We start from the raw sequence: 86,087 nt of genomic DNA on the forward strand, positions 1-86,087 counted from the left end.
TGCCAACCCAACCTTGCGAGCACGCCGTGCGATAAATTCCACACCCGCCACGTCATCAATCACCGGATCGGTGTTGGGCAGGGCAATGATCGTTGTAATGCCGCCCGTGGCCGCCGATCTTCCGGCGGTTTCAATGGTTTCCTGATGCTCAAACCCCGGTTCGCGCAATTGCGCGCGCATATCCACCAGTCCGGGTGCCAGACACGCCCCGTTCAAATCAGTGATCTGATAACCTTCGGGCACGGTATCGGTCGTAACATCGGCACCGCTTTTAAGGATTTTGTCGTCGTTGATCAGAATACCGCCAAGGGCATCGGTTTGTTTGACTGGGTCAATCAGGCGGGCATTGATAAATGCCTTTTGGCCAGCGCCTTTGGCGCGAATGGCGGGGCTCATGCCTGACCTCCCATCGTTCTATGGTTCTGGACAAGCAGTTCAAGGGTTGCCATGCGGACTGCAACCCCCATTTCGACCTGTTCACGAATGACCGACCGTTCGACGTCATCAGCCACTTCACTATCGATTTCGACACCACGGTTCATGGGGCCGGGATGCATGATCAGCGCGTCGGGTTTGGCATTTGCCAGTTTGGCACGATCAAGACCATGGAAATGGAAATACTCACGCACCGAAGGGATAAAGCTTCCTTCCATGCGTTCAAGCTGAAGACGTAACATCATGACGATATCGCAGTCTTTCAGGCCTTCTTCCATGTTATGGAATATCTCAACACCCATCCGGTCGATCTTTGACGGGATCAAGGTCGGTGGGGCCACAAGGCGCACCCGCGATCCCATGGTGTTGAGCAACAAGATATTGGACCGTGCCACGCGTGAATGGGCGATATCACCACAAATCGCAACGTTGAGACGATGCAGGCGACCTTTGTGGCGACGAATGGTCAATGCATCTAGTAACGCCTGTGTCGGATGTTCATGGCGACCATCCCCGGCATTCAAAACCGCGCAATTGACTTTTTCGCTGAGCAATTTGACAGCACCACTGTCGCCATGACGCACCACAAGTGCATCCGGGTTCATCGCGTTTAACGTCATCGCCGTATCAATCAGGGTTTCACCCTTTTTGACCGAACTCGTTCCCACCGTCATGTTGATGACATCCGCACCAAGCCGCTTGGCGGCGAGCTCAAAGGACGTCAGGGTACGGGTGGAATTTTCGTAAAACAGATTAACAACCGTGGCACCGGCCAGAATATTACTGGTCTTGTCAGCAGAACGGTTCTTTTCCGCGTAATGCTGTGCCCGATCAAGAATAAGGGTGATTTCCCCGGGGGTAAGACCCTCGATGCCGAGGAGGTGTGGGTGCGGATAATGATCCGCCGCTGGTCCCATGACGCTCATGGCGTTGCACATTTCCCTTGGGTGATCCTGGAAGAATTTCGCGCGGAGCATACCCAATTGGCCCGGTCACGAAAAGGTAAATATTGCGCTGTTATACTGCCTGTTTCCTGACTGCATGGTCAAGTTTTCCGGACGGTTGCGTGGACAGGGCCCGCGTTAAACCGCATGCACCAGAATGGCAATGATTGGCATGCTCGCAATTGCCACCAGTGTATGGACAGTAATGATGCTGGCCATCATCGGCGCATCCCCGCCCATCAGGCGCGCCAGTACATAGGCACTGGCCGAACAGGGCAGGGCGGCATATAGGACAACGGCCGCCATGTCGGTCGTGGGTAATCCCAATGCGATGCAAAGCCCCGCGGCGATTGCCGGGCTGATTGCCAGTTTTCCAATTGTTGAGATACCAACGGGAATGCCCGCCTGCCGGGCTGCTGTCAGATCAAGTCCGGCTCCAACCGCAAGCAAGCCTATCGGAAGGGCTGCCCGGCCAAGAACCTCAAGGAACGGACCAATGACTGGGGGCAACCCAACCCCGATGACATTCATAAGGCTTCCGAGGACACAGGCCATCAATAGCGGGTTTTTGACGACATCGCGCAGCAGCGACAACACGCCGGGTGTGCGGTCATTGTCTCCCCAATGCGCGCAGGCAAGAACCGAGATAACATTGACGGTCGGCACCACCAGTGCGACGCAAAGGGCAGTCACCGTTAATCCGTGCGTCCCTAGCAAGGCGGCTGCAACGGCAAGGCCGATATAGGTATTGGGGCGAATGGCCCCTTGCACCAGCGATGAAAATGCTGCCGGACTGACTTTAAGCACCGGTTTGATTGCAAGAATTAAAAGTGTGCAGATCGCAATCGTCCCCAGCATTGCCCCGGCAATCCCGAGCAGCGGTAAGCTGCCAAGGTCGGCCTTGGCCGTATTGGAAAACAGCAAGGCCGGGAAGGTCACAAAATAGGTCAGTTTTTCCGCACCCGGCCAGAACGTATCAGGCAGAAAACGCCGTTGACGTAAGACATACCCCAGAATGATCAGGGCAAATGTCGGTAGCAGGGCGGAAAGAATGGCGATCATCAAATGTCTTTCAACATAGAACTGCGAGCGATGCTTGTCTTTCGATCAGCAGTCTGGAGCTTGATTTACGATTGTAAAGCAACCACTTGGTCTAGGGAACTGATTTGCAGGTCGTGATCTGACTGTGAGCCAGTTGTGCTTTGCCGATGATATCAGACTGTGATAGTCAGCACAGGGTTCATAATGCTGACAATGTACACTGATTTCAATTGAAAGCGTTTTCTACACCACCACCATTAAGGGGTTACCACATGCCGCGCGCGATTGATCATCTTGTTTTGTGTGTGAACGATCTTGATGCCGCAATTGCCGCATATACCGAGCTTGGCTTTACCGTAACCCCGCGTGCGATCCACCCTTTTGGGACCGGCAATGCGCTGATCCAGCTTGATGGTATGTACATCGAATTACTGTCGGTCATTGAGCCAGCCAAGATTGCCGAAACCGATCTTGCGTCACCATTTTCCTTTGCCGTTTATAACCGTGACTACCTGCGCCATCGCGAAGGTATGTCGATGCTGGCCCTGCAGTCACACGATGCGGAAAAAGATCGCGAAGATTTCATTGCCGCCGGAGCGGCTGTGCCGCGCGTCTTTCATTTCGAACGCGATGCCAAAACGCCACAGGGTGATGAAGTTGGTGTTGCGTTTGCGCTGGCATTCGCCAACCATCCTTTATTACGAAATGCGGTCAGTTTTGTTTGCCAGCATCGCCATCCACCTCAGAATTTCTATTTCCCCGAATATCAGTCACATCAAAATACGGCCTGCGCGATTGGCAAGGTCTTCTTGTCACATTGGGCTGCGGATGCCGTACGCGAATTCTATCAAGGCATTGATGTCGATGGATTGGTCGAAGCCCTGCACGGCGATGAGTTGATCGACAAATACGGCATTGATGATCCAAACTTCCCAACGGACGGGTTCGCCGGGTTTGAGTTGATTGTCGATGACATGTCGCGGATTGCGGATGCGGCAAAAACGCTGGGGGCGATCTATAAAAAGGATCAACTGATCCTGCCGCCCTCGAAATTCTTTGGCGTGATGGTTGTGATCACTGCCAAATAAAAAAAGCCGCCTGAAATATCAGGCAGCTTTCAATTTGGTGTTGCGTCGCTTGTGCTTGGCGTAGGGGCGTTTATGCCTCGTCGCCCTCATCTTCAAAATCGTCTTCTTCTTCATCGGGCACAGCATTTTCGCCCGGATCAGTATGACGGTTAAGGTTATCAAGCGCACCTTGCAGGATATAGGCGGCCGCCGTTTTATCGACGACTTCCGCGCGACGTTTGCGCGTCATGTCGACTTCTTGAATCAGGATGCGCTCAACCGCATTGGTCGACAGGCGCTCGTCCCACATCAAAACGGGCAGGTCGATATATTTTTCCATCTCGTCGATGAACGCGTAAACCCGATGGCAAGCTTTCCCAATCGTACCGTCAAGCTCACGCGGGAAGCCAATGACGATGCCCCCGACATTCTGCTTGGTGACGATTGATGAAAGCTGTGCAACGTCGCGGGTGAATTTCTTCCGCGAGATCAGCTCATAAGGTGATGCAATCTGCAGCCCGACATCTGAAAGGGCTACGCCAATGGTTTTGGTGCCAAGATCAAGCCCCAAAACGCGCGCTGCTGGTGTCAGGCACCGCAGCAATTCCTGTGTATCATTGCAAATCATGGCGACCTTATAGGTTCGTTGGCGATAAAATACCAGCGCAAAGCAATCATGTTGCCCATCCGTGAACGCATAGCAGCCCGCACCCCTGGCAGCAGTCGATAATGCTGCTTTTGGTGTAATCTTTGTGTGGTTATGTCGCAATGCTTCTATATTTGGTGTTTCTTTAGGTTGAACTGAAGCAGCTTGTTTGTTCTAATGTGTGAATTCAAAATTTGAGCAAAACTGAAAACAGCACAAAATTTGTGCGAAAACGAAACTCAAAGTGAATGAAGATAAAACAGGGGGTATTTGGGCTTGACCGACGGTGCATCTAATGACGCGTTTGTTGAATTTGAACGCGTACAGAAAAGCTACGATGGCGAAACGCTTGTCGTGAAAGATCTCAACCTATCGATGCCAAAGGGCGAATTCCTGACGATGCTTGGCCCATCAGGGTCTGGCAAAACGACATGCCTTATGATGCTCGCAGGTTTTGAGACAGCCACGCATGGCGACATTCGCTTGGGCGGTGTTTCCATCAATAATATCCCGCCGCACAAGCGCGGTATTGGTATGGTGTTTCAGAACTACGCACTGTTCCCGCATATGACCATTGCCGAGAATCTTGCGTTCCCGCTAGAAGTTCGCAAGCTTGGCAAGGCCGAGCGTGAACAGAAGGTCAAAAGGGCACTCGACATGGTCGAGATGGGCGATTTTGGTGGTCGCCGTCCGGCACAATTGTCGGGAGGACAGCAGCAACGTGTCGCTTTGGCGCGCGCACTGGTGTTTGAGCCGGAACTGGTTCTGATGGATGAACCGCTTGGCGCACTTGATAAACAGCTGCGTGAAAAAATGCAGTTTGAAATCACCTATCTGGCGCATCAGTTGGGCATCACCACCGTTTACGTGACCCACGATCAGACCGAAGCCCTGACCATGTCAGACCGGGTTGCCGTGTTTGACGATGGCCGCATTCAGCAGCTTGCGCCGCCAGATAAGCTTTATGAAACACCGGAAAACAGCTTCGTCGCCCAATTCATTGGCGAGAACAACACGCTTGAAGGTGTTGTCAAAGAAATCAAGGGCAATACTTGCGTCATTGAGCTCGATGGCGGCGAAGTCATTGACGCCGTACCGGTCAACGTAAGTAAAGTCGGCGAACGCACCCGTGTGTCGATCCGCCCAGAACGCGTTGAATATAACAGGGATCGTCTCCACGAAGATGCCCACACACTCAAAGCCGAGGTGCTGGAATTCATCTATATGGGCGATATTTTCCGCACACGTCTGCGTGTGGCCGGGAACGACGAGTTTGTGATCAAAACAAGAAATGCACCAGATCAGGTACGTCTGAAGCGGGGCCAGCAGATCGAAATCGGCTGGCTTGCAGAAGATTGCCGCGCACTAGACGCGTGACGATCAGACTTTAGGCAGAAACAGGATTGGCACGCCCGGGTGCCTTCCGAAGTCAATAGTTCCGGGAAACAATCAGGGAGCATAACTATGCAACTTTTAAAGACCCTTTCAGCGACGACACTGCTTGTCGCGGCCAGTGGTACGGCTTTTGCCGCCGATATGGCTTCAAATATGACGCTGGTAAGCTGGGGTGGCGCGTATCAGGCCAGTCAGGTTGCGGCTTATGCCGAGCCATACAAAGCCATGAACCCAGATGTTACGATCACTTGGGACGAAAGCTCGAACGAGGCCGTTGCCAAACTGCGTGCGATGAACGAAGCCAACAACGTCACTTGGGATTTGGTTGATGTTGTTGCTTCTGACGCGTTGCGCCTTTGCGACGAAGGTCTGGCAATGGAAATTGATGCCAACGAGCTTCTTGCGCCAGCACCTGATGGCACATCGGCCGAGGATGACTTTGGTGATCTTCTGGTCAGCGATTGCTTTATCCCGCAGATTGTGTATTCCACCACCGTTGGTTATCGCACCGACATGGTTCCGGAAGGCACCGCTGCACCGACCGATATCTGTGCAATTTTCGATACCGAAACATACCCAGGCATGCGTTCGCTCGAAAAACGCCCGATCAATAACATGGAATGGGCACTGCTTTGCGACGGTGTTGCCAAGGACGAGGTTTACGACGTTCTCGGTACCCCGGAAGGTCAGCAGCAGGCACTTGATAAGCTCGCAACCATCAAGGACGACGTGATCTGGTGGAGCGCTGGTGCAGATACGCCGCAGCAGCTTGCTGATGGTGAAGTCTTCATGGGGTCGACTTACAATGGTCGTCTGTTCTCCGCGATTGTTGAGCAGGATCAACCGATTGGTATGCTTTGGGATGCACAGGTCTTCGATCTTGACGGTTGGATCATTCCGGCCGGCCTGCCAGAAGATCGTCTTGCCCGCGTGAAGGATTTCGTTCGCTTCGCAACCGACACGCAGCGTTTGGCTGACCAGTCCAAATATATCTCTTATGGCCCGGCACGTGCGTCTTCGGCTCCGCTGGTTGGCAAACATGCCACACTGGGTATCGAAATGGCGCCGCATATGCCGACCGATCCGGAAAACAGCAAGAACACGTTCCTGTATAACTACGAGTTCTGGGCTGATTACCGCGATGATATCGATGCCAAGTTCCAGGCTTGGTTGGCTCAGTAAGAGCTAATTGGAAGGGGGCCGCCTGCGGCCCCCTTTTCCCATTAAAGTGTGACCAATCGATATAACAGACCGACAAAACGGCGGGCTGACGGGGGCGTGATGAGTGATACGACACAAGAGTTAGTGCTGGCAGCGGATGGCAGGCCACTAAAACAGAGCTTGCGACGGGCTTTAATGCGGCAAAAGATACGAGCGCTGATGCTGATCGCGCCACTTTTGCTGTTCGTGGTTGTGACCTTTGTCGTTCCTATTTTGTCGATGCTTTTCCGCTCTGTTGAAAATGACATCGTGCCCGATACAATTCCCGGCGTGGTAACTGAGCTTGCCGAATGGGATGGTTCAACCGGGGTGCCGCCGTCCGAAGAAGTTTTCCGCTACCTTTATCTGGACCTGTTCAAGGCATCAGAAGCCAAACAGCACACCAGGTTAGGGACGCGCCTGAACTATGAAAAAACCGGACTGTCTTCCTTGTTGCGCACCACCGGGCGTTCGCTGGATGACGTTGGTGAAGAATGGCAGGATCCGCTCGAAGACATCGATGCGAATTTCAAGGACGGTGCGTTCTGGTACAAAATGATGTCTGGCACCGACGGCGAAGATCTGCTTGAGGAGCGCCGCGATCTTTGGGCTGCAATGGTTGGCGAAAGCATGGGCGGGGATGTCGGCTTTGTCCCGTCAGAGCAGGTTGCTCAGATGTTGCCCTGGACCACGCGTGCCTATACAGATTTCGCAATCTGGACCGCGATCGAGGAAGAAGACACCGTTGCCGAGGAAGACCCTTGGGAATCTGTCTATGGTGCCTTGGGGATGGATTTGACCACCCCCGAAACTGTCACCGCGATCCAAAGCTATACCGGGCCGGGGGCTGACGCCTTAAAAGCTGCGGCGGCTAATGTCGGCCAACTGCCGCAAACCGGCTTCCGCGAAGCCTTCGCGGCTGAGAATGAAGACTGGCTGTCGCATGATGTCTGGGCCACGATCAAGCTCTATTCATCGAGCATGACGTCAGGCTATTTCCTCAATGCGGTCGATATGCAATTGACCCCGGACGGGATCGAACAGAAACCAGAAAACCAGCAAATCTATACCCAGCTATTTATGCGAACACTTGTGATGGCACTCATCATTACGGCAAGCTGTGTCATTCTGGGCTACCCAGTTGCGTGGCTGCTGGCAAACTTGCCAATGCGCACGGCCAGTATTCTGATGATCCTTGTTCTTCTGCCGTTCTGGACGTCGCTTCTTGTTCGGACCTCTGCATGGAAAGTCCTTTTGCAACAACAAGGGGTCATCAACGAGATCCTTGTTTGGCTTGGTTTTGTGAATGATGCTGATCGTCTGATCCTGATGAACAATGCGACCGGTACGATCATTGCCATGACGCATATTTTGCTGCCGTTCATGATCCTGCCGCTTTACTCCGTGATGAAAACCATTCAGCCAAGCTACCTTCGGGCGGCCAAGTCGCTTGGTGCGACCAACTGGACCGCGTTCTGGCGGGTTTATTTCCCCCAGTCGGTGCCGGGCATTGGCGCAGGCTCGATCCTGGTCTTCATCTTGGCCATTGGCTATTACATCACGCCGGAAATCGTTGGTGGCACAAGTGGTGTCTTCATCTCAAACCGGATTGCCTATCACATCTCAAGTTCACTCAACTGGGGCTTGGCGGCAGCATTGGGTTCTATCCTTCTGGTGGTCGTGCTGGGTCTGTACTGGTGCTATGACAGGATTGTCGGCATTGATAACGTGAAGTTGGGGGGCTAAGGGCATGAGTACTGCAATCATTGAAATCAAACGGCCGGACCTTTTGACCTTCACGATGCCAATCGTGGCAGTATTGGGGGCGATGTTCGGCTTTATAACCGGCAACATCTTTGGTGATCCATGGATCGGGTTGATCGGCGGCGCCATTGTTGGTGCGGCATTGGCCGGTATTCTGGCAAAGATCACGTCGGTCAAGCGTTGGAAAAGCATCTGGGGCGTTGCCGTGCTTTTCGGCGTCGTCGCGGCAATTTTCGGCGGTGTTGGCGGTCTGTTTGGCGGATTTCTTGTCGGCCTTTCGATGGGCTGGTTCGCGACATGGGTTGGCACCGGTCAGTATCGTAAACGTGTGCCAATCTATTACACACCGGGGCAGGTGCTTTGGCACAGCACGTTCCTGTTCATCTGTGCTTTCGTGTTCTTCTTCCTGATCGCACCGTTGGTCCCGGTCATTTGGCTCAGCTTCAATGCTGAAAACTTCTTCACCTTTACGCCTGAAATGCTGAGTTTTAAGGCCGAAGGCTATAGCCTGAAGCATTATCGTGACTTCCTTGGGACGGATGAGTGGATGGTGCCGCTCAAAAACTCGCTGATCATTGCGCCGATTGCGACAATTATATCGGTGTCGCTGGGAACGCTGGCGGCCATCGGTCTGAGCCAGTCTCATGTGCCCGGTCGACAGGCAATGATGGCCATCCTGATTTCACCGATGATTGTGCCATTGATCATTTCTGCGACTGGCATGTTCTTTTTCTATGCGCCGCTTGGCAACTGGCTTCAGGTCAATCTCGGCCTTAATCAGGCATTTGTTGGTTATGTGAAGGTGATCCTTGCTCATGCGGTACTGGGGATTCCCTTCGTAATTATCACTGTCACGGCGACACTGGTGGGCTTTGATAAATCGCTGACGCGTGCAGCGGCGAATATGGGAGCAAACCCGGTCACGACGTTCTTTCGGGTGCAAATGCCACTTATTCTGCCGGGTGTAATTTCAGGCGGTTTGTTTGCTTTCATCACCTCGTTTGATGAAGTGGTCGTTGTATTGTTCGTTGGCTCAGCCCGTCAGCAAACCCTGCCATGGCAGATGTACACTGGTTTGCGCGAACAGATTTCCCCGACCATTCTGGCAGCCGCGACAATCCTTGTATCGGTCTCAATCTTGCTCCTGCTAACGGTTGAGTTGCTCCGCCGTCGTTCCGAGCGTCTGCGGGGCATGAGCCCGGGGTAAGCCGAACACATCAGACCGGGACCAAACAGACCGGGATGTCTAACCAAGTTAAACCGGGCCGGCGGCATTCAGTGTCGTCGGCCCGTTTGCATGTCGGGCCCTAAAAATCCGCACATTCGTATCTGCATTATGGCGTTTGTTATTGTGTATTGATGTGTGTGGGCATCGTGCCAATACGATGCCGTAAAATCGTAAAATCAAAACGACCACGATGGCACATGATCATCGGCATTACCGGCCCTTGCGGCGGGGGCGTCGGGGTGCTAGTTTCCGCGCTGTAATTCACGTTCTGGCAGATGGATCATCTGCCGGGTTTTTTGTCATTCCTTAAGAGAGACTTTCATCCATGTCGTCTTTGGATAAGGAAACAGTTCGCCGTATTGCCTATCTTTCACGCATCAACGTGTCCGAAGAAGGCCTCACCGAACTGGCGGGTGATTTGACCCGTATCCTCGATTTTGTCGAGGAACTGCAAGAAGTTGATGTCGAAGGCTGTGAGCCGCTGACGTCGGTTGCCGATCTGACCTTGCCGCTGCGCAAGGATGAAGTCACCGATGGCAACATCCAGCAAAAAGTGCTGTCAAACGCACCGATGACCGATGCTGGCTGTTTTGTTGTGCCCAAGGTGGTTGAATAATGACTGATCTGACAAAGCTGACACTTGCCGAGGCCCGCGACGGTCTGGCAAAGGGTGATTACACTTCGGTCGAACTGACCCAAGCGCACCTGAAATCGATGGAAGCGCATCGCAACCTGAACGCTTACATCACCGAAACCCCGGACAAAGCCATCGAGATGGCCAAGGCATCCGATGCCAAGCGCGCCAAAGGTGATGCTGGCAACATGGAAGGCCTGCCGATTGCGGTCAAAGACCTGTTCTGCACCGAAGGTGTTCAGACCACAGCCGCATCGCACATCCTCGAAGGGTTCAAACCCGAATATGAATCCACCGTCACCAGCAAGCTGTTTGACAATGGTGCGGTTATGCTCGGCAAGGCGAACCTTGATGAGTTCGCCATGGGGTCCGCCAACACGTCATCCTACTACGGGAATGTAATTAACCCGTGGAAAGGCAAAGACGGCAAGGACCTTGTGCCCGGCGGTTCGTCGGGTGGTTCGGCCGCCGCCGTTGCCGGTGGCATGGCGCTTGCCGCAACCGGGACAGATACCGGTGGCTCGATCCGTCAACCGGCATCCTATTGCGGTATTGTTGGCTTGAAGCCGACCTATGGTCGTTGCTCACGCTGGGGCGTTGTTGCCTTCGCAAGTTCGCTTGATCAGGCCGGTCCGATGACCAAAACCGTACGCGATGCAGCCATCATGCTCGGTTCAATGGCCGGGCACGATGCCAAGGACAGCACGTCTGCCCCGATGGCGGTCCCTGATTTTGAAGCCGCCCTGACGGGTGACATTCGCGGTATGAAAATCGGTATTCCCAAAGAATACCGGGTTGATGGTATGCCCGAAGAAATCAGCAAGCTTTGGGAAAATGGCGTTGCCATGTTGCGCGACGCGGGGGCGGAAGTGGTCGATGTGACCTTGCCGCACACCAAATATGCGCTTGGTACCTATTACATTGTTGCCCCGGCAGAAGCATCTTCGAACCTGGCTCGTTATGACGGTTTGCGTTATGGACAGCGTGTGATGGACGAAGGCGACAGCCTTGATGACATGTATTCCAAATCGCGTGCCGCTGGCTTTGGTAAAGAAGTCCAGCGCCGCATCATGATCGGGACCTATGTGCTGTCGGCTGGTTATTATGACGCCTATTACAATAAGGCGCTTAAAGTCCGTCGTCGCATCTACGAAGATTTCGCAAATGCGTTTGGCACTGTTGATACCATTTTGGCACCAACCGCACCGTCTGCGGCCTTCGCAATTGGCGAAAACGAAGACGATCCGGTCAAAATGTATCTCAACGATGTGTTCACCGTTCCGGCAAGCCTTGCGGGTCTTCCGGGCCTGTCATTGCCTGCGGGGCTGTCGTCCGAAGGTCTTCCGCTTGGTTTGCAGCTGATTGGCAAGCCGTTTGACGAAGAAACCGTTCTGCGTGTCGGGGGCGTGCTTGAAAGTGCGGCCAACTTCACCGCAAAACCATTCGGGCAGGAGGGCTGATCCATGACCTATATCATCGAAGGTTCAACCGGCCCGTGGGAAATCGTTGTCGGTCTGGAAGTCCACTGTCAGGTGGTTTCTAATTCCAAGCTGTTTTCGGGTGCTTCAACCAAATTTGGCAATGACGCCAACAGCAACGTCAGCCTTGTTGACGCCGCGATGCCCGGCATGTTGCCGGTGATCAACGCCGAATGTGTGCGTCAGGCTGTTAAAACCGGTCTGGGCCTCAAGGCACAGATCAACAAGGAAAGCGTCTTTTCGCGCAAAAACTATTTCTATGCCGATCTGCCACAGGGATATCAGATTTCGCAGTTCGACAAACCGATTGTCGGCAAGGGCACCATCATCCTTGATATGCCCGATGGCTCGACCAAATCGGTTGGCATTGAACGTCTGCATCTTGAACAGGATGCGGGTAAATCAATGCATGATCAGGATCCGAAATATTCCCATATCGATTTGAACCGTTCGGGCGTTGCCCTGATGGAAATCGTCTCGGACCCGGATATTCGTACCCCTGAAGAAGCCGGTGCCTATCTAACCAAGTTGCGCGCGATTGTGCGCTACCTTGGGACTTGTGATGGCAACATGAACGAAGGCTCCATGCGGTGTGATGCCAACGTATCGGTGCGTCGTCCGGGCGCGCCCTTTGGCACACGTTGCGAGATCAAGAACGTCAACTCCATCCGTTTCGTGATGCAGGCGATCGAGATCGAAGCAAAACGTCAGGTCGAAGTTCTCGAAGCGGGCGGTGAAATCATTCAGCAGACCCGTCTGTTCGATCAGCGTCTTGGGGAAACCCGTGCGATGCGATCAAAGGAAATGGCGCATGATTACCGCTATTTCCCGGACCCCGATTTGCTACCGCTGGTGTTCGATGATGCATTTGTTGCTGAAATCGAAAAGACCTTGCCGGAATTGCCCGACGAGAAAAAAGCCCGCTTCATCAATGAAAACGGCCTGTCTGCATATGATGCCGGTGTTCTTGTCGCGGAAAAGGAAAAGGCTGATTACTACGAGATCGTTGCCAAGGGCCGTGATGGCAAATTGGCGGCGAACTGGGTGATCACCAACCTGTTTGGCGCGCTTAACAAGGCCGAAGTCGGTATTGCCGAAAGCCCGGTCACAGCTGAAAACCTTGGTAAGCTGATCGATCTTATTTCCAATGACACCATTTCTGGCCGTATCGCCAAGGATGTCTTTGAAATCATGATCGAAACCGGCGGTGATCCTGAAAAGATCGTCGAAGAAAAAGGCCTTAAGCAGATCACCGATACCGGTGCGATTGAAACAGCGATTGACGAAGTCATTGCGGCCAACCCGGACAAGGTCCAGGAAATCCGTGATGGTAAGGATCGTATGCTTGGTTGGTTCGTCGGGCAGGTGATGAAATCCACGGGTGGTAAAGCCAACCCGGGCATGGTCAACAAAATGCTCCGCGATAAAATCCTCGGCTGATTTTAATCATCAGACGATTTGGAAAAGCCGCCCTTATCAATTCGATAGGGGCGGCTTTTATCGTTTCAGGCGATATCGCGTTTCCGATCTGCATCATCAAATGCCTTGCGTAAACTGCCAAGTGATTGATCAAGTAATCCTGCCGTTTCAGGATCATTCAAGATGTCATCGGCACTGTAATTCTTTCCATTCAGCACAATGGTCACACAGGCATCGTCGATGATTGTTGCATCCATCGTACGGATGGTTTCGATCAAAGCTGCTTGTGCAATGGTCGCCCGGCCCGATGCGTTGATGGCCGCGACCGGCATTTGCATAAACTCGCCACTGGCCACCACCCAATCGAGCGCATTCTTAATCGCCCCGGTCACCCCGTGGGCATATTCCGGGCTTGCGATCAAAACCGCGTCGCTTTGCGCAAGATGGGCTCGAAAATCAAGAACGCTTTTGGGTGGTGTTTCTTCATTGTCGGGATTGAAAATCGGCAAATTGCCCAATCCATCATAAAGATGAATCTCTAACCCATGCTCTTGCCCGCATTTCTGTGCGGCCAGCAATAAGGTGCGATTAATTGACTGCGCCCGCAGGCTTCCACAGATCGCAAGAACATGACGGGGCATCGGAATGATTTCCTGACGGTTGGTGTGCGCTGACGGCGAATTTCAGATGGCAGTGTAGGGGGCTTTGCACCGCGATGAAAACCCCCCGTTGGACAAAATACGATTATGTATCTGCCGTCCGGTAATCGCGCGGTGATGTGCCAAGAATACGTTTGAACATATTGCTGAACGCTGCTGGATTGTCATAGCCAAGGTCCAGCGCAATCGTCGTGATGGCCTGACCCGCGGCCAACCGTGGCAGGGCGGCAAGGATGCAGGCCTGTTGCCGCCATTCGACAAAGCTTGATCCGGTCTCCTTGCGAAACAGGCGGGTAAAGCTGCGGCGGCTCATGCCCAGATGAGCGCTCCAGTCCTCAATCGTTTCATGTGGGGTCGGGGACGCCAAAAACGCCCGGCATTTTTCGCGAAGTGCCGACTGTTCTGGCAGGGCAAGCGACAAGGGCAACACCGGCAACCGTTTGATTTCATGCTCAACCAGCGTCATCAGCGCCCCGTCACGCCCGTCGACGTCATACTCAGCCGGAATTGTCACCGCCTCGCTCAGCAAGTGCCGCATCAGCGATGAAATACCGACCACCTTACACTGGCGATCCGGCGTTCCGAGTTGTTCCGGGCGCAGATACAATGATCGCATTTTAACATCCCCAAACAGGCGGACTTCATGAACAACCCCGGCCGGGATCAGCATGCCGCGTTGGGGCGGCATCATCCATGCACCTTGCGGGGTGGATGCCATCAAAACCCCGGTCAGACCATACAGCAACTGATCACGGTCATGGCGATGGGCGGCAATTACATGACCGTCGGGATAATCGGTGCCCAATGCAATGATCGGGCGGGGAACTTCGCGAAAAGATGACATGGCAATACCCGTGTCGATGAGTTGGCCCAATCTCGTAATAAATTGACCCTAACGCGGTGGTGGGCCGAATGGCAATTTTTATAATAAGGACCGTGCACCGGAACCGGTCGCAGTTGCCATTTAACGAGGTCACCCATGAACGAAGCCGTTCTCAAATCGCCGCAAACAACCCGAACCGTTTTACCGGTTCTGGGTGCGGCCAGTTTTTGTCATTTGCTGAACGATATGATCCAGTCGCTATTTGTGGCGGCATATCCGGTGTTTAAGGGCGGCTTTGATCTGTCATTTGCCCAGCTTGGGTTGCTGACACTGACCTATCAGGTCACGGCATCCCTGTTACAACCGTTCATCGGTCATTTCACCGACCGGCGCCCGCAACCCTATTCTTTGCCGTTTGGTATGGGGATGTCGCTTTCTGGTTTGCTGGTGCTGTCCTCGGCCCCAAGTTTTACGGTGTTGTTGATCGGCAGTGCCATGTTGGGGGTGGGGTCGTCGATCTTTCACCCGGAATCCTCGCGTCTGGCACGTCTGGCATCGGGTGGGGCGCATGGATTTGCCCAGTCGCTGTTTCAGGTTGGCGGCAATGTCGGCTCGGCCATTGGACCGTTGCTGGTGGTGGCGGTTGTTCTGCCATACGGGCAGGGCAGTCTGGCGTGGTTTGCCTTTGTCGCCCTTGGTGGGGTGATCATCCTAACGCTGTTGGGGCGCTGGTATAAGCGCAACGGTCATGCCGTGCGGCGTCCACGTGTAATTGTCGCACCAGAAAATCGTCCAGCCCATCGTCAGGTGGTTGGTGGCCTGAGCGTCCTGTTTTGCCTGATGCTGTCAAAATGGTTCTATCTGGCCAGCTTCACCAGCTATTACGTGTTTTATCTCATGGAAAGATTCCCGCTTTCCGAAGGCGATGCCCAGATTTACCTGTTCATCTTTCTGGCCGCGGTTGCGGCGGGAACATTGATCGGCGGGTCAGTCGGGGATCGGGTCGGGCGTAAGAAGGTGATCTGGGGATCGATCCTGGGTGCGCTACCCTTTGCGCTTATCTTGCCCTATGTGGCACTGACGGCAACTGTGCTGCTTTCCATTGCCATTGGCCTGATCATGTCCTCGGCGTTTTCAGCCATTGTTGTTTATGCACAGGAGCTTGTGCCCGGGCGCGTCGGTATGATTTCGGGTTTGTTCTTTGGTCTTGCCTTTGGGCTTGGCGGGATCGGAGCGGCGATTTTAGGCGTGATGGCCGATGCCGTTGGCTTGGAACTTGTCTATCAGGTCTGTGCCTTTTTGCCCGCCATCGGGTTTCTGGCGGTGTTCCTGCCCGATATCGAACATGGGTACAAAGCCTGATACGCAATTACTCGAATGGTGCCAGCCTGAAAGCTGTGAACGCCTTTCAGGCTGGCACTCTTGGTATTTTAGCGTCAGAAGATCAGGCGATTATTTGCCCAGAAGCTTCATGACCGCATCGGCGGTTGCATCGCTTGATCCCGGGTTTTGACCGGTGACGAGCTTGCCATCAACAACCACATAGGACGCCCACATCTCACCGCGTTCATAAAGGCCGCCCTGTTTGTTGAATTCGTCTTCAATCGACAGTGGAACAACCTTTTCAAGACCAACGGCCTTTTCTTCGTCATTGGTAAAGCCGGTGACTTTTTTGCCTGCGACCAATGGCTTGCCATCGGTGGTTTTGGCATTCACCAGTGCCGCCGGGCCGTGGCAAACAGCCGCAACCGGTTTGTCTTGGGCAACAAAGGCTTCGATCAATGCGATGGATTTCGTATCGGTTGCCAAGTCCCAAAGTGGTCCGTGACCACCCGGATAGAAAATGGCGTCATAATCATCGGCGTTTAAGCCGTCCAGCGTGACGGTATTGGCAAATGCCTTTTGCGCCGCGTCGTCTTTTTCAAACCGGGCTGTCGCATCGGTCAGCGCATCTGGCACTTGGCTGTTGGGATCAAGGGGCGGCTGACCTCCCTTGGGGGAGGCCAGCGTAATTTCAGCACCGGCATCACGGAACCGGTAATAGGGGGCTGCAAGTTCTTCAAGCCAGATGCCGGTTTTATGGCCGGTATCGCCCATCTGGTCGTGGGATGTGACAATCATCAGGATACGCATAAGGTCCTCCATGCGTTGATTTGGTTTGAACCGAATATAGTTGGCTGACAAATTTTGCGAAAGATCGTAGATATGAACAGATTGTCAAATTTATTGAGCATATAAAATGTCGGCATTGGATGAAGTTCGGGCAATGATGATATTTGCTCGCGTGGTTGAAGAAGGCGGCTTTTCCGCCGCTGCGCGTAAAATGGGGTTAAGCCGTGCGGCCATTTCCCATCAGATCAGGCAGCTTGAAGCGAAACTCGGCGTGCCGTTGCTTCGGCGCAGCACGCGGACATTTAGCCTGACCGATGCCGGAACGCGTTATTACGATAGTTGCCGCACCATCACGCTTGAAGCCGAAGCCGCGCGCAAACGGGTTGAAGAACTCCGTGATGAGCCAGTGGGCAAAATATCGCTGAGTTGTTCGATCCATATGGGCAATTTGCGGATCGTGCCGATCTTAAGCCGGTTTCGTCAAACCTATCCCGGTGTTGCGCTTGATGTGCGCCTGACCGACGAGGTTGTCGATCTGATCGGGCAGGGGATTGATATCGCCATTCGATCCGGTCCGTTGCGCAGTTCGGAACTAAAATCCATCCGCCTTTACGAAACCCGCCGTGTCATTGTCGCCAGCCAACAATATGTGGCCGCATTTGGCACACCAGACCAGCCCGAAGACCTGACCGATCATAACTGGGTGATGTATAGCCGGGTGCCTGAAACCCTGCCACTGGCACAAGGCGATCAAGAACGCAAAATCCCGGTGTCGGGCAGTGTTCAGGTCGATAGTGCAACCGCACGGCTGCAATTTCTGCGCGATGGCCACGGGATAGCCGTGGTGCCTTTTTCGGATGTGGCCGATGATATCGCAAACGGCGACTTGATGCGGATTTTGCCTGATTGGAACTTGCCCGATCTTAGCGTTTATGCGGTTTACTCCGGCGATGTCATGCGCAGCAGTAAGGTCAAAACCCTGCTTGATTTCCTGCGGGCCCAACTGACCGATATTGACGAAAGCCGACATTAAGAAAACTTGCGCCTTAAGCCATATTGATCAATCGGCACTGATCGGCTATTCCCCATTTACGATCAATCGGGGGACCCATGGCCAATCTGTTCTTTTATTATTCGTCGATGAACGCCGGCAAATCGACGACATTGCTTCAGGCAAGCTTCAATTACCGGGAACGCGGCATGCAGACGCTGTTGCTGACCGTGTCGTTTGATAACCGGTATGGCGAAGGTAAAATTGCATCGCGTATTGGTCTGGAAGCCCCGGCACTCCTGTTTGATGCGAAAACCGATATGACGGCGCTGATTTTGGGGGAGTTGGAAAAGGGCAAGGTTGATTGTGTTTTGCTCGATGAAGCGCAGTTCCTGACCAAGGACCAAGTCTGGCAGCTTTCCGACATTGCCGACAAGCATAAGGTTCCTGTGCTGTGCTATGGCATCCGCACCGATTTTCAGGGCGAGCTGTTCGAAGGGTCGAAATGGCTTCTGGCCTGGGCCGATAAGCTGAACGAGCTTAAAACCATCTGTCATTGCGGGCGCAAAGCAGGCATGGTTTTACGCGTTGATGAAAACGGCGATCCAGTCCGCGAAGGCGCACAGGTCGAAATCGGCGGCAATGATCGTTATGTCCCGGTATGTCGCCGTCATTTCAAGGATGCGATGGGGCAATAATCTCCATCCTTTTAATTGTATGATGAATTGATTTTGATGATCAGCCGCCAATAAGCGCGGTAATTTCCGGCACCAACAGGCTATAGGCCACCAGCCACATGACCGCACAGGTCAAGGCATCAACAATTTTCCATGTGATCGGCCGTGCCACATAGGGGGCAAGCCATGACGCGCCAAGCGCAATGGCAAAGAACCACACGAAACTGGCAGTCATCGCGCCGAGCGCAAAGCCAAGCCGCTCATCTGCTGGAAACTGCCCGCCAATCCCGCCCAGCATCACCACCGTATCAAGATAGACATGCGGATTAAGCAGGGTGACGGCCAGTGTCGTCGACAGCACGGCTTTCCAGCCGGTCTTGGTGATATGTTCTTCGGCCAATGTTTCAGTGTCAAACAGGCGGCGGAGTGCCCCAAACCCATACCAGATCAGAAACGCCGCACCGCCCCATGCGGCCATCGTGGTCAAAAGCGGGTAGGCCGCAATTAACGTGCCCAAACCCGCAACGCCTGCGGCAATCAGGACCGCGTCACACAGCGCACAGACAAATGCCACCATCATCGGATGATTGCGCCGCAATCCTTGGCCAAGGACAAAGGCGTTCTGTGCGCCAATGGCAATAATCAATCCGCCGCCAAGGCCAAATCCGGTTGCATAGCTAAGAAACATGTTCGGGCATTCCTGTGTGTGTTGGAAGCCCAGTCATAGCAATTTGATCAAATAAGAAAATCGAATTATAGTTATCTAGGATTAGAATATTTAATGCGCGAGAGTAGGAATTTGGGATAGGCCATGCTGGATTATAAATTGCTGCAAGCCTGTGCCGAAGTGATCCGCCATGCCAGCTTTGAGAAGGCGGCCCGCGAACTGGGCCTGACGCAATCGGCGATATCGCAACGGGTCAAGCTGCTGGAAGACCGTCTGGGCCAACCCCTGATCATTCGGGCCAAACCGATTGTCGCGACGGCTGCGGGTAAGCGCTTGTTGCAGCATTACCAAAGTGTCCGGTTGCTTGAACACGACCTTCAGGATGACTTGCCCGATATCCCGTCTGATGGCGGTTTTGGGCAGGTGGCTCTTGCGGTTAATGCAGATAGTTTGGCGACATGGTTTGTCAATGTTCCCAAATGCTTGTTTGACGAATTTGAACTTCTGGTTCATCTGAGTGTTGATGATGAATCGCTTAACCACGAGGCTCTTTTGGATGGCAGGGTGCTTGGCGCCATCAGCCTGCGCCCAACCCCGATGCAAGGCTGCCGGGCGCGACCACTTGGTAAGATGCGCTATGTCATGGTGGTGTCACCGGAATTTCAAAAACGCTATTTTTCGGCCGGGGTGACGGCAGATGCTCTGCGGTCCTGTCCGGCGGTAAATTTTTCACATCATGATGAATTGCAAAACCAGTACCTTAAAACCTATTTCGGCTTGAACCCGGGCGATTTTCCCGCCCACACGGTGCCAAGTTCACAAGGGTTCGTGACGGTGGCCGAACAGGGTATTGCCTATGCCGTGGTCGAAATTCATCAGGCCGAAGAAGGCCTGCGCACCGGGAGGTTGGTCCAGCCTTGTGATCATGTGATTGAACGCCCGCTGTACTGGCATCACCGCACCATGAAAAGCAAATTGCTCGATCGGGTCAATGAAACAATCCTGTCCGAAGCGCGCCGTTTTTTACCCGCAATTGATCGCTAACACATTCAGATAACGAGGCGTTTTACCAAAGTTTGGAACGACTCTTTTCTGATCCGGTTTGACTTCAATGCCAAACTGGCGCTTACTTTGGCGGGTAAAACAAATTCGATAACGGTCTGTTTAAACAGGGAAACCATGGCGCATCGCCTGATTGCTTGTGAACATTGTGACTATGTGCATGTGGAAAACGACATTCCCGCAGGCAGTATCGCATGCTGTATTCGATGTGGTTCACCGCTTTATGCGGCCGAACAACCACGTTTTGACAAGCCATTGGCACTGGCCTTTACGGCCCTCGTGTTGTTTGTGATCGCCAATATCTATCCGCTTTTGACCTTCTCAATGGAAGGCCGTGCCGAGACCAATACCCTGGGCAGTGGCGTTTTGACATTCTGGCAGGAAGGGTTTCCCTTTCTGGCCTTTATGGTCGCACTGACATCAATAGCAGCCCCGATGGTGGTGATCGCTGCCCATATCTATGTCTTGTTACCGCTCTCAATGGGGTGGACTGTGCCGGGGGTTAAACGTGTCTGGCGTGTTCTGGCGATCATTCGTCCGTGGTCGATGCTTGATGTGTTTTTGATCGGGCTTTTGGTCGCGCTGACCAAGCTGACTGATTTCGCCCAGGTGATCGCAGGACCGGCATTCTTTGCGGTCTGTTGTTTGATCCCGACCGTGCTTTTAATGAATATCACGCTTGATCCCCGGACGGTTTGGCGCCGCATTGCGCCTGCGGGTTTGCGATATCTTACCGAAGATGACCTGACAGAAAGCCGTTCCAACGGTTCGGGGCAAAACAACGCCAAAGGGTCAGACGCAGGGCTTATGACCTGTCATACCTGTTCGATGGTTGTTGCCGCGCGGAATGTTGACCATGGGCATTGCCCACGCTGTGGGGCGGTTGTTCATCTGCGTAAGGCCCGCAGTCTGTCGCGGGCTTTTGCCCTGCTGTTGACGGCAGTTGTTCTTTATATCCCGGCGAATGTTTTTCCAATCATGACCGTGACCTATCTGGGCCGGGCGGAGGCCGATACAATTCTGTCTGGTGTGGCGGTACTGGTTCAGGCCGGGGAATGGCCGATTGCCATTGTTGTCTTTACCGCAAGTATCCTTGTGCCCATTATCAAGATTGTTTTGCTGGCCTGGATTTACCTTGCAACATGGTTGGGGCTGTCCGGGCCGTTGCGGCAACGCACACGGGTCTATCGGATTACGGAACTGATTGGGCGCTGGTCGATGGTAGATGTGTTTATGGTATCCATCCTTGCGGCCTTGGTGAAACTGGGCAACATCGCATCCATTCAGCCGGGATTTGGCGCGGTTGCCTTTTGTGGCGTGGTCATTTTAACCATGCTGTCGGCGATGGCCTTTGATCCACGGTTGATCTGGGATCGCGCCGGGATGCGCCGGGAAACACTGCGTCAGAAAACCTTGCGCAGCAATAGTCTGAAAGAAACACAGGGGAGCCCGTCATGAGTGACGACAATATGACGCCACAAGGGCCAAACGAACGACAAGTCGGTCAGCCTGATGTCAAAAAAGGCTGGGGCAGCTTTTCAATTATCTGGCTGGTTCCATTGGTGGCGCTTCTGGTCGGCGGGTGGTTGCTGTGGCGCGATGTTGTGTCAAAGGGCCCTGAAATCACCCTGACATTTGAAACCGCTGACGGGTTGGTGGCGGGGAAAACCCCGATACGCTACCGCGATGTTGATGTTGGGCAGGTCACCGAAATCAGTCTGTCGAAGGGCTTTGATCATGTGCGCCTGACCGTTCGGATGAATGCTGATTTCAGTGATTATCTGACGGATAAGACCCAGTTCTGGGTCGTGCGTCCGCGTGTGTCAGGGCGCGGTATCACCGGTCTGGAAACAATTGTTTCTGGCGCATATATTGAAGTTGCCCCTGATGATAGCGGTTCTGCGCAAGATACCTTTGTCGGTGCCGAGGAACCTCAGCTCATCACAAGTGATGAAGAGGGCACGCGCTTTATCCTGGCGGCCGACAAACTGGGGTCATTGTCGGTTGGTGCGCCGGTGTTGTTGCGCGGGGTTGAGGTTGGCGAAGTCCTTGATACAGAACTTGATCAAGATGCCAAGGGGGTTTCCGTCCCCGTCTTTATTCGAAAACCGTTCGATCAGTTGGTTAAGCGCAATACCCGTTTTTGGGATTCCAGCGGCATTGCGGTTGATCTTAATTCCGATGGGCTGTCATTGCGCGCGCAATCGGTTAAATCGGTTCTGGCCGGGGGGATTAATTTTTACACCCCCGATGACAGTGAACAAAGCGAAAGAGCACCGTCTGACACGGTTTTCAATCTGTTTAAAACGCTTGAGCAGGCTGAACTTCTTACCGAAGGATACAGTAAGAAATACATTCTTTATTTCGACTCATCCGTACGCGGACTGTCACGTGGCGCACCGGTGGAATTCAACGGCATTCGTGTTGGCACAGTCGAAAGCGTTGATCTGGAATATGTGGTTGATCAGCGCGCCTTCCGGGTCCCTGTCGTTGTCACCCTTGAGCCGGAGCGGGTCAGTGTTGTCGGCGGTGATTCTGGTGAGATTGATCATACCGAAACCATTGCAACCTTGGTCGAGAATGGCCTGCGGGCGCGCCTGAAAACAGGAAGTTTCATCACCGGTCAGCTGTTTGTTGATCTGTCGATGCACACGGTCGCGCCAGCCCGATATCTGGGCAATCAAAATGGCGATATACCTGAATTGCCAACCTTGCCACAGAAGCTTGACGAGATTGCCAATTCACTGAGCAGTTTGCTTGAAAAGGTTGAAACGTTCCCGATTGAAGAAATCGGCATTCGCTTGCTCGGAACGGTCGAGGGGATGGAAAACATCGTCACATCACCTGCCTTGACCGATGGCATGAAAAGTCTTCAACAGGCGGCAGATGGCGTTAACAAGCTGGTTGAAAACCTTGACAGCAGTGTGCTGCCTGCAACCCAAAGCGCACTTGATGCCGCCCGCGAAGCATTGGGTGGTGTGCGCGATGTGACCGGCCCGACGTCGCCTGTGCGCTACAATCTGGAACAGGCCCTTAAGGAACTGACGGCAACGGCGCGTTCGTTGCGCGATCTTGCCGAGTTTCTTGAACAAAACCCAAGTGCATTGATACTTGGCAAAAAAGGCCCGAGGGAGGACGAATAATGCGTCAGACATTGCCAATACATATCCGTGCGGGGGTGCTCCTGTTTCTTATCGCACCCTTGATGGCGGCCTGTTCAACACCGGCCCCGGATCGGTACTACCTGCTTTCGGCGACCCTGAACCCCGCCGCACCGGTTGCCGGGCAGGGGGCTGTGATCGGAATTGGGCCTGTGACCATACCAAGTCATCTGGATCGTTCGATGATTGTGTCACGCAGCAGTTCCAACCGGCTGGAAGTCAATGCTGGCCATCGGTGGGCCGAACCGCTCGATGAAAATATTAACCGCATCCTGTTGGAGAATATAGACCACACCGGTAAGGCAGTCCGGATGGAAACATTCCCTTGGACATCGCGCGATGGTGTCGACTGGCAGATTGTGGTCGATATAGACCGGTTCGAACGTCAGGCGAATGGCAAGGTCCTTTTGGCGGCCCGCTGGAAACTCGTTGCGTTTGAAAGTGGCGATATCACTGCATCAAACCGGTATGAGAAGGTTGTCGATCCCAAAAACACCGATGTTGAAAGCACGGTTTCGGCCATGAGCGACCTTTTGGCTGATATGTCGGTTGATATTGCAAAATATATTCCGTGATACGTGACTGTGTAAGCTGCTTTTTTGGTTAAACCTTGGCATGTCGCGCTGGTCTAGGCTGGGCAGGCTTTTGGGGTGAATGATCAGGCTTGGAAAGGTGTCCGACTTCACATCGAAATCGGCGAAGATTGGAAAAGATCAATATCAACCTATTGTTTTCATCATACGAATGGGCTTATATAGAAGATATAAATATAAAAACTATGGGACACGCGCCTGACTGCAAAAACGGCATGTAGATGCCGCCCAAACAGGAAGTTAGGGAGCCAGAGCGCGTTATGTCGGATACGACATTTGAAGTACGGGTTCAGCGGGGGGATCGCTGGATCATTCATTCGACATTTGATGTCGAAAAAGAAGCGGTAACAGAAGCTGAAAAGCTTCTGAAAACCAAGGTTTCGGCCGTGCGCGTTGTCCGTGATTGGGAACGTGGCGACGGTAAGCATATCGAAAAGGTCCTTCTTGAAAAAGAAGGGGCTGGCGACGAAGAAGAAAAAGACGTGCGTGTCACGTCGATTGACGAAGCGCCGCTGTGCGAAACCGACAATGACCTTCTCCAGAAAGAAAGCCGCGCGACCATCAACCGGTTGCTGCGCAAGTATTTTGAACAGGAAATCCTGACTCCTTGCGAGGTAATGTACAATTACCAGAATCTGCGCAAGTTGATGTTCCATGACACCCTGATGCCGACTGCGGTCGACAAGGTTGCCGGGCTGCATGCCAAGGCAACCGACGGCGATCATATTGAGGCGATGAACAATCTGCATGGCGCGATTGAGCAGCTTGCGGCCCGCGCCCGTGAGGTTGAAAAGGTTGATCTTCCTGAATTTGAAGACGCAACAATTTCAGAAGTGCGCGACGAAATTCGCCGCCTCAATTTGGCCGAAGATACTGATTTCCTTACGATGGTAGCGCTAACACGCGTTATGTCATCGACGCGAAACTGGGTTGGCAAGCTTGATCTTGCGCTTAAGGTCAAAGGCGACGAGAAAGACGAAGCCGCCCGGAAACTGCTTGATGATGTCATCGCAGATATTCTGGGATCCCCGGTTGCACTTAAGGAACTGCTTGGCAGTTCACGCAGCTTCGGCGAAGCGGTCACGCTTCACATTGATCTGGCGCTGGGGCGGGCTAAGGGCAATCGCGGTGCCGCGAATGATATTCTTGAACTGATGAACCCGCTGTTTGGTTCGGGCCTTTTGGCGACCAGTCAGGAAGCGATGTTTGATTACATCGTGCGTGAGCTTAAAAGCCCCAATAACCTGACGCGCCACGAAAGCGATCCGGACCCGTTGACCGATATTCTGGATCGGTTGGTGACGGAAAATGGCGTTATCTATGGAACGCCAATGACGGCAGCACTGGCAGAACGTGGTGCGCGGTTGCGCAACGTTGGTGGTCCGCGCGCCATGATCGAAGGAGTCGAGGAAATCTGCGGGCGCCTGATCCCCAACTGGCGCAAGCTGACTTGGCTGATTGCGGTGGCCAACAGCGGTGTCGCCGAAGGTTTCGAAGACGAGCTGTATGGCATGATGACCGATGCGGTCAAAGACATGCGTGCACTGCGGGCGTTTTGTGATGCCGACGCAAAGCCGCGTGACAAGATGGCCAATGTCAAACATATGAACGATATCCTTGAAGCATCGGTTGTGCCCGATGACAAGAAAAAGGAAATCGGTGGCAAGCTTGATGACGGGCTGGCGGATTATCTGGTGCGCGAAAAGGTGATTGAGCGGATCGACAACCCGTCACTGCATTTGCGCAAACGCGCCTATATGCTGGTGCAGTTTTGTTCCAGCGGCGTGCTGATCGAGGGCAAATCGGCCAACATGGCTCGAAAACGGGTGGTCGGGTACCTCAAGCAACCGAACTTCACTGACAAGCTGGTTGATGACATTACCGACATGCCCGCCAAGGAAGGCACCATTCGTGACTTCTATGCGCTTTTGCAACGAAGCGGGTTCTAGCGACCGTTCTTTCTGACAAGCTGGCGAATACACAACACCCCACCAAGCCATAGTGGCAAGATTGGTGGGGTGTTTGTCGTTGTTGCCAGTTTTGATTTCCGGCATTCTTGGGGTGCGTTAGGGAGATCACACTATGTCAGCACAAATATCCGATACCCGGTTGATCGTTTGCTACGCCTATGACGAGGTCATGAGCCTTGATATCGTCGGGCCGTTACAGGTGTTTGCGACTGCCAATGATGAATTATCATCGCTGGGTCGTGCGCGGACTTACGAGAATATGGTCGTGGCAGATGAAGCAGGCCCAGTCAGAACGTCATGTGGTATTCGGCTTCATGCCGACATGGCGTTGCGTGACCTTGATCTGGCTGGTGTTGATACCCTGCTGATACCGGGGGGCAACGGAATGCCCGAACGCGGCAAGGATAAAGCGTTGCATCAATGGGTCCGTGATGCGGAAGAACGGATCGCGCGTCTGGGTTCTGTGTGTTCCGGTGCCTTGATCCTTGCCGAGGCAGGAGTGCTTGATGGGCGCATGGCGACAACCCACTGGTCGCGGTGCGATGAAATGGCGCGCGATTTTCCAAAAATCAAAATGATGGGCGACCGTCTGCACAGCTATGACCCCACGGGGTTTGACGGCGATCCACATGTTTTCACATCCGCGGGTGTAACCGCCGGGATTGATTTGGCATTGGCAATCGTCGAGGCCGACTTTGGCCGTAACCTTGCCTTGTCCGTCGCCCGCCGGTTGGTGATGTTTTTAAAGCGCCCTGGCGGACAGGCACAGTTCAGTTCCTATCTGATCCCGCAAAAGGGGGCGACGGCGCGCCTTGCCGGTTTGCTGGCATGGTTGCCGGGCCATCTTGAACAGGACCTGTCACTTGACGTCCTGGCGGGTAGGGCAGGAATGACACCCAGGACATTTTCACGCGTGTTTGCGCGCGATATGGGCATGAGTCCGGCGCGATACATCGAACGGATCCGGGTTGAGGCCGCAAGGGCATTGCTACAGGACGAAGCCATGACGATTGCAGATGTCGCGACCTTATGCGGCTTTCGCCACCCTGAGACCCTGCGGCGTACGTTTCAACGTCATTTGGCCGTCAGCCCGCAGGAATATGTTGAACGGTTTGCCCGAAAGTCACTTTCACCCGTTTAGGACCTGATCCTTAACACCTGTCATGACGGGCGAATATTTATCTTAAAATTGAATGCTTTTTGGGAGTTGGAAACATGTTGTTGCTGACCAATGGATCATTGCGTCTGCTGTTTATCGCACAGGCACTTTATTGGTCCTGTTCACTGATCGGGATTACGCTAACCTCGATTGTTGGCGTGTCGCTTGCACCAACGGCGGCGTTGGCGACTTTGCCTTTGGGCATTTTGATGCTTGGTAATCTGGCGTCTGTGCATCCGCTGTCGATGATCATGCAGAACTATGGCCGACGCACAGGCCTGTTTCTGGGGGCAGTGTGTGGCGTTGCGGGCGGACTGTTGCTATCGGTGGGGATTTACATCGGCGCATTCTGGCTGGTCGCAGCCGCACCTTTTCTGATCGGGACCTATCAGGCATCTGCGATGTATTACCGCTACGCCGCCCTTGAAACAGTTGATTCCGCCCATAAAGGCCGTGCCGCAGCACTGGTTGTCGGTGGCGGTGTCTTGGCCGCGCTGATCGCACCGGAAATTGCTGCGTCCAGTCGTGACATGCTGCCCGTCCCATTTGCCGGTGCGTATGTTGCACTGGCGGCGCTGGCGGCTGTGGGCGCGCTTTTAATGCTGATGTTGCCTGATGGCGGTATTCCGGTCAAACCGCACACCAGTCGGGGCATCATGCGGGACCTTTTGCGCCGTCCGGCCATTCGTGGGGCGATCGCGGTCAGTGCCAGTGGTCACGGCATCATGGTGCTGGTGATGACGGCAACGCCGCTTGCCATGAAGTATTGCGGTTTTGATGTCGATGTATCGGCCAATGTTATTCGCTGGCATCTGGTTGGCATGTTTCTTCCGGCTTTTGTTGCTGGGCCGATGATTGATCGGTTTGGTGCACGTCGTGTCGCGGTTCTGGGCAGTGGGGTGCTGGTGGCCAGTGTAATTGCGGCCTTGTCCGGGGTGACGGTTACGGCCTTTTTGGTCAGTTCGTTTTTGCTCGGGATTGGCTGGAACATGATGCTTCTGGCGGGTACGACCTTGTTGGGCAAAGGACACACGGAGGCCGAACGTGGCCATGCGCAAAGCCTGATGGAATTGGGCAACGGCATTACCGCAACCATCGCATCCGTCATATCAGGGGCGCTGATTGCCGGGGCCGGTTGGGATTTGATCAATTATGGTGTGCTGCCGTTCCTGTGTGTAGCGCTGATCATGATGTGGCGCGCACGGCAGGACCAAATTCCGGCCAACGTCTAAAGCAAGATAAAAGAAACCGCCGGTCATCGCGACCGGCGGTTGGAGTTGCGAGACGAGCGGGGAGGCTCGCCTCGGCGCGATTAACTGCCCGGCGCAAAAGGTTGTGTGAGGTCCGGGCAATAAAAAACCGGCCATCAGGCCGGTTGTGCGTTCATTGACGGGGCATTGCCCGCGACAAATTCCTTGATCTTCTGCAACACGAACTCTCGCGAGCTGTTTTCACGGGTGCGGAAAAGAACCTCGCGATCCTGAATGACCAACCCCATATACACCGGATCGGTATAACCTTCCGGGGTCATTTTGAGGGCGCGAAGAGTGTGGCCGAAATCATCGGTGCTCTGATAGATGGTACGCATGTTACTCCAACCAGCTTGTAGCGTCTTCTGACGGTGAAAAACCAATCGACTGTCGCTTTATGACAGGTGTTTTTTGCCAACAGATGACAGCTGTGTGATGGTTTGAAGACTCTTTTGGCTTTCAACCGCAAAATGCCATGAGACGGGGTCTCAAAAAGCTGCTGGTTTTATTTGATGGGCCTGTTAAAAAGAAAACGTCGTAAACGCTGGTTTCGGGCATTGACACACGCCGTGCCGGTGTTTAAGAAAGGCGTCGTTCCGCAGGGAACACCAAGGACATAGAGGGCAAGTGGCCGAGTGGCTGAAGGCGCTCCCCTGCTAAGGGAGTATAGGGTCAAAAGCCCTATCGAGGGTTCGAATCCCTCCTTGCCCGCCAATGTTAAAGGCACCCCAAAAGGGTGCCTTTTTCTTTGCCTAAATGGCAGAAAACTTCCTTCTCAAGCGTTGTCTAGGTATCGGGGGCTCGCATTTTTGCGAAAAGCCCTCATCTGATCATGACTGCGATACCACAATGATTGAGGAAAAAATGCCCAGTAAAACGACAGTTTACGCAGGATGCATAACCAAAGCGGTTGCCGTTGCCTGTGCGATGTTCTCAACGCCATCGGTGATGGCGCACGCGTCAAACAGCGCGCATGATCATGGATATGTCGAAATCGCACAAAGCGGCGGTATTTTTTCCGATGAAGAACGCCGCATCATCCGTGATGTTCTCGCTGTCGCAACTGGGACCGTTGATGCCGATCAGGGGCACGGCAACGACAAAGGCGGTAAAGGTAATGGAAACAAAGGCAAGGGCAACAAAGGCCTGCCGCCGGGAATTGCCATGAAGCTTGAGAGGGGTGGTTCGTTGCCACCAGGAATTGCCAAGCGCGACCTTCCGGCTGATCTGCGCGCACGCCTGCCAAATCGCACAGACGGTGCTATCCGCCAGATTGTCGGCAATGACGTCGTTCTGATCCAGAAGGGCACCGAGCTTATTCTTGATGTGATCTCGGACGTCGTGCGCAACTAGATTAAGTGTTTGACGATACACAAACAAAAAACGCGGCGAAGATTTTCGCCGCGTTTGTCATTTTACGCCGCTGCCCGAGTGATCAGGTGAAGGCGTTGAACGTGATGATGGTCTGGGTGTCCTTGATATTGGGCAGCTTGTGGATCTGTTCGTTCACATAGCGCCCGATATCCTGTTCGTCTTCGACATAAACTTTGACTAGAAGTTCGAACGGGCCGGAAATGGAATAGACTTCCGAGACACCCTCGACTTCTTCGACAAGATTGGCGGCGACGTCATAGGCTTTGCCCAATTCGCATTTCACGAAGATGAAAAAGGGATGCATCGGCAGTGCTCCAGTAGGTTTGAATTTCAGATAAGCTATCGCGACACGGCAGGGCTTGCAATCTTATCGCGCGTGTAACCGGTTTAAGAGAAGACACGCCAACCCGATCCGCGGCGGTTAAATCAGTTTTTTAAAGGCGTGCTCGGCGCGTGCGTCAACCGCACTTTGTGTCAGGTTCCAAACGGTGGTGCCTTCGGTTTCAGCCGTCAGGCTGGCTATGGCCAAACCTTCGGCAACCGCATCATCCATCGTCGCGCCCGGTTTGGTAAACCGTGACAGGAAGCCTGAATAAAACGCATCACCGGCCCCGTTTACGTCGCAAACCTTTGTTGGCAAGGGATGCCAGAATGCCGTGCTGTCGCCAGACGATGACACAACACCCTTTGCCCCCAGCGTAATCACCACGTCACAGACACCTTTGCCGCGCAGAACGTCAATGGCGGTCTTTGCCTGATCAATCTCGTTGATTTCAATGCCGGTCAGGACTTTTGCCTCAGCCCGGTTGGCGATCAAAAGGTCAAGCTTGTCAAGAACCGGGGCAAAGCGCGCACCCTTGCTTGGTGAAACGGTTGCTGCACAGAATTTTGAGCTGCCCTTGTTTTCCGTCAGCCAGTCAATGGTGGGGGCGGGCAGATTGGCATCAATCAGCCACCATGGCCACGCCTGAAGGTTGGCCAGTTGATCCCTCAAAAGATCAATGCTCAGCAGGTCATAGACTTCGGCATCCATCATGCCCAACGCCAGTTCGCCAGTTTCATCGAGCACGGCGGTATAGCCTGCTGTATGCTTACCGTCGAACTTGTGCATCCGGCGGGTATCGATCCCCAGTTCAGACAGGGCGGCAATGACCTGTTCGCCGTCACCGTCATCCCCAACCGCGCTCAGCATTGCGACATTGTTGCCAAGCAACCTCAGATGAACCGCAATATTGCGCGCAACACCGCCGGGTTTGCGGTGCAGGGTTCTGACGGGGTTTGAGGCCGCCGGGACAAACTGTTCCGTACATTGCAAGGTGCGGTCAAAATGAGCGGCACCAAAACAAAGAATATTGGCCGAGGGCGTGATCACAGGTTGTTGCTCTTTGTGGTGAGGGTCAGGGAGTGACAGGCAATTTCAAACAAGCGACTTTCTAAGCCGCGACACCGATCAAAGGCAAGAAAAACAACAAAGGGCGACCCACGTGGCCGCCCTTTGATATCTTATGCCATATGTGCGGCACTTATTTCAGCATGATCCGGTCACCCGCCATCGGGGTCATTGGCGACTTCATACCGATATAGTCGGCAACCGCCTGTTCAAGGTTCGGACCAAAGTCATAGACATCGGTGGCATTATCCCGGAACAGGGCATAGCCATCGCCGCCATTGCGCATGAAGTCGTTCGAGACAACACCATAGGTCTTGTTCATATCAATCGGCGCATAACTGTCCCCCTCGGCGACCATGACGTTTGAAACACGCGACCCAACCGGTTTGGACAGATCAAGATCAAATTTAAGACCGGCGACTTGTGGGAACTGGCCTTTGTCCTCGTCGACTTTCGAAACACCATGTTCAAGCGATGCGACAACATCCTTGCCCGACAGGTTAAAGGTTGCCAGCGCGTTCTGGAACGGCAAAACCGTCAGGACCTCGCCCATGGTCACCGTTCCTTCGTCAATGCTGGCACGCATACCACCGCCGTTTTGAATGGCAATTTGATAGCCGTCGCCCGCTTTCCACAACATCGCATCGGCCACCAATGAGCCCATGGAACATTCCATATGACGGCATGTTTCGCGCGATCCGTCGGCGGGGGCTGTAAAGCTGCCGACATCGACATTGCGAACCGCGTCGACCTTGCCGCTGGACAAGGCAATAACGTCGAGAACGTCCTGGGCCGGTTTTATGCTGGCATCAAGGGCAATTGGTTCACCTGACCACGCGGTTGCGACGCCATCATCGTCAAAGGTAACGTTCAGTTCGCCAAGATAGCGGCTATAGGCGTATGCCTGAACCACAAGAACAGGCTTACCATCCGGTGCGGTTTCAACAACCGGGTAGGGGTAGTTAGCCTTTTCATTGGTATTGGAAAACAGCTGGTTGTCATGACCACCAACAATGACGTCAATGCCACTTACTGTTTTGGCCAGTTCAAAATCCTTGTAGGAACCCGAATGGCTCATGACGATGATTTTATTGATACCCTTAAGACGCAAACGGGCAACGGAATAGCGCAATGCCATCTCGGAATCTGTGATTTCAACCTGATCGCCCGGGCTTGAAATATCCGGGGTTTCTTCCGTTGTGATACCGATCAGGCCAATTTTTTCACCGCCAAGCTCAACAATGATGTCTGGCTTGATTTCACCATCAAGGCTGGATGCGGCGGTTGGATGCACATTGGCCGACAGGACCGGAACAGTGCTGGCTTTGATAAAAGCTTCGAGCACTTCGGGGCCATCGTCAAATTCGTGGTTGCCAATTGTCATGGCGTCATAGCCGGCCATGGTCATCAACTGGGCGGTCAGTTGGCCTCGATAGGTCGAGTAATAAAGGGATCCCTGAAACTGATCGCCACCGTCAAGGGCCAGTACATTCCCCCCTTGCGCCTTGGCATCACGGATGGCGGTTGCAAGGCGGGCATAGCCGCCAAAACATTTTCCGTCGGCATCGTCTTCGACTGAGCAGGTATTGTTGTATTTAGTGACCGATTCAACGCGATCATGAACGTCATTGGTATGAAGAATACGCAGATCATAATCTGCCAATGCGCTTCCGGCGCCAAGGGTCAACATGGTGCATGCCGACAGAAGCCCTGCAATCTTATGTTTCATTATTGATCTCCAGCAATGGGCCAGTTTTGCCGATCCCTCGCAGCAAGCTGGCATGATATGACAAAGCCTTAAACGTGCGGAATGCTAACACCAATTAATCGTCGGTGGTACGCCCGGTTGATGACGGTGCGATGAAAAAACAATTTTCCAACCGTGGCCTGCGCGTTGGGTGCGCATGGTTTTTTATGAAGCCGGTAAAGAATCGGCAGCACAGAATGACCGTGCTACGATGGCGAACATCATAAAACGGGTTTGGTTGATTATTAAGTTTGCCAAGAAAATCTATCGTGCGAAATATCGTCGAACCTGAATGAGGAATGCGCCCTAACCTAAGGGAAACCCCGCAGGAAGGGGACGTGCGACGGCGGAATTGCGGCATGCCTTTTTTGACCAAATGGACAGGTTATACCGCAGTTTGCGCGGTCTTCTATTTACAGGGTGCTATCTTTTGTAGTTACCATAAGCATCTCGCAGTGCAGACATTCCGGTTCAATCCGGTAGAGGGGCCAAATTTTGGTCGCACTGCGGATCAGGTTTTTCGATGAGGGAGTTCCACCGGTTAAGGGCACCGGCGGAAGAATAAACAGAATTCAAGCAAAGAAGGGCATCGGAATGAAAAAGCTTCTGACCTCCGTGGTCGCGGCTGTCGCCTGCTATGCAGGTGTTGCAGCGGCTGCAGAAATCAATCCGGCAGTGGTCTATGACCTTGGCGGCCGTTTTGACCGTTCGTTTAATCAGGGCGCATATAACGGCGCAGAAAAATACAAAGAAGACACCGGTACAGAGTATCGCGACTTCGAAATTCAGAACGATTCCCAGCGTGAACAGGCGATGCGCAACTTTGCACGTCGTGGTATGAACCCGATCGTTGCGATTGGCTTCTCGCAGGCTTCTGCCTTGGAAAAAGTCGCCAAAGAATTCCCGGAAACCAAATTCACCATCATTGATATGGTTGTTGACCTGCCGAACGTTCAGTCCGTGGTCTTTAAAGAACACGAAGGGTCGTTCCTGGTTGGTATTCTGGCCGCAATGGCATCTGAAACCGGTAAAGTCGGCTTTGTCGGTGGCATGGACATTCCGTTGATCCGCAAGTTTGAGTGTGGCTATGCACAGGGTGTTAAATACGCCAATAGCGACGCTGAAGTGTTCCAGAACATGACCGGCACCACGGGTGCAGCATGGAATGACCCTGTTAAGGGTGGCGAGTTGGCCAAATCACAGTTCGACCGTGGCGCAGACGTTGTCTATCATGCGGCTGGTGGTACGGGCGTTGGCGTTCTTCAGGCAGCAGCTGATGCCGGTAAACTGGGCATTGGTGTTGACTCCAACCAGAACGCCCTGCATCCGGGATCGGTTCTGACCTCGATGCTCAAGCGCGTTGATGTTGCTGTTTACGAAGCATTCGAAGCAGCCGCTGGCGATGACTGGCAACCGGGCCTGACCATTCTTGGTCTGGCAGAAGGCGGTGTTGACTGGGCTCTTGATGAAAACAACGAGAAGCTCATCACCGACGACATGAAAGCGGCTGTTGCAAAGGCCAAGGAAGACATCGCTTCGGGTTCGCTTGAAGTGCATGATTACATGAGCGATAGCGCCTGCCCGATGTAAGGCAGTGGTGAAGCAAACCGGGGATTTGTAGTGTCGGATACGATGCATCAAATGCACGGCACCGGGGAAACCGGTGCCGTGCAACCCGCTATTGAACTGCGTGGAATAGACAAGCGGTTCGGAGCGGTACATGCCAATAAGGAAATTGACCTTAAGGTCGATAAGGGAACAATCCACGGTATCGTGGGAGAGAATGGCGCAGGTAAATCGACGCTGATGAGCATCCTGTACGGCTTTTATCAGGCCGACGGTGGCACCATTCATGTCGATGGCAAGCTGTGCGATATCAAAGGATCGGAAGACGCCATTGCCGCCGGTATTGGCATGGTTCATCAGCATTTCATGCTGGTCGAGACCTTTTCTGTTCTGGAAAACGTTATTCTGGGTGTCGAAGGCGGGGCTGTTCTGCGCGACGGGGTCGATAAGGCCCGTGTGGAGCTTGAACGGCTTGAACGCGAATATTCGCTCGACATTGACCCGGATGCAATTGTCGGCGACCTGTCGGTCGGCCTGCAACAACGTGTAGAGATTCTCAAAGCACTGTATCGCGGTGCGGAAATCCTGATTTTGGACGAGCCGACCGGTGTTTTGACACCACAGGAAGCGGATCATTTGTTCCGTATTCTAGCAACCCTGAAGGAACAGGGTAAAACGGTCGTGCTGATCACCCATAAATTGCGCGAAATCATGGCTGCGACGGACAATGTGTCTGTCATGCGCCAGGGCGCAATGGTGGCGGATCGTAAAACTGCTCTAACCAGTCCCGAAGAGTTGTCCGAACTCATGGTTGGCCGCCGTGTATTGCTCCGCCTTGAAAAAGGCGAAGCCAATCCGGGGGCGACAGTTCTTCAGGTGAACGATCTTTGTGTTGATAACGCCCAAGGTGTTCGCAAGGTCAAAAATGCAAGCTTTACCGTGCGTGCCGGTGAAATTGTCGGCATCGCCGGGGTTTCAGGCAACGGGCAAAGCGAACTTCTCGAAGCTCTTGGCGGTATTCGATCAGCCAGTGAAGGCAGCGTTTTACTTAACGATCAGGATGTGACACCGGGCAAGGGCGTTGATGCGGCCGAACTGCGCAAACGCGGCGTTGCTCATGTGCCAGAAGACCGGCATCGCATGGCGATGGTTACTGGCTTTACGGCAAAGGAAGCCGCCATTCTGGGCTACGAGGATGACCCGGCCTATAACAACGGAATCCTTTTGGACTGGCACGCGATTTCCAAGGCCACGGCGAACATGATGTCGGAATTTGACGTACGCCCGGATGATCCCGATTTAAAAGCCGCCAATTTCTCCGGCGGCAACCAGCAAAAACTGGTTCTGGCGCGTGAAATCATGCGGGACCCAGAACTGTTGTTGGTTGGTCAGCCGACCCGTGGTGTTGATATCGGGGCCATCGAATTTATTCACAAACGTATTGTCGCCATGCGGGACGCTGGCAAGGCCGTCCTTTTGGTGTCTGTGGAGCTTGACGAAATCATGTCGCTTGCCGACCGAATTTTGGTGATGTGCGATGGTGTCATCATCGGCGAAGTTTCTGCTGCTGAGGCAAATGAACGTATTCTTGGTCTGATGATGGCCGGGGTTGATCCAAACGAAGCCAAGGCAGCGGAGGGACAGGCATGAGTAATGTTGTCCAACTGCCGCGCTGGATAGATGTCGGCGCATTGCCCCTGTTGAACCTTTTGCTGGCACTGGCTGTATCGGCCCTTGTGGTTTTGGCGATTGGCGAAAACCCGATCGAAGTTGTCGAAATTTTGCTGTATGGCGCTTTTGGCTACGACGAGGCATGGGGATATACGCTTTATTACACCACCAACTTCGTCTTTACCGGGCTTTCCTTTGCCGTCGCATTCCATTGCGGTCTGTTTAACATTGGCGCCGAAGGGCAGGCATATGTTGGTGGTCTTGGTGTAACTTTGGCGGCCCTTTATCTTGATTTTCTGCCATTTCCGCTGATGCTTGTCGTGGGCATGATGGCTGCGGCAATTTTTGGGGCGGCATGGGCCTATATTCCGGCTTATTTGCAGGCGCGCCGTGGATCGCACATCGTGATCACGACCATCATGTTCAACTTCATTGCGTCATCCTTGATGGTGTATTTGCTGGTCAATGTCTTGCGCCCGCAAGGCTCAATGACCCCGGAAAGCGAACAGATTGCCGAACATCTGCGGTTGCCGTTCATCCATGACATGGCAGCAGCCTTTGGCATCGACATGGCGTCAAGCCCGCTCAACCTGTCATTTGTCTATGCGATTGCAGCCAGCATCCTTGTCTGGATGTTTATCTGGCATACGCGCTGGGGCTACGCGATCCGCACCGTTGGTGCCAATGCGGTTGCGGCAACCTATGGCGGGATTGATCCGGGGCGCTACATCATCATCGCCATGATGATTTCCGGGGCCTTGGCATCCTTTATGGCGCTGAACGAAGTCATGGGTGTGCAACACCGTTTGCTGATTGATTTTACCGCTGGCTATGGCTTTGTCGGGATCGCGGTCGCACTTATGGGGCGCAACCATCCGTTTGGTATTTTCCTGGCCGCATTGCTGTTTGGCATGCTCTATCAGGGCGGGGCTGAGCTTTCATTTGAAATTCCGACCATTTCCAATGACATGGTCGTGGTTATTCAAGGTCTGGTGATCCTGTTTACCGGGGCGATGGAACATATGTTCCGGCCGCGCGTGACCAAGATTTATACCGCTTGGCGTTTGCGCCGTGACCGGATGGAGGCTGCGTGATGGAAAATTTCGAACTGGTCATTCTGCTTCTTGATGCGACACTTCGCACATCGACACCTCTGATCCTTGCCGCCCTTGCGGGCATGTTTTCCGAACGGTCAGGGACGATTAACCTGGCCCTTGAAGGCATGATGCTGGGCGGGGCCTTTGCGGCTGCTGCGGTGGCCTATTACGCCGGCAGCCCATGGGTTGGGTTGCTTGCTGCGATTGTTGCAACGATCGGCTTGTCCTTGCTGCATGGCTTTGCCTGCATCACCCATAAGGGCAATCAGGTCGTTTCGGGCATGGCGATTAACATCCTGATGTCGGGCTTTACCGCCCTTGTCGGCATTGCACTCTTTGCGCAAGGCGGGAAAACCCCGGCCCTTGATAAGGCATCGCGTTTTCAGCCGATCACGCTTCCGGGTGCTGAGGCCGTTCGGGACGTGCCAATCCTTGGTCCGGTCTATTTCGAACTTCTCAGTGGTCATAACATCCTTGTGTATATCGCGTTCTTTGCCGTTCCGGCGGCATGGTGGGTGATGTATCGTACCCGGTTTGGCTTGCGTCTGCGTGCGGTGGGTGAAAACCCCGGTGCGGTTGATACTGCGGGTATCAGCGTTGTTCTGATGCGCTATCGTGCGGTGGTGTGTTCTGGCGTGCTTGTCGGCATGTCGGGTGCGTATCTTTCAACCGCCCAAGGTGCATCGTTCCTGCAGGATATGACGGCGGGTAAGGGTTATATCGCGCTGGCAGCCATGGTCTTTGGCAAATGGCGTCCGTTCCCGGCGTTGTTTGCGTGCTTGCTGTTTGGGTTTTTGGATGCGGCGGCGACCCGTTTGCAGGGCGTTATTCTGCCCGGTATTGGCGAGGTCCCGGTCCAGTTGGTGCAGGCATTGCCCTATGTGCTAACCGTGATCCTGCTGGCCGGGTTCATTGGTCGCGCCACACCGCCCAAGGCACTTGGCCGTGCCTATGTGAAGGAACGTTAATCGGGATGCGGTTCGGTTGATGGTCTAAAGGGACCATGCGCCGAACCGCGAACCTCCGATTTGTTGCGTTGGAGACATTCATGCAAAGAAAACCGCTCCTTGGCACCATCGCAGTTCTTTCGGCGTTCCTGCCTGGGATCATCGCGACGAGCAGCTCCTTATTCGCAGACGAAACCATCAAACCGGCTGTTGTCTATTCGACGGGTGGCAAGTTCGATGGTGCGTTTAATCAATCTGCATTTACCGGGGCAGAGAAATTCAAAACCGATACCGGCATTGACTACCGCGAATTTGAACTGCGCAATGACACACAAAGCCAGCAAGCCATCAGGACCTTTGCCCGTGACGGGCATGATCCGGTCGTCGTTATTGGTTTTCAGCAGGCGTCCGCATTGGCCGAAGTCGCACCGGAATTCCCCGAAACCCGGTTTGTGATTGTCGATATGGTTGTCGATCAGCCCAATGTGCAGTCGGTTGTCTTTCGCGAACACGAAGGCAGCTTCATTGTTGGCATGCTGGCTGCCATGGCGTCAAACAGCAAGACAATCGGTGCCGTCGGTGGGATGGACATTCCACTTATTCGCCGGATGACCTGTGGCTATCAATTAGGCGCGCACTACGTAAAGCCCGATGCGAATGTTCTGGTGAATTTCGTTGGTACAACCGGCGCGGCATGGAACGATCCCATCCGTGGCGGTGAACTGACCAAAACCCAGATCGGGAAGGGAGCGGATGTTGTCCTGCAACTGGCTGGCGGAACGGGGATTGGCGTTTTGCAGGCGGCTTCTGACGCCAAGATTCTTGGCATCGGTTCAGATGCCAACCAGAATGGGTTACACCCCGGGCAGGTTCTGACATCCATGGTCAAACATGTTGATGTTGCGGTGTATGAGGCCTTCAAGGCGGCCCGCGAAGGGAACTGGCAACCGGGCATCAAAAGCCTTGGCTTGGCCGAGGGTGGCATTGACTGGGCGCTGGATAAAAACAACCGTGATCTGATGACCGACGATATGAAATTGGCCGCCAAACAGGCAAAGGCCGACATTATCAGCGGTAAAATAACGATCCATGACTACATGACAGATAACACGTGCCCGAATTAGGCTGCACGGATATAGAAAACAGGACGAAAACGATGGGTACGACACAACAGGCACCGCGCGATTTGATTGACGCGGCCCTTGCTGCTCGCGACAAGGCATATGCGCCTTATTCAAAATTCCATGTCGGGGCGGCATTGCGCACGGGCAATGGTCAAATCATCGCTGGATGTAACGTTGAAAATGCGGCCTATCCCGAAGGTGTCTGTGCCGAGGCCGGGGCGATTTCAGCCATGGTTTTGTCGGGTGAAACCACGTTCGATGAGATTGTCGTGGTGGGTCTGGGGGATGCTGCCTGCACACCATGTGGCGGCTGCCGTCAGAAAATCCGTGAATTTACCGGACCGGATGCGACCATTTTCATCATCAATGATCAGGGCGAAACGCTTTTGACCCTGACCCGCGAAGCCTTGATCCCGCATTCCTTTGGGCCGGAGAACTTGAAATGAGCAATGTCAAAGCCGCACTTGAGGTCATCGCGTCAATGGCCCCGGGTTTTAAGGCCGATGTCGCCATGGTGCTTGGCAGTGGGCTGGGCGGGGTGGTTGATGCGGTCAGTGACCCGATCAAGATCGCCTATGAAGATGTGCCGGGCTTTCCGTTGCCGACAGTGCACGGACATGGCGGGCAGCTTGTCCTTGGGCGGATCGGCGGTGTGTCGGTTGCTGTCATGCAGGGGCGCGCGCATTTTTACGAGCATGGCCGTTCGGATCTGATGGCCGAACCGCTTGAAACTCTGCGTGAACTTGGCGCGGATCGCTTGATCCTGACCAATGCGGCTGGGTCGCTTGTGCCTGACGCGGTGCCGGGAAGCCTGATGTTGATCACCGACCATATCAGCATGTTTGGTCCCAATCCGTTGATTGGCTATCACGGCGATGACCGCTTTGTCGGGATGGATGTGCCCTATGACCCGGAAATCGGGGCGGGCTTGCATCAAACGGCGGCACAGCTGGGCATTAAACTGTTTGAAGGCACCTATTGCTGGTGCACCGGGCCAAGTTTTGAAACGCCGGCTGAAATCAAGATGCTTAAGGTGCTGGGGGCGGATGCGGTTGGTATGTCAACTGTGCCTGAAAACATCCTTGCCAGACGGCTTGGTTTTAAAGTCGCCGCCGTTTCAAACATCACCAACCTTGCCGCGGGCATGAGTGCGACGCCGCTTAGCCACGCGCAAACTCTTGAGATGTCCAAAGAAGGTTCCGCCAATCTTATTCGTATACTATTGCAGTACTTTTCACGTTCTGCATGAACTCGAATTTTCGGGTCTGGACCAAATTAAATTAACGATAAGCCCGCAGGAGACAGCTTATGCTGCCCCAAGAAATCATTCGCCGTAAACGCGAAGGCGACGTTCTTAGCGACGCCGAAATTGCCTTTTTCGTCAAAGGCATTGCCGATGAAACCATCAGCGAAGGGCAGGTTGCAGCCTTCGCGATGGCAGTCTTCTTTAACGGCATGACCATGGATGAACGGGCCGCTTTGACGCGCAACATGCGCGATAGCGGTACGGTTCTCGATTGGAAGGCACTTGGCCTTGACGGGCCAGTTGTCGATAAGCATTCGACCGGCGGAGTTGGCGATAAGGTCAGCCTGATGCTGGGGCCAATTGTCGGCGCATGCGGTGCCTTTGTGCCGATGATTTCCGGGCGTGGTCTTGGCCATACAGGCGGCACGCTCGACAAATTTGATTCCATTCCGGGTTACCGAACCGCACCGACACTCGAAGAATTTGCCAAGGTTACCCGTGAGGTTGGCTGTGCGATTATTGGCCAGACGGCCGATCTCGCGCCTGCGGACAAACGGTTCTATGGCATTCGTGATGTCACCGCGACGGTCGAAAGCATCCCGCTGATCACCGCGTCCATTTTGTCAAAGAAACTGGCGGCTGGACTTGATGCCTTGGTGATGGATGTCAAATTCGGGTCGGGTGCCTTCATGAATGAATATGAACGCGCGCGTGAATTGGCACAAAGCATCACCGAAGTCGCCACCCGCAATGGCGTGCCGACCGTGGCCCTTCTGACCGATATGGAGCAGGTTCTGGGCGATACGGTTGGCAATGCGCTTGAAATGCGCGAAGCGATTGATTTCCTGACCGGAAAGCATCAGGAACAGCGGGTCTATGACGTCACCATGGCACTTGCCGCTGAAATGCTGGCGGTCAGTGGGGTTGCAACCGATGTCGCCGATGGCTTCCAGATGGCCAGTGAGGCCCTTGAAAGTGGCAAGGCCGCCGAAGTGTTTTCTAAAATGGTTTCAAGCCTTGGCGGACCGTCAGATTTCGTTGAGAAACACGACAATTACCTTGAAGCCGCCCCGATGGTGCAGGTGGTCAAGGCGGCCAAAACCGGACGGGTTCTGTCGATGGATGCGCGCAAAGTGGGCTTGGCTCTGGTGGCCCTTAAAGGCGGTCGGACCCGGGCCGATCAAAAGATCGACTTTGCCGTCGGGTTTAGCGACTTTATCAAGGTTGGGCAGCCGGTGTCGGCTGAAACGCCATTGTGCATGGCCCATACCCGCGATCAGGCCCAGCTTGACGAAGCAACGGCCTTGCTGCGCGATGCGATTGAAATCGGCGAGGGTGAGGTGGCCCAAACCGGCGATGCACCTGCCGTTCGCGAACGGATCGTTGCCAGCACGAAGTCCTAAGACGTTCTTGCAAATGTAAGAAGTCAAAAGCCGGGGATCATCCCCGGCTTTTGTATGTCAGGCGTTGGCAGCAGCCTTGATCATGGCCGCAGCTTTTTCCGCGATCATGATGGTGGGTGAATTTGTATTGCCCGATGTGATCGTTGGCATGACGGAGGCATCGGCAATCCGCAAACCACTCAGCCCGCGAAGACGGAGTTCCGGGTCAACCACGGACGCCGGGTCCGCCCCCATTCGGCATGTGCCGACAGGGTGGAAAATGGTCGTGCCGATATCACCCGCCGCCCGAACCAGATCATCCTCAGTTTCATAAGATGGGCCGGGTTTGAATTCTTCGGGGCGATAGGGGGCCAGTGCAGGTTGTTGCGTAATCTTACGCGTCAGACGAATTGAATCAGCCGCGACCGTTTTATCCGCATCCGCCGAAAGGTAGTTTGGCGCAATGGCAGGCTGTTCGCGGTAATCCGGACTGCTGATATGAATGCTGCCGCGGCTTTGCGGGCGAAGATTGCACACGCTGGCCGTAAAGGCCGGAAACGGATGTACCGGGTCACCAAACTTTTCCAAGGACAATGGCTGCACATGGTATTGCAAGTTTGGTGTGTCAAACGAGCTGTCTGAGCGCGTAAACACGCCAAGCTGGCTTGGTGCCATGGACATCGGACCAGACTGTTTGAACAGATATTCAAGCGCGATGCTGGCCTTGCCAAACAGGCTGCGGGCTTTTTCATTCAGGGTACGAATACCGCTGACCTTATAGGCACAGCGCAGTTGCAAATGGTCTTGCAGGTTCTCACCGACTTGCGGGCGATCAAGGGTTTGTTCGATGCCATACTGTTGCAAAACGTCCCCACGGCCGATCCCCGACAGTTCAAGGATCTGGGGCGATCCAACTGATCCCGCACATAAAACGGTTTCGTGTGATGCGGTCACGGTTTCGATCTGACCATCTCGTTCATATTCAACGCCCGTGACGCGGCCATCGGTAATGGTCAGGCGGCGCACATGGGCGTTGGTGCGGACTTCAAGGTTTTTGCGATTAAGGGCAGGGCGTAGAAACGCCTTTGACGTGTTCCAGCGAATGCCGCGCTTCTGGTTCACATCAAAATAGCCGGATCCCTCATTCGTCCCCCGGTTAAAGTCCGATACTTTCGGAATGCCGGCCTCGACCGCGGCATTTTGAAAAGCATCGAGAATTTCCCAGCGTACGCGCGCCTGCTCAACACGCCATTCACCGCCCGTGCCATGCATCTCGTCCGATCCCTTATAATGGTCTTCGGACTTTTTAAAGAATGGCAAGACATCGTCCCAGCCCCAGCCAGAACAGCCCGCCTGTTGCCATTGATCATAATCATTGGCCTGACCACGCATGTAAATCATGCCATTGATCGATGAACATCCGCCCAGAACCTTACCGCGTGGATAGCCCAATGACCGGCCATTCAGCCCCGGTTCGCGCACGGTCTTAAAGCACCAGTCGACATTGGGATTGCCGATGCAATAAAGGTATCCAACCGGGATGTGAATCCACGGGTTGCGATCTTTTCCACCAGCTTCAAGCAGTAAAACTTTCGCATTTTCGATTTCGGAAAGCCGATTGGCCATCGTGCAGCCGGCCGAACCGGCACCAATCACGATGTAATCAAAATGATCCATGCGGTCCTCCGACCTTCAAATCATCGGGGACACATGTCAATGTGCGTAAATGGTTGGTCATTGTGGGGCCCTCCCTGGTGGGCATATTCTTGTTTTTGATCGAATATTTTATGTTTATCGACGCTACCATTGATCCGATGAACGGGAAATATATTCATTGGGGATATGCTTTCCAACATACGGAAAATGATGCTGCCCGCATATGGAGCAGCAAGGGTGAAAGATCAAAATAACCGCCGTATTGTGATGCGGATGTCGCATCATATGTTCGATTGTAATGATCCCAATTCTTTTGACTTCAAGTGCTTCGTGATCAGAAAAGGTTGCATCTTGTGCGGATAGATCGCATTTTGATCGTCAATGAAAATTCACCGACCAAGGTGAAAATCCGCACAACAGGAGAACGTCATGGGTAAATTGGATCGTCGCCGCCGTGAAATACTTGAACTGGTGGCTTCCAATAGCTTCATGACCATTGATACCCTGGCCGATCATTTTTCGGTAACACCACAGACCATTCGCCGCGATATTAACGAGATGGCCGAAGAAGGCCTGATTGCCCGCTATCACGGCGGGGCTGCCAGCGTTTCGACCACGGAAAACACCGCCTATACCGACCGGCAGGTGCTTAATCTTGGCAGCAAGCGTGAAATCGCCCGACTGGTCGCCGAACATATTCCCGAAGGCGCATCGCTGTTTATCAATATCGGCACCACCAACGAAGAAGTCGCCCATGCCCTGTCGGGCCATACCAGCCTTAAGATCATCACCAACAACCTGCATGTCGCCGAAATTTGTGCGGCCAATCCGGGATTTGAAGTGATCATCGCCGGTGGTGTTGTCCGCCAACGTGACTTTGGTGTGATTGGGGAGGCGACCATTGATTTCATCAACCAGTTCAAGGTTGATTTTGCCATTGTCGGGATTTCCGGTGTCGATGAAGACGGCAGCCTGATGGATTTTGACTACCGTGAAGTCCGCGTTGCGCGGGCAATTATTTCCAACGCACGGCAGACGTTCCTGTGCACCGACGCGTCAAAATTCGGTCGCCGTGCGATGGTGCGTCTTGGCCATCTTTCGGAGATTGATGCGCTGTTTACCGATCGCCACCCGGGGCCGATTTGGTCCGATGTTATCCGGGATGCAGACGTATCGGTCTATACTGCCAACTAATAGCTGAGCGCCGTCATCAGGCGTAAACACCATCATCGCGTTTACCTGCCCGCATCGTAATCGGACCATGTGACGATCCCTTGAGCATCTGGGTCAGATGGTCGTTATGTGCATCATCAATGGTGCTGGTCGGGCCAGACCAATAGACCTTGCCATTATGCATCATCATCAGGTTCTGATATCGGTTGCGCGCGATCTGCATGTCATTGGTGATTGAGATAACAGTGGTACCGCGTTGCTCGGCAATTTTGGCAATCATCAATTCGATATGATTGGACAGAACCGGGTCTAGGCCCGCGGTCGGGTTATCAAGCAGCAACACAGTCGGATCCGATGAAATGGCGCGCGCGATGCCCACACGTTTCTGCATGCCACCAGACAGGTCGCTGGGTGACAGGACGGCACTTTCTTCGGCAAGGCCAACATGGGCCAGAAGGTCAATGGCGTGTGCCTTTGCTTGGCTGCGGTTCATGGTGCCAAGTTCAATCTGGCGAAAACAAATGTTTTCCCATACCGTCAGGCTGTCAAACAGGGCATTTTGCTGAAACAGCATGCCAATTTTTGATGCCCATTCCGGGCGTTTGTCTGCATTCGGTTTGCTGACATCATCGCCATCAAGAATGATGGAACCGCGATCGGCGCCGTAAATACCCACCAAGCATTTCATCAGAACGCTTTTACCTGCCGCCGACGGGCCAATAATCGCAAGCGTTTCACCCTTTGCCAGACGCAGATCAACACCGTCCAACGCGACCGTGGTGCCAAACCGTTTGGTAAGGCCATCAACCGTTATGAAAGAAGGCGTGATCGGTGCTGTTGATGCTGGCTGTGTCATATGACTTCCGGGTTTTGCGTCGGCTTTGAAAGCGGCTTGGCCGCGGATGGGGGGAGTTTCGGCAATTGGCGAGCAGGGGGCAAGCGAGAAATTCACAAAAAACAAAGCGGCCCCGTTTGAGGCCGCTTTGCAGATGTGTTTTGGGTCTTGATAAACCGCTTAATGCGACAGGATCTGGCTGAGAAACAGCTTGGTCCGTTCGCTTTTGGGGTTATCAAAGAACTCGTGCGGACCGGCCATTTCAATGATCTGACCTTCATCCATAAAGATCACGCGATCCGCGACCTCTTTGGCAAAGCCCATTTCGTGGGTCACGCACAGCATGGTCATGCCTTCTTTGGCCAGTTCGACCATCACGTCGAGCACTTCCTTGACCATTTCCGGGTCAAGGGCGGACGTCGGCTCATCAAACAGCATGATTTTCGGCTGCATGCAAAGCGAACGGGCAATCGCCACACGCTGCTGCTGGCCACCCGAGAGCTGACCGGGGAATTTATGGGCCTGTTCGGCAATGCGAACACGCTCAAGATAATGCATCGCCAGATCATTGGCTTCTTTCTTGGGCATCTTGCGAACCCAGATCGGTGCCAATGTCAGGTTTTCCAGCACAGTCATATGCGGGAAAAGGTTGAAGTGCTGGAACACCATGCAAACATCCCGGCGGACGGCTTCGATGTTTTTAACATCATCGCCCAGCAAGATGTCATTCACAGTGATTTCGCCCTGCTGATAAACTTCAAGACGGTTCAACGTGCGGATCAGCGTTGATTTACCCGAACCCGAAGGTCCGCAAATAACGATACGCTCACCTTTGCGAACAGACAGGTCAATATCCTTGAGAACATGGAAATTGCCGTACCATTTGTTCATTTTGGTGACGGTGATGACGTCCTCCGAAGAAGGAGGAGGAACAGCACCGGTTTTTGTTTCAGTTGCTACAGTCATTGTTTTTTCCTCAACGCCTTACCTGCGTTCGCCTTTGCGAAGTTCTTTTTCAAGATAGGCGGAATATTTCGCCATCGAGAAACAGATCAGGAAGAATATTGCCGCGGCGAAGGTGTAACCTTCGACGTAATACTTGGTCCAGGCCGGGTCGCTGCGCAGTGCCAGCTTTACCGTGCCAAGGAAATCAAACAGGCCGATGATGACGACCAGTGTGGTGTCCTTGAACATGGAAATAAAGCTGTTCACGGTTGGCGGTATAACCAGACGCAAAGCTTGCGGCAGGATGATCAGTCGCATGGACTGCCAGTATGAAAGGGCAAGGCTTTCACCTGCTTCAAACTGACCGCGCGGTACCGCCTGTAAGCCACCACGGAATACCTCAGCAAGGTAGGCCGCGGTAAACAGGATGATACCGATCTGTGCACGCAGCAACTTGTCGATGGTCACCCCATCAGGCAAGAACAGCGGGAACATCACCGATGCCATGAACAAAACCGTAATCAGCGGTACGCCACGAATGACTTCGATATAGACGACCGACAGGGTTCTCAGCGCGGGCATGTTTGACTGACGCCCAAGGGCGAGCAACAGGCCAAACGGGAACGCAAAGACGATACCAATCGACGACAGGATCAGGGTCAGCGGAAGGCCACCCCAATAGCTGTTCTGGACATAGGTAAGACCCAGAACACCGCCCCACATCAAAATGGCAATGATCGGAACGCCAATCACCCACATTGGGATGATCCATTTGCGAACACTTGGGTATTTAACACCGCCAAGGCTGGCACAAATGATCCCCATCAGGAAGATCATGGCAAGCAATGGACGCCATTGTTCATCATACGGGTAGGTGCCAAACAGGATCAGCCGTAGGTTCGCATTGACAAACCCCCAGCATGCACCTGTTGCCTCGGCACAGCCTTCAATCGTCGGGGTAAGGGTCGCATTGATGATCCCCCACTCGATGATCGGCGGTATCAGCCAAAGCAGGAAGGCAACGGAACCAAGTGTCAGGATGGTGTTGAACCAGCCATCAAACAGGTTCTTCTTTGACCATGTTACAGAACGTTCAACAAAGGTGCCGACCGGCAGAGGAGGTAATTTTGCATTTTCTGACATATTACCTCTCCACCAAAGCCATCTTATTGTTGAACCAGTTCATAAAGAGCGAGGTCAACAAAGACAAACCAAGATAGACCGACATGAAGATCGAGATGGCCTCAATCGCTTGACCTGTTTGGTTCATGGTTGTGTTGGAAACGGAAACCAGATCAGGATACCCGACGGCAACAGCCAAAGAACTGTTTTTGGTCAGGTTAAGATACTGGTTGGTCAGAGGCGGGATCGCAACACGCATGGATTGCGGCAAGATCACCTTGCGAAGCGCAACAGAGCGTTTGATGCCAAGGCTGTCGGCTGCTTCCCACTGCCCCGACGACACCGCCTGAATACCGGAACGCACGACTTCTGCAACATAAGTCGACGTATAAACCGTCAACCCGATCAGAACCGCCATGAATTCCGGCGAAATGTTGTAGCCACCCTGAATGTTAAAGCCCTTGAGGGCTGGCGTGCTGAGCTCGGTCGGCGCACCACCGATAAGATAGGCCAGGAAGACAAGGCCGACAAAAATACCAATGCCTGTTAGCAGCATCGGGAAGGGTTGGCCGGTCGCATCCTGACGTTTGGTTGCCCATTTCTTGATGAAGTAAATGGCAACAAACGCGATGATTGCAGCAATTCCCATAAGCGTATAGGCGTTGTCAGCCAGCGGAACAGGCAAATACATACCGCGCGATGTCAGTAATACGCCCGGCAGCGGTTCCAGTGCATCACGTGGATGCGGGAAGGCGGCAGGTATAAGCGCATACCAGAAGAAAAGTTGAAGCAAAACCGGGATGTTACGGAATGTCTCGACATAAACAGTTGCCAGTTTGCGAACGATCCAGTTCGACGACAAGCGGGCAATGCCAAAGATGATACCAATAATCGTGCAAAGGACGATGCCAAGCACCGAAACTTTCACGGTATTGAGAAGACCGACAATCAGTGCCGACGCATAGTCGCTTTGCGCACTGTAATCGATCATGGTCTCACTGATCTCGAAGGATGCTTCAAGATCGAGGAACCCGTAACCGGTAGAGATGTTCTGTTTTTCAAGATTGTGCAGCGTGTTGGACACCAGATACCAGCCAGCCAGAATAACAAGGCCGATTGCGATAATCTGATACAAAACCGCACGTACATTCTCGTCGTTCAAATAGTCGACGAGGCTCTTGGAACGAACATCCCCCGGGGCATTTTGAGGCTTACTCATATGACCCTCAGGTGTAGATTGTATCCAATGAATGGGCACCTAACGAAAAGCTCCGCCCATGCGTCAAGGCAGTGGGGCGGAGCTTCGTAGGTTTAGTTAGCCGTTGCTAAGCGAATTAGCGAACTGGCCAAGCATACTGCAGGCCACCATCGGTCCACAGAGCGTTCAGACCACGCTCAAGGCCCAATTTCGCGGTAACGTTTTTCTCATAGCTTTCGCCATAGTTACCAACCTGTTTGATGATGTTGTATGCCCAAGCTTCATCAAGACCAAGAGCTTCACCCATCCCTGGTGATACGCCCAGCAGACGCTGGACACCCGGGTTGGTGCTGTTTGCTTTCATGTCGTCAACATTTTCCATGGTGACGCCATATTCTTCGGCTTCGATCATGGCAATCAGTGCCCAACGTGCAACGTCCGACCACTGTTCGTCACCTTGGGCGACAACTGGGCCAAGCGGCTCTTTGGAAATGATTTCCGGCAGAATGGCATAATCATCGGGGTTTTCAGCCATCTGGGTACGGATCGAAGCAAGGCCCGAAGCATCCGTGGTGTAAACATCGCAACGGCCTGAGAAGAAGGCTGCAGTTGCTTCGTTGATGTTTTCGATCACGACCGGCTCAAAGCTCATGCCTTTTGCGCGGAAGTAATCAGCAAGGTTCAGCTCGGTGGTGGTGCCCGGCTCAACACAGACGGTTGCACCGTCAAGCTCGGTCGCGCTCGAAACGCCAAGAGCTTTCGGGATCAGGAAGCCCTGACCGTCATAGTAGTTGATGCCGACAAAGGTCAGGCCAAGTTTCGCATCACGGGTTGTGGTTGCAGTGGTGTTACGCGACAGGATGTCGATTTCACCAGACTGCAGCGCCGTGAAACGCTGTGCTGCAGTCAGCGGGGTGTACTGCACACTGTTGGCATCGCCAAGTAACGCTGCTGCGATACCACGGCAAACATCAACGTCGATGCCTTCCCACTTGCCTTCAGCGTTGGCAGCAGAGAAACCCGGAAGACCGGTATTCACGCCACACTGAACGAAACCTTTTGCCTTAATACCGTCCAGCACTGCACCGGCTTGTGCGTTCTGTGCGGCGATGGCTGCAACAGTCATTGCGCCAGCGGCCAGGATCGTTTGAATTTTCATAAGAAAGAGCTCCCTTATTAGCAAAGCATTGTTTTTAGCTTTTGTGCCACCCTGGATATGCGTTTCGGCATATCCATCAGTCCAAAACTTAATCGGACAGCCAAAATAAGAAATTTTAGGCCGCCATGTGTCAAGTATGAAAAGTTTTTTGCCTGCACCCATACTGTCAAATAAGCAGTAAAATCAGCTGTTTTTAACCATTGTCGATGCTTCAAGCAGGGGAGGTTGATGCGTGTAAATTAGTGGAAAGTTGTGTTTTTTCAATCGCTTGCTGAATTCAGTCGTTGAATGTTCGCTAAAGTAGGAAAATGCACGAACTTTTTTTCGTGATATTAATGGTAGTGATTAAAAACATGCCACATCTTGCTCATGATTAAAAAATAAACACTGTTGCGATGCGGAATCGGAATGCGTGACCGTTCGTTATAATCTTTATAATCTTTCTCGGGTGACGGGGGTGTCCGCGGACCAAAAGAAACCCCCGCCGGTTAGAGCGGGGGAAAAATTCAGCTTTTCAGTTCACCAAGATTGGAAAATAATTCCAGCGCCGTCGGGTTTGCTAGGGCTTCCTGATTTTTAACCGGTCTGCCATGAACCACATCTCGCACGGCAAGCTCGGTTATCTTGCCTGACTTGGTGCGCGGAATGTCTGCTACGGCAATGACCTTAGCGGGGACATGACGGGGCGTGCAGTTGGCCCGTATCTGCTTCTTGATCTTGTCGATAAGTGCGGTATCCAACACGTTGTTTTCGCGCAGCACAACGAACAGGATCACCCGAACGTCATTATCCCATTCCTGACCAATGACAATCGATTCCTGAATTTCAGGCAGCATTTCCACCTGTCGGTAAATCTCGGCGGTGCCAATGCGAACGCCACCCGGGTTCAGGGTCGCGTCGGATCTGCCGTAAATCACCATGCCGCCCTCATCATCAAGTTCGACATAATCGCCGTGACACCAGATGTTCTCGAATTTATCGAAATAGGCGCTGTGATATCGCGATCCATCCGGATCATTCCAGAAGCCGACCGGCATCGATGGGAAGGGTTTGGTACAGACCAATTCGCCTTTTTCATTGCGAACCGGTTGGCCGTCATCATCAAAAACATCGACAGCAACGCCAAGGGCACGTGTTTGAATAACCCCGCGCTTAACCGGCAGAACAGGCGAGGCCAGCACAAAGCAGCCAAGGATGTCTGTACCGCCTGAAATCGACGCCAGATGAATGTCATTTTTTATGTCGCGATAGACATAATCAAAGCTTTCCGGCGCCAATGGCGATCCGGTCGACGTCATCGCACGCACGCTTGACAGGTCATGGGTTTCACGCGGTTTAAGGTCGGCCTTGGCCAGTGCGTCAATATATTTGGCAGACGTCCCAAACAGCGTCATGCGTTCCGCGTCGGCATAGTCAAACAGGATGTTGCCGTTTGGATAGAACGGGGAGCCGTCATACAGCAGCAAGGTCGCACCGGCTGCCAGGCCCGCCATCAGCCAGTTCCACATCATCCAGCCACATGTGGTGAAATAAAACACACGATCACCGGGCGCTACATCACAGTGCAGAACATGTTCTGATACCTGTTTCAAAAGCGTGCCGCCGGTTCCATGCACAATGCATTTCGGTTTGCCGGTCGTGCCGGACGAAAACATCACATACAGCGGATGGTTGAACGCGACCTGTTCGAAAACGATCGTCTCAGTGCCAAACGGCGCAACGAAATCATCATAGGAAATCCCGCCGCGGATCCCGGTGGTGTTGGTGCCATCAAATGCATAAGGAACAATGACAACCTTCTTGAGGCTATCGATACGATCCACAACATCGCGAACCTTTTCGCGGATGTCATGCTGCTTACCATTATAATGGTAGCCATCCACCGTGATCATAATCGCCGGTTCGATTTGCCCAAACCGGTCAACCACACCCTGTACGCCAAAGTCAGGGGAGGCCGATGACCATGTTGCGCCAATGGTCGCGGTTGCCAGCATCGCAACAACGGTTTCGCTCATGTTGGGCATGTAGCCACACACACGGTCACCTTTGACAACGCCCTCGGCGCGCAAAGCTTGCGAGAACTTTGAAACAGCGATGTTAAGCTCGGCCCAGGACATGCGCGATTTGACTTTATCTTCGCCCCAGAACACCAGCGCATCGCTGTCGTCATCGCGCACCAGCAGGTTTTCAGCAAAATTCAGCCGCGCATCAGGGAAAAACTGTGCGCCGGGCATCTTGTTGCCATCAATCAGGATGCGCTCGCCCCAGCTTTCTGCCTTAAGTCCTGTATATTCAATAATGGCAGGCCAGAATGCTTCGATGTCATCAACCGACCAATCATATAGGGCTGTGAAGCTCTGCAGGTTGAGCCCATGCTTGTCATTCACCCAGCGGCGGAAGCGGGTGACATTCGCATTTTCGATACGGTCTTTCGCAGGTTGCCAAAGCAAGTCGCTCATGATGTGTCCTCTGTTTCCTGCCAATGTCTGGTTTTCGGCGCAGCGCATCGTTCGTCTGGCGCTAAATTGGTATCTCGTTACCGCTTTTTTACGGCTAAAAATATTGCACTTCAAGAACAGTGACAAGGAAGTCAACAATTGGTAATACCAATTGTCGAGTATTTTCTAAAGTTATCTATTATGTTTCTATTCTTAGTATTCTGTTTTTAAACGTATATGAGATGTATTTTTATGATTTAAAATAGTTTAGCGATTGCGGTCTATTATCTGAGGAGATGATAATAATATAACCGAAATAGGTGCATTTTTGTTTTTTCATGATTCGCCACTGCGCCAGTTTCTGGGCAAATACGCAAAATTTCTTGCGCTTGATACAGGGAGTACTAGGTTGGCGGGGCACCGAGCAAAAAGGGAGAAATGTCTTGGCTGGGATTGATGAAAGTCGCGCGTTTGTATCGATTAATATTGCCGTCCTGACAGTTAGCGACACCCGCACCCAATCCAATGATACATCTGGCGATATTCTTGCCGAACGTATCGTGCAGAAGGGGCATTGTGTCATTGATCGCAAAATCCTGCCCGATGATCAGGACGGTCTGGTGGCACAACTTGACGCTTGGTGTGACGCGCCTGATGTTGATGTGATCATCACAACCGGGGGAACCGGCGTGACCGGCCGTGACGTGACGGTCGAAGCCCATCGCCGGCTGTATGAAAAGGAAATCCCCGGGTTTGGCGAATTGTTCCGTTGGCTTTCGTTTAAAACAATCGGGACCTCAACAGTTCAATCGCGCGCAACGGCGGGCGTGTGCCGCGGGACGTACATGTTTGCGCTGCCCGGTTCAACCGGCGCCTGCAAGGATGCGTGGGATGATATTTTGCACTATCAACTCGATATCCGTCACCGCCCATGCAATTTCGTTGAATTGATGCCGCGCCTGACCGAAGTTTAAACCGTCGTCCGTCCCCAGTATTACGATACCCGTCAGGGTGTTGCATCCCTCCGATCCAAACAGGAAGCCCCATGGAATTCATTACCGACCCGTTCTTTTATGCTGTTGGTATTCCCGCAGTTCTGATTGCAGGCGTATCAAAAAGCGGATTTGGCGGCGGGTTGGGGGTCATGGCCGTTCCCTTGATGGCGCTTGCGGTATCGCCACAGGCTGCCGCGGCCATCATGTTGCCGATCCTGTGCATGATGGATCTCGCCAATGTCTGGGCCTATCGGAAACGCTGGGACCGTCGCAACATGATCATCCTGGTGCCTGCCGCCCTGGTTGGCATTCTGATCGGGACCTTAACGTTTAGCTACCTGAGCATTGCGGCGGTAAAACTGATCATTGCGGCCATCGCGATCATCTTTACGCTTGATCACTGGCTGCGCGGCAAGAATGCGGGCGACACGCCCAAACCCGCGACATGGGGCAAAGGTACCGTGCTTGGCGGGTTGGCTGGTTTTACCAGCTTTGTCGCCCATGCTGGTGGGCCGCCCGTGTCGATGTTTTTGCTGCCGCAACGCATGGATAAATCAATCTTTGTCGGAACGACGGTAATGTTCTTTATCGTTGTGAACTACGTCAAGCTGATCCCATACTGGTTCCTTGGGCAGTTTGATGCATCAAACCTTGGTACGGCGGTTTTATTGATCCCGGTTGCGCTGTTTGGCACATGGCTTGGGCTTTGGGCACATGACAAGGTCAATGTCGTGGTGTTCTACCGGGTTTGCTACGGCCTGCTTTTTGTGACCGGGCTTAAGCTTTTGTGGGATGGGCTAACGCACTTCATTTCGGTTGGCGCGGTTTAAGTAAGACGCCCCATCCGGACGTCTTCGGTCGTCCTTGGTCTATACCGGTTTCCAAAGAGAAAATGAACACTTCTGCGGTTTGGATCGTTCACCTATCCATACGTCGCATATGGTGCTGATCTGACAGCGAATATATCGGTTGTTTACGGTTGGTGATAACTGCATTAAGAGTTTTTCTGCTGATAAAATAACCAGAAAAAATGGCTGATTAAAATAAACACAAGCCAAAAGCTGGAGGAGACGGGTGTGCATCGAGGAGCTTGGTTTAAATGCCAGAAAGAATTCTGCAGGTGGCGACGGACATGTCCGGGCAGGCCAACGAAAAAATAACCGAAATCAAGGCTGTTACGCGCGCAACACGGACGCTGGCACTGAACGCCTTGATAGAGGCGGCCCGGGCCGGTGATGTTGGTCGCGGCTTTGGGGTTGTCGCCAATGAGGTCAAGGATATCTCGCAGCGCGTCACCATAATCACCGAAGAGCTTGAGAAAATGTTTCTCGATCTCGCCTTTGATCTTGAACGTACAGCGCAAACAGCGCGCGGGGACCGGTTTGCCGATCTTGCGCGTTATGCGGTCGAACTGATGGATCGCAATCTGTACGAACGATCCTGTGATGTGCGTTGGTGGGCAACGGATGCGGCCGTGGTCGATGTTTGTGAGCATGCGCATGATGATGCGATTGCGGCGCGCGCGTCTGAACGACTGGGCGTGATCCTTGATTCCTATACCGTCTATCTTGATCTTTGGGTTGCCGACCGTGATGGCAATATCATCGCCAATGGACGCCCGAATGAGTATCGCCTCAAAGGTGTAAATATCGCAGATCAGAAATGGTTTCAGGATGCGCTGCGTTGTCGCGACGGCGGGCAATATGCGGTCGCCGACGTGGCGCGCAACAGTCAACTCCGGGACGCCGCAACCCCGACCTATGCGACGGCTGTACGCAAGCATGGTGCGGCACATGGCGAGGTTATTGGTGTTATGGGTGTGTTCTTTGATTGGGAAAGTCAGGCACCCATGATCGTAAAATCATTGAATTTCAATGATGAAGAACGTGAACGCACCCGGGTTTTGTTGATTGATGTCCATAATCGGATATTGGCCGCTTCCGATGATAAGGGCGTTCTCACAGAGAAATTTGACCTTAAGGTCGATGATCCGGCAATGGGATCATACCTTCTTGAGGATAAATCCCTTGTCGCCTATGCGCTGACCCCCGGCTATGAAACATATCAGGGGCTTGGTTGGCGCGGTGTTATTGTGCAGGCCTCCAAACCAGTGAAATAGCATTCGGCGCACTTTATGTGCGACGTTTCAAAGCAGGCTCCCTTGTTTGGGGGCCTGTTTTTTTATGTCCTGATCCTGCATTAGGAACCACCTGAAATGGTTCATGCTTGTCTAATGCCCGCAAAGGCGATAGCGATATAAGCAGATTATCGATAAATTGTTTTTGATGAGAATAGCGGAGAGCTTCGATTGGCGCTGATTTTGGCAAAGCTTGCAGTTTCGATTGGCGTGGTGCTGGGCCTGTCGATGCTGGCGGAACGTGCTGGGCCACGTGTGGCTGGTGTCTTGGCCGGGTATCCGCTGGGAACGGCAATCCTGCTGTATTTCATCGGGATCGAGCAGGGGATCGATTTTGCCAGTCAAAGTGCGGTCTATGCCTTTCCCGGTCTGATCGCGACTTTATCGTTTCTGTATGCGTATTTCTTGGCGTCGCGCCGCTGCACGCAGCTTCCTGTCTTGCCGCAAATCCTGCTGTGTTCGCTATGCGCCTTTGCCACGTTCCTTGGGGTGTCTTGGTTGTTCCAACTGACCGAAATGTCCTTGACGCAGGCGGCGATCATTCTGCTGGTGGCGATGTTTATTGCCCTTGTCCTGTTTCGAAAAATCGAAAATGAAAGCATCCTGAACCGTGTGCGCCTGACAAAAAGCGTTGTGCTGTTGCGCGCAGGTCTGGCGTCACTGATTGTTTTGATCATTAGCGGCCTTGCCGCATGGATCGGCCCGCGGTGGTCGGGGTTACTGTCGGGGTTCCCGGTAACGCTGTATCCGATCATGCTGATCTTGCATTTCACCTATGGCACGGGACCGGTTCATACCCTGATCCGCAACTTCCCGCGCGGCATGGGGGCTTTGTGGGTGTATATCCTGACTGTCTCGCTGGGCTATCCTGTTTTGGGGCTTGAGCTTGGGACGTTGGCGGCGTTTGGCATCGCAACTGTTTATCTGGTCAGTTATTCCACTTTCGTCTGGATGCGACGAAAGTCCGTGCAAGCATCGGGCTGATTTCATACCATCACGACCTAAAAGTAAAATAAGGGCCCGTTCCGAAAGGCCACGTCAGGGAGATAACGCTGCATGCAGCAGGTACAGTCACTGGTCAGGGCATTAAGCATCCTCAACGCGCTCGCCGAGAGCGACGACGGCATGACGCTGACCGAAATTGCCGGGCAGGTTAAATTGCCCCCATCAACCGCCCATCGATTGCTGACCACGATGCAGTACGAACGCTACGTTGCCTTTGATGGCGAACGGACATTGTGGTTCGTCGGCGTGCAGGCGTTCAGTGTTGGCAATTCCTTTACCAAAAACCGCAATCTGAGCCAAATCGCCCGACCCTATATGCGGGCCTTGATGGAAGACAGCGGAGAGACGGTAAATCTTGCCGTCGCCGATGGTGGCGAGGTGATCTTCCTGTCTCAGGTCGAGTGCCGCAAAATGATGCGTGCGCTCGTCACACCGGGGCGCCGGGCATTGATGCATTGTTCTGGCGTGGGCAAGGCATTGCTGGCGTTCCTGCCAGACGAAGAACTCAGTGCGGTGATTGAAAAGCACGGCCTGCCAAAAATCACCGAACGCACACTGGTAACCACACGTGCACTAAAAAAGGATCTGGAACGGTCCCGTCAGCTTGGCTACGCGCTTGATGACGAAGAACACGCTGTTGGGTTGCGCTGTGTGGCCGGAGTTGTCCGTGACGAAACCGGCAATCCAATTGCTGCCTTGTCGCTGTCCGGGCCTGCGGCACGCATTCCCAATGACCGTATTGAACAGTTCGGTTTAAAAGTACGGCGCGTCTGTGCCGACCTTAGCCGAGAATATGGCGGGGTTCCGGTTTAACAACCGATTGGCATTGGCGGCCTGATTTCGCCCGTTTTGGGCAAGGCAGGCTGTCGGGCTTAGCTGTTTTCGGACCGTTTGGTGGTGGCGAACCGGAATGTATTGCGCCCGTTTTTCTTGGCCATATACATCGCACTGTCAGCCGCCGATATAAGCTCGTCAATGGTTTCGGCATGATCGGGATAAAGCGATATGCCAATCGACGCCGTAACAAGATACGGCGCTTCGTCCGGGCCAAGGTCAACCGGGCTTGAGGTCAGGGCATCTTTCAGTTTGTTGGCGACAATTTCGGCATCCTCGGGGGTTTCCGACCCCGACAGGATGACGGTAAACTCATCGCCGCCAATGCGCGCAACCGTATCAACATCGCGCAGTTTCGCGCTCAGCCGTGCGGCGACGTCCCGCAGGACTTTGTCGCCAATGATATGGCCGCGCGTGTCATTGAGCGTCTTGAACCCATCCAGATCAATATACATCAGCGCAAAGCATTCCCGTCGACGTTTGGAAAGCTTGATCGCAAATGTCAGCCGATCCATGAACAGATATCTGTTGGGAAGCGATGTCAGCGCATCGTGATTTGCCTGAAACCGGATTTGTTCTTCGGCGGTTCTGCGTTCGGTAATGTCACGGAAACTGGTCAGGCGAAGTTTCTTGCCATCAATAAGCACGTTCCGACCATTGATCTCGCAGGGGAACTGACTGCCGTCGTGTCGTTTGGCCATCGCCTCATAGGGTTTGTCATAACCCGACTGGATATTGTCCGTCACGGTTGGCAATGTTTCAGATGAAATAATGTCCGCCGCACTAAGCTCCAAAAGTGCGTTGCGGCCATACCCGAACATGCGTTCCGCTGCATTGTTGGCATCAACGCATTTGCCGCTGTCATGAAGAAACAAAGCCTCATTGGAAAGATTGGCCATTGTTTCCAGACGGGTCTGGCTTTCACGGCGCAAATTGCGCTCGCGCACCAGCTCGGTAATGTCCCAGACAATACAATCAATCTGGCAATCGGACGTATAAGGCGGCAGGGCGCGCATTTGAACCCGCAACCAGCGTTGTTCGTGTTCCTTGGTGGTAAGCGGAAGTTCCGCCACCGTGATGTCACCTTGGGCGGAAATTGCGTTTTCCCGAAGGTTTAAAAGAGATGCATGGTCAAGAATGTGATCGCGAAGATCAGGACGACTGTCTGTCGCAAGGTTGGCCCCAATCCAGTCCAGACCCTGTTCGGAGGCAAACTCAATCAAGCCATCTTTGTCGATCCGAAAAACCAGACCGGGCAGGCGGGCAAAGAACCTTGCACGGGCGCGGGCATTGCGGCGCACGATAAGATGCAGGCCAATCATGCCAAGCCCGGTCAGTACAAAGAAAACAACTGATGAGGGGAATGCCGAAGAAACCATCAAGGTTTCAGTAGTCCCCAGTACGACATGGGCACCACCGCACAGCCAAATTCCCAGCAAGCACCAGAAAATCAGCAGGGCGACAAAATATCGGTTCTCTAAAAAGGGACCGGGCATGGTGTTTGGTATATTCTTTCACCGTGATGACGGCGAAAGAATATACCTATGGTCGAGTATTACAAGTAGCTAATTGTCGTATGTGGATCGGTTTGGGGGCTGTGTTCTTACATCCCCGGGCAGGAAACGCCCGTTCCGCTAATCCCGCAATAGCCATCCGGATTCTTATCCAGATATTGCTGATGGAAGTCTTCTGCGTAATAGAAGGTCTGGCCATCGGCAATCTCGGTCGTAATCTCGGAAAGGCCGGCTTTGCCAAGGGCGGCAAGGTACTGTGTGCGCGAACTTTCCGCGGCCTCCGCCTGATCATCATTCATGGTATAGATCACGGAACGGTATTGGGATCCGATGTCGTTGCCCTGGCGCATGCCTTGGGTCGGGTTATGGTTTTCCCAAAACACCTTCAAAAGCGACGGATAGGAAACCACCGTCGGATCAAACACGACAAGAACAACTTCGGCGTGACCGGTCATGCCACTACAAACTTCGCGGTATGTCGGATTTTTGGTATAGCCACCGGCATATCCCGCCGCTGTTGTGTAAACGCCGGGAACCTTCCAGAAAAGCCGTTCGGCCCCCCAGAAGCACCCCATGCCAAACACGGCCGTTTCAAGACCATCAGGAAACGGGCCTGTCATGGGGTTTCCGGTCACAACATGCCGGTCTGCAACAGGAACTTCCTCGTCGCGCCCGGGCAGGGCCGTATCGGCTGTTGGCATTTTGGCTTTTTCAGACATAAGGCTGGAAAACATCTTCGTCACCTGATCAAATTTGGCTTTCTGTAGTGCAATGTAACCCAGAGCACGGCAATAGCAATTCCCCTGTTGGTAAAATGTCTTTGAACGTTCTTTTGGCAAGGACGAACCCTGCGCTGATACTGCGCTGTAAACCTGTCGCCCGTCATCGGGCTGGTCATCAGGGAATAGTATGGTTCAGCGCCTAAAGCATTTAAAATCAACGATTTTGATGATCGGCGGTGTCGTCTGTCTTCTCATCGGGATTGCCTTTTTGCCCTTGCCGCCACCATTCTTCGGTATGGTTTTTATAGCTGCCGGGATTCCGATGCTGGCCGCCGGGTCAAAACGCACCAGACGCTTTATCCAGTTGATGCGATGGCGCCATTATCGCCATAACCAAAAGGTCGAATATCTGGTGTCGCGACTGCCATCTTTCTTGCGAAAACATGGTCACCGTACGCGCCCGGATGTGTTGGTACGGCTGCGCGGCAAAAACAACGCAAAGCAAGGTTAGGTATGGCGCTGTTCTTTATGTGACTTTGTCGGTAGTGATTTTGGGTTGTTCTTGATCCGTATGCCACCAACACATCGCATGTTCGGCAGTTTCACCCGGACGAAAAACTAAGGCGTTATCCGCCGGACAAGGCAATCTACACCCTGATTTTTAAGTGCCGTACACGCCTGAGCGGCCTGATCGTTGGTTGCGTACTGCCCGGTGATCAGACGGAAAAACAATCCCTGACCCTCAATTGCGATGGTGGAAACGTCATGTGCGGCATTGGTCAAAACACCATTTGATCGTGATTGAAAAACCGACCATGAAGATTCCGCGCGCTCACGTGTGCGATACGCCGCAAGCTGCACCGCGTAATAGGGACCCGATGGCGCAACCCCCGATGGCGCAACTATGGGCTCGTTTTGTGTTGTCGGCTGCTTGGTCGCTACCGGCATCGGTTTTGGCGTCGGCGTGGCTTTAGCCGTCGCTGGCGCCTTGGATGCCATCGGCACTTCGATCATCGAGGTTGCGGGCGCACTGTCAGTGATTTCAAGTTCACCCTGTTCAACGGGGCGTGCGTTCGTTGCAACCACGGCACCGGTATGGGTTGTTTCCTGTTGATCCCCGGCAATGGTCGGGGTCGACGTTGTCTCAACGGCCATGGAGCTTGCCGGTTTCGGGGCAGGTTCTGCCGTTTCTTTCAAGACAGGCACGGGGGCAACAACAGCAACAGGTGCCTTTGATGACGCCTTCGGCGGTGCGGCAGCATTGATCGTTGCCGACGATGTGCTTATTGCTGGGGCCGGTGCGGCTGCGGGGGTTTTGCGCTCAACGGATGTCAGGCGTGCCGTGTTTTCGCTGACATTCATTTCCATCGGTGGTGTGGGGGATGCGCGGTCTTCCGGCTCGGCGGTTACGACGCCGCCCGTTTTATAAAAGTCACGGTTCCGTTCGACCTGTGGTGGATTGGGAAGGTCAGGGCCGGGGGCAATGGTGGCGGCGGCGACCACAGTATCGATTTCAGCCGAACGGGCAAATTGCGGTTTGCTGCGATCAAGGGCAACAAGGCGACGCTGTGCCAGACTGTTGATACTGCCCGAAAGGCGGATACCCTGACCGCAATCAAGATCAATCTTCAAATCCGGTGACGACGCGGTAAGCCAGACATAAAGCTTGCGCGCATTGTCGTAATGACCATCAAGATCATAGGATATCGCTTGCAGGAGATTGTCCTGCGGACTGGCATCCAGCGAGATTGGTTGCATGTCGGTTGAAGGTGCGGTTTTTGTAGCTTGATCACGCACATGATCCTGATCAAAGAACAGCCCACAGGTGGCTCGATCAAGGGCTGCGCGTTCTCCAGGCGGCGTTTCCATCGGCATGTCAGCCGACGTTGATCTGGCTTGCTGATCGCTTTCAAACCAGAATCCCGACATATCCGATGAGCTGCAAGCCGCCAGAAGCGGCAGAAGTGCTGCGGCAGTAAACCAAACCCGTTTTCGTGATGCTTTAGAGGTGGTTGTCGCAGACCTGATTTTCACACTTCACCTGATGATCACTGTAATTGCATATGCGCACTGTTTATTGCCCTTTGCAGGGAAATACAACTGTCGCAAGCGCTTCAGATACTGTCAAGCATCCCGCAATTTCAGTGGGATAAACAATCAGGCGGAAAATGAAGGGAAATTGGCCGAGCGGCATCAGGTGATGGTGGGATAAAGCCGGTTTTTTTTAATCAGCGCATCGCAATCGGAACGAGGATACCGCCCAGCAGTATCAGCACAGTGACGGCAATCACGATGTAGACGATGCCTTTGGTTGCCTGATTGGCAACTTCGCGTGATACGCTCGGCGAACCTTTGGTATTTCTACGGGCGGATGATCCGCCAGATCCGCCAGACCCGTTTGATTCAGGGGTCAGGATTTTGACGATCTGCTTTTTGTCCTTACGGGTCGCAGAATCGTATTTGTTCTCCACCACGCGGACTTCAGTGTTTTTGCTGTTGGTCAGGGCTTCTTTGGCGGAATTCACCGCCGCTGCGTAATCTGAGACCGTTTGAAGCTCCATCGGCTGTCCGGTCGTGCGCACGCACACGACCGTATAGCTTTTGCGCATGATGGTATCAGACATAACTTGATCGTTCTCCAGAGTCCCGTAAACGGCCTTTACATGGCGCTTTCAGAGGAAAATGAAAAGCTATCCTAACGAATAGGGTGTCACATCTTCGCGATCAGGTTCTGCTTCAAGTGTCAGTTGGCGATTTTCGCCGACAGTTCCTTGTATTCATCACAAGACATGCCACAAACCTGTTCAAGTCGCGCAAGGTTTTCGCGTGCCATGTCAGGCTTTCCGGTCTTAAGGAAAAGCTCACCCTGATATTCAAGCGCCCCAACATGTTCCGGATCGATCATCAAAGCCCGCTCATAATTTTGGGCGGCACTGTCAAAGTCGCCCTGTTTACGCTGGCTGTAGGCAAGGTAGTTGAACAGGTCGGCGTTCTCAGGATCGTCTTTCAACATTTCCTTGATGGTATCAATAGCCTTGTCATACATGCCACCATCGACCAGTTCGGTAACGGCGGAAAGATCGGTGTCTCCTGAACCCCATGAAGTCGAATTGCCCATTGCCAAGGCGTTGGTTGCCGCCATCGGGCTTGCAAACATCATCGCGCACGCAACAGTCATGATTATTTTTGGGGTTTTACCACTAAGGGTCATCGTCGTACCTTTCATTGGTCATTATCGTTTGTGAATACGTTCGATGGGACGGAACAGAGTTTGTGATTTATCACAACGGGAAGTTTTGCATAGTCACTTGTTGGTGAAAATCATGACATTAAAAGGGCAATTTCTTTGGGGGTAATCGAGACACTTGCACTGGGAATGGGCGGTGCCTGGGCCAGTGGAATCAATCTTTACGGCACTGTTGTCGTGCTGGGCATGATGGATAATTTCGGCCTCATAACCCTGCCGCCGGATCTTCAAATCCTGACGTCATGGTGGGTCTTGTCCTTTGCCGTTTTGTTCTACCTGATAGAGTTTGTCGCCGACAAAATCCCGTTTGTTGATAGTCTCTGGGATGCAATCCACACCTTCATCCGCATCCCGGCCGGTGCACTTCTGGCCGCTGGTGCAATGAGTGGCCTTGACGCTGGTATGGGCGAGGACGTCCAAACGGTGATTGCGTTACTGATTGGCGGCACCGTTGCGGCCGGAAGCCACTTTACCAAGGCCGGCAGCCGCGCTGCGATCAACACATCGCCCGAACCTGTGACAAACACCATTGCATCGGTAACAGAAGACGTCGCCGTGTTTGGCGCGCTCTATACAGTTGCGTTCCATCCGGTTGTGTTCTTTGTATTGTTTGCGGTGTTTGTCTTGTTGCTGATTTGGCTGGTGCCAAAAATCTGGCGCTTTATCGGCGATGTTTTTGGCAATGCCCGTCATCCGTCGGAAGCCTACAGTCAGGCACGCGCACATCAATCCGCACCAACCATGAACCAGACGGGACAAATTGATCTGTCAGGGGCGGGCCACAATGCCCAATTACCACCGAATGATCCAAAGTGACTGGCACATGATCCGGGTCGATACTTAATAGAATAGACAAAGAAAAACCCCGCAAGCAATTGGCCTGCGGGGTTTTTGGGTTTTTGGGTTTTTATCTGATCAACTTTAAGGGATCAGAAATCCGCTTCGATGACGCGGTCACGAATTTCAGCAGCCATCGCCTCGGCAATCTCATCAATGCCAAAGGTTTTCTGATGCTTGAACCCGATGCGGCGCACGGATGCGGTTTTTTCTTCGGCTTCGCGTTTACCAAGGGCAAGGATCATCGGGATCTTTGCGTGGCTATGTTCGCGGACCTTGTAGTTGATCTTTTCGTTGCGGGTGTCGACTTCGACATTCAGACCCTTGGCCGCAAGGGCGGCTTTGACTTCATGTGCGTAGTCATCTGCTTCATTGGTAATCGTGCAGATCACCGCATGAACCGGCGACAGCCACAAGGGCAGGCGACCGGCATAGTTTTCAATCAGAATACCGATGAAACGCTCAAGTGATCCAAGGATCGCACGGTGAAGCATGACCGGACGGTGTTTTTCACCGTCTTCACCCATATAGGATGCATCAAGACGTTCAGGCAGAACAAAGTCCGCCTGAAGCGTGCCACACTGCCAGTCACGACCAATCGCATCGCGCAGAACAAATTCAAGCTTCGGCCCGTAAAACGCGCCTTCACCCGGATTAATCTCAAGCGCAAGACCAGCTTCTTCTGCCGCTTCACGAAGGGCGGTTTCCGCCTTGTCCCAAATCTCGTCGGACCCTGCACGTACTTCTGGACGGTCCGAGAATTTGACAAGAATGTCGGTAAAACCGAAATCCTTGTAAACTGATTTCAGGAGGTCACAGAAAATCTTGGTTTCCGAGACAATCTGGTCTTCGGTGCAGAAGATATGCGCATCATCCTGAATGAACTGACGCACACGCATGATGCCATGCAGGCCGCCGGACGGCTCATTCCGGTGACAGCAGCCAAATTCCGCCATACGCAGCGGCAAATCGCGATAGGATTTGCTGCCCAGACGGAAAATCTGAACATGGCACGGGCAGTTCATTGGCTTAAGCGCCAGAACCTTTTCAGGATCATCTTCATCCGGGGTGGTGGTGAACATGTTCTCGCGGAACTTTTCCCAGTGACCCGATTTTTCCCATAAAACGCGATCCACAAGCTGCGGTGTACGAACTTCCTGATACCCGGCATCATCAAGACGATCGCGGATATAGGTTTCGACCTTACGATAAAGCTTCAACCCCTTGTCATGCCAGAAGACAGACCCTTGGGCCTCTTCCTGCATATGGAACAGGTCCATCTCGCGGCCAAGGCGGCGGTGATCGCGCTTCTCAGCTTCTTCGAGCATGTGCAGATACGCATCAAGGTCTTCTTTGCTTTCCCAACACGTCCCATAGATGCGCTGGAGCATCGCGTTATCTGAATTGCCACGCCAATAGGCACCGGCCACCTTCATCAGCTTGAAGGACTTGCCGATTTTGCCCGTGGACGGCGCATGCGGGCCGCGGCACAGATCGATGAAATCACCTTGGCGGTAACAGGTAATGGTCTCGGTTTCCGGCAGATCGCGGATGATTTCGGCTTTATAGTCCTCGCCTTTCTCAAGGAAGAACTTGATCGCCTCATTGCGGTCCCAGACTTCACGCACGATCGGCTCGTTGCGTTCAACGATCTTGTGCATCTGCTTTTCGATCTTGACCAGATCGTCGGGCGTGAACGGGGTTTCGCGGGCGAAATCGTAATAAAAGCCGTTTTCAATCGACGGGCCAATGGTGACCTGCGTGTCGGGATAAAGCTCCTGAACGGCTTCGGCCATCACATGCGCGCAATCGTGACGGATCAGGGGCAGAACCTCTTTATGCCCTTTGGTCACGATTTCGATGGTCGCATTGGTGTCAATCTCACGCGCAAGGTCGCGCACTTCGCCGTTGACGATGATGGCAAAGGATTTCTTTGCCAGTGAAGAACTGATGCTTTTTGCGACATCGAAACCCGAAACGGGACCGTCGAATTCGCGTACGGCGCCATCGGGAAGGGTCAGGGCAATCATGGTTGGCTCAACTCTGTTTTATCTGCGGGCACACAAGTGAAATGCACATTTCGAACCCGCATGTTTACGCGGGCGCAACGCACAAGAAAAGGAATTTCAGGATGAGGTCAAGTTCGCTCTTTGAAAAAAGCGACATTCGGGGCAGCACAAAACGCCGCGACACCATTGCAGCGCGCAGGAGTTACCTTAAAGATCAACTTTTTGTCGGCATGGCCGTTCATTGATGCTTTCCCGTTTCGTGATCAGCCAATATAACAGGTGAAACGCACACGGCAACATAGAAGGTACCATAGCCTGCGACCTGCAATGTCGATGACAAGTCATTGCCAGTTATGGCCTTTACCCGAATGTTCATGTCTGTGTTACAAAACCAAATAACGGCGCGTCACCACCGCCAGAAGGGAGCCCCAAATGTCCAGCCCGGAAGTTCGCCGGAACATTATGTTCTTGAGCTTATGCGTCGCACTGTCTGCCAGTGCGATGTCCCTGATTTTTACGGTCGCCGCGGTTATCGGCTATTCACTTGCCACCGATAAGTCGCTTTCGACCCTGCCGATTGCCTTCATGATGATTGCAATGATGGCCATGACCGCACCTTCGGCCATGGTGATGGCCAAATTTGGCCGTCGTTTCGGGTTCTGGATGGGCTCAGGCATTGCCATGCTGGGCGCGCTGTCTGGCATGGGGGCAGTGTATTACAGCAACTTCTGGCTTTTGTGTGTGGCTTGCGCCTGCATCGGCGCTGGCAACGCCATTGCCATGCAGTACCGGTTTGCTGCGGCTGAGGCAGCCCCGCCGGAATTTCGTGCACGCGCCATTTCTTACACCATGCTCGGTGGGTTGGCATCCGCCTTTATCGGCCCCAATCTGGCCAGCTTTGCCCGTGACTGGTTTGAAACCGTACCGTTCCTTGGCACCTTTGTCGCGCTGATCGGATTGCAGGTCTTATTGATCATTGCCATTGGCCAATTGCGTCTTCCTGATGCGCGCGGTGTCAAACATGTCGAACCGGCACGTGCGCTTAAAACCGTTCTTGGCCAGCCCGCAATCATCATCGCCATTTTTGCCGGTGCCTTGGGCTATGCCGTAATGAGCTTTGTTATGACCGCCACACCACTTGCGATCCTTGATTGTGATTATGTGTTTGGTGATGCCGCCTTTATCATTCAGTGGCATGTGGTCGGCATGTATGCGCCGGGCTTCTTTACCGGCAATCTGATCAAACGCTTTGGCGCGCTTAAAGTCATTCAGACCGGGGCGATCTTGAATTTCGTCTGTCTGGCGGTTGCTTTGTCCGGTGAGGATCTGCTTGCCAACTTCTGGGTGTCATTGGTGATCCTTGGTATCGCGTGGAACTTCATGTTTGTCGGGGCAACGACATTCCTGACCGAAAACTATCGTCCGTCCGAACAGGCCCGGGTGCAGGCAATCAACGAATTTGTCGTATTTGGCACGGTTGCCATCGGGTCGTTGTCGGCAGGCACGATCTATGCCGCGTCTGGCTGGATCACCTTGCTCTATAGTGCGGCCTTGCCGGTTGGTCTGGTTTTGCTTGTGGTGTCGGTCTATGCGCTGCGCCGCCCCAGACAGATGGCTTAAACTCTAAAAGCACAATTAAACGACAAAGGGCCGCATCAGCGGCCCTTTGTGCGTTCAGAAGGCCGATACGCCCGATCAATGATGCCCGGTCAGAATCTCAAGCGCATGGGACCGGAACTCACGGTTATACAGCACAAGTGTCACCCATGCCGCACAGACGATAAACGCCACCGGATGGTAAAACCATGCTAGGGCGGACAGTGCGAAGAAATAGGCGCGAATGCCGCGATTGAAATTATGGGCCGACATCATGCTCATGCGTGCTGCCCGGGCGGCGGCGCGCGCTGCATCCGGATCGCTTGGGTCCGGTGCCGCCCCAATCAGGATCGAACAATAATTCGACAGCCGAAACGCCCATGTGAACTTAAAGAACGCATAGATAAAGATCACCACCAGCAGCACCACCTTGCATTCCCAAACCCCCGCCGTGGTGACCGCGGCAAAGGGCAGGGTGGCGACAGTCTCAATCGCCTTTTGCGTATAGCCAAGCAAGGCGACCAGACCGATCAGAACCAGAATGGTCGTCGATGAGAAAAAGCTGATGCCCGTAATCAGGTTGCCGGCAATTGATGTATCGACCATGCGAATGTCGCGTTGGAGCATTTGCTCCATCCAGCGATGACGATTGCGCGCCATATGGGCCGAAATGGAATTGCGCCTGCGCGGGCCCGCATCGGCAAAGATCGTATAGCCAATCCACCAGGCAAACGCCCAGCAAATCGCAACAACATCAAGAACGGTAAATTCGGGCATATTTGATCCATGCAAAAGGATGTTTGGCGCGTATTGGCCTATATCCTACTGACATGTAGGCATTCTTCGCAATCTTCTTTGGCAATGCTTGGTCTGAGGGCCATATCGTCGGGATGTTCCATGTGCATAGCTGATGGTCATATTGCCGCTTCGGGTTGAGTTTTGCCGCAATTCAGAGTATCAGCAGCGCAAATTTTCATTGGAGAGTGACATGAGCGAACTCGAGAACGATCTTGGCGAAGACATTGATTTCGATGATTTCGAATCTCATACCGAAAAACTGCTGAAAGACGGACGCACCAAGGACGATCTGTTCGAGTTTGTCGGCTTTATGAACATCAACGAAGTCGGCACCCACATGATTGCCGCTGAAATGGTGCTCGACGAAGACGCCATCAACCAGATGAGCCGCGATCTGCGCAAACTTGAACTCGACCTGTCCCCACTGGGCGAGCTGACCGGTGGGCTTAAGGGCGGCGAAGATGTCAAACGCGCCCTTGGTGCGCTGTTCCTTGAACTGGTTGAGCTGTGCGAACTTGACGCAGATGATGAAGACGCTGGCGAGCTGTCCGAAGAAGCCCTGCTGTTGCTGAACTTCATCAAACGCTTCAACCCGCAGATGCGCCGTTTGACGGTCGCGCTGACCGACACCGACGATGATGATGTGTCGTGCGAATATGAAGTCACCAACTGGTAACCAATGGCTTGCCGTTACGGCGAAATATATGTAGGCAAAAGGCGGGGCTGTAACACCCCGCCTTTTTCTGTTTTGGAGCCACGCGTGTGACCGCCCAGATGCCGCCCCCTCAGATGCCAATAGATGCGACCAAACGGTTTCAATCCTATCTTGATCGCCATGCAAGCGGCCAGGAAGCCATGCCTGATGCAGAACGCTTGCGCCAATGGATTGTCGATCACGCCGATGATTTTGGTGCGGTGATGGAATGTGATCTGAAAACCTGCCCGAAAATCGTCTATGATTTTTCGAGTGAGGGCGATGTCGTGATCGGCAACACCAGTGACCCGGCCCACCAGACCGACATCATGTGGCAGCAACTGGCAAACGCCCATGCGCCGGTCGGCATCGGGCGCTACCGCGAAGACCGCGTGTGTTATCAGTCCGATCAATTCAAGACCGACGGCGAAGCGCGCAGCCAGCATCTGGGCATTGACCTGTTCGCCCCGGCGGGGACACCTGTCTTTGCCCCGCTGGATGGTGTGGTGCACAGCTTTGCCGACAACAACCTGCATCTTGATTACGGCCCGACCATCATTCTCGAACATACCCCCGAACCCGGCATTCGGTTCTATACCCTTTATGGTCATCTAAGCGCTGAATCGCTTGACGGATTACACAAGGGCAAAGCCTTCAAAAAGGGCGATCTTGTCTGCCAGTTTGGCAATTTCCCGATCAATGGTGACTGGATTCCGCATCTGCATTTTCAGATCATCTTTGACATGCTCGACCGCGAAGGCGATTTCTTTGGGGCTGCCAAACCGTCCGAGTGGGATATCTGGGCAAACATCTGCCCGAACCCGAACCTGATGTTGCAGATGCCCGAAAATGTCACCGCCAGCCGGGAAGGGGTGTAAATGCAACCCCGTTTAAAAGCAGGCCTTTGGGTGCGTGGTCAAATCGCGATTTGCCAGTCATCATCCATCATCGCCATGATCGCCCATATGGGCAACGAAGACGCCGGGGCTGTACTGGTCAAGCTCAACCGCTTTGCTGCGGGCTGCTTTGTTTATTCGCGCGTAACCACCCTTGATGGCGATATGGGCTGGATGCAGGTCGCCGGCGGCCCCGACGGGGGCCGCGAAACCGAATTTAACTGTGACGAATACTGGCGCAAACAGGTCGCCTTTGACCGCGATGTCTGGGTGCTGGAGGTCGAAGACCACAAAGGCGAATATGAACTTGATGCACCAATTGTCGATTTTTAAGGGCCGCTATCGGTTAAAATAAAAGGCCGGCAACATTGTGCCGACCTTTATAAATGCGTCTCTGTAAGGGCGTCGCCTTAGGCGGTGCGCTGCAACAGGTGGTAACCGAAATCGGTCTCAACCACATCAGAAGTCGCACCAACGTCCATGGTGAAAGCAGCCGCATCAAATTCCGGAACCATCATACCACGGCCAAAGAAGCCAAGATCGCCACCCTGCTGACCGGACGGGCAATCGGAATTGGCTTTGGCCAGCTCTGCGAAATCACCACCGTTGGCAACCTGATCTTTAAGACCGTTGATTTCAGTCAGGGCTTCTTCTTTGGTACGGGTGGCGGTCGAGCGTGCCGAACCGGCATACATCAGAAGAATGTGCGACGCGCGAACTTGTTCACTCATAATGGGTCCTTTCATCCGCCAATGGCTTGCGTTTGGCGGGTTTTATGCAAGATTAGAAATTATGGATAAGGCCCAGGGTCCAAATTCATGTACAGCCGTATACGCCTGTACATGGGCTTGAACCCTAGACATTGACCATGCCTTGTGGCTTGTTACGACAAAATGATCAGAGATGAAAGAGAAGAGGCAGATAGATGCTTGCTGTTGTGTCCCCGGCCAAGAAACTGGATTTCGAAACAGATGCGCCAGAAATGGCTGTTTCCCAACCTGTGTTTCTCGATGACACCGAGGAGCTTATTGAAGTTGCTCGCAAAAAAAGCCGTCGCGATTTGATGAAGCTGATGGGGATAAGTGAAAATCTGGCGGATATTAACTATCAGCGCTTTGCGCATTTCTCACGGCCTTTTGATCGCACCAACGCCAAACCGGCAATGTTCGCTTTTCGCGGCGACACCTATGTCGGGCTTGATGCCGACACGATGAAGGCCAAGGATATCGACTGGGCCGAAGATCATTTTCGGATGCTCTCTGGACTGTATGGCTTGCTTAAGCCCCGTGATCTGATGCAGCCCTACCGGCTTGAAATGGGTACAAAGCTCGCCAATGCACGCGGCAAAGACCTGTATGCCTTCTGGGGCGATAAAATTGCCCGCGAAATTAACAGCCTGACCGATGGCCACAAAGACCGCAGTCTGATCAATCTGGCATCGAACGAATATTTCAAGTCGGTCAAGACCAAAACCCTTGAAGGGCCGGTCATTACCCCGGTCTTCAAAGAGGTCAAAGCCGGGGTTGCCAAGGTTATTGGGTTTTCGGCCAAGCGTGCACGCGGTATGATGGCGCGCTTTATGATCGATAATCGCCTTGAGACCCCCGAAGGTCTTAAGAAATTCGCGGTAGATGGCTATGGCTATCAGGATGATCTTTCGACAGAAACCGAGTGGGTCTTTACCCGCGTTCATGACTGATAACAAACAAGACTGGCAACAAATTCGGTGACAGAAATGACCGACGAGCATCTTGAACAGCTCGAGGAAGAAAACCACTTGCCCGAGGCACATCCGTTCTCTGGCTATTTGCGGACTTTCTTCCGCGGGCCGGGCCGCTCACGCAGCCTGACCCGCGAAGAGGCGTTTGACGCCTTTTCAATGATCCTGCGCGATGAGGTCGAACCGATCCAGCTTGGCGCGTTTTTGCTGATGCTGCGCTATCGGGCCGAAACCCCCGACGAGCTGGCCGGGATGATCGAGGCCGTGCGCAAGGCCGCCCGCCTTGATACCGATGATGGCCCCGAAGCCGAGGCAGAAGGCCGTCCCATGCTGGATTGGCCGTCCTATGCGGCGGGTCGGTCGCGTGGCTTGCCGTGGTTTGTTCTTTCCGCACTTCTTTTGTCGAAAAACGGCGTGCCGGTCCTGATGCATGGCTATAATTCGCATCTTGTGAATGGTGTCGGCACTGAAACAGCGGTCAAGGCACTTAAATTGCCGGTGGCGATGTCCGCCGAAGAAGCCCGGTCTGACATTGCGTCACAAGGGTTTGCCTATCTTCCGCTGCGCCACATGCATCCGAAGTTACAGGAACTGATTGGTCTGCGGCCGCTGTTGGGGTTGCGCAGCCCGGTCAACACCTTGTTGCGTCTGTTAAACCCGCTGCAGGCACGCGCCGCATTCCTTGGCGTGTTTCACCCGGCCTTTCTTGATGTCCATCGTGAAACCGGGAAACTGCTTGATTTGCCGCGTATTGGCGTGATCAAGGGCGGTGGCGGGGAGGCCGAACGCACCCCGTTCAAACATGTCGATTTGCGTATGCTCGATAATGGTGAACTCGGGGATGTGCGCTGGCCTGCCTTGCTGCCCCGGACCGAAAAAGACATCGAAGAACAAAGCCCGGTAACCTTGAAGCATTTTTTCGATGTCTGGCGGGGCGATGTCGATGATGCGCCTGCGATTGCGCGCATCAAGGGCAGTGCCGCCATGGGCGCGTTCCTTGCCGGTAAGGCCGATTATATCGACGAGGCCGAAGCGCTGATCGATGGCTGGTGGGATGTGCGCGACAAAAATGTCGGGTAGGGCGTTTTGATCTGACCCTTATGTCGTCACGCACGGCACCAGAAAGAAATCAAAAAAGGGACGGCAACCGTCCCTTTTTTCATGCTCAGAACGAAGAATTCGGTTCTTTAAGAAACGCCAGTTCGTCATCTGTCGACGTCCGGCCCAGAATGTCATTGCGGTGCGGGTAGCGACCAAAACGGTCGATGATCTGCTTGTGCTTGATTTCAAATTTCAGGTTGTTTTCAAGACCGGGCTGATCAAACAGTTCCATCGCAATGTCATGCATTGCCTCGGATTCCGAGTGCATATAGGGCATATACAAAAATGCCCGTTCCTCGGGTTTTACAATCTTCTTGTCTGCCCCTGCGGCAATCGCTTCCTGTGCCAGAACAAGGGCAAGTGTATCGGTGGCAAAGGATGCAGGACTGTCGCGAAACATGTTGCGTGAAAACTGATCAAGAACAATGATTTCCGCCAGACGCCCATGGGCGGTTTTGCGCCAGCGATAAAATTCCCCCGCACTGGCCGCCGCATGGAAATCGGCAAACCGTTCGGTGATGTGACGGTCAAGTGCCAGATCCTTCTCGAACCACTGCTTCTGCTCAAGTTCCTTAAACCAGAAAACCAGAACTGTTTCAGGTGTCATAACGCATCCGCCCCTTATTCTTGAGATTGTGGGTGTTGAAGTTTGGCTGATCTTAGTAGGGCAAAGACGTAACGTCGAGTTTTCTGCGGATGTATGACGAAATATTGAAAAGTATGAATTGTAATGGTTGACACCCCATCACCGCCGATGGAATATGACGCTGTCTTGGGTGTCGATCCTTATCAGATCGACTTAAAAGGGAACGTGGTGCGTTGTGGGAAAGTCCCTTAAGCAATGCCACGGCTGCCCCCGCAACTGTAAGCGGTCTTGAACGTTGCACATGCCACTGGTGATGACCGGGAAGGCGCAATGTTCTTAAAACCGCGAGCCAGGAGACCTGCCTTCGACCATCAGCCACACATTGGTTGATGTGAAACTGTTGGACGCCGGGGTGAGCGTCAGGTTGCAGGGAAAATGCGGTTTCTTTATCGATCCGGACATCTGCTTCCAGCCATCCTATCGTTCTTGTCCTAACCCTGTGCGTTGGGCCGTTGCCATGCGCACATCGTTTTTGGAAGAGACGATACTATGTTGAAAACGCCTTTAAGGCTTGCTGTCGCAGCAGTCTGTACTTTACTGGCCTCTGGCTCTGCGCAGGCGCATTTCCAGTTGGTCTACACACCTGAAGTCAATGTCACCAAAGCTGGTGATCACGCCGTCAAACTGATTTTCTGGCACCCGTTTGAGAACGGCCATGTCATGGATATGGGCGAACCTCTTGAATTTTATGCGGTGCATCGCGGTGAAAATATTGATTTAAAATCAACGCTTTCCCCAATCATCTTCAAGGGATCTGAAAATAGTGCTGCGGCATATGACGGCACATTGACGCTTAAACGTAGTGGTGACTACGTCATGGTGGTGGTGCCCGAGCCATACTATGAGGAAAGCGAGGATATCTATATCCAGCAGATCACCAAATCCTACGTCAACCGCAATGAAATCCCGACCGATTGGATGGATGCGCAAGGCCTGAAAACCGAAATTGTCCCGCTTAACCGTCCAACCAATATTGTTGCGGGCTCCACCTTCACCGGTCGTGTCCTGTCCGAAGGTGAACCGGTTGCCGGGGCCGAAATTGAAATCGAATATATGGCGGCCGAACCCGATATGGCCAATAACCAACCGCAAGAACCAACCGCATCTCCGATGCCGGGCGGTGCGATTGTCGCCATTTCCGATGACAATGGGTATTTCACGTTCGGCGTTCCCAAGGCCGGTTTTTGGGGATTTGCCGCGCTGGGCAGTGGTCCTGATAAGAAATATCAGGATAAAGAACTTTCACAGGATGCAGTCCTGTGGGTTCGCGCCTATGATGTGAAATAGGTGTAGGGAAAAATTAGATGCATATCGTTGACGGGGCACTGGCTCCTGAAGTTTTGATTGGCGGGGGTGTTCTTGCCGTTGCGGGCCTCGGTCTTGGCCTGCGAAAACTGCCGATTGATAAAATTCCGGCAACTGGCGTGCTGTCGGCAACCTTCTTTGTCGCATCCCTTATTCATGTGCCGGTTGGTCCAAGCAGTGTGCATTTGATCATGAGCGGTCTGGCCGGGCTTGTGCTGGGTTGGACCGCGTTTCCCGCCTTGTTTGTTGGCTTGTTGTTGCAGGCGGTCTTCTTTGGCTTTGGCGGCTTGACGGTTCTCGGCGTCAATACCGTCAATATTGCACTGCCTGCGGTGCTGATCGGGTTGACGTTTCGTGGTTTGGTCACACGAAGTTCACCGACAACCGCCGCCATTTGGGGCGGGATTGCCGGGGCGTCTTCGATCGCGGTAACGACCGTCTTTGTGGCGATCTCATTGGGGCTTAGTGGCGAGGGTTTCGTACCAGCCGCCAAGCTTGTGTTCTTTGCCCATATCCCGATCATGATCATCGAAGGTCTGATTTCAGCCGCCGCCATTTACCTGATTTGCAAGGTGAAGCCGGAACTGATGCGGGCCTCTGACTCTGCTCATGACCGGGTCTATGATGATGCGCCGTACCCAATCGCCACCGGGCAAGCCGCACAAGTGACACCGGCGACGAGCGAGGCCAATAATGGCTAAATCTCTATCCGTGCTGGCCGTTACGGTACTCCTTCTGGCTGCCGCAACCGGACAGGCTCAGGCCCATAAGGTCATTGCATCTGTTTTTGCCAGTGGCACCGATATCGAAGGCGAAATCGGCTTTTCCAATGGCGACATGGCCGCCGACACAGTGGTTGAGGTGTTCGACACGCAGGGCAACAAGCTTGGTCAGACCAAAACCGACAGTGACGGCTTTTTCACCTATACGCCGACAAGTCAGGTCAACCATGTCTTTCGCGCCGATCTTGGTGCGGGCCATATTGCCAAGACTGTCTTTGATATTTCTGAAATGTCATCGGTTCTCGCGGGCGATGAGCTTGCGCAAAACACGGGTGAACCGGCCAAAGGGACCGGTGATGGCCCCAATACGGCTCCCGGAGATGTTGCAATCACCCAGCAACAGGAAATCTTGATTGCGGCCATCGTGCGCGATGAGTTGCGTCCGCTACGCCGCGAAATTACCGCCTATAAGGAAAAGAATGACTTTCAATCGATTCTTGGCGGGATTGGCTATATATTCGGGTTCTTCGGAATTGCCTATTACATCGCAGCACGCCGTCTGAGAGCCAAAGATAAACAAGCATGAGCCATCTTTTCGGGCATGACCAGCCATTGGGCGTACAGGCAAGCGGCGGCACTGCGCCGTCGTTTGTCGGATCATTTGATCCGCGTGTGCGCGTGGTGGCGGCAGGCCTGTTTGCTGTGATGGTGGTGGCTTTGCATCAGGTTGAATTTGCCTTTGGCGCATTTCTGGTGGCCCTCGGGACTGTGTTTCTGACCGATCTTCCCCTGCGCTTGACCTTAAAGCGCATGGCGGCGATGGACGGCTTTATCATCGTGATGCTGGTGATGTTGCCCTTTACAACACCCGGCACACCGATGTTTTCGCTTTTGGGGGCGGATGCCAGCAAAGAAGGCCTGATGCATGCGGTTTTGATTGGTGTGCGGGCCAATGCGGTTGTCCTGATGATGCTAAGCTTGCTGTCTGGCCTGTCGCCGGTGGCTTTGGGCCATACCCTGTATCGCTTGAAATGTCCGGCGGCACTGGTGCATCTGATGATGTTTACGGTGCGTTATATTTCTGTGCTGCATGACGAATATCACCGGCTGCGCATGGCGATGAAGCTGCGCGGGTTTCGGGCGCGTAACACATTCCATACCTATCGCTCGATAGGCTATCTTTTCGGTATGCTGCTTGTCCGCTCCCTTGAACGGGCGGAACGCGTGCTTGAGGCCATGAAATGCCGTGGCTTTAGTGGCCATTTCCCGATGATTGATCATTTGGAATTCAAGGTCCGCGACGTCATACTGGCCGTTGGTTTTGGCGTCATGATTGGCGCACTTGTCCTGTTGGATCGAATGTATGTCTTCGCTTATTGAACTCAACGATATTTCGTACGGCTATCGGTCCGGGCAAAAGGTGCTTGATCGTGTCAGTCTGACCCTTGATGCCGGGGAACGGCTTTTTATCACCGGTCCGAACGGGGCAGGGAAAAGCACGCTTTTGCGCATTCTGGTTGGCCTGATCAAACCGCATCATGGTCGGATATCGGCATTTGATCTGCCACGTGTTCAAGAAGCCGATTTTCATGATCTGCGCTGTCGGGTTGGGTTCATTGTGCAGGACCCTGATGATCAGCTGTTTTGTCCGACTGTGGTCGAAGACATCGCCTTTGGCCCGCTCAACCTTGGCGCCAGCCGCGATGAGGCACTGGCAATTGTTGATGACGTTCTTGATCAACTGCATCTGCGCCATTTGCGCGAACGCATCACCCATGAACTATCTGGCGGTGAAAAACGGCTGGTGTCGGTGGCGGCTGTTTTGGCGATGCGCCCCGATGTGCTGCTGCTCGACGAGCCAACCAATGCGCTGGACGAAGAAAACCTCGAACGGCTTGAAGAAATCCTGCGCGGTCTACCGCAGGCCATGATCCTGATTTCACACGACCCGCATTTCCGCCGCAAACTCGCCACCCGGACACTCGAACTTCGCGGCGGTAAGCTATCAGATCGTTCCGCCCCAAAATGCAGTGCCGCTGATCGTGGACAGGACACAGTCAAAGCCAACGCCAACGCATCTGCCGCTCTGTAAGTTTTGATGAATGGTTTCATCCATGTCGCCTTTTTCTGTTTCTGCCTTTCGCCACTTGTTTGGCGCACAGATCACGTCCCTTGTGGGGACGGGCCTGACCACGGTTGCACTATCGCTTCTGGCATTTGATCTTGCCGGGGAGGACGCCGGGCTTGTTCTGGGCTCTGTTCTGGCGCTTAAAATGGTGGCGTATCTTTTGATTGCGCCGGTCGCGGGCGGTATTGCCCATCGGGTACCGCGCCGGGCGTGGCTGGTCGGTTTGGATGTGCTGCGCGCCGCAATCGTTCTCTGTCTGCCGTTCGTTGATCAAATCTGGCAGATTTTTGTTCTGGTGTTTGTCATCAATGCGGCATCGGCCGGGTTTACGCCGGTGTTTCAGGCCATCATTCCCGAAATACTTGATGATGAAAAAACCTATACCAAGGGGCTGTCCTATGCCCGGTTTGCCTATGACCTTGAAAACCTTGCCAGTCCGGCTGTCGCCGCGGCCTTACTGTTTGTCTGGCAATTTGACAGCCTGTTTATCGTCAATTGCCTGACCTTTGTTATCTCCGCCATCCTGATTGTTAGCGCTAACATCCCCGCTGCGGCTCAGACAGACCGGGTCGACGGGTTTTATGAAAACACGCTATTTGGCTTGGTGGCCTATCTTAAAACACCGCGCCTGCGGGGATTGCTTGCGGTCTATTTTGCGGTGTCATGTGTCGGTGCAATGATCATCGTTAACACCGTTGTTTTGACCCGGTCGGTACTGGGCGGCAGCGAAATCATGACGACGGTGTTTCTGGCATGTGCCGGGGCGGGGTCGATGTGTGCCGCCTTCCTAATCCCCAAGGTGATTGACCTGCTTGGCGAACGCAGATTGATGTTGTCAGGGATCGTGTTTGCCGCCGGGGCGATGCTGATTGGGGGCATCAACATGATGCTCGGGTTTGATAACGCGGTTTTCTATGCCATTCTTTGGGCCATTGCCGGGGCAGGGACAACATTTGCTCAAACACCGGGCGGCAGGCTGGTGCAACGTTCGGCTGCAGTCGGCGATAAATCGGCGTTCTTTGCGGCAAACTTTGCGCTGTCACATGGTGGTTGGTTGGTGGCCTATGCCATGGTCGGCTGGCTGGGCGGCTTGGTTGATTTATCCGTTGCCTTTCTGGCGTCGGGCAGCATGGCGTTGCTGGGGGTCGGGTTGGCCGTTTCAGTCTGGCCGCGCAAGGATCCGCTGGAAATTCATCACAGCCATCCGGGCTTTTGGCATGACCATCCCCATGACCATCATGATCCGCACCATACGCATGCACACCCGGGAACCCAAACCCATGCGGCGGATGCCAATGATCATGCTCATGCGCATTCTGACGATGATGAACGCCATCGCCACGAACATTTCCACCCGCCGGTCACGCACAAGCATCGCTTTGTGATCGACAGCCATCACAGCCGCTGGCCGGTCGAAAGTGGCGAACAGGTCTAGTAACGCTTATGCCTTGCTCTGACGGCGCGCAAGGACCCAGGCGCCGACACCGAAAATCCCGATGATAATGCCGATCCCGCCCAGAATGTCGGACATGCGGACATCATTGCGATAGGCATTGACCTCGGCACGCAGCGGCCCGACCTGACGCGCAACCGCCCGATTGATCAAGGCCGTCAAATCACCTTCTGACAGCCCCTTGATACCGATATTGTTACCCGCAACGTTACCCGAAACGGCATCGCTGTCTTCATCTGTGCTGGTCGGCGCAATCGTGGGGGCGGTATCGGCCAAGGGTGCTGCGTCATGAAGGGCGCTAACCGTGATGGCGTCGCCATCTGTTGCCTCGGGCAGGGTTTCTAAAAACTCGGTTTTGGGCAGTGCAAAATTTGCAATATGCCCATCCCCTGTATCGGCGAAAACGGCATAATCGGCCCGGTGGCTGACGCGCAGGGCAAAACTGCCATCGCTGTCGGCCGTGGTTGTCAAAAGGGCGGTGTCAGTACCGTCTTTCAACGTGACAGTCGCATTGCGCGCCCGTGTGCCCCCGGTGAAATAGACATATCCCTCAATCACTTCGCCGTCGCTGATCGCAAAGACATTTAAGTTATGCGCCTGTGCCATTCCAACCGGCAGAACAAGCAGAAAGGTCAGGAGACTTAAGAATTTGCGATAGGGTGAGGTCATCGAGATTGCCTGTTTTATGGATGTCGCAACGGAAAATAGCGGGCAGGAACCTGCCCGCATTTCACGCCAATCAGTTCATTGCGTCGGTTTTCACCCAGATCACACCACCACGCTCGACAGGAACTTGTTCTTCGCTGTTGGGGGCGGCCATCGTGCCGTCTTCGATCAATGCGGCAAACACCCACCAGCCATCCTTTGGCATGGCGTAATGGAAAATGCCGTTGGCATCGGCCTTAATCACCTGGGTGGCGAATGTCGCGTTGGGCAAGGTGACACTGCCATCATTGGCATATTCAACTTCGACTTCGGCAAACGGGACCGGATCGCCATTGTGGCGCACCATTCCGGAAAAGACATTGCCGGTCCAGATGCCATACGGGCGGGTCAATGGTTCGATCTCAACCGGAAAACCGACCATCTGGTCCCAGTCTTCCCCGGCATCAAAGGCATCAATAACGGTTTTGGTATATTGAATGATGTATTTGCCTTCTGCGGGCTCAAAGTAAGGAACCGGCTCAAGGTAAAAGGCATATCCCCCCGGCGCCTTGATGGTCGTCTTGGCGTCAAACGCGCCCTTGCCATCCACCGTCTTGGCGGTCAGCGACGACATAAGGTCGGTTTTTTCCCCATTGTGCTGCACACCAAACTGCAACGGTGTGACCATTTCCATCGCCGGGCCATTGGTCATTGGATGGGTAAAGGTCAGATCAAATGTCACCTGTGTCCCGCTGTCCTGATCGACCACATTGGCCGACGGAATCATTTTCTGGAAATGCGCCTGTGCCGTGCCTACGACCGCAGTGCTAAAGACCAGAGTAAGGGCAAGTTTGGGTAAAAAGCCGCAGGGCAGGGACATTGTGCAATCCTTTGTTATGAAGTCTTTTACGCGAACAATTTCAGATCGTTCTATGCCCTTTGAAATAAAGTAAATCATACAAAAACGCAAAAGGTATGAATTGATATTTTGCGACGTCACCGTCAGTGCCCTGCATCAATCACACTTTGCATTTGGTGGTTTTACGGTATCGTGCTTGCAAAATCACAGGATGTGCTGCGAAAGGGAATTGTATGAGGATTGTATATGTGTCGCCAAACGCGCAGGAATGCTGGGTTGATGCCGCATGGCGACTGACCAAATCCCTTGATATGGCGGTCAAGGACAGCATGCCGGGCGACCTGATACGGCTTGTTGCAGGGGATTACCCGCTTTCCGAGCCATTGGTTTTCCCACGAAGCGGTCACGAAGGTGCTCCGATCATCCTGCGCGGGGATACCGGATCGCAACTAAAAGTGAATAATCAGCCGGATTATTCAGTTTCAGCGAATAATCCCGGCCGCGACCGGTTCGCGGCATTTAAGCTGATTGATGTCGCCCATATCCGGATCGAGAACCTGTCGATCATCCGCTCCTGGCCAAGTGCGGTCTATATCGAAAACAGCCATGATCTGTGTTTCACCAGGCTTGATATCACGGCGGGCACCTATGCGGTGTATGCCAACGGTGCCACAACGCAAGCCATTGAAATTACGCAATGTCGCTGGACACAGGATGAAACCATCTGGCGCAGCATTCGTTGGGATGACATCCATGACGGTGACATTCATCCCGATGGAAAAGCCCCGTTTCGCTATCTCAATGGCGCGTTTTTCGGGGCCGATGACATCACAGGCAACGTCCTGATCGCGCGCAATGACATTCGCGATTGTTACAATGGCGTCCGGATGGATGTGTCCGCCGAAAACCTTGCGGCCCCCATCGGCAGCTTTAACCGCGACGTTCGCATTTTTGATAATAATTTCAGTTATATACGTGACAATCCGGTCGAACCCGAAGCCACCGCCGTTGGCTGGTGGATTGGGCGCAACCGGTTTTACAACTGCCACAAACTGTTTTCACAGGACGGTGTGCGCGGCGGATTCTGGTACTATTTTGGCAATATCTGCTGGTTCGATAGCCGCCCGGGACCCGAAGGCGATGAATATAACGGCGGGGCGGTGTTTAAGCTGGGCAAAGGCGGTTCAGTGCCGCAGCCTGACTTCATATCAGCCTGTTTTCACAACAGCTTTTTCCTGCGTCAGAAATACATCAAAAAGGGCACAACACGCGGTTTGATCAATGCGCGCAACGCGATTGAACATGCCGATCCATCTGCCTTGCCCCCCGACTTTATGCCCGCCGATCAGCCGTTTTTTGGCGATGCCGATGGCCTTCAACTGTCTGCATCTGGGCCTTTGCCGGTGATATTTTCCGGCGATCTGGCAAACCATGTGACCTACCCAGCCGTTTTTGACAGATATCCGGGGGTGCTTGGCGATCCAAGAAGTGCGCAAACGCCGCTTTTTGAGGATGGTTTGACCGGGCGGTTTGATCTGCGTTGCGCATATCAAATGCCATATGACAGCAACCTTGCGATCCCGATGCCCGATGGCAACGTTTGGACAGGTCATCAGGATCAGTGGCCCGGCGCGATTACAGATGGGAAACGCTACGAGGGACCGCAATTTGTTGCCGTCAACCTTGAATATGTTCGCGAGCTTTTGAACACGCGGGATTAACACAGCGCCATAGAGGGCCAGAACCACGACGTTGTCGTTAGGGCCGTCATCGGACGTGTCATGGTGACGTAAGCGTAAATAGGTTGACTGGCATGTCTTAATGTTGCGATGGTGTCGTATGGTCTTTAACAAACAAGAAAAATCATGAACGATAAGCTTTATAGTATTACCGAGCTGGCCGAAGAGTTTGACATCACGCCGCGCGCAATCCGTTTTTACGAAACCAAAAACCTGCTTGCCCCGCAGCGTGCAGGGGCCACGCGTGTTTACAACTACCGTGACCGGGCACGCTTGATGCTGGTTTTGCGCGGCAAACGGCTTGGCTTTTCGCTTGAGGACATCAAGGAATACATCGATCTTTATGATGCCGAGCGGAGCGGGACAGAGCAACTTGCGCATTTGATGCTGGTCGGGCGTCGCCGTATTTCCGAGCTTGAACAGCAACTTGATGACGTTCAAACAACGCTGGGTGAATTGCGCAAGATTGAGCGTGAGGCCGCAGATGCACTGACGCAGAAGGGCATTGATCCGGAAAAGGCGCTTTTGGATATCCGATCTAAATTGGCGATGGAAACCGCATAAACATATCCAAGACAAACGCATTTAGCGATCTGTCCGATACGTAAAAAGCCCGGCATTTGAGCCGGGCTTTTATGTTTGGACGACAGTTTTTCTATTGCGGGTCACGCTGTAAGGGCAGGGTGACTTCAAAGACTTCTTCGTCGGCGAGATACTTGCGGCTAAAGCCGAGTTTTTCACACAGTGTCAGCATGCGCCGGTTGTTGGGCAGGACCTGACCAATGAAGGTTTCCGTCCCCTTGCGGCGGCAAAATTCGATCATTTGTTCCATCAGTACCCGGCCAAGACCGCGCCCCTTGATGTCGGACCGAACCATGACGGCGTATTCGGCATGTTCATTGTTCGGATCAATGACAACCTGCACCATGCCGTGGATTTGGCCTTGTTCCGGGCCATCGGGCACAATGGCCAGAAACGCCATGTCACGGTCGTAATCAAGCTGTGTCTGGCGCGCCATTTCGGAATGGGGCAATTCACGCACCGACCCGAAGAAGCGGAAATGAATGTCTTCGGGGGTGAGTTTTGACATGAACTCATAGTGCGCTGGTTCGTCTTCGGGTTTGATCGGACGCAGCAAATAGGTTGTGCCGTCATCAAGCACCAGTTCCTTTTTCAGGTGCCGTGGATAGGGATGAATGGCCAGACGCTTATCATCGCTGATGACTTTTGGCGTGACCTTGATCCGCGCATCAAGGGCTATGACTCCGTCCTTATCGGCAAGCAGCGGATTCATATCAAGTTCGAGAACTTCGCCAAGATGCACCACAAGCTGCGACAGCTTGACCAGCGTCATATAAAGGTCTTCAAGGTTGACCGCCGGGACGTCGCGGTAACCTTTCAGAAGGTTATAAATACGTGTACCTTCAACAAGTTCGCGGGCGAGCTTCATGTTTAACGGTGGCAAGGCCATCGCGCGGTCGCGGACAACTTCGACCTCAATCCCACCATGACCAAACAGGATCACCGGGCCAAAAATCGGATCGGTCGTCATGCCAACAATCAATTCGCGTGCACCGGATCGCTTGACCATTTCCTGTACGGTAAAGCCGCGAACCCGCGCGGTCGGGAAGGCCTTTTCAACGGTACGTAGCATTTTGGTCGCAGCGTTTTTAACCTCGTCACTGCTGTCAAGGTTCAGCGCCACGCCCCCGATATCTGATTTATGGCTGATGTCATCTGACAGGATTTTGAGGGCAACCGGATAGCCAATGTCGTCGGCCGTTTTGACAGCATCTTCGACAGAGGTAGCCGCGAGTGTTTTAACCGTTGGGATGCCGTAGCACTCCAAGACAGCCTTGGCTTCGGGTTCGGTCAGCATGTCGCGCCCGGCGTGAATGGCGGCATGAATGATTTGTCGCGCCTTGTCGATCTGCGGGGTAAAGTCGTGCGGCATCGAGGGCGGCGTTTCCATCAGAAGGTCTTGCAGTTTGCGGTAATTGACCATGTGCTGGAACGCCGCGACGGCATTTTCCGGCGTGCGGTAGGTCGGAATACCCGCCGCGTAGAACATGTTGCGGGCTTCGGCGACGGTGGCTTCGCCGACCCAATTGGTCAGGATATTTTTCTTGCTGGTCTTGATGACGTCAATCACACCCTGTGCAACCTCGACCGGGTCGGTGATCGCGGTTGGGGCATGCATGACCAAAAGGCTGTCGATATTGCTGTCTTTCAAAACGCACTCAATTGTTTTGGCATAACGTTCGCCCGGCGCATCGCCAATGATATCGACCGGGTTGGCGTGCGACCATGTGCTGGGCAAAACACCATCAAGTGCGGTGATGGTGTCGTCACTCAACTGTGCCAGATGGCCATGGCGTTCAATCAGGGCATCGACGGCCAAAACCCCGATGCCGCCACCATTGGTGACTATGCCCAGTTTATCGCCCCGGAACGGACGCATGCGCGACAGAGTCTCGGCGGCTGAGAACATTTCGCTGACGGTGTAAACACGCAAGACTCCCGCACGCTTGATCGCAGCATCAAACACATCATCCGCCCCGGCCAGAGCGCCCGTATGAGACGCGGCAGCCGCCGCACCTTCGGCAAAGCGGCCAGACTTGATACACAGGATCGGCTTGTTGCGGGATGCGGCACGGGCAGCCGAGATAAAGCTTCGGCGTTCATGAATGGATTCGATATAAAGCATGATCGCACGGGTTTGTGGATCAGACCCGAGATAATCAATTACGTCACCAAAATCGACATCGTCGCATTCACCCAAAGATATGAAATGCGAAAAGCCAATGCCGCGCGCGGCCGCCCAGTCAAGCACAGCGGTACACAGCGCACCGGACTGTGACACAAAGGCGATTTTACCATTTTCAATGCTTTGATGGCTGAAACTGGCGTTTAGACCAATGCCCGGAACCATAAGGCCAAGACAGTTCGGGCCAAGAAGACGCATTTTGCAGCTTGCGGCAATGTCGAGCATTGCCTGTTTGATGCTGCGCGTCTCATCAAAGGGTTCCGCGCCAAGCCCGGCAGTCAGGACAATTGCCGCAAGACACCCTTTGTCGGCAAGGCATTCCATTGTTGGCACAACGGCCTTTGGCGGTACGCAAATAACCGCAAGCTCCGGCGTGACCGGAAGACTGTTGACATCAGGGTAGGCCAAAACGCCGCCAATCGACTGGCTGTGCGGATTGACCGGCATGATCGGCCCTTTAAACCCACCAGCCAGAAGGTTTCTCATCATGACCTGCCCAACAGAATGCGGGCGGTTTGAAGCGCCAATGACGGCGACGGATTTGGGTTTAAACAGATGGTCGAGATTGATCGTGCTCATGGCCGTGTTCCCGCGTTATGTCTGGGGCCGGTTCAGTGCATCAGGCGGTGTCACGTGAACAATCATCTACGTGACATCGCCTGATACCATTCTTGCAGCTGCGAGATCATATGTCAGGCCAAATTATATTGAGTTGCTGTGCATCAATAAAGCACTGAGACGACAAAGTTTTTATGCAAGTGTCACATATCTGTCGGAGCAGGCAATGCGTTGCACTTGTTTATCAGTGCAGGTGGCCTTGGTGGCTGTCGTCGTCATAGCGTTCGGATTGTTCAATCCATTCTTCGACTTCAGCCGCACTTTGCATGGCCAGCGCGATTTCAAGGTCGTTCTGGACGTGGGCGAGGCTGTCAAACATCGGGCACCAGCCAAAGGCCTGAATGCGCGGGTCGGTGGTTGACGAAATGGTAAAGAGCTCGCCATCAATCGGGTGCGCCATGCCGTGAATGACCTCATCCTGACCCACAATCAGCCAGCCCTGACTGGCACCAGACAGCGTGCCGAGTTTGACTTCACGCAATTCAATTTTCGTTGTTTTCATGGTGGCGGGCCTTTGACGATCTGGACAGCTAAAAGCAAAAGGGACCGAACAAAATGTTCGGTCCCTTTTAAATTGGCTCCGGCAGCAGGACTCGAACCTGCGACCCAATGATTAACAGTCATTTGCTCTACCAACTGAGCTATGCCGGATCAG

81 protein-coding genes, 2 tRNA genes and 1 riboswitch (1 of these 84 running past the window's edge) are annotated in these 86,087 nt (G+C 53.5%); of the genes, 50 read left to right on the top strand and 33 right to left on the bottom strand.

Annotation, left to right across the window (positions count from 1 at the left end):
- The 3 genes from pyrC to AMM48_RS17360 form a co-directional block, all read right to left on the bottom strand.
- Nucleotides 1–396, bottom strand: the beginning of a protein-coding gene (pyrC, locus tag AMM48_RS17350; protein ID WP_102785056.1) for a dihydroorotase. It extends 927 nt beyond the left edge of the window; 396 of the gene's 1,323 nt are visible here — the first part of the coding sequence; its start codon is at nucleotides 394–396; its stop codon lies off the left edge, out of view.
- Nucleotides 393–1,352 (bottom strand): aspartate carbamoyltransferase catalytic subunit, encoded by a 960-nt coding sequence (locus AMM48_RS17355; protein ID WP_101300911.1) that lies wholly within the window; start codon nucleotides 1,350–1,352, stop codon nucleotides 393–395. The genes pyrC and AMM48_RS17355 overlap by 4 nt, the downstream gene beginning before the upstream one ends.
- Before the next feature lie 165 nt (nucleotides 1,353–1,517).
- Complete coding sequence (locus AMM48_RS17360) at nucleotides 1,518–2,441, bottom strand: AEC family transporter (protein ID WP_102785057.1); 924 nt, start codon at nucleotides 2,439–2,441, stop codon at nucleotides 1,518–1,520.
- Between the two features lie 251 nt (nucleotides 2,442–2,692).
- Between AMM48_RS17360 and AMM48_RS17365 the strand changes: the two genes are divergently transcribed.
- Nucleotides 2,693–3,508 carry a VOC family protein gene (locus AMM48_RS17365; protein WP_102785058.1) on the top strand — a complete coding sequence of 272 codons (816 nt, stop codon included), beginning with the start codon at nucleotides 2,693–2,695 and terminating at the stop codon, nucleotides 3,506–3,508.
- A gap of 70 nt (nucleotides 3,509–3,578) precedes the next feature.
- Here the strand turns inward: AMM48_RS17365 and ruvX are convergent, their stop codons facing one another.
- Nucleotides 3,579–4,115, bottom strand: coding sequence for a Holliday junction resolvase RuvX (gene ruvX, locus AMM48_RS17370; RefSeq protein ID WP_102785145.1), 537 nt, complete (start codon nucleotides 4,113–4,115; stop codon nucleotides 3,579–3,581).
- Between the two features lie 294 nt (nucleotides 4,116–4,409).
- On the opposite strand from ruvX, the gene AMM48_RS17375 reads away from it, so the two are divergent.
- The 7 genes from AMM48_RS17375 (at nucleotide 4,410) to gatB (ending at nucleotide 13,272) form a co-directional block, all read left to right on the top strand.
- Nucleotides 4,410–5,510 carry an ABC transporter ATP-binding protein gene (locus AMM48_RS17375; RefSeq protein WP_102785146.1) on the top strand — a complete coding sequence of 367 codons (1,101 nt, stop codon included), beginning with the start codon at nucleotides 4,410–4,412 and terminating at the stop codon, nucleotides 5,508–5,510.
- A gap of 87 nt (nucleotides 5,511–5,597) precedes the next feature.
- On the top strand, nucleotides 5,598–6,710 hold the full coding sequence (locus AMM48_RS17380) for an extracellular solute-binding protein (protein ID WP_102785059.1): 1,113 nt from the start codon (nucleotides 5,598–5,600) through the stop codon (nucleotides 6,708–6,710).
- A gap of 198 nt (nucleotides 6,711–6,908) precedes the next feature.
- Nucleotides 6,909–8,474, top strand: a complete 1,566-nt coding sequence (locus AMM48_RS17385; RefSeq protein ID WP_244271276.1) for an ABC transporter permease — start codon at nucleotides 6,909–6,911, stop codon at nucleotides 8,472–8,474.
- 4 nt (nucleotides 8,475–8,478) lie between these two features.
- Entirely contained in the window at nucleotides 8,479–9,699 is a 1,221-nt protein-coding gene (locus tag AMM48_RS17390) for an ABC transporter permease (RefSeq protein ID WP_102785061.1), read from the top strand.
- Between the two features lie 346 nt (nucleotides 9,700–10,045).
- Nucleotides 10,046–10,336, top strand: coding sequence for an Asp-tRNA(Asn)/Glu-tRNA(Gln) amidotransferase subunit GatC (gene gatC / locus AMM48_RS17395; RefSeq protein WP_022730672.1), 291 nt, complete (start codon nucleotides 10,046–10,048; stop codon nucleotides 10,334–10,336).
- Nucleotides 10,336–11,814 carry an Asp-tRNA(Asn)/Glu-tRNA(Gln) amidotransferase subunit GatA gene (gatA, locus tag AMM48_RS17400; RefSeq protein ID WP_102785062.1) on the top strand — a complete coding sequence of 493 codons (1,479 nt, stop codon included), beginning with the start codon at nucleotides 10,336–10,338 and terminating at the stop codon, nucleotides 11,812–11,814. The genes gatC and gatA overlap by 1 nt, the downstream gene beginning before the upstream one ends.
- Nucleotides 11,815–11,817: 3 nt before the next feature.
- Nucleotides 11,818–13,272, top strand: a complete 1,455-nt coding sequence (gene gatB / locus AMM48_RS17405) for an Asp-tRNA(Asn)/Glu-tRNA(Gln) amidotransferase subunit GatB (RefSeq protein WP_102785063.1) — start codon at nucleotides 11,818–11,820, stop codon at nucleotides 13,270–13,272.
- A gap of 65 nt (nucleotides 13,273–13,337) precedes the next feature.
- Here gatB and AMM48_RS17410 read toward each other — a convergent pair whose 3' ends face one another.
- On the bottom strand, nucleotides 13,338–13,892 hold the full coding sequence (locus AMM48_RS17410) for an NADPH-dependent FMN reductase (RefSeq protein WP_102785064.1): 555 nt from the start codon (nucleotides 13,890–13,892) through the stop codon (nucleotides 13,338–13,340).
- 103 nt (nucleotides 13,893–13,995) lie between these two features.
- Nucleotides 13,996–14,754, bottom strand: coding sequence for a helix-turn-helix transcriptional regulator (locus tag AMM48_RS17415; protein ID WP_102785065.1), 759 nt, complete (start codon nucleotides 14,752–14,754; stop codon nucleotides 13,996–13,998).
- A 135-nt stretch (nucleotides 14,755–14,889) separates the two neighbouring features.
- Between AMM48_RS17415 and AMM48_RS17420 the strand changes: the two genes are divergently transcribed.
- Nucleotides 14,890–16,095: an MFS transporter gene (locus AMM48_RS17420; protein ID WP_102785066.1), complete on the top strand. Its 1,206-nt coding sequence runs from the start codon at nucleotides 14,890–14,892 to the stop codon at nucleotides 16,093–16,095.
- A gap of 90 nt (nucleotides 16,096–16,185) precedes the next feature.
- Here the strand turns inward: AMM48_RS17420 and AMM48_RS17425 are convergent, their stop codons facing one another.
- Nucleotides 16,186–16,866: a type 1 glutamine amidotransferase domain-containing protein gene (locus tag AMM48_RS17425; RefSeq protein WP_102785067.1), complete on the bottom strand. Its 681-nt coding sequence runs from the start codon at nucleotides 16,864–16,866 to the stop codon at nucleotides 16,186–16,188.
- A 133-nt stretch (nucleotides 16,867–16,999) separates the two neighbouring features.
- Here AMM48_RS17425 and AMM48_RS17430 point away from each other — a divergent pair, with 133 nt between their 5' ends.
- Both AMM48_RS17430 and AMM48_RS17435 read left to right on the top strand, forming a co-directional pair.
- Entirely contained in the window at nucleotides 17,000–17,878 is an 879-nt protein-coding gene (locus AMM48_RS17430; protein WP_244271277.1) for a LysR family transcriptional regulator, read from the top strand.
- 77 nt (nucleotides 17,879–17,955) lie between these two features.
- The gene (locus AMM48_RS17435) at nucleotides 17,956–18,534 is read left to right on the top strand and encodes a thymidine kinase (RefSeq protein WP_102785069.1); all 579 of its coding nucleotides are present in this window, start codon (nucleotides 17,956–17,958) and stop codon (nucleotides 18,532–18,534) included.
- Nucleotides 18,535–18,574: 40 nt separating this feature from the next.
- On the opposite strand, the gene AMM48_RS17440 is transcribed toward AMM48_RS17435, so the two are convergent.
- Nucleotides 18,575–19,201 carry a LysE/ArgO family amino acid transporter gene (locus AMM48_RS17440; RefSeq protein WP_102785070.1) on the bottom strand — a complete coding sequence of 209 codons (627 nt, stop codon included), beginning with the start codon at nucleotides 19,199–19,201 and terminating at the stop codon, nucleotides 18,575–18,577.
- 123 nt (nucleotides 19,202–19,324) lie between these two features.
- Between AMM48_RS17440 and AMM48_RS17445 the strand changes: the two genes are divergently transcribed.
- The 7 genes from AMM48_RS17445 to AMM48_RS17475 all read left to right on the top strand — a co-directional run bounded on the left by AMM48_RS17445 (nucleotide 19,325) and on the right by AMM48_RS17475 (nucleotide 28,357).
- Complete coding sequence (locus AMM48_RS17445) at nucleotides 19,325–20,224, top strand: LysR family transcriptional regulator ArgP (protein WP_102785071.1); 900 nt, start codon at nucleotides 19,325–19,327, stop codon at nucleotides 20,222–20,224.
- Nucleotides 20,225–20,359: 135 nt separating this feature from the next.
- A complete protein-coding gene (locus AMM48_RS17450; protein ID WP_102785072.1) occupies nucleotides 20,360–21,700 on the top strand; it encodes a paraquat-inducible protein A in 1,341 nt (446 codons plus the stop codon).
- Nucleotides 21,697–23,385 (top strand): MlaD family protein, encoded by a 1,689-nt coding sequence (locus tag AMM48_RS17455; protein WP_102785073.1) that lies wholly within the window; start codon nucleotides 21,697–21,699, stop codon nucleotides 23,383–23,385. The genes AMM48_RS17450 and AMM48_RS17455 overlap by 4 nt, the downstream gene beginning before the upstream one ends.
- Nucleotides 23,385–23,978: a PqiC family protein gene (locus tag AMM48_RS17460; RefSeq protein WP_102785074.1), complete on the top strand. Its 594-nt coding sequence runs from the start codon at nucleotides 23,385–23,387 to the stop codon at nucleotides 23,976–23,978. Before AMM48_RS17455 ends, AMM48_RS17460 begins: the two co-directional genes overlap by 1 nt.
- A 278-nt stretch (nucleotides 23,979–24,256) precedes the next feature.
- Nucleotides 24,257–25,945, top strand: a complete 1,689-nt coding sequence (locus AMM48_RS17465; protein WP_022730687.1) for a hypothetical protein — start codon at nucleotides 24,257–24,259, stop codon at nucleotides 25,943–25,945.
- Nucleotides 25,946–26,078: 133 nt separating this feature from the next.
- Entirely contained in the window at nucleotides 26,079–27,107 is a 1,029-nt protein-coding gene (locus AMM48_RS17470; RefSeq protein WP_102785075.1) for a GlxA family transcriptional regulator, read from the top strand.
- Between the two features lie 74 nt (nucleotides 27,108–27,181).
- A complete protein-coding gene (locus tag AMM48_RS17475; RefSeq protein WP_102785076.1) occupies nucleotides 27,182–28,357 on the top strand; it encodes an MFS transporter in 1,176 nt (391 codons plus the stop codon).
- A gap of 134 nt (nucleotides 28,358–28,491) precedes the next feature.
- On the opposite strand, the gene AMM48_RS17480 is transcribed toward AMM48_RS17475, so the two are convergent.
- A complete protein-coding gene (locus tag AMM48_RS17480; RefSeq protein WP_022730690.1) occupies nucleotides 28,492–28,713 on the bottom strand; it encodes a hypothetical protein in 222 nt (73 codons plus the stop codon).
- Nucleotides 28,714–28,996: 283 nt separating this feature from the next.
- On the opposite strand from AMM48_RS17480, the gene AMM48_RS17485 reads away from it, so the two are divergent.
- Both AMM48_RS17485 and AMM48_RS17490 read left to right on the top strand, forming a co-directional pair.
- A tRNA-Ser gene (locus AMM48_RS17485) sits at nucleotides 28,997–29,089 on the top strand.
- 150 nt (nucleotides 29,090–29,239) lie between these two features.
- Nucleotides 29,240–29,728: a hypothetical protein gene (locus AMM48_RS17490; RefSeq protein ID WP_244271278.1), complete on the top strand. Its 489-nt coding sequence runs from the start codon at nucleotides 29,240–29,242 to the stop codon at nucleotides 29,726–29,728.
- An 82-nt stretch (nucleotides 29,729–29,810) separates the two neighbouring features.
- On the opposite strand, the gene AMM48_RS17495 is transcribed toward AMM48_RS17490, so the two are convergent.
- The 3 genes from AMM48_RS17495 to AMM48_RS17505 all read right to left on the bottom strand — a co-directional run bounded on the left by AMM48_RS17495 (nucleotide 29,811) and on the right by AMM48_RS17505 (nucleotide 32,868).
- Nucleotides 29,811–30,053, bottom strand: coding sequence for an Lrp/AsnC ligand binding domain-containing protein (locus tag AMM48_RS17495; RefSeq protein WP_022730692.1), 243 nt, complete (start codon nucleotides 30,051–30,053; stop codon nucleotides 29,811–29,813).
- A gap of 117 nt (nucleotides 30,054–30,170) precedes the next feature.
- Entirely contained in the window at nucleotides 30,171–31,121 is a 951-nt protein-coding gene (locus tag AMM48_RS17500; RefSeq protein ID WP_244271279.1) for a carbohydrate kinase family protein, read from the bottom strand.
- 151 nt (nucleotides 31,122–31,272) lie between these two features.
- Nucleotides 31,273–32,868 (bottom strand): bifunctional metallophosphatase/5'-nucleotidase, encoded by a 1,596-nt coding sequence (locus AMM48_RS17505; RefSeq protein WP_102785077.1) that lies wholly within the window; start codon nucleotides 32,866–32,868, stop codon nucleotides 31,273–31,275.
- Nucleotides 32,869–33,480: 612 nt separating this feature from the next.
- On the opposite strand from AMM48_RS17505, the gene AMM48_RS17510 reads away from it, so the two are divergent.
- From AMM48_RS17510 to deoA, 8 genes are all read left to right on the top strand, one after another.
- Entirely contained in the window at nucleotides 33,481–34,476 is a 996-nt protein-coding gene (locus AMM48_RS17510) for a BMP family ABC transporter substrate-binding protein (RefSeq protein WP_022730695.1), read from the top strand.
- Nucleotides 34,477–34,527: 51 nt separating this feature from the next.
- Nucleotides 34,528–36,102 carry an ABC transporter ATP-binding protein gene (locus AMM48_RS17515; RefSeq protein WP_102785148.1) on the top strand — a complete coding sequence of 525 codons (1,575 nt, stop codon included), beginning with the start codon at nucleotides 34,528–34,530 and terminating at the stop codon, nucleotides 36,100–36,102.
- On the top strand, nucleotides 36,099–37,217 hold the full coding sequence (locus tag AMM48_RS17520; RefSeq protein ID WP_102785078.1) for an ABC transporter permease: 1,119 nt from the start codon (nucleotides 36,099–36,101) through the stop codon (nucleotides 37,215–37,217). The genes AMM48_RS17515 and AMM48_RS17520 overlap by 4 nt, the downstream gene beginning before the upstream one ends.
- Entirely contained in the window at nucleotides 37,217–38,188 is a 972-nt protein-coding gene (locus tag AMM48_RS17525; RefSeq protein WP_102785079.1) for an ABC transporter permease, read from the top strand. Before AMM48_RS17520 ends, AMM48_RS17525 begins: the two co-directional genes overlap by 1 nt.
- 80 nt (nucleotides 38,189–38,268) lie before the next feature.
- Nucleotides 38,269–39,291, top strand: a complete 1,023-nt coding sequence (locus tag AMM48_RS17530) for a BMP family ABC transporter substrate-binding protein (RefSeq protein WP_102785080.1) — start codon at nucleotides 38,269–38,271, stop codon at nucleotides 39,289–39,291.
- Between the two features lie 32 nt (nucleotides 39,292–39,323).
- Entirely contained in the window at nucleotides 39,324–39,737 is a 414-nt protein-coding gene (cdd, locus tag AMM48_RS17535) for a cytidine deaminase (protein ID WP_102785081.1), read from the top strand.
- Nucleotides 39,734–40,540 (top strand): purine-nucleoside phosphorylase, encoded by an 807-nt coding sequence (locus tag AMM48_RS17540; RefSeq protein WP_102785082.1) that lies wholly within the window; start codon nucleotides 39,734–39,736, stop codon nucleotides 40,538–40,540. Before cdd ends, AMM48_RS17540 begins: the two co-directional genes overlap by 4 nt.
- 59 nt (nucleotides 40,541–40,599) lie before the next feature.
- The gene (deoA, locus tag AMM48_RS17545) at nucleotides 40,600–41,940 is read left to right on the top strand and encodes a thymidine phosphorylase (protein WP_102785083.1); all 1,341 of its coding nucleotides are present in this window, start codon (nucleotides 40,600–40,602) and stop codon (nucleotides 41,938–41,940) included.
- Between the two features lie 57 nt (nucleotides 41,941–41,997).
- Here deoA and AMM48_RS17550 read toward each other — a convergent pair whose 3' ends face one another.
- Nucleotides 41,998–43,596 (bottom strand): GMC family oxidoreductase N-terminal domain-containing protein, encoded by a 1,599-nt coding sequence (locus AMM48_RS17550; RefSeq protein ID WP_102785084.1) that lies wholly within the window; start codon nucleotides 43,594–43,596, stop codon nucleotides 41,998–42,000.
- 408 nt (nucleotides 43,597–44,004) lie between these two features.
- Between AMM48_RS17550 and AMM48_RS17560 the strand changes: the two genes are divergently transcribed.
- The gene (locus AMM48_RS17560; protein ID WP_022730705.1) at nucleotides 44,005–44,769 is read left to right on the top strand and encodes a DeoR family transcriptional regulator; all 765 of its coding nucleotides are present in this window, start codon (nucleotides 44,005–44,007) and stop codon (nucleotides 44,767–44,769) included.
- Between the two features lie 16 nt (nucleotides 44,770–44,785).
- Here AMM48_RS17560 and AMM48_RS17565 read toward each other — a convergent pair whose 3' ends face one another.
- The 6 genes from AMM48_RS17565 to AMM48_RS17590 form a co-directional block, all read right to left on the bottom strand.
- A complete protein-coding gene (locus AMM48_RS17565) occupies nucleotides 44,786–45,604 on the bottom strand; it encodes an ATP-binding cassette domain-containing protein (protein WP_102785149.1) in 819 nt (272 codons plus the stop codon).
- A gap of 159 nt (nucleotides 45,605–45,763) precedes the next feature.
- A complete protein-coding gene (locus AMM48_RS17570) occupies nucleotides 45,764–46,549 on the bottom strand; it encodes an amino acid ABC transporter ATP-binding protein (protein WP_101300293.1) in 786 nt (261 codons plus the stop codon).
- Between the two features lie 18 nt (nucleotides 46,550–46,567).
- Nucleotides 46,568–47,671, bottom strand: coding sequence for an amino acid ABC transporter permease (locus tag AMM48_RS17575; RefSeq protein WP_102785085.1), 1,104 nt, complete (start codon nucleotides 47,669–47,671; stop codon nucleotides 46,568–46,570).
- A gap of 1 nt (nucleotide 47,672) precedes the next feature.
- The gene (locus tag AMM48_RS17580) at nucleotides 47,673–48,869 is read right to left on the bottom strand and encodes an amino acid ABC transporter permease (RefSeq protein ID WP_102785086.1); all 1,197 of its coding nucleotides are present in this window, start codon (nucleotides 48,867–48,869) and stop codon (nucleotides 47,673–47,675) included.
- A 115-nt stretch (nucleotides 48,870–48,984) separates the two neighbouring features.
- Entirely contained in the window at nucleotides 48,985–50,007 is a 1,023-nt protein-coding gene (locus tag AMM48_RS17585; protein ID WP_102785087.1) for an amino acid ABC transporter substrate-binding protein, read from the bottom strand.
- 506 nt (nucleotides 50,008–50,513) lie between these two features.
- Entirely contained in the window at nucleotides 50,514–52,466 is a 1,953-nt protein-coding gene (locus AMM48_RS17590; protein WP_102785088.1) for an acetoacetate--CoA ligase, read from the bottom strand.
- 422 nt (nucleotides 52,467–52,888) lie between these two features.
- Here AMM48_RS17590 and moaB point away from each other — a divergent pair, with 422 nt between their 5' ends.
- From moaB to AMM48_RS17615, 5 genes are all read left to right on the top strand, one after another.
- Nucleotides 52,889–53,419 carry a molybdenum cofactor biosynthesis protein B gene (gene moaB / locus AMM48_RS17595; RefSeq protein WP_198413554.1) on the top strand — a complete coding sequence of 177 codons (531 nt, stop codon included), beginning with the start codon at nucleotides 52,889–52,891 and terminating at the stop codon, nucleotides 53,417–53,419.
- Nucleotides 53,420–53,490: 71 nt separating this feature from the next.
- The gene (locus AMM48_RS17600) at nucleotides 53,491–54,270 is read left to right on the top strand and encodes a sulfite exporter TauE/SafE family protein (protein ID WP_102785089.1); all 780 of its coding nucleotides are present in this window, start codon (nucleotides 53,491–53,493) and stop codon (nucleotides 54,268–54,270) included.
- 269 nt (nucleotides 54,271–54,539) lie between these two features.
- Nucleotides 54,540–55,559 (top strand): methyl-accepting chemotaxis protein, encoded by a 1,020-nt coding sequence (locus AMM48_RS22505; protein ID WP_102785090.1) that lies wholly within the window; start codon nucleotides 54,540–54,542, stop codon nucleotides 55,557–55,559.
- A gap of 189 nt (nucleotides 55,560–55,748) precedes the next feature.
- Nucleotides 55,749–56,561, top strand: coding sequence for a hypothetical protein (locus AMM48_RS17610; protein WP_102785091.1), 813 nt, complete (start codon nucleotides 55,749–55,751; stop codon nucleotides 56,559–56,561).
- A gap of 72 nt (nucleotides 56,562–56,633) precedes the next feature.
- Nucleotides 56,634–57,395: an IclR family transcriptional regulator C-terminal domain-containing protein gene (locus AMM48_RS17615; protein WP_022730715.1), complete on the top strand. Its 762-nt coding sequence runs from the start codon at nucleotides 56,634–56,636 to the stop codon at nucleotides 57,393–57,395.
- Nucleotides 57,396–57,454: 59 nt separating this feature from the next.
- Here AMM48_RS17615 and AMM48_RS17620 read toward each other — a convergent pair whose 3' ends face one another.
- Both AMM48_RS17620 and msrA read right to left on the bottom strand, forming a co-directional pair.
- On the bottom strand, nucleotides 57,455–58,912 hold the full coding sequence (locus AMM48_RS17620) for a diguanylate cyclase (RefSeq protein WP_102785092.1): 1,458 nt from the start codon (nucleotides 58,910–58,912) through the stop codon (nucleotides 57,455–57,457).
- Between the two features lie 107 nt (nucleotides 58,913–59,019).
- Nucleotides 59,020–59,664: a peptide-methionine (S)-S-oxide reductase MsrA gene (gene msrA, locus AMM48_RS17625; RefSeq protein ID WP_102785151.1), complete on the bottom strand. Its 645-nt coding sequence runs from the start codon at nucleotides 59,662–59,664 to the stop codon at nucleotides 59,020–59,022.
- Nucleotides 59,665–59,839: 175 nt separating this feature from the next.
- Between msrA and AMM48_RS17630 the strand changes: the two genes are divergently transcribed.
- Nucleotides 59,840–60,163 carry a hypothetical protein gene (locus AMM48_RS17630; protein ID WP_102785093.1) on the top strand — a complete coding sequence of 108 codons (324 nt, stop codon included), beginning with the start codon at nucleotides 59,840–59,842 and terminating at the stop codon, nucleotides 60,161–60,163.
- A gap of 107 nt (nucleotides 60,164–60,270) precedes the next feature.
- Here the strand turns inward: AMM48_RS17630 and AMM48_RS17635 are convergent, their stop codons facing one another.
- The 3 genes from AMM48_RS17635 to AMM48_RS17645 form a co-directional block, all read right to left on the bottom strand.
- The gene (locus AMM48_RS17635) at nucleotides 60,271–61,581 is read right to left on the bottom strand and encodes an SPOR domain-containing protein (RefSeq protein ID WP_102785094.1); all 1,311 of its coding nucleotides are present in this window, start codon (nucleotides 61,579–61,581) and stop codon (nucleotides 60,271–60,273) included.
- 299 nt (nucleotides 61,582–61,880) lie between these two features.
- Nucleotides 61,881–62,276, bottom strand: coding sequence for a hypothetical protein (locus tag AMM48_RS17640; RefSeq protein WP_102785095.1), 396 nt, complete (start codon nucleotides 62,274–62,276; stop codon nucleotides 61,881–61,883).
- 119 nt (nucleotides 62,277–62,395) lie between these two features.
- The gene (locus AMM48_RS17645) at nucleotides 62,396–62,878 is read right to left on the bottom strand and encodes a tetratricopeptide repeat protein (protein ID WP_244271280.1); all 483 of its coding nucleotides are present in this window, start codon (nucleotides 62,876–62,878) and stop codon (nucleotides 62,396–62,398) included.
- Nucleotides 62,879–62,998: 120 nt separating this feature from the next.
- Between AMM48_RS17645 and AMM48_RS17650 the strand changes: the two genes are divergently transcribed.
- Nucleotides 62,999–63,715: a DUF4126 domain-containing protein gene (locus AMM48_RS17650; protein WP_102785097.1), complete on the top strand. Its 717-nt coding sequence runs from the start codon at nucleotides 62,999–63,001 to the stop codon at nucleotides 63,713–63,715.
- Between the two features lie 113 nt (nucleotides 63,716–63,828).
- Here the strand turns inward: AMM48_RS17650 and thrS are convergent, their stop codons facing one another.
- Nucleotides 63,829–65,766 carry a threonine--tRNA ligase gene (gene thrS, locus AMM48_RS17655; protein ID WP_102785098.1) on the bottom strand — a complete coding sequence of 646 codons (1,938 nt, stop codon included), beginning with the start codon at nucleotides 65,764–65,766 and terminating at the stop codon, nucleotides 63,829–63,831.
- Nucleotides 65,767–66,177: 411 nt separating this feature from the next.
- On the opposite strand from thrS, the gene AMM48_RS17660 reads away from it, so the two are divergent.
- A complete protein-coding gene (locus AMM48_RS17660) occupies nucleotides 66,178–67,365 on the top strand; it encodes an MFS transporter (RefSeq protein WP_022730726.1) in 1,188 nt (395 codons plus the stop codon).
- Nucleotides 67,366–67,440: 75 nt separating this feature from the next.
- Here the strand turns inward: AMM48_RS17660 and AMM48_RS17665 are convergent, their stop codons facing one another.
- Nucleotides 67,441–68,118: a DUF599 domain-containing protein gene (locus AMM48_RS17665; protein WP_102785099.1), complete on the bottom strand. Its 678-nt coding sequence runs from the start codon at nucleotides 68,116–68,118 to the stop codon at nucleotides 67,441–67,443.
- 211 nt (nucleotides 68,119–68,329) lie between these two features.
- Here AMM48_RS17665 and AMM48_RS17670 point away from each other — a divergent pair, with 211 nt between their 5' ends.
- The 3 genes from AMM48_RS17670 (at nucleotide 68,330) to AMM48_RS17680 (ending at nucleotide 70,062) form a co-directional block, all read left to right on the top strand.
- Nucleotides 68,330–68,815 (top strand): hypothetical protein, encoded by a 486-nt coding sequence (locus AMM48_RS17670; protein ID WP_102785100.1) that lies wholly within the window; start codon nucleotides 68,330–68,332, stop codon nucleotides 68,813–68,815.
- An 86-nt stretch (nucleotides 68,816–68,901) separates the two neighbouring features.
- Nucleotides 68,902–69,711, top strand: a complete 810-nt coding sequence (locus AMM48_RS17675; RefSeq protein WP_244271281.1) for a peptidoglycan DD-metalloendopeptidase family protein — start codon at nucleotides 68,902–68,904, stop codon at nucleotides 69,709–69,711.
- Nucleotides 69,712–70,062, top strand: coding sequence for a DUF1491 family protein (locus AMM48_RS17680; RefSeq protein WP_102785101.1), 351 nt, complete (start codon nucleotides 69,712–69,714; stop codon nucleotides 70,060–70,062). It abuts the gene before it with no gap.
- A 77-nt stretch (nucleotides 70,063–70,139) separates the two neighbouring features.
- Here the strand turns inward: AMM48_RS17680 and AMM48_RS17685 are convergent, their stop codons facing one another.
- A complete protein-coding gene (locus AMM48_RS17685; RefSeq protein WP_022730731.1) occupies nucleotides 70,140–70,460 on the bottom strand; it encodes a peptidylprolyl isomerase in 321 nt (106 codons plus the stop codon).
- A 194-nt stretch (nucleotides 70,461–70,654) separates the two neighbouring features.
- Between AMM48_RS17685 and yaaA the strand changes: the two genes are divergently transcribed.
- Together yaaA and AMM48_RS17695 are read left to right on the top strand one after the other, a co-directional pair.
- Complete coding sequence (yaaA, locus tag AMM48_RS17690; protein WP_102785102.1) at nucleotides 70,655–71,428, top strand: peroxide stress protein YaaA; 774 nt, start codon at nucleotides 70,655–70,657, stop codon at nucleotides 71,426–71,428.
- Nucleotides 71,429–71,464: 36 nt separating this feature from the next.
- Complete coding sequence (locus AMM48_RS17695) at nucleotides 71,465–72,529, top strand: glycosyl transferase family protein (RefSeq protein WP_102785103.1); 1,065 nt, start codon at nucleotides 71,465–71,467, stop codon at nucleotides 72,527–72,529.
- 85 nt (nucleotides 72,530–72,614) lie between these two features.
- Here AMM48_RS17695 and AMM48_RS17700 read toward each other — a convergent pair whose 3' ends face one another.
- The gene (locus AMM48_RS17700; protein ID WP_102785104.1) at nucleotides 72,615–73,157 is read right to left on the bottom strand and encodes a DUF924 family protein; all 543 of its coding nucleotides are present in this window, start codon (nucleotides 73,155–73,157) and stop codon (nucleotides 72,615–72,617) included.
- A gap of 150 nt (nucleotides 73,158–73,307) precedes the next feature.
- Nucleotides 73,308–73,517: riboswitch (cobalamin riboswitch) on the top strand.
- A gap of 168 nt (nucleotides 73,518–73,685) precedes the next feature.
- Between AMM48_RS17700 and AMM48_RS17705 the strand changes: the two genes are divergently transcribed.
- From AMM48_RS17705 to AMM48_RS17730, 6 genes are read left to right on the top strand one after another with little or no spacing between them, the layout of a single operon-like run.
- A complete protein-coding gene (locus AMM48_RS17705) occupies nucleotides 73,686–74,483 on the top strand; it encodes a DUF4198 domain-containing protein (RefSeq protein WP_102785105.1) in 798 nt (265 codons plus the stop codon).
- A 17-nt stretch (nucleotides 74,484–74,500) separates the two neighbouring features.
- On the top strand, nucleotides 74,501–75,202 hold the full coding sequence (gene cbiM / locus AMM48_RS17710) for a cobalt transporter CbiM (RefSeq protein ID WP_102785106.1): 702 nt from the start codon (nucleotides 74,501–74,503) through the stop codon (nucleotides 75,200–75,202).
- Nucleotides 75,195–75,809, top strand: coding sequence for a cobalt ABC transporter permease (locus AMM48_RS17715; protein WP_244271282.1), 615 nt, complete (start codon nucleotides 75,195–75,197; stop codon nucleotides 75,807–75,809). Before cbiM ends, AMM48_RS17715 begins: the two co-directional genes overlap by 8 nt.
- Nucleotides 75,806–76,603, top strand: a complete 798-nt coding sequence (cbiQ, locus tag AMM48_RS17720) for a cobalt ECF transporter T component CbiQ (protein ID WP_102785107.1) — start codon at nucleotides 75,806–75,808, stop codon at nucleotides 76,601–76,603. Before AMM48_RS17715 ends, cbiQ begins: the two co-directional genes overlap by 4 nt.
- Complete coding sequence (locus AMM48_RS17725) at nucleotides 76,587–77,315, top strand: ABC transporter ATP-binding protein (RefSeq protein ID WP_102785108.1); 729 nt, start codon at nucleotides 76,587–76,589, stop codon at nucleotides 77,313–77,315. The genes cbiQ and AMM48_RS17725 overlap by 17 nt, the downstream gene beginning before the upstream one ends.
- Nucleotides 77,316–77,337: 22 nt before the next feature.
- Nucleotides 77,338–78,786 (top strand): MFS transporter, encoded by a 1,449-nt coding sequence (locus AMM48_RS17730; protein WP_244271283.1) that lies wholly within the window; start codon nucleotides 77,338–77,340, stop codon nucleotides 78,784–78,786.
- A 6-nt stretch (nucleotides 78,787–78,792) separates the two neighbouring features.
- On the opposite strand, the gene AMM48_RS17735 is transcribed toward AMM48_RS17730, so the two are convergent.
- Nucleotides 78,793–79,473, bottom strand: coding sequence for a hypothetical protein (locus AMM48_RS17735; RefSeq protein WP_102785110.1), 681 nt, complete (start codon nucleotides 79,471–79,473; stop codon nucleotides 78,793–78,795).
- A gap of 70 nt (nucleotides 79,474–79,543) precedes the next feature.
- The gene (locus tag AMM48_RS17740) at nucleotides 79,544–80,329 is read right to left on the bottom strand and encodes a DUF4198 domain-containing protein (protein WP_102785111.1); all 786 of its coding nucleotides are present in this window, start codon (nucleotides 80,327–80,329) and stop codon (nucleotides 79,544–79,546) included.
- Nucleotides 80,330–80,541: 212 nt separating this feature from the next.
- Here AMM48_RS17740 and AMM48_RS17745 point away from each other — a divergent pair, with 212 nt between their 5' ends.
- Nucleotides 80,542–82,029, top strand: a complete 1,488-nt coding sequence (locus tag AMM48_RS17745; protein ID WP_102785112.1) for a hypothetical protein — start codon at nucleotides 80,542–80,544, stop codon at nucleotides 82,027–82,029.
- Between the two features lie 144 nt (nucleotides 82,030–82,173).
- Complete coding sequence (locus tag AMM48_RS17750) at nucleotides 82,174–82,611, top strand: MerR family DNA-binding transcriptional regulator (RefSeq protein WP_022730744.1); 438 nt, start codon at nucleotides 82,174–82,176, stop codon at nucleotides 82,609–82,611.
- 91 nt (nucleotides 82,612–82,702) lie between these two features.
- On the opposite strand, the gene AMM48_RS17755 is transcribed toward AMM48_RS17750, so the two are convergent.
- The 3 genes from AMM48_RS17755 to AMM48_RS17765 form a co-directional block, all read right to left on the bottom strand.
- Nucleotides 82,703–85,393, bottom strand: a complete 2,691-nt coding sequence (locus AMM48_RS17755) for a bifunctional acetate--CoA ligase family protein/GNAT family N-acetyltransferase (RefSeq protein ID WP_102785113.1) — start codon at nucleotides 85,391–85,393, stop codon at nucleotides 82,703–82,705.
- 223 nt (nucleotides 85,394–85,616) lie between these two features.
- Nucleotides 85,617–85,934, bottom strand: coding sequence for a hypothetical protein (locus AMM48_RS17760; protein ID WP_102785114.1), 318 nt, complete (start codon nucleotides 85,932–85,934; stop codon nucleotides 85,617–85,619).
- Nucleotides 85,935–86,007: 73 nt separating this feature from the next.
- Nucleotides 86,008–86,083 (bottom strand) — tRNA-Asn (locus AMM48_RS17765).
- Between the last annotated feature and the right edge of the window lie 4 nt (nucleotides 86,084–86,087).

Source organism: Thalassospira sp. GB04J01 (assembly GCF_000751115.1).
Taxonomy (GTDB): domain Bacteria; phylum Pseudomonadota; class Alphaproteobacteria; order Rhodospirillales; family Thalassospiraceae; genus Thalassospira; species Thalassospira lucentensis.

Bases quoted from the DNA above. Each gene is read 5' to 3' on its own strand.
- AMM48_RS17530 (WP_102785080.1), top strand. From the start codon at position 38,269: ATGCAAAGAAAACCGCTCCTTGGCACCATCGCAGTTCTTTCGGCGTTC.
- AMM48_RS17525 (WP_102785079.1), top strand. From the start codon at position 37,217: ATGGAAAATTTCGAACTGGTCATTCTGCTTCTTGATGCGACACTTCGC.
- AMM48_RS17445 (WP_102785071.1), top strand. From the start codon at position 19,325: ATGCTGGATTATAAATTGCTGCAAGCCTGTGCCGAAGTGATCCGCCAT.
- AMM48_RS17615 (WP_022730715.1), top strand. From the start codon at position 56,634: ATGCAGCAGGTACAGTCACTGGTCAGGGCATTAAGCATCCTCAACGCG.
- AMM48_RS17415 (WP_102785065.1), bottom strand. From the start codon at position 14,754: ATGTCATCTTTTCGCGAAGTTCCCCGCCCGATCATTGCATTGGGCACC.
- AMM48_RS17715 (WP_244271282.1), top strand. From the start codon at position 75,195: ATGGCTAAATCTCTATCCGTGCTGGCCGTTACGGTACTCCTTCTGGCT.
- AMM48_RS17685 (WP_022730731.1), bottom strand. From the start codon at position 70,460: ATGAGTGAACAAGTTCGCGCGTCGCACATTCTTCTGATGTATGCCGGT.
- AMM48_RS17755 (WP_102785113.1), bottom strand. From the start codon at position 85,393: ATGAGCACGATCAATCTCGACCATCTGTTTAAACCCAAATCCGTCGCC.
- AMM48_RS17730 (WP_244271283.1), top strand. From the start codon at position 77,338: ATGTCGCCTTTTTCTGTTTCTGCCTTTCGCCACTTGTTTGGCGCACAG.
- AMM48_RS17475 (WP_102785076.1), top strand. From the start codon at position 27,182: ATGTTGTTGCTGACCAATGGATCATTGCGTCTGCTGTTTATCGCACAG.
- AMM48_RS17360 (WP_102785057.1), bottom strand. From the start codon at position 2,441: ATGATCGCCATTCTTTCCGCCCTGCTACCGACATTTGCCCTGATCATT.
- AMM48_RS17490 (WP_244271278.1), top strand. From the start codon at position 29,240: ATGCCCAGTAAAACGACAGTTTACGCAGGATGCATAACCAAAGCGGTT.
- gatB (WP_102785063.1), top strand. From the start codon at position 11,818: ATGACCTATATCATCGAAGGTTCAACCGGCCCGTGGGAAATCGTTGTC.
- ruvX (WP_102785145.1), bottom strand. From the start codon at position 4,115: ATGATTTGCAATGATACACAGGAATTGCTGCGGTGCCTGACACCAGCA.
- AMM48_RS17365 (WP_102785058.1), top strand. From the start codon at position 2,693: ATGCCGCGCGCGATTGATCATCTTGTTTTGTGTGTGAACGATCTTGAT.
- AMM48_RS17565 (WP_102785149.1), bottom strand. From the start codon at position 45,604: ATGACACAGCCAGCATCAACAGCACCGATCACGCCTTCTTTCATAACG.
- AMM48_RS17700 (WP_102785104.1), bottom strand. From the start codon at position 73,157: ATGACACCTGAAACAGTTCTGGTTTTCTGGTTTAAGGAACTTGAGCAG.
- AMM48_RS17355 (WP_101300911.1), bottom strand. From the start codon at position 1,352: ATGGGACCAGCGGCGGATCATTATCCGCACCCACACCTCCTCGGCATC.
- AMM48_RS17580 (WP_102785086.1), bottom strand. From the start codon at position 48,869: ATGAGTAAGCCTCAAAATGCCCCGGGGGATGTTCGTTCCAAGAGCCTC.
- AMM48_RS17430 (WP_244271277.1), top strand. From the start codon at position 17,000: ATGATGATATTTGCTCGCGTGGTTGAAGAAGGCGGCTTTTCCGCCGCT.
- deoA (WP_102785083.1), top strand. From the start codon at position 40,600: ATGCTGCCCCAAGAAATCATTCGCCGTAAACGCGAAGGCGACGTTCTT.
- AMM48_RS17385 (WP_244271276.1), top strand. From the start codon at position 6,909: ATGCTGATCGCGCCACTTTTGCTGTTCGTGGTTGTGACCTTTGTCGTT.
- AMM48_RS17600 (WP_102785089.1), top strand. From the start codon at position 53,491: ATGGAATTCATTACCGACCCGTTCTTTTATGCTGTTGGTATTCCCGCA.
- AMM48_RS17640 (WP_102785095.1), bottom strand. From the start codon at position 62,276: ATGTCTGATACCATCATGCGCAAAAGCTATACGGTCGTGTGCGTGCGC.
- AMM48_RS22505 (WP_102785090.1), top strand. From the start codon at position 54,540: ATGCCAGAAAGAATTCTGCAGGTGGCGACGGACATGTCCGGGCAGGCC.
- AMM48_RS17425 (WP_102785067.1), bottom strand. From the start codon at position 16,866: ATGCGTATCCTGATGATTGTCACATCCCACGACCAGATGGGCGATACC.
- AMM48_RS17630 (WP_102785093.1), top strand. From the start codon at position 59,840: ATGGTTCAGCGCCTAAAGCATTTAAAATCAACGATTTTGATGATCGGC.
- AMM48_RS17590 (WP_102785088.1), bottom strand. From the start codon at position 52,466: ATGAGCGACTTGCTTTGGCAACCTGCGAAAGACCGTATCGAAAATGCG.
- AMM48_RS17560 (WP_022730705.1), top strand. From the start codon at position 44,005: ATGGGTAAATTGGATCGTCGCCGCCGTGAAATACTTGAACTGGTGGCT.
- AMM48_RS17380 (WP_102785059.1), top strand. From the start codon at position 5,598: ATGCAACTTTTAAAGACCCTTTCAGCGACGACACTGCTTGTCGCGGCC.
- AMM48_RS17540 (WP_102785082.1), top strand. From the start codon at position 39,734: ATGAGCAATGTCAAAGCCGCACTTGAGGTCATCGCGTCAATGGCCCCG.
- AMM48_RS17760 (WP_102785114.1), bottom strand. From the start codon at position 85,934: ATGAAAACAACGAAAATTGAATTGCGTGAAGTCAAACTCGGCACGCTG.
- AMM48_RS17635 (WP_102785094.1), bottom strand. From the start codon at position 61,581: ATGTCGGGATTCTGGTTTGAAAGCGATCAGCAAGCCAGATCAACGTCG.
- AMM48_RS17455 (WP_102785073.1), top strand. From the start codon at position 21,697: ATGAGTGACGACAATATGACGCCACAAGGGCCAAACGAACGACAAGTC.
- AMM48_RS17745 (WP_102785112.1), top strand. From the start codon at position 80,542: ATGAGGATTGTATATGTGTCGCCAAACGCGCAGGAATGCTGGGTTGAT.
- AMM48_RS17665 (WP_102785099.1), bottom strand. From the start codon at position 68,118: ATGCCCGAATTTACCGTTCTTGATGTTGTTGCGATTTGCTGGGCGTTT.
- AMM48_RS17460 (WP_102785074.1), top strand. From the start codon at position 23,385: ATGCGTCAGACATTGCCAATACATATCCGTGCGGGGGTGCTCCTGTTT.
- msrA (WP_102785151.1), bottom strand. From the start codon at position 59,664: ATGTTTTCCAGCCTTATGTCTGAAAAAGCCAAAATGCCAACAGCCGAT.
- thrS (WP_102785098.1), bottom strand. From the start codon at position 65,766: ATGATTGCCCTGACCCTTCCCGATGGCGCCGTACGCGAATTCGACGGT.
- AMM48_RS17515 (WP_102785148.1), top strand. From the start codon at position 34,528: ATGCACGGCACCGGGGAAACCGGTGCCGTGCAACCCGCTATTGAACTG.
- AMM48_RS17735 (WP_102785110.1), bottom strand. From the start codon at position 79,473: ATGACCTCACCCTATCGCAAATTCTTAAGTCTCCTGACCTTTCTGCTT.
- AMM48_RS17570 (WP_101300293.1), bottom strand. From the start codon at position 46,549: ATGACTGTAGCAACTGAAACAAAAACCGGTGCTGTTCCTCCTCCTTCT.
- AMM48_RS17680 (WP_102785101.1), top strand. From the start codon at position 69,712: ATGCAACCCCGTTTAAAAGCAGGCCTTTGGGTGCGTGGTCAAATCGCG.
- AMM48_RS17420 (WP_102785066.1), top strand. From the start codon at position 14,890: ATGAACGAAGCCGTTCTCAAATCGCCGCAAACAACCCGAACCGTTTTA.
- cdd (WP_102785081.1), top strand. From the start codon at position 39,324: ATGGGTACGACACAACAGGCACCGCGCGATTTGATTGACGCGGCCCTT.
- AMM48_RS17695 (WP_102785103.1), top strand. From the start codon at position 71,465: ATGACCGACGAGCATCTTGAACAGCTCGAGGAAGAAAACCACTTGCCC.
- AMM48_RS17440 (WP_102785070.1), bottom strand. From the start codon at position 19,201: ATGTTTCTTAGCTATGCAACCGGATTTGGCCTTGGCGGCGGATTGATT.
- cbiM (WP_102785106.1), top strand. From the start codon at position 74,501: ATGCATATCGTTGACGGGGCACTGGCTCCTGAAGTTTTGATTGGCGGG.
- AMM48_RS17620 (WP_102785092.1), bottom strand. From the start codon at position 58,912: ATGCCCGGTCCCTTTTTAGAGAACCGATATTTTGTCGCCCTGCTGATT.
- AMM48_RS17470 (WP_102785075.1), top strand. From the start codon at position 26,079: ATGTCAGCACAAATATCCGATACCCGGTTGATCGTTTGCTACGCCTAT.
- AMM48_RS17585 (WP_102785087.1), bottom strand. From the start codon at position 50,007: ATGAAAATTCAAACGATCCTGGCCGCTGGCGCAATGACTGTTGCAGCC.
- AMM48_RS17465 (WP_022730687.1), top strand. From the start codon at position 24,257: ATGTCGGATACGACATTTGAAGTACGGGTTCAGCGGGGGGATCGCTGG.
- AMM48_RS17670 (WP_102785100.1), top strand. From the start codon at position 68,330: ATGAGCGAACTCGAGAACGATCTTGGCGAAGACATTGATTTCGATGAT.
- AMM48_RS17705 (WP_102785105.1), top strand. From the start codon at position 73,686: ATGTTGAAAACGCCTTTAAGGCTTGCTGTCGCAGCAGTCTGTACTTTA.
- AMM48_RS17505 (WP_102785077.1), bottom strand. From the start codon at position 32,868: ATGAAACATAAGATTGCAGGGCTTCTGTCGGCATGCACCATGTTGACC.
- gatC (WP_022730672.1), top strand. From the start codon at position 10,046: ATGTCGTCTTTGGATAAGGAAACAGTTCGCCGTATTGCCTATCTTTCA.
- AMM48_RS17435 (WP_102785069.1), top strand. From the start codon at position 17,956: ATGGCCAATCTGTTCTTTTATTATTCGTCGATGAACGCCGGCAAATCG.
- AMM48_RS17550 (WP_102785084.1), bottom strand. From the start codon at position 43,596: ATGGATCATTTTGATTACATCGTGATTGGTGCCGGTTCGGCCGGCTGC.
- AMM48_RS17660 (WP_022730726.1), top strand. From the start codon at position 66,178: ATGTCCAGCCCGGAAGTTCGCCGGAACATTATGTTCTTGAGCTTATGC.
- gatA (WP_102785062.1), top strand. From the start codon at position 10,336: ATGACTGATCTGACAAAGCTGACACTTGCCGAGGCCCGCGACGGTCTG.
- AMM48_RS17450 (WP_102785072.1), top strand. From the start codon at position 20,360: ATGGCGCATCGCCTGATTGCTTGTGAACATTGTGACTATGTGCATGTG.
- AMM48_RS17510 (WP_022730695.1), top strand. From the start codon at position 33,481: ATGAAAAAGCTTCTGACCTCCGTGGTCGCGGCTGTCGCCTGCTATGCA.
- AMM48_RS17495 (WP_022730692.1), bottom strand. From the start codon at position 30,053: ATGCATCCCTTTTTCATCTTCGTGAAATGCGAATTGGGCAAAGCCTAT.
- AMM48_RS17410 (WP_102785064.1), bottom strand. From the start codon at position 13,892: ATGCCCCGTCATGTTCTTGCGATCTGTGGAAGCCTGCGGGCGCAGTCA.
- AMM48_RS17390 (WP_102785061.1), top strand. From the start codon at position 8,479: ATGAGTACTGCAATCATTGAAATCAAACGGCCGGACCTTTTGACCTTC.
- AMM48_RS17740 (WP_102785111.1), bottom strand. From the start codon at position 80,329: ATGTCCCTGCCCTGCGGCTTTTTACCCAAACTTGCCCTTACTCTGGTC.
- cbiQ (WP_102785107.1), top strand. From the start codon at position 75,806: ATGAGCCATCTTTTCGGGCATGACCAGCCATTGGGCGTACAGGCAAGC.
- AMM48_RS17575 (WP_102785085.1), bottom strand. From the start codon at position 47,671: ATGTCAGAAAATGCAAAATTACCTCCTCTGCCGGTCGGCACCTTTGTT.
- yaaA (WP_102785102.1), top strand. From the start codon at position 70,655: ATGCTTGCTGTTGTGTCCCCGGCCAAGAAACTGGATTTCGAAACAGAT.
- AMM48_RS17645 (WP_244271280.1), bottom strand. From the start codon at position 62,878: ATGAAAGGTACGACGATGACCCTTAGTGGTAAAACCCCAAAAATAATC.
- AMM48_RS17750 (WP_022730744.1), top strand. From the start codon at position 82,174: ATGAACGATAAGCTTTATAGTATTACCGAGCTGGCCGAAGAGTTTGAC.
- AMM48_RS17725 (WP_102785108.1), top strand. From the start codon at position 76,587: ATGTCTTCGCTTATTGAACTCAACGATATTTCGTACGGCTATCGGTCC.
- AMM48_RS17480 (WP_022730690.1), bottom strand. From the start codon at position 28,713: ATGCGTACCATCTATCAGAGCACCGATGATTTCGGCCACACTCTTCGC.
- AMM48_RS17520 (WP_102785078.1), top strand. From the start codon at position 36,099: ATGAGTAATGTTGTCCAACTGCCGCGCTGGATAGATGTCGGCGCATTG.